This window comes from Phenylobacterium sp. (genome assembly GCF_030693625.1).
Classification (GTDB): domain Bacteria; phylum Pseudomonadota; class Alphaproteobacteria; order Caulobacterales; family Caulobacteraceae; genus Phenylobacterium; species Phenylobacterium ferrooxidans.
In genome coordinates, this window is record NZ_JAUYAF010000064.1 from 1 (window position 1) to 87,922 (window position 87,922).

Genomic DNA, 87,922 nt, shown 5'->3' on the forward strand with positions numbered 1-87,922 from the left:
CCCCCCCCCCCCCCCCCCCCCCCCCCCCCCCCCCCCCCCCCCCCCCCCCCCCCCCCCCCCCCCCCCCCCCCCCCCCCCCCCCCCCCCCCCCCCCCCCCCCCCCCCCCCCGCGACCGGGCGCCGAGCCTGCCGCTCGCCCCCTCCACCACCCTTCGGGCGGTCCCCCTCCCCCGTACGCTTCGCTACAGGGGAGGAAGACGTACCTCCCGCGCCACCCCGATCGCCGCCAGGAAATCCCGGTCGTGGCTCACCACCAGGATCGCCCCGTCATAGCCCCGCAGCGCTGCCTCTATCGCCGCCAGCGAGTCCAGGTCCAGGTGATTGCTGGGCTCGTCCAGGATCAGCAGCTGCGGCGGAGCCTCCGCGCACAGCACGCAGGCCAACGCCGCCCGCAGCCGCTCGCCGCCGCTGAGTGACCCCACCCGCTTGTCGCCCGCCACATTGCGGAACAGGAACCGCGCCAGGGCGGCGCGCGCGCCATTGTCGCTCGCCGTCGGATTGAGCCGCCGGAACGCCGCCACCAGGGTCTCGTCGTCCTCCAGCATCGCCGTCTTCTGGTCCAGCAGCGCGGCCCGCACGCCGAGGCTCACCCGCCCGGACGCGGGTGCCAGCTCGCCGGTCGCCAGCCGGATCAGGGTCGTCTTGCCCGCCCCGTTCGCGCCTGTCACCGCCACCCGCTCGGGCCCGGTCATGCGGACGTCGAAGGCCAGCACCGGCCCGCCGCGATGGGCGAAGGTCACCTCCTCGAAGGCCAGCACCCCCTTGCCCGCCGCCAGCCCTGACGGCGGCAAGTCGAAGGCCAGCCGCCGCAGCCGCTCCACCCGGCCTTGCGCCTCGGCCAGTTCGGCACCGGCCTGTTCCGCCAGCTTCTCCGCCAGCCGCCCCTCGCGCGCGCCGGAGTTTTCCGCCCGCTCGGCCATGGCCCCCAGCAGGATCATCGGCGCACTGCCGGAGGCTGCGAACCGCTTGCCAGCCGCGTCGCGCCGCGCCTTCTTCTCCCGCGCCCCCTGGGCCTCGCGGGCGACCCTCGCCACCGTGCGCTCGGCGCTGGCCAGCCCCTGCTCGGCGGCCGCCGCCTCCTGGGCCTTGCGCTCCAGATAGAGGTCGTAGTTTCCGCCATAGACCTTGGCGCCCAGGCCCGACAGCTCGACGATGCGGTCCATCTCCCGCAGCAGGGCGCGGTCGTGGCTGATCACGATGGCGCCGCCCTTCCAGCCGGCCAGCACGCGCGCCACCATCGCCCGGGCCTCGGCGTCCAGGTTGTTGGTGGGTTCGTCCAGCAGGATCAGGTCGGGCTGGGTGATCAGCAGCCCGGCCAGGGCCAGGCGCGTGGCCTCCCCACCGCTCAGGGTGGCGGCCTCGCGGTCCACATGTTGGCTGCCCATGCCCACCGCCGCCAGGGCCTGCTCGATGCGCGACTCCAAGTCCCACAAGGCGTTGGCGAAGTCGTCCTCGGTACCGCGCGACTCCTCGATGCGCACTTGTCGGTCAATGTCGGCCCGCACCCCCAGCAGGTCGGCGACCGTGGCCCCGTCGGGCGGGCTCATCGCCTGGCGCAGCACCCCGATCGCGCCGCGAACGGCCACGGAACCTGACACCGGTGTCAGCTCCCCGGTGATCAGCCGCAGCAGCGTGGTCTTGCCCACGCCGTTGCGCCCGACAAGGCCGGTGCGTTCGGCTCCGAAGGCGAGGTTCAGATTGTCGAAAAGGCTTACGCCGTCAGGCGTTGCGTACGAAAGACGCTCGAGTGTCAGATGGGCGGGCATGGGCGACCTTGGGGGCGTTGGCGTTGCGGACGAGGCTCTGTTCCGTCGGCATGCGCATGGTCGTCAGGCTCCTTCTGAGCGCCCGATATAGGCCCCGCCCCGGCCTCGCGCAATCCGGACCCGGCATCCCCGCGACCCCTTGAGCGCGCCTGCGAAAGCCCCGACTCCTCCATCCATGACCACCGACATGTCCGACCTCGACCGCTACGGCTGCGCCGTCCTCCCCGGCCTCCTGACCCCGGCCGCCTGCCGCGACCTGGCCGCCCTCTACCCCCGCGAAGAGGGCTTCCGCAGCCGGGTGGTCATGGGCCGCCACGGCTTTGGCCAGGGCGAGTACCGCTACTTCAGCCACCCCCTCCCGGACCCCGTCCAGGCCCTCCGCGCGGCCCTCTACCCCCAGCTGGTGGACATCGCCAACCGCTGGAACGAGACCATGGGCATCGACGTGCGCTACCCCTTGCAACACAAGGAATTCCTCGCCCGCTGCCACGCCGCCGGCCAGGTCCGCCCCACCCCGCTGCTGCTCCAGTACGGCCCCGGCGACTACAACTGCCTGCACCAGGACCTCTACGGCGAGCACGTCTTCCCCCTGCAGGTCGCCGTCCTGCTGTCGGAGCCCGGCCAGGACTTCACCGGCGGCGAATTTGTCCTGACGGAACAACGGCCTCGCATGCAGTCCCGCGCCGAGGTCGTGCCCCTGAGGCAGGGCGACGCCGTGGTCTTCGCCGTCCACCACCGCCCGGTCCAGGGGACCCGCGGCGCCTATCGCGTGAGCATGCGCCACGGTGTCAGCCGCCTGCGGAGCGGTCAGCGCCATACCCTCGGGATCATCTTCCACGACGCGGCTTGAGCCTTGCCTTGAGCCTCGGAACGGCGAAGGCTCGGGGCCTTCAGTTGGGAGAGCCGCCTTGCACCGTTTGACCGTTCCGCTCGCGATCCTGTGGGCCTCCTGCGCCCTGCCCGCGCTGTCGGCCACCCCCGCCGCCGAGGCCCACAAGGCGGCCATCGTGCTGGACACCCACTTCGACACCCCGGCCAACTTCCATCGCCCCGGCTGGGACATCATGGACCGCCATTCGGTGGAGGCCGACGGCAGCCAGGTGGACTATCCGCGCATGGTGGAGGGCGGTGTCGACGGCGGCTTCTTCGCCATCTTCACCCCCCAGGGCGCCCGCACCCCCGAAGGCGACGCCAAGGCCCGCGACGCCGCCCTGCTGCGGGCCGTGGAGATCCACCAGATGGTGGCCAAGCACGGCGCAAAGTTCGCCCTGGCCACCAAGGCCGAGGAGGCCGCCCCCATCGTCGCGGCGGGCAAGAAGGTGGTCTTCATCAGCATGGAGAACAGCCAGCCGGTGGAGGCCGACCTCACCCTGATGGCGACCTTCTACACCCTGGGCGTCCGCATGATGGGGCCCATCCACTTCATGAACAACGACCTCGGCGACTCCTCCACCGACCCCAAGGGCAAGGAGTGGAACGGCTTGAGCGCCAAGGGGAAAGCCTTCGTCGCCGAGGCCAATCGACTGGGCGTTGTGCTGGACGCCAGTCATGCCTCGGACGAGGTGCTGGACCAGATGATCGCGCTCTCCACCACCCCGCTGATCCTGTCGCACTCAGGCCTGAAGGCCATCTTCGACCACCCCCGCAACATCGACGACACCAGGCTGAAAGCCCTGGCCGCAAAGGGCGGGGTCATCCAGATCAACGCCTTCTCCAACTACATGGTGGCCCAGCCCAAGATCCCCGAGCGGGACGCGGCCATGGCCGACCTGATGAAGTCCGTCGGCGCCAGCGGCCGGGACATGACGCCGGCCCAGCGCAAGGCCTTCCTCGAAGGGCGCAAGGCCATCGACGCCAAGTGGCCCATGCCCCGCGCCAACCTCGACGACTTCATGAAGCACATGCTGCACGCCATCGAGGTGGCGGGCGTCGACCATGTGGGCGTCTCGGGCGACTTCGACGGCGGCGGCGGCATCGCGGGCCTGGAGGACGTCACTGACTATCCCAGGATCACCGAGCGCCTGATCGCGGCCGGCTATTCCAGGGACGACGTGGCCAAGGTCTGGGGCGGCAACGCCCTGCGCGTCCTCAAGGCCGCCGCCGACGCCCGCACGGCCAAGTGATCGCTGCTGACAGATTCTGGCAGCTGACGCGTTAAACTCCGCGCGCACTCACGGCGGCGTGGAAACCGGTGTCTCCGCGACGTTTGTTCCCCGATTGTTCCCATGTTATCCGTGAGTCCGTTCACTACATTAAGCGGTCCCGTCGAGACCCTCGGCGGGTGACGAGCGTTTCAGGACAACATGGCCGAACAGCTGAACTTCATCCGCGTGCGCGGCGCGCGTGAGCACAATCTGAAAGACGTCAGCGTAGACATTCCGCGCGGCGAGCTGGTGGTGATCACCGGGCTGTCGGGGTCTGGAAAGAGCTCGCTGGCCTTTGACACCATCTATGCCGAGGGTCAGCGGCGCTATGTCGAGAGCCTGTCAGCCTATGCCCGCCAGTTCCTGGAGCTGATGTCCAAGCCCGACGTGGACCTGATCGAGGGCCTGTCGCCGGCCATCTCCATCGAGCAGAAGACCACCAGCCGCAATCCGCGCTCCACGGTCGGCACGGTCACCGAGATTCACGACTACATGCGCCTGCTGTGGGCCCGCGTCGGCGTGCCCTACTCGCCGGCCACCGGCCTGCCCATCGAGAGCCAGACCGTCTCCATGATGGTCGACAAGCTGACGGCCCTGCCCGAGGGCGAGCGCCTCTATCTGCTGGCCCCGGTGATCCGCGGCCGCAAGGGCGAGTACCGCAAGGAGATCGCCGAGTGGCAGCGGGCCGGCTTCCAGCGGCTGAAGATCGACGGGGAGTTCTTCCCCATCGAGGACGCCCCGGTGCTGGACAAGAAGTTCAAGCACGACATCGACATCGTGGTGGACCGGCTCGTGACCAAGGCCGGTCTCGAGGGCCGCTACGCCGACAGCCTGGAGACCGCGCTCAAGCTCGCCGACGGCATCGCCGTGGCCGAGTGGGCCGACAAGGCCGAGGGCGAGGCTGAACCCCGCCGCCTGCTGTTTTCCGAGAAGTTCGCCTGTCCGGTCTCGGGCTTCACCATCAGCGAGATCGAGCCGCGGCTGTTCTCGTTCAACAACCCCTACGGCGCCTGCCCGGTCTGCGACGGCCTGGGGATGAAGCTGGCCTTCGACGCCGACACCATCGTGCCCGACAAGGACAAGTCCCTGCACAAGGGCGCCATCGCGCCGTGGTCCAAGGGCCCCTCGCCCCTCTACACCCAGACCTTGCAGGCCCTCTCGCGGCACTACGGCTTCTCGATGGACGAGCCCTTCTGGAACCTGCCGGAGCAGGCCAGGAAGGTGGTCCTCTACGGATCGGGGACCGACAAGATCAAGTTCGTCTATGACGACAACGCCCGGAAGTACGAGGTCAACAAGACCTTCGAGGGCGTCCTGCCGAACCTGGAGCGCCGCTGGCGGGAAACCGACAGCGCCTGGGTGCGTGAGGAGCTGGGCCGCTATCAGTCTGAGACCCCCTGCGAAGCCTGCGAAGGCTATCGCCTGAAGCCCGAGAGCCTGGCGGTGAAGATCGCGGGCCAGCATGTGGGGCAGGTTTCGCGCCTGTCCATCCGCCACGCCGAGGAGTGGTTCACCGCGCTGGAGAGCAGCCTCACCGACAAGCAGATGGAGATCGCGCGCCGGATCCTGAAGGAGATCAATGATCGCCTGCGCTTCCTGGTGAACGTCGGGCTGGACTATCTCAACCTCAGCCGCGCTTCGGGCACGCTGTCGGGCGGCGAGAGCCAGCGCATCCGCCTGGCCAGCCAGATCGGCTCGGGCCTGACCGGCGTGCTCTACGTGCTGGACGAGCCCAGCATTGGCCTGCACCAGCGCGACAACACCCGGCTGCTCACCAGCCTCAAGGGCCTGCGCGACCTCGGCAACTCCGTCCTGGTGGTGGAACATGACGAGGAGGCGATCATGACCGCCGACTATGTCATCGACATGGGTCCCGCGGCCGGCATTCACGGCGGCCAGATCATCGCCGAGGGCACCGCCGCCCAGGTGATGGCCAACCCCAAGAGCATCACCGGCCAATACCTGTCGGGCGCGCGCGAGATCGAGGTTCCCCAGGACCGTCGCGCGATCTCCAAGAAGAAGGTGCTGCGCGTCATTGGCGCCACGGGCAACAACCTGAAGAATGTCACCGGCGAGATCCCGGCCGGGACCTTCACCTGCATCACCGGGGTGTCGGGGGGCGGCAAGTCGACCTTCACCATCGAGACCCTCTACAAGGCCGCGGCGCGGCGCCTGCACAACGCCTCGGACGCGCCGGCCCCCCACGACCGCATCGAGGGGCTGGAAATGTTCGACAAGGTCATCGACATCGACCAGTCGCCCATCGGCCGCACGCCGCGCTCCAACCCCGCCACCTATACCGGCGCCTTCCAGCCGATCCGCGACTGGTTCGCGGGGCTCCCGGAGTCCAAGGCGCGAGGCTATGGGCCGGGCCGCTTCAGCTTCAACGTCAAGGGCGGCCGCTGCGAGGCCTGCCAGGGCGACGGCGTCATCAAGATCGAGATGCACTTTTTGCCCGACGTCTACGTCACCTGCGACGTCTGCCACGGCAAGCGCTACAACCGCGAAACCCTGGAAGTGCTGTTCAAGGGCAAGTCGATCTCCGACGTCCTGGACATGACCGTCGAGGAGGCCGCCGACTTCTTCAAGGCCGTGCCGCCGGTGCGCGACAAGATGGACACGCTGAAGAAGGTGGGCCTGGGCTATGTCCAGGTCGGGCAGTCGGCCACCACCCTCTCCGGCGGCGAGGCCCAGCGGGTGAAGCTGTCCAAGGAGCTGTCGCGCAAGGCCACCGGCAAGACCCTCTACATCCTGGACGAACCCACCACGGGCCTGCACTTCGAGGACGTGAAGAAGCTGCTGGAGGTGCTTCATGAGCTGGCTGACCAGGGCAACACCATGGTGGTCATCGAGCACAATCTCGACGTCGTGAAGACCGCCGACTGGATCGTGGACTTCGGGCCCGAGGGCGGCGACGGCGGCGGCGAGATCGTGGCCCAGGGCACGCCGGAACAGGTGGCCGCCAATTCCAAGAGCTGGACCGGCCGCTACCTCGCCGAGGTCCTCAAGCGCCACGAGGACCGCCGCAAGGCCCGCGTGAAGAAGCTGGTAAACGCTTAGGCTTCCCTCAAACATTCGTTTGAAATAGCGTCGTTCATTGTTTTGATCATTGGAGTCGACCCATGAAGCTCTACGGCGCGCCGAACCCCGCCCCCAATCCCCGCCGCGTGCGCATCTTCCTGGCTGAGAAGGGCATCGACCTGCCTGAGACCCCGGTCAACATGATGAAGCGTGAGCACAAGAGCCCGGAATTCCGCGCCAAGAACTCCCTGGGCCAGCTCCCTACCCTCGAGCTTGACGACGGCACGACGATCTCTGAAACCGTCGCCATCTGCCGCTATCTGGAAGAGACCAATCCCGAGCCGCCGCTGTTCGGCACGACGGCGGTGGAGCGCGCCCTGGTGGACCAGTGGATCCGCCGGGTCGAGTTCACCGTGATGACGCCCGTCGGCATGTACTGGCGCCACGCCCACCCGCGCACGGCGGCCCTGCTGACCCAGTTCAAGGACTTCGGCGAGTCCAACGCCGAGACCTACAAGGGCGCGCAGAAATACCTGGACCGCGAGCTGGAGGGTCACCAGTTCGTGGTGGGCGACACCTACACCATGGCCGACATCTGCCTGCTTTCCACCGTCGACTTCGCCGAATGGATCGGCCTGCCGATGGAGCCAGAGTTCGAGCACCTGAAAGCCTGGCACGATCGGGTCACCGCCCGGCCCAGCGCCAACGCCTGATGCGATCGCTCCGTGGGGTAGAGTCCTTAGTGAGAGCGTGACGGTCGCCTGAACCGGCCTCCACGTCAGGCTGTCCCGCTCTAGCCCCGCGGAGCACCCGTCAGTTCGCGATAGGCTTCGGCCAGGGGCGAATAGATCATCACCACCTGCAGGATGGGCAGCAACAGTTGCACCATCAGGGTGGCGATGAAGGCCACGATGGCGAGCGGCGCCAGGTTGCTGGGGTTGGCGATGGCCGCGTTGCCGCCGGCGATGGCCACGGTGGCGTAGCTGATGATGCTGAACAGCAGCCAGACCATGATGTAGAAGATGATGGCCAATATGGTCATCCCGAACAGGCTCCAGAAGTGGCCCTTGGTGAGCCGCCAGGAGTCGAAGATCGCGATGCGATGTTCGGCAAAGGTCATGGGTGTGGCCAGCAGCAGGCGCACCCCAGCCCAGATCATGGCCCCGGCCAGCCCCAGGCTGACCACCACGCCGAAGGGACCGCCCAGGCTGGCCGCGCCGAAGGCGAGCACCAGAAACAGCACCCCCACCGAGAAGAGCGCCAGATTGACGATGGTCAGCCGCAGTTCGTCAGCGCCCAGCCTCAGGTGGGCGATGCCCTTTTCCGACGGGCGCAATGCCAGCCGGTAGATCCCGCCCATCAGGACGGAGAGCAGGAAGATCGAGATGACGATGATGGCCAGAAACGCGAACTGATGCTGCCGCAACACCGAGCCGTAGGCGCCGGCGTCCCCGGACTCCAGGCCGCCGTTCTGCACGAACTTGATGAAGTCCGGGCCTAGCGCCATGACCATGATCATGGCGATCACCATGATGCCGAGGAAGTAGACCAGGCTCCAGGCCAGGATCGTTCCTGGCCGTTCGCGCGTGATCCTGAAGCCTTCCAGCGCCGACTCGCTCGGCGAAAACTTGGTCATGTCTGTCCTCTGGCCGTCCGTCTGGAACACCAAACGAGTCGGCCGCCCCTTTGGCTGCGATCTTTGCGGTTGCGGCTCTTGCGCCGCAAGGCCTCCCTCGCGATCCGGCGCAATCGTTGCTACTTAGCCACGGATGAGCACCAAGATTGACCCAGTCCATGTGATCGGCGGCGGCCTGGCCGGTTCGGAAGCCGCCTGGCAGATCGCCCAGGCCGGCGTGCCGGTCGTCCTGCACGAGATGCGCCCGGTGCGCGGCACCGACGCCCACCATACCGATGGCCTGGCGGAGCTGGTCTGTTCCAACTCCTTCCGGGCCGACGACTGGACCGCCAACGCCGTGGGCCTGCTGCACGCCGAGATGCGCCGCCTGGACTCCATCATCATGTCCTGCGGCGACGCCCACCAGGTGCCGGCCGGCGGCGCCCTGGCCGTTGACCGCGACGGTTTCTCCCAGGCGGTCACCGCCCGCCTGGAGGCCCATCCCAACGTGACCATCGCGCGGGAGGAAGTCGCCGGCCTGCCGCCCGCCGATTGGGACAGCGTGATCGTGGCCACCGGCCCCCTCACCTCCCCGGCTCTCTCCGACGCCATCCTGTCCCTGACCGGCGAGGGTGAACTTTCATTCTTCGACGCCATCGCCCCCATCGTCAATTTCGACTCCATCGACATGGGCGTCGCCTGGCGGCAGTCGCGCTACGACAAGGAAGGCCCCGGCGGCGACGCGGCCGCCTACATCAACTGCCCCTTGGACAAGGCCCAGTACGAGGCCTTCATCGACGCTCTGCTGGCCGGGCCCAAGAGCGAGTTCAAGGACTGGGAGAACGTCCCCTATTTCGACGGCTGCCTGCCCATCGAGGTGATGGCCGAGCGGGGTCGCGAGACCCTGCGCCACGGCCCCATGAAGCCCGTGGGCCTGACCAACGAGCACAATCCCCAGGAAAAGGCCTACGCCATTGTCCAGCTGCGGCAGGACAATGCGCTGGGTACGCTGTGGAACATGGTGGGCTTCCAAACCAAGCTGAAGCATGGCGCCCAGACCGACATCTTCCGCACCATTCCGGGCCTGGAGAAGGCTGTGTTCGCGCGGCTCGGCGGCCTGCACCGCAACACCTTCCTCAACAGTCCCAAGCTGCTGGACACTCAGCTTCGCCTGAAAGTGCAACCCCGCCTGAGGTTCGCCGGGCAGGTGACCGGCGTCGAAGGCTATGTGGAGAGCGCGGCCATGGGGCTGCTGGCCGGCCGCCTGGCCGCCGCCGAGCGTCTTGGGGCGCCCATCGAGGCGCCGCCCGCCACTACGGCCATGGGGGCGCTGGTCGGTCACATCACCGGGGGGCATCTGGAGGGCGGCAAAGGCTCGTTCCAGCCCATGAACATCAACTACGGTCTGCTGCCCCCGGTCGAGGCGGTCGCCAAGCGCGACGAGACCGGCCGCCGCCTGGGCGCCAAGGAAAAGTCGCGCGGCAAGAAGCTGGCGGTGGGCGAGCGGGCGTTGGCGGACCTGGAGACCTGGGTCACGCGCGAAACGCGGGTCGCCGCCGAATAGGCCTCAGACCCTGCCGCGCGCGACGGCCAGGAACAGACGCAACCGGGCTTCCAGCTCCGAAGGCCTTCGGCCCTTGGCGCGAACGCGGGCCAGGGTCGCGTGGGCGATGGCCGGGAAGGCCGACACCGGCAGGCCAGCCGCGTCCTTCAAGGCTCGGTCGAGGATCGGCCCGACATCGGGCCCGGCCAGACCCGCCGTGCCGATCAGCCGCCCGATAGCCCAGGCGCGGCCGCCGGCCAGGGCCTGATCCTCATCGGCGTGGCGGTCCAGCATCCGGGCGGCGAGGACGGCGGCGGCGCCCGCCGTGCCGTCGGCCCACTCCAGGGCCTCCCCCAGCTTCATAGGCTCGGCGCTGAGCTCGCGGTAGCGGGCATCGATCATCGCCTCCAGACGGGGACGCGGCAGGCCGTGGCGGCCGATGGCCGCGGCCAGCGCCAGCGCCGTCGGATGTTTGCGCACCGTGCGCCCCTCGAACACCTCGACCAGCACCTCGGTCCACCAGGTCAGGCGGATCTCGCCCATCAGCGGATTGGAGGCGACCCGGGGCGCCCGGGCCAACTCATGGTCGAAGGCGTAGAGGGCGACGACGTCGGCGCGGGTCTCGCCGTTCGGAATGAAGCGGCTGGACAGCCAACGGTCGGGATCGACGCGGCCCACCAGGGCGTCAAGATCGTACGGATCGTGGGCGTCGTCTTCGGACATGGTGTTCGCAAAAAGCAAAAGGCCCGCCGGTTGAGGCGGGCCTTCCGATTGTAATGGACCCGAGGCCTTAGCCGAAGAGCGTCTGGCTCATGGTCATGGTCACCAGCATCGGGATCGACAGCAGGGTGTTGGTCCGGGAGAACAGCATCGCTGTGCGGCCGGCCTTGGCCTTGGCGTCGGCGTCAGCTTCCACGAGGCCCAGGGCGATCTTCTGGTTGGGCCAGATGAAGGCCCAGACGTTGATGAACATCACCGTGGCGAGCCACATGCCCATGCCGATGAAGATGTGGCCGACATTGGCGAAGCCCTCGGTGGCGCCCAGGGTGAAGGCTTCCACCAGATAGCCGCGGTTCATGGCCAGGATCACGCCGGCCACCCAGGTGAAGAGCGCCGCCCAGCGGAACCAGAACAGCGCCGCCGGGGCGATGTACTTGGAGACCGCCGGCTTCAGCTCAGCCGGGATCTGGGCCATCTGCGGGATCTGGACGAAGTTGAAGTAGTACAGCAGGCCAATCCACATGATGCCGAACAGCACATGGAGGAAGCGGAACACCGCCTGGAAGAAGATCGCGTCGGCCGAGCCGTAGTGGCTGAAATAGCCTGCGATTATGATCAGCGCGAGCACGCAGCTCACGAGAATGGTGTTGCGAAGATTAGCGAGTAGTCCAGCCATGGGTATGCCTCTACGATTCCTGCCCTGACCGTCAGCTATACGGGGTTTCAACCGGGGCTGCTAGCGGCCCGACCTAGATGGCGATCAGGGCGGCGGCCAGCCGGCGACCTTCGGCGGTGAGCACATTGTACATCCGCGCCGCGGTCGGAGTGTCCATGAATTCCAGGCCGATGCCCGCTTTGGCGAGCGCTTCGCGCACCGCCCTGGGCGGAAGGGCGTTGGCGACCCCCATGCCCAGCAGCAGGAACTCCACGTCTCGCGACCCGGCCCGCAGGATGGCCGACAGGCTCTCGGGCGTGAGATCGGCGACGCCGGACACCGGCCAGGCCTGGGCTTGATCCTGGACGATCAGCACCGAGCCTTCGTGGCGTGCGCCCGACAGCCGAAACCCGCCGTCGCCATAGGCGTCGATGGAGGGGGCGTCGCGGGCCACGGCCTCAGGGCCGCGCGTTGGCGGGCTTCAGGGGCTCGGCCGGTTCGTCGCCGCGCTTGACGCCCCAGAGCAGGATCACCGGCGCCGCGACATAGATCGAGGAATAGGTGCCGATGATGATCCCGAAGATCATGATCAGGGAGAAGGCCAGCAGGGTCGGGCCACCGAAGATCGCCAGGCCGCCGAGGGCCAGGACAGCGGTAAGGCCGGTGATCACCGTCCGCGACAGCGTCTCGTTGATCGACAGGTCGATCACCTCGCCCAGCGGCATCGACTTATACTTGCGCAGGTTCTCCCGAAGACGGTCGAACACCACCACGGTGTCGTTCATCGAATAGCCGATGATGGTCAGGATGGCGGCGATGGTGGTGAGGCTGAACTCCAGCTTGAAGATCGCGATCAAACCAAAGGTCAGGATGACGTCGTGGAACAGACCCACGACCGCGCCCACGCCGAACTGAAGTTCGAACCGGAACCAGATGTAGAGCAGCATAAGGCCGATCGCGAGGCCCAGGGCGAGGAGCCCGCTCTGGAGCAACTCGCCCGAGACCTTCGGTCCCACAACGTCCGCACGCTGGAAAGTGACGGGTCCGAGCGCCTCCACCAGGGCGGCCCTGACCTTGTCCACAGCCACCGCGGGCGCGGCGCCCTCGGGCGTCTGGAAGCGGATCATTGCCGTGGTCGGCTCGCCGAAGGCCTGGACCTGAACGTCGCCGATATTCTGCGCCTCCAGCGTCTTGCGCGCCAGGCTCAGATCCACAGCCTTCGGGGCGGTGGAGATTTCCAGCAAGGTTCCGCCCTTGAAGTCGATCCCGCAGGACAGGCCGCCGCAGGGGGGCTGGAAGGGGAACAGGGTGAAGCCGAGCGACACCACCACCGCGACCGCCGAGACGATGGCCGCGAGGCGGGAGAAGGCGACGAACCGGAAGTTCGTCTTGATCGGGAGCACCTTGATGAGAGGCCAGTACTTGGACATGTCTGCGTCTCCCTAAACGATCGGCAGGGTCTTGGGGCGGACCCTGCGGAACCAGATCGACAGCAGGAACTGGGTCACAACGACCGCCGAGAAGACGGACGTCAGGACGCCGATGGACAGGGTCCAGGCGAAGCCTCGCACCGGACCGGACCCGAACTGGAACATGATCAGGGCCGCCAGGATCGTGGTGACGTTGGCGTCGATGATCGTCGTCATGGCGCGGGAGAAGCCCGCGTCCATGGCCGACAGCACCGGTCGCCCCGCCCTGAACTCGTCGCGCATGCGCTCGTAGATCAGCACATTGGCGTCAACGGCCACGGCCAGGGTGAGGATCAGGCCCGCGATGCCGGGCAGGGTCAGGGTGGCCTGGGTGACCGACAGGGTGGCGACAATGAGCAGGCCGTTGACCAACAGCGCGATCACGGAAATCCCGCCGAACAGGAACCCGTAGGACAGCAGCATGAAGACCAGGATCGCCATGAAGCCGACGGCCGTGGAAATCTTGCCCGCCTGAACGGCGTCGGCGCCCAGTTCGGCGCCCACGGTCTGCTGCTGCTCGACGCTGAGGGGCGCCGGCAGGGCGCCGGCCCGCAGCAGGATGGCCAGGTTGTTGGCGCTCTCCGGGGTGAAGTTCCCGCTGATCTGGCCAGAGCCGCCGGTGATGGCGCTCTGGATCACCGGGGCGGAGATGACCCGGTTGTCCAGCACGATGGCGAATCGCTTGCCGAGGTTCTGGGCCGTCGCGTCGCCGAACCTGCGCGCGCCTTGGCCGTTGAAGCGGAAGTTGACGATCGCCTCGCCGGTCTGGGAGTCGAAAGCCTGACTGGCGTCCGTAAGCATCTCGCCGGTGACCAGGGCGCGCTTCTTCACCAGCAGGGCGCCGCCTTCTTCGCTGGGCAGCACCTGAGAGCCGGGCGGGATGCGGCCCGCGGCGGCCTCCTCCGGGGTGACGCTGTCGTCCACCATCTGGAAGGTGAGCTTGGCGGTCTGGCCGATGATGTCCTTCAGCTTTTCGGGATCGCTCTCGCCCGGTGCCTGGACAACGATGCGGTCGATCCCCTGACGGCGGATGTCGGGCTCCTTGGTGCCCAGTTCATCGATGCGTCGGCGGATAATCTCGATGGATTGCTCCACCGCCTTGCCGGACTCCGCCACCAGGGCCTGTTCGGAGAAGACCAGGCCGATGCGCTGGTCGTCAGAGGTGTTGATGGTGACATCGCGGCCGGTGGTCGAGCCCGCCAGGGGCGCGCCCACGCTCCTGCGCAGCAGGTTGGTGGCCGCCGTCATCTGCGCCGGATCGGTAATCCGCACCGAGACCGCCCCACCGACCTGGCCGAGGTCGGTGAAGTCGATCTTCTCCTCGCGCAGGGTGGTGCGGACGTCCTCCACCAGGTTGGTCAACTTCTCCACGCGCAGAGCGTTGGTGTCGACCTCCAGCAGGAGGTAGGAGCCGCCCTGCAGGTCGAGCCCGAGGTTCAGCCTCTGTTTCGGAACAAAGCCCGGCAGGCTGTCGAGCGTCTTCTGAGGAAGCACGTTCGGCAGGCTGAACACGAGGCCGAAGATCACCGACAACAGGACGGCGATCGTCCTCCAGCGCGACGGAGCGATCATCTACGGGGTTCTCAGGCCTTGGAGTCGTTGGCCGGGGCGGGTTCGCCCTTGGCCCGGACGTCGGAGATCATCGTCTTGACGACCTTGACGTTGACGCCCTGGGCGATCTCAACGCCGACTTCCTTGTCCTCGACGCGTACGACCTTGCCGATGACGCCGGAGTTCAGCACCACCGTGTCGTTGCGTTTCACGGCGGCGATCATCGCCTGGTGAGCCTTCATCCGCTGCTGCTGCGGGCGGATCATCAGGAAGTAAAACAGCACGACCAGGCCGATGAGGGGCAGGAACTGCATCAGCATTTCCGTCGGTCCGCCGCCGGCGGCGGCGCCTGCGGTCTGAGCGAAGGCGGGGGTGGCGAACATGGTCTCTCCGAAGTTCGTCGTCGGGCCGGCGAAAAGCCGCCCGTTTTCAAGTCGGCGGAAGCTATGCGTTCGCCCTCGGTTTTGCAATGGAACGGCAGGCCCGCTAAGCACCAACGCCATGGATTCAGACCTGAAACCCGTTCTCGAACGTATCGCCAACGCCCTGGAGCGCCTGGCGCCCCCCGCCCGCGTCCCGCCGGCCTTTGAAGGCGCGCGGCTGTTCCGGCATGATCCGGCCACCCACGCCTTCCATGCGGCCCCTGACTACGCCCTGCCCCTGGAGGCCCTGATCGGGGTCGACCAGCAGAAGGCGCGCTTCGTGGAGAACCTGGAGCGGTTCACCCGGGGGCTGCCCGCCAACCACGTCCTGCTGTGGGGCGTGCGCGGGACCGGGAAAAGTTCAATGACCAAGGCGGCCTTCATGGCCGTGGCCGGCGACACCCCTGACCTCAAGCTGGTGGAGGTGGACCGCGACGAAGTCACCGCCCTGCCCTCCCTGTTCGACACCCTGCGCGAACGCCCCGAGCGGTTCGTGGTGCTCTGCGATGACCTGTCCTTCGAGGAAGGCGCCGCGGCGGCCAAGGCGCTGAAGTCGGCCCTTGAGGGCGGGGTCTCTGGACCGCCCGCCAATGTGCTGTTTGTCGCCACCTCCAACCGTCGCCATCTGATGCCGCGGACCCACGGGGAGGAACGCGGCCTGATCGCCACGGCCGAGGACGCCGAGGAAGAGGTCAGCGTCTCCGATCGTTTCGGCCTCTGGATCGGCTTCCCACCAATGGACCAGGCGACCTATCTCGAGGCGGTGACCAGCTACGCGCGGTCCTACGGCCTGGTCGTCGCCGACCTGGAACGCCGCGCCCTGCAGTGGGCGCAGCTGCGTGGCGGTCGTTCAGGCCGCGTGGCCTGGCAGTTCATCCGCGACCTGGCGGGGGAACTGGGCAAAATGCTGCCGATGTAGTCTCTACGGGCTCGCTCAGCCTGCGTCGGGGCTGCCGGCTGCGACGGGTCGCCGCAGCGTTCCGAGCAACCATTCGCCATGGTCAAGCTACAAGTCCTTGAATTTCAGTTCTCATGAGGCTGAGAGGCGCGACAGTCCTTTCTTCCTTAGCCGATGCGCCAAGACCGCTGCGACATCTGGCGACACAAACTTAAGGGTAGGACTCCTTTACTCGACGGCATGCGGGGCAACCGCATGAAGTCGGGGAAAAACGCATGGCTCTCTACAAATATGACGGCGCCCTCGCCGTCGAGACTGGCCCGTCGGTTTCAAATTTCTATGGCGCCGGCGGGATCGACACCCTGACCGGGACCAGTCTTGCCGAAGGCTTTTGGGGCGGTCAGGGGGACCTGATGATCGGGGGCGGCGGCGACGACACCTACTATTTGAAAACCTCAACCGACCGCATCGTCGAACAGGCGGGCGGCGGGACGGACAAGATCGTCGCCTGGCAAAACGTCTACCTCGGCAACTACGCCAATGTGGAGAATGTCGAGATTAGCGGCGACAACCTCTACGCAGCCGGAAACGCCGTCGATAACATCGTGCGAGGCGGCTCTGGCAAGGAACAGATCTACGGCGGCGGGGGGCAGGACATCCTGATCGGCGGCGCCGGCGCCGACGTCTTCATCGTCTACAAGGGCGAAGGCAATGACGTTATCCAGGACTTCAGCGTCGCTGAGGACGTCATCCGGTTGAAGGCCGGCTTCTCCGCCTTCGGTCAACTACAGCCCCGGCTCAGCCAGGTGGGGACTGACGTCAAGCTTGATCTGGGGGACGGCGATGGCCTGATCCTGCGCGACGTAACGTTGGACAAGCTGACGGCGGCGAATTTCCAGCTCCAGTTGGACCCGTCGAAGCTTGGCTCCCTGAGCTTCGCGGACGAATTCTCCGGCCAGTTGTCGATCTGGGACAAGGAAAGCAACCCCTCGGGCCTGTGGCGGCCGGACTTTGGGTATCAAGGCACGCAAGGCGTTGGGAGCTACTCGCTCGTCAACAACAGTGAACTGCAGATCTACACCTCTCCCTATTTCCGGGATCACAACGGGGACTTTTCGGACACGCCCTTCGTGAACAACCCAGATGGTAGTCTCTCGATCTGGGCCAAGCCCTCGGTGAATTCTGAGATTTTCGGCTACGGATACACGTCAGGGCTGATCACGACCCAACCGACCTTCGCCCAAACCTACGGCTACTTCGAGATGCGCGCCGACGTTCCGCAGGCAGCCGGCGCCTGGCCGGCCTTCTGGCTGCTGCCCAAGGACGGATCGTGGCCGCCTGAGCTCGATGTCATGGAGGTCCTCTCGCAGGATCCCAACGCCACGTGGACCACCGCTCACTCTGGCGTCGGCGGACATACCTCAAGCGGGATCGCGTCTTTCACTCCCGATACGCCCGATGGCATGCATACCTACGGGGTGCTTTGGACCCCCTCGAGCTTGAGCTGGTACGTCGACGGGGTTCAGGTATTCCAGGCGGCCACGCCATCGGACATGAACAAGCCGATGTTCATGCTGGCCAATATGGCGGTCGGCGGCTGGGCGGGGACGGTCGATAACGGCGCGCTCCCCGCGGAGCTGAAGATCGACTACATTCGGGCCTACGCGCTGCCGGGTGTGACCGTCTCGAGCGTGGTGGCCCCGGCTGGCCAGACGGCCCCGCCACCGGTGGCCGATCCCCTAGCGCCCGCCTATTCGAACAGCCTCTTCGCCCTTCCCGATAGCGGCGCCTATACGAGAATGTTCCTGGGGTCGGCCAAGCCGGACACACTCACGGGCCTCCCCGGCAACGATTTCATTGATGGCAGGGGCAACGCGGACAAGATGAGGGGCGCTGGCGGGGACGACACCTATGTGGTGGACCGCCTTGGCGACATCGTTATTGAGAACGCTGGCGGAGGCGTCGATCAGGTGCTCAGCACATCTCCCAGCTACACGCTTTCAGCGAACGTCGAGAACCTCAAGCTCGTTGGTGCGTCCCCCCAGGCAGCAGTCGGCAACGAACTCAACAACCGCCTGACGTCAAACGACGCGGGGTCCACCCTGAGCGGTGGCGCCGGGAATGACATTCTTTTGGCGGGCCGGGGGGCCGACGTGCTCACCGGGGGCGAGGGTCGTGACATCTTTCAGTTCCAGCGCCTGCCCACGAATGGGGGCCACATCACGGACTTCGTACGTGGCCAGGACATGATCGACCTGCGCGACCTTTTCGCCTCGGTAGGCTACGGAGGGTCCGATCCCGTCGCCGATCAGTATATCCAGTTCCGTTCCGACGGAGCTGACGGCGTGTCGATCTATTTCGACGCCGATGGGGTGGGCGCCGGGGCTGCGGTGCTCGTCACCACGATCGACCATGTCTCCCCTGCGGCGCTGAGCCCGCAAAACGACTGGTTCTTCCACTAGCTCCTTCCGATCTGATTGCTTCAATCGGACAGCACGGAATTGTCTCCAATTCAGCAGCTTAGAGCACTTTCGGTAGGGCGACCGTTCACACCCTATCGAAAGAGGCTCTAGGGGCTGGGGCGTAAGGCTCCAAGGTCTCGCGCACCCAGGTCAGCCAGCCAGGGCTTGGACCAGCCTGATGAGGAGGGGCTAGCGACCCAGCACCAGCTTCGGATCAATAGGCCTGGCCCGTTCACTGGGCGCCGATGCGAAGCGGACCTCGAAGTGCAGTTGGGGTTCGGAAACCCCGCCGCTGGTTCCAGCCTGGCCGATCTGCTGCCCCTGGACCACCTTCTGCTGCATCTTCACGTCCAGCCGGGCCAGGTGGCCATAAGCCGTGACCCAGCCGTCGGGGTGCTTGATCAGCACCAGGTTGCCGAACCCGGGCACCTGGTCGCCGGCATAGACCACATCCCCGCCGGCGGCGGCGCGCACGGCTTCCCCGGCGTTGGCGCGGATATTGAGGCCATCATTGCGCTGGCCCGTCCCCTTGGGACCGAAGTCGGAAATGATGTCGCCGCGCAGCGGCCAGTTGAACCGGCCCCGGCCCTGGGCGGTGATCTGGCTGTCGGACAGCGGACCAGAGCTCGAGGCGGGTGGCGGCGTCGGCCGGCTGGGCGTGGGCGGAGTCGGCCGGCTGTAATTGCTGGTCGAAGGCGGCGGCGTCACCGGCTGCGCGGGCGGCGGCGTAAAGGGCCGGCTCGGCGGCGGGGCGGCCGGGGTTGGATCACGGCGCGGTTCGGGCGGCAGAGTCACCGTCGTGCGGACGGTTTCCTTGATCGGGCCCTTGTCCTTGTAGCCGTCCGGCAGGGTGATCTTGCGCCCCGACCTGATGGCGTCGCCCACCTTCATGTCATTGGCCGCGGCCAGCGCCTTGGGGGTCACACTGAAGCGTCGGGCGATCAGGGCGAGGGTGTCGCCGGACCCCGCCACATAGGCCTTCATCGTGGTCCTGGGACCCTTCAGCTTGTCACCGGCGTGAAGGACGTAGGGTTCCTTGAGCTTGTTGTCGTCGGCGAGCTGTTTGCGGGTGGTGTCCATGGCGCGCGCGATGGCGTCCAGGGCCTGACCGTTCTTGACGGTGTAGATTTGCGGCGGACCGGCCACGTCCACCAGCTTGCCGGTGACCGAGGTCTTGGTGCTGCTCGTCGTCGTGGTGCGCGGCGGCTCGGGCTCCGGCTGGACGATCGGAGGCGGGGTGTAGGTCGGGGTTTGCTGCGCGGGAGCCTGCGGCTGGAAGGGCGCGGGCGCAGGCGTCTGCAGGCCGGTCCCCGGAACCTGGACGCGGGTGGTGACCGTCGTCGGACCCTTGTCCTTGAAGCCGTCGGGCAAGATCAGCTTCCTGCCGGTGGTGAGCGGATCGTCAAGGCCCATGTCGTTGGCCTCGGCCAGGGCCTGACCCGTGACCGAGAAGCGTCGGGCGATGGCGTAGAGGGTGTCACCGGAGCCCACCACATAGGCCTTGGCGTCGCTTGAGGGGCCCTTCAGCACCTTGCCGGGCCTCAGGACGTAGGGTTCCTTCAGGTCGTTGTCTTCGGCCAGTTGCTTGCGCGTCGTGCCCATGGCGCGCGCGATGGCGTCAAGATTGTCACCGCTCTTGACCGTATGGCTCTTCGGCGGCCCGGCGGCGGCCACCACCTTTCCGGTCACCGTCTGCTTGGTGATGGTCTGCATCACCACCGGCGGCGGCTGATACGGCGGCTGATAGGCCGGCGGCGGGGTGTAGGGCGGCGTTGACGGAGTCACATAGGCCGGACCGTTGGGCACAGGGTCGAGCGGTCGGCTCTGCACGGGGCTGGTCGCGGGACCCGCCTGTGGCGCCGGCGCCTGATCCGGCCCGCTCTGGGCCGGCGGCAAGGTCTGGGTGTCCGGCGGGGGCAGGCGCGTCGGATAGTTCGGCCGCGCCACCTGGGCGTCCTCGCCAAACGGCGCATAGGTCGTGCAGGCGCTGAGGGACGTCGCCGCCAACAGGATCAGGGCCGTTCGGGAATAAGAAAGCGTCATCGCCGCTCCGCTCTATGGGTTCGGAATCAGTCGAGGCGTCGGGGTTAATGATGGGTTAAGGAGCCCGCCATCGCCAACCCACAAACTCGTAAGGTTGTGGACGGCTAAAGCTCTCTGGCTACGCCGTCCAGCAGGGGCACGAACCGGACGTCGGTCAGAGCCTCCACCACAAAGCCGCCCTTGCCGTCGCCGGTGTAGCGTTTCAGGCTCTGGACAGGCCCCTTGCCGATTGGCGCCACCAACACCCCCGTTGGTTTCAACTGCGAAAGCAAAGCCTTGGGCTCATCCGGCGCCGCTGCTGTGACCAGAATGCGGTCGAAAGGCGCCTGCTCGGGCCAGCCCAGGCCGCCGTCGCCGAACCGGGTGATCACATTGGTGAGACCAAGTTGCTTGAAGCGGGCCTCGGCCTCCCCCATCAGCGTCCGGTAGCGCTCCACCGTGTAGACCAGTCGAGAGAGCTTGGAGAGCACGGTGGTCTGGTAGCCGGATCCGGTGCCGATCTCGAGCACCCGGTCGCGTTTCTCCACCCCCAGCGCCTGGGTCATGAGACCCACGATGAAGGGCTGGCTGATGGTCTGGCCGCAGGCGATCGGCAGGGCCGAATCCTCCCAGGCGCGTTCCTGGAACAGGTCGGGTGTGAACAGGTCGCGCGGCGTCGTCTCGATGGCGTTGAGCACGCCGGCGTCGCTGACCCCCTGCGAACGCAGATTCAGGATCAGGCGCGCCAGCCGCGTTTCGGGCGAGTCCTTCTCCGGTTTGGCCATCGGTCCTGTCACCTACGCCTTGGGCGGCACGCCGCCGAGCACGCCCTTGAGCCGATAGACGGTCTCAAGGTGAGTCAGGTCGATGCGCAAGGGCGTGACTGAAATCTTTCCATCGTAAATCGCCTTGAGGTCCGTCCCGGCCGCGGGCGAGGACAGTTCCTGCCGGAAACCCATCCAGTAGTACTCGCGGTTCCGCAGATCGGTGCGTTTCTCGGCGTGGCGAACATTCACGTCGCGGAAGGTCTGGCGAGTGACCTCGACCTCGGTGATCTGCTCCACGGGCCGGGAGGGGAAGTTGACGTTGATGATCACGTCCTTAGGCCACCCGGTCTCGACCAGTTTGCGGATGATGCCCGACGCGAACCGCTCGGCGGGCGCGAAGATGTCGTCATTGCCCGTCGGCCAGCCGGTCTGGGAGAGCGCGATGGAGGGAATGCCCATGGCCATGCCCTCGATGGCCCCGGCCACAGTGCCCGAAAGGGTCACGTCCTCGGCCAGGTTGGCCCCGCGATTGACCCCCGACAGCACGAGGTCGGGTTTGGCGCCCTCGATCAGTTCGGAGATCGCCAGCATCACGCAGTCGGTGGGTGTGCCCGAGGTGGCGAAGCGGCGGGGGTCCAGCTTCCGCACCCGGACGGGATCGGACAGGGTGAGCGCCCGGCTCGCGCCCGACTGCTCGTATTCCGGCGCGCAGATCCAGATGTCGTCGGTGAGGACCCTGGCGATGTTTTCCAGGGCGACCAAGCCTTCGGCATGGATGCCGTCGTCATTGGTCAGCAGGATCCTCACGCCTCACCGCCGATATGGGTCAGGCCCGGCAGGTAGGGATGCAGGGCCTGGGGAATGGCGATGCGGCCATTCTCGTCCTGATAGTTCTCCATCACCGCCACCAGGGTGCGGCCCACGGCCAGGCCCGAGCCGTTCAGGGTGTGGACGAAACGCGTCCCCTTCTCGCCGGCCGCCTTGGTGCGGGCGTCCATGCGCCGGGCCTGGAAGTCGCCGCAGTTGGAGATCGAGCTGATCTCGCGATAGCGGCCTTCCGAGGGAATCCAGACCTCCAGGTCGACGCTCTTGCGGGCGCCGAAGCCCATGTCGCCGGCGCAGAGCAACATCGAGCGGAAGGGCAGGTTCAGGGCCTTCAGGATCGCCTCCCCGCAGCCGATCATGCGGTCGTGCTCGTCGGCGGACTGATCGGGCGTGGTGATCGACACCATCTCGACCTTGTAGAACTGGTGCTGGCGGATCATGCCGCGGGTGTCACGGCCCGAGGCGCCGGCCTCCGAGCGGAAGCAGGGCGTCAGGGCGGTGAGCCGCAGCGGCAGCTCCTCCTCCGGGGTGATCTGCTCGCGCACCAGATTGGTCAGCGACACCTCGGCGGTGGGGATCAGCCAGCGGCCGTCGGTGGTGTGGAACAGGTCCTCGGCGAACTTGGGCAACTGGTTGGTGCCGAACACCGCCTCGTCGCGCACCAGCAGCGGCGGCGACACCTCGGTATAGCCGTGCTCCTGGGTCTGGACGTCCAGCATGAACTGGCCCAGCGCGCGTTCCAGCCGCGCCAGCTGGCCCTTCAGCACCACGAACCGCGCGCCGCTCATCTTCGACGCGGCCTCGAAGTCCATCAGGCCGAGAGCCCCGCCCAGGTCCACGTGATCCTTGGGCGAAGCGATATGGTTCGGCTCGCCCCAGCGGCGCAGCTCGACATTGTCGTTCTCGTCCGCGCCCGGCGGCACATCGGCCATGGGCAGGTTCGGCAGGGCGGCCAGCAGGTCGAAGAGCTCGCCGCTGGCGGCCTTCTCGGCTTCCGCCTGCTCGGCGCCCGCGCCCTTCAGGCTCTCGACCTCGGCCAACAGGCGCTGGGCCTCGGCCTCGTTCTTCTGGGCCTTGGCCTGGCCGATCAGCTTGGAGAGTTCATTGCGCTTGGCCTGGGCGGTCTCGGCGGCGGTCTTGGCCGCGCGCACCTTGCCGTCGAGCTCGATCGCCTGGGCCGCGGCCCCGGAACGTCCCTTCGCAGCCCAGGCTTTCTCGTAAAGCTCAGGGGTTTCGCGAATGGCTCGAATGTCGTGCATGGGGTCCGCCGTGAGGTAAGCGGCTTTCTCTAGAGCGCGCCGCCCCCCGGGCCAAGCCCTAGACCGGCACGAGCCCCGTGCTCTCGTCCTCGCGCTTGCGGCGGCGGTCGATGGCCGCCACGCACCAGATCGAGATTTCGTAGAGCAGGATGATGGGGGCGGCCAGCATGGTCTGGCTGATGGGATCGGGCGGGGTGACGATGGCCGCGACAACGAAGATGCCCACGATGGCGTAGCGGCGCCCGACGCGCAGCATCGTCGAGTTCACAATGCCAGCCATCCCCAGCAGGGTCAGGACCACCGGCAACTGGAAGCAGAGCCCGAAGGCCAGCAGCAGGGTGGTCACCAGGGTCAGGTAGTCGGAGACCTTGGGCAGCAGCTCCACCGAGATCGCGCCGGCGCCGGTGATCTGCTGGGACAGGGAGAACCAGAGGACGAAGGGCAGGATCATGTAATAGACCAGGGCCGCGCCCAGGCTGAACAGGGCCGGCGCAGCCACCAGGAAGGGCAGGAAGGCGTGCCGCTCCTTCTTGTAGAGCCCCGGCGCCACGAAGCCGTAGATCTGCCAAGCCAGGACCGGGAAGGTCAGGATCACGGCGCCGAAGCCGGCCAGCTTCAGCTTGGTGAAGAAGAATTCCAGCGGGGCGGTGAAGACGAACTTGAGGCCCGCGCCGGCGACGCTGGGGACTTCCTTGAGGCCGATCAGGGCCAGCAGCAGGTCGAAGGGACCGCTCTCACCGCCGCTGGCCTTCTGGGCCGCCATCAGCTGGGCGGCGACCTCGAAGGGATGCAGCAGGGCGATATAGATCTGGGTGGCGAAGCCGAAGCAGATCCCAAAGCCGATGGCCAGGGCCGCGACGCAGATGATCAGCCGGGAGCGAAGCTCGACCAGATGCTCCAGCAGCGGCGCGCGGGAGGCCTCGATCTCGTCGTCCACATCGCTCAAGAGACCGTCCCCTTGGCTGGCCGGGCGGCGGGCGCCTTCTTCGGCGGCTTGGCGGTCGCCACTTTAACGGTGGCGGCCTTCGGCTTGGGCTTGGGTTTCGGCTTGGCCACAGCGCTAGCGGCGGTCTTGGCGGCCGCCTTGGGCGCGCGCGGCGCCTTGGGCTTGGCCGCGGGGACCTGGGCGGGGGCCGGCGCCTCGATGGCTTCGGGGTCGGCGTACTGGTGGCTCATCGGCGGGTGGAACTGGATGCCGGCGCCCTGCAGGCTGTCGCCGATTTCGTTAAACACCTGATTGATCTCGACATTGGCGGCCTCGGCGGCCGCGTGGTCGGCGGCCTGGCCCTTGCGCATGGCCTCGACCTCCTTGCGCAGGTCGTCCAGTTCGGACTGGCGGGCCATCTCGTCGAAGCTGGCGCGGAAGTCGTCGGCCATGCCTCGCAGGCGCGCCACGAACTGCCCCAGCTTGCGCAGGAGCATGGGCAGATCCTTCGGCCCCACCACGATCAATGCGACCGCCGCGATGACCAGCAGTTCCATCCCGCCGACTTCAGGAAGCATTGCCCACGCCTAAACGATCAAAACCCACGCCGATCAGGACCGGCGTGGGCGGATTTCCGGGAACGGCAGCCGATTAGCTGCGGGCTTCGTCTTTTTCGCGCGGCAGCGGCTTGGTCGTCTCGGCGACAACCTCGTCCTCGCCCTTCAGCCCGTCCTTGAAGGCGCGGATGCCCTTGGCGGCGTCGCCCATGATCGAGGACAGCTTGCCACGGCCGCCGAACAGCAGCGCGACGACGGCCAGAACGATGACCCAGTGAACCCAACTCATTGCGCCCATGGCGACAAAACTCCTTCACGTCGGCGGCCCAACCGGCCGCACGCCCGCCCGTTGCTCAAATCCAATATAGTCCGTCGCACAGACGCCTTCCATCCCTCCCCTGCCTCGCGGCGAAAGAACTAGAGAGTCTCGTCTTCTCCGAGGAAGTCTGTGTGGAATTCAGGCGCCGCGTCGTCCTCCAGCGGGTCCTCCTCCAGATCGGCTCCACCACCCGGGTTGGGGATGGCGAAGTCAGCCGGCAGGTCCAGGCTCAGCAGGCCCGCGGCCTTCATCTCGGACATGCCCGGCAGGTCGGCCAGGGCCGCCAGGCCGTAGTGCTCCAGGAAGGCGTCGGTGGTGCCATAGGTGACCGGCCGGCCCGGCGTCCGGCGGCGGCCGCGCATGCGCACCAGCCCGAGCTCCAGCAGCACGTCCAGGGTGCCCCGGCTGGCCTGGACGCCGCGCACGGATTCGATCTCCGCGCGGGTGACCGGCTGGTGGTAGGCGATGATCGCCAGGGTCTCCTGGGCGGCCTTGGAGAGGCGCCGGGGCTCTTCGCGCTCCTCGGTCATCAGAAAGGCGAGATCGGCGGCCGTCTGGAACCGCCAGCGGTCAGCGACGCAGACCAGCTCCACGCCCCGGCCCGTGTAGGTCGCCTGCAGGGCGGCGATGGCCGCCTCGACATCGGAATTGGCCGGAAGGCGCTTGGCGATGTCGTCCAGGCTGAGGGGCCCGGCGGCGGCGAACAGCAGGGCCTCGACCTGACGCTCGGCGGGTTCCGTCACGCGACGGCTCCGCGACGGGCGCGCAGGAAGATGTCGGCGAAGGCCTCGAGCTGGCGTGCCTCCATGGCCCCTTCCTTCACCAGCTCCAGGCTGGCTGAGAGGGTGGACGCCACATAGGAGGCGCGGCTCGGCCCCGTCTCGGCGCTGGGCCGCAGGGGCGCGATGCCCTGCAGGGAGGTCCAGCGCGACAGGTCGGGCAGCATCTCGCGCAGACGGTCGCGAGCCTCCTCCAGGGGATAGGCCTGGGGCGTGCGCGGGGTGTAGTGGCGGCCCTGCTCCTTCTTCCTCTGGGCGATATAGGCGCTCATCAGGCCGTAGAGATCACCTTCGAGGCGGTTGGACGGGATGATCTGGATGGCCTGCGGGTCACCGCGCAGGAAGACCTCGCGGCCCAGCTGCGGGCCCTCGCGCAGGGCCTCGGCGGACTTGCGCATAGCGTCCAGCTTGGCCAGGCGGAAGGCCAGCTGCGCGGCCATCTCCTCGGCCGGCGGCTCCTCGGCCTTGGGCCGCTCGGGCTTGGGCAGCAGCAGGCGGGACTTCAGGTAGGTCAGCCAGGCGGCCATCACCAGATAGTCGGCGGCGAGGGAAAAACGGATCCGCCGGGCCTGCTGGACGAAGGCTAGGTACTGGTCGGCCAGCTTGGTGATCGACAGCTTCATCAGGTCGACCTTCTGGCTGCGCGCCAGGGCCAGCAGCACGTGCAGCGGACCCTCGTAGCCGTCCAGGTCGATGATCAGGGCCTCACCATCCTCAGCCGCGGTGGTGGCCGCCTCGAAGTCCAGATTGGGCTGGAAGGTGTTGCTCAAGACCAGCGTCCCTCGAAGGCCGCGTCGAATCGGGCGCGCGCCTCCTCGGCGTCGAAGGGCTCGGGGACACGGGCGATGCGGCCCAGGGCCGCGCGGGCGCGCTGGGCGGCGCGCCCGGAGAGCTCGCGGGTTCCGGCGATCACCGCCTTCATCTCGGTCATGTCGCCGTTGCAGTGGAGGACCACGTCACAGCCGGCCGACAGGGCGGTCTTGGCGCGGGACGTGAAATCGCCGCCCAGCGCCTTCATGGACAGGTCGTCGGTCATCAGCAGGCCGTCGAAGCCGATGGCCTTGCGAACCACGGTGCTGATGACCCGCTTGGAGGTGGTGGCAGGGCCGCGCGGATCGACGGCGGTGTAGACGACGTGGGCGCTCATCGCCATCGGCATGTCCGACAGCACCCGGAAGGGGGCGAAGTCGCGCGCGTCGAGGTCCTCGTAGCTGGCCTCCACCACCGGCAGGTCGTGGTGGCTGTCAGCCATGGCGCGGCCGTGGCCGGGGATATGCTTGATCACCGGCAGGACCCCGCCCGCGATCAGGCCCTCGCAGGCCGCCCGCCCCAGCTGGGCCACGCCCTGGGGGGTCTTGGCGTAGGCGCGGTCTCCGATGATGTCGTGGGCGCCCTCGGCGGGCACGTCCAGCACCGGGACGCAGTCGACATTGATGCCCAGGGCCGAGAGGTCATAGGCCAGCAGCCGCCCCCCCAGGCGGGTGATCTCTCGCCGTAGCAGCGGGTCGTTGGCCGGCAGGTCGCCATAGGCGCGGCCGGGCGGATAGCGTCGCCAGTGCGGCGGCCCCAGGCGGGCGACCCGGCCGCCCTCCTGGTCGATCAGGATCGGCGCGTCGGGCCGTTCCACGCAGGCCCGCAAGGCCTCCGTCAGCGCTCGCACCTGGTCAGGGCTTTCCACGTTGCGCTTGAAGAGGATGAACCCCCAGGGGCGCACGTCGCGGAAGAAGGCCTGCTCCTCCCCGGAGAGGGTCAGGCCCGCGCAGCCGAGGATGGAGGCGCTGGTGCTCACTTCACGAAGCAGCTCTTGCCGGCGGCCTTGAGCTGATCGCAGAAGGCCGTGGCGTCGGCGCGGCTGGCGAAGCCCGTCACCGCGGTCCGGTAGAGGGTGGCGCCGTCCTTCTGGATGGCCTCGACGCGCTTGCCCTTGCCCGCCGTCGCGCCCGGCGCGATGCGGGCCGCGTCGCTCCAGCCCTTGTCGGCCAGGGCCGAGGATGAGAAGGCGCCGATCTGCACCGACGCCGCGCCCCCGACAGCCGGGGCCGGCACGCTGGGCTTCAGGGCCGGAACCGGCTTGGGATCAGGGGTGATCGGCAGGGCGGCGACCGGTCCGGTCTGCTGCGGCTTGGCCACCACCTGCGGCGGGATCGGCGCGGGCTTGGCGGCCGGCGTCACGACGACGGCCGGGGCCGGCTGGCGAGCGACAGGCTGTTCCGGCGGGGGGGTGAAGTTGGGCGCGGTCGGGGCGTCGCCGCCCTCGGTGGACTGGTAGATCTGCAGGCCCGCGGCCGGGTCGACCGGCTGGGCCTCGGCGGGCGCGGGCCCCTTGATCGCGCCCACGGGGGCGCCCACCGCCTGGGGGGCGGCGCCGGCCTGGCGCACGCCGGAGCGATAGAAGACCACGATGGCCACCACCAGGCCGATCAGCACCAGGGCGCTGACGATCAGCATCATCGGCGCGGGCCGTGTCCCGCGCACCGGCTGGCGCGCGTCAAAGGACAGCGGCGCGTCGGTCGGCGGCGTATAGGCTCCACGGTCGGGGTTGGTCATCGAAGGCTCCCAGGGGAATCGGTCAGCGCGCGCGAAACGAATCGCACGGCGTCGGGGTCAGTGTACCGAAGGGCGGCGGGCTTCGAACCGCCCGGAACGCCTAATTCCAGACGTCCAGGTGGAAAAGCCTGCGATGCTCTTCGATGGCGAAACGGTCGGTCATCCCGGCGATGTAGTCGCACACCACCCGGGCGCGGCCGGCGTCGTCGCGGTTCTGCGACCGGGCGAACCACTCCGTCGGCAGGACATCGGGTTCGCTCATGAACAACTGGAACATCTCGGCCAGAATGCGGCGGGCCTGCGAACGGGTGCGGTTCACCTTCCAGTGCCGGTACATGCGGTTCATCAGGAATTCCCGCAGTCGCCCCAGGTCCTCAAGCATATCGCGGGAGAACGCCACCAGGGCGTGGTCGAGCTGGCGGACGTCGTCGGCCGAGTTCACCTTGGAGGACACGGCGCGTCGGGCGGTCTCGGCCAGGACGTCGTCGATCATCGCCCCGATCATCCGGCGCACCGCCTCCAGGCGGATGATGCCCGGGTCGAGGTCAGGGTATTCCTTGTAGACGCCGGCCAGGATCGGCCCGATCAGCGGCACGTCCAGCAGTTCCTTCAGGTGAAACAGCCCCGCCTGCACCCCGTCGTCCACATCGTGGTTGTTGTAGGCGATGTCGTCGGCCAGGGCCGCGCACTGGGCCTCGGCCGAGGCCCAGGTGTCCAGGCCGAGATCGTACTCGGCGTCGAACTCCTTGATGGCGTTCCAGGAGGGCTGGGAGAGCTTAGCCGTCACCGGGCCGTTGTGCTTGAAGACCCCTACCAGGGTCTCCCAGGTGAGGTTCAGCCCGTCCCAGCGGGGATAGCGGCGCTCCAGCTTGGTGACGACCCGGAAGGTCTGCACATTGTGGTCGAAGCCGCCGAAGGGCTCCATCTGGATCTGCAGTTCGTCCTCACCGGCATGGCCGAAGGGCGGGTGGCCAAGGTCGTGGGCCAGGGCGATCGTCTCCGCCAGATCGGCGTCGAGCCCGAGCGCCGAGGCCAGGGAGCGGGCCACCTGCGCCACCTCCAGGGAATGGGTCAGGCGGGTGCGGAAGTGGTCGCCCTCGTGGGCCACGAAGACCTGGGTCTTCTCCTTCAGCCGTCGAAAAGCGGTGGCGTGGATGATCCGGTCGCGGTCGCGGGCGAAGGGGGTGCGGTTGCGGCTCTCGGGCTCCGCCACCTTCCGGCCCAGGGAGAGGGCGGGGTCTTCAGCGTAGGGCGCGCGGGTCGGCAAAGCCATGTATGCTCGCAAATATCGGGTGGCCTCTTGGTGAGAGGCCGTGGGGCCCTCATATAGTCCACACAGGCCTTTTACGCATCATGACCACATCAGACCTCACCCTCTCCCCGACGGCAGCCCAAAGGCTGCATGACCTCAGCAAGGCCGAGGGTCATCCCGTCATGCTGCGCGTGGCGGTGGAGGGTGGCGGCTGCTCGGGATTCCAGTACCAGTTCGACCTGGTCAGCGAGCCCCAGTCCGACGACCTTCGGGTCGAGCTGGACGGGGCCGCGGCCCTGGTGGACGAGATGAGCCTGATCCTGCTGAAGGGCTCGGTGATCGACTATGTCGACGAGCTGGCGGGCGCTGAATTCCGCATCCGCAACCCCAACGCCAAGTCCAGCTGCGGCTGCGGCGTGAGCTTCTCGATCTAACACCAACGTTCCCCTTGCGGGGTCGAGAGCGGTCAGGGATGCCGCTTTACGGCTTCATGGGCGCACATTGCAGGCCTCAAAAGGCGGGCTTGGCCACCATCAGCCAGACGATGCCCAGCACCGCCGCAAAAGCCGGGAAACCCAGTACGAACCACAGCCTGAACAGGCGGAAATAGCGCTCAGGCAGCGGCGCGCCAGTGGCGACGGCTTGCAGGGCCAGGTCCCGCAGGCGGATCTGGATCCACACCACCGGCAGCCAGCACAGGCCGGTGACGACATAGAGAACCAGGCTCAGCCCGATCCATCCCGACAACAGCGGATAGCCGGCCAGGTGCGCCAGGGCCGCGCCGGTGATGGGCTGCAGGATCACCGCCGAGGCCGTGAACACCGTATCGGCCAGCACCACGATCCTGGCGGTGTGGGCGATCAGCGCCGGATCGCCCGTGCGATGGGCCATCAGCATGAAGAAGGCGATGCCGGCCCCGGCGCCAAGCAGCACCGTCGCGCCAACCACGTGCGCGACCTTCAGCAGGGTGTAGAGATCCATCAGCGCTCGTCCAGCATGGCCAGGGCCGCCAGGGCCAGGAAGGCGGCGGGAATGCTCTTGAGCAGCGGACCCATGGGGTCGAGCCACAGATCGGGGCGCACCAGGGCGCCGGCAAGCAGATAGCCAACCGTGACTAGCAGCATGCCCTGCAAGGCGCGGGCGGCGGTCGGTCGCCAGATCAGCAGCAGGGCCAGGGCGATATCGACCAGACTGCCTCCGATCACCGCGCCGGCCGCCAGCCTCGCGTCCATGCCGGAGGCGGTCAGGACGGCGATGGCGTCCTTCAAGCCAACCGTCAGGCCGATCAGCCCTGACAGCAGCCAGAAGGCGAACAGGCAGGTCAGGATGGCGGGCTTGACGAAATAGGCGCGGGCGAACCAGCGCTCTTGCACGCCCGAGGGGGCGGCGGCCAGCAGGGCGTCGAAGGATCGCGGCGCCCATCCCAGGCGCGCCGCGTCTTCCGTCCGGCCGCGAACGCCCATCCGCAGTTGCTCCAATGCAGCGGTGCGCATCGGGCTGCGCCAGCCCAGCCAGGCCAGGGCGTCGCTGGCGGCGGCGGTCGCGCGGGCCAGAACGAGCGGCACGCGGATCGTCCGCACGGGCCGCAGCCCCAGCCAGCCGCGCAGACGGCCGACGAGGTCAATCAGGGTCAGCGCCTCGCCGTGGACGAGGTCCAGGCTGACGCGTGTTGGCGCGTCCGGCGCCAGGCAGCGGGCGACCGCGACCGCCAGGTCCTCGGCCCCGATGGTCTGGACCAGGCTCTCGCCGAAGACCACGGGGCTGGCGCCGGGGAATCCGGCCAGGCCGCGCAACAAGGCCGTGCCGCCATAGGCCGCCGGGGCGAATACGAGGCCGGGGCGCAGGATGATCCACTCCAGCGGGCTTTGAGCCAGGAGGGTCTCGGCCTCCAGCTTTGTGGCGTTGAAGGCGGTCCCCCGCCCGGGCTCAACCCCGGCCGCCGAGATATGCACGAGACGACGGACGCCGATCCCCTCGCAAGCCTTGGCCAGGCGACGAACCCCTTCGACATGGACAGCCTTCAGGTCGTCGCGGGGACTGTCCTGCAAGACACCGGCGCAGTTGATCACGACCTCGATGTCGGCGAGCACGGTGGCCCAATCCGCGACCGTGGCCTTGGCCAGATCCGCGCGCTTCCACTCCAGCGCGGGGAAGCGACGGCGAGCCGCGTCGATGTCGCGCCCGACGCCGACCACCACATGACCGTCAGCCGCCAACCGGGCGGATACATATGAGCCGATAAGCCCATAGGCCCCGATAATCGCGATGCGCATCAACGACGCTTAGCGTCTCAACCTTGGAGGGGGAAGCGTCACCGTCGACCGCCGCTTTCGCCTTAAGGTCCGGCATCCACACGAACAGGGATCAGCATGTCGGCTATCGGCGCCGGCGGCGCCTCACCGCTCCCGCGCCCAGTTCCGGCGCTGCTGGATCAGGAACGACCAGAGGCCGAGCCCGCCCAGGGCCGCCAGGGCGACGCCCCCCAGGAACACCACCAGCTCATAGAGCCCGCCGCCCACCGAGGCGGCGTGGATCGGGTAGACCGCGTTCTGGAACCGCGCGCCGGGCCCGAAGGCCTGGGCGTCCACCGTGCCGATCACCCTGGAGGTCGCCGGGTCGATATAGACCAGGGTCCTGCCGTTGGGGTGCCACTCGGCCGGCTGCTTCATGCGGATGGTCGCCGGCGCGCCGGGCTTGGCCGGCCAGCTGGCCAGCCGCAGGGTCGCCTGGGGGAAGACCGCCTGGGCGCCCCCCAGGGCCACGGGCCAGTCGATATCCCCCTGCCCCGCCTTGGGCGGCTTGGGCGGCTCGATCCCGCCGGGCGCCAGCCGAGTCACCAACGCCTTGCTGGTGTCATTGAAGATGATCATCCCACCGGTCAGGCACAGGACCAGGACCGGCAGGGCCATCAGAATGCCGAGGTCCCGGTGCGAGGACACCAGGTCACGCCGCGCCATCGACCTGGGCCACACCCTGCCCGCGAAGCTGCGCCAGGCCGGGAACCAGACGATCACACCGGTCAGGCAGAGCACGGCGCCGGCCAGACCCGCCACTCCCACCACGATCTCCCCGCCCTCCCCGGCCAGCAGCCGGTGATGCAGTTGGAAGACCCATTGCTCGACCCGCTCGGCGCCGGTCCAGCGGGTCAGGATGGCGCCGTCGGCGGCGGCGTAGGCCATGCCATCCTCGGGATAGGTCAGCCGGTGGACGCCGATGTGCGGCCCGGCGAACATCATGCTGCGCGGGCGCCCTTGCGCCTCCACCGCCTCGGCCGCCGCTCCCAGCACGGGGGCGGACGGCGTCACCGCCATGCGCGCCTCCGGGACCGTCAGCTTCACCCAGTCCTCGCGCAGCACCAGCAGGGAGCCGGTGACGCCGAGGATCACCAGGATCAGCGCCAGGATCGCGCCGGCCCAGGCGTGCAGACTGCGGACCAGACCCATCAGAAGGTCTTCACGATCCCGAGGGTGACCGCGCGGCCCTGGCCGGCGAAGTAGCGACTGTTGTCGGTGGGGTTGGTCGTGTCGCTGTTGTAGGTGATGTACTGGGCGTCCAGCAGGTTGCGGACGCCCAGGCTGACCACCCCGAAGGGGGCGTTCCAGGCGGCGACAGCGTCGAGCAGTTCATAGCCCTCGAAGCTGTTGGCCGCCGGCTGGCCCTGGAAGCTGCGGGCCTCGAAGACCTGGCCCTGCAGGCGGAAGTCGAAATCGCCATAGGTGGCGTCGGCGGTCAGGGTCAGGCGGTCGGGCGAGATGTTGGCGCCGTCCAGGTCGGCATCGACGCGGCCATCGCCATTGGTGTCGGTGCGGCCCTCCAGGTGCGAATAGGCGGCGCCCAGGGTCAGCCAGTCGGTGGCGGCCCACTTCACAGTGGCCTCGACGCCCTCGATCTCGTTGCGCTGGCGCTGCACGTCGAAGGTGCCGCCGGCGTTGAGCACCAGCAGAGCGCCCTTGTCCGAGGACGAGGTGAACCAGGCCAGGGACCCGTTCACCGGCCCGCGGGTGAACTCGACGCCCAGTTCGATGTTGTCGGAGACCACCGGAGCGACGTCGAGATAGGTGTCGATGTCGCGGCCCGGAGTGTTGATGGCGCGCAGCACCCGGCCGACGTCGGGCATGGTGAAGCCTTGAGCATACGAAGCATAGACGGTCACACCGTCCACGACGCGCACGGTGCCGCCGACATTGCTCAGCACCTCGGTGAAGCTGGGCTCGCCGCCGCTGACGCGGGTGTTGCCCGACGACGCCAGGGTCGTGAAGTCGGCGACTTCCAGGGTGGCGTTCTCCTGGCGCACCCCGGCCGACAAGTGGATACGGTCGTCCCACAGCGCCTGGTGGACCTGCAGGAAGGGCGACAGGCTCTTGTAGGTGGTCTCGGGAACCCAGACACGGTTGGTCAGCACCAGTTCCTGGTAGGTCTTGTCCTTAAGGCCATCCAGTCCCAGCAGCACCTTCAGGCCGGGCACGGCCTCGAAGCCGCGCTCGTAGTCCAGCTTGAAGCCCTGCTTCTCGGAGTTGTTGGCCGACTGGTCGAACAGGGTGTTGATGGGCGCGATCCGCACGTCCTGGAAGGTCCCGGTGATCGAGCCGCCGAACACGCCGTGATAGTCGTGGGCGAAAGCCTGCGCGGTCAGGGCGCCGCCGAACAGGTCGCCGTCCTTGTAGGTGATCGCCGCCGAGGTGACCTCGTTGGCGGTGGGCAGGCCGCGCTGGACACCCTTCACGGCGCTGGCCGGCCGGCCAGTGGCGCGGTTTCCGTTCACCAGCACATAGTCGTTCCCGCCCTCCAGCTCGAAGTGGTTGACCATGGCCTCCAGGCGTCGCCCGGCGCCCAGGTCGACCCCGGCCTTGCCGAACAGCGACCAGCTGTCGGAGTTCTGCAGTTCGCCCTGGGTGGCGTCGATGCCGATACGGCGGCCGTCGGCGTCGAAATAGCCGCCCCGCCGCTCATAGGACGCGCCGGCCACGAAGTCCCAGGCGCCGAAGTCACGGCCCACGAGGCCAGCGGCCTTGTAACTGAAGCTGTCGTCCAGGTTTGCGTCATCGAAGCTGGTCTGCGCCAGGACCTTTCCGGTCCAGCCCTGCTCGGACTTGGGCGTGGGGGCGGTGACATAGTTGATCACCCCGCCGGTGGCGCCCACGCCCTGGATGGCGTTGGAGCCGAACACCACCTCGACGCGGTCGATGAAGAAGGGGTCGATGGTGAAGCCGTCGCGGCTGTCGTCGCGCAGCGGCGTCGACTGCGGCACTCCGTCCACCAGATAGAGCGGCGAGCGGCCGCGCAGGGTCTCACCGGCCCCCGACAGCTTCTGCCGGGTCGGCGAGAACGACGGCACCAGGGCGGCGACGGCCTCCACCGCGCTCTGCGAGAGGGACTGCTGGATGCGCAGGTCGTTGGACCCGATGATCTGGATGGTGGAGGGCACCGTGGCGCGGGGCGCGTCGAAGCGCATGGCGGTGATCACCAGCTCGTCCACCGCCTTGTCCTCGGGAATCGCGACCTGGGCCTGGGCCGGAACGATCGCGGCCAGGAGGGCAAGAGCCGTCCCTCCGAACAGGGCATGGAGCGTCATGGGGTCTTCCGTTTTGCGATTAAGTCTCAATCGCTGCCAAATGGCAGAGCCGGCCGCACGGGTCAAGCGCGACCAGGACCAGCTAGCCTGGAATGAACTGCAGGATCGCCACCAGCACCGTCAGCCAGGCCAGGGGCGCGGCCATCGCGGCCCAGGCCAGCTGCTCCTGGTCGCGCTTGAACAGCACCCAGGCGCCGAAGGGCCCGATCAAGCAGACGATCCAGAACAGGATCATCATCAGGAAGGCGATCCAGGCCAGGGGATTGAAGATGTTGCCTTCGTGGTCGAACACCAGCGGCGAGAAGAGCGCCCCCACCGCCCCGAACGGCAACAGGGCCAGGCAGGCCGCGGTCGCCACGCCCATCCAGATCATTCGCGCGCGGCGCGAAAGCGGCCGTCGTTTTCGGGGGGCCCCTGACATGGGCGCAAGGTCCCCATCCGACCCCGGCCCGTCAAACTGAATCGCCGGTCGGGCGCTCAAAGGTCGCGTGCCAGGATAGCGCGCTTGTTTGCTTGGCGATCCCCGCGACGAGAGGCTAGATCGGGTCAGACCCGCCACCCCGAAGGACGCCCATGAAGATCGCCACCTGGAACGTCAACTCGGTCAACGCTCGCCTCGAGACCGTGCTGCGCTGGTTCGAGGAGGTTTCCCCCGACGTCGCCTGCCTGCAGGAAATCAAGTGCGTCGACGAGAAATTTCCCGTCGAAGCCTTTGAACGGCTTGGATATAATGTCGCCATCCACGGACAGAAAACTTATAATGGCGTCGCCATCCTGGCGAAGACCCCGCTCGAGGATGTTCGGAAGGGCCTGCCCGGCGACGACGCCGACGACCATGCCCGCTACCTGGAGGCCGTGGTCTCTGGCCCCAATCCGGTCCGCGTGGCCTCGATCTACCTGCCCAACGGCAATCCCATCGACACCGAGAAATTTCCCTACAAGCTGGCCTGGATGGCGCGCCTGCACGCCCACGCCCGCGAGCTGCTGGCCTATGAGGAGCCCCTGGTCCTCAACGGCGACTTCAACGTCATCCCCGAGCCCCGCGACGCGGCCCATCCGGAGAACTGGACCAAGGACGCCCTCTTCCAGCCGGAGAGCCGCGAGGCGTTCCGGGCGCTGAAGTGGCTGGGCCTCACCGAGGCCTTCCTGGCCATCGACGGCGCGCCCGAGAGCTACACCTTCTGGGACTATCAGGCCGGGGCCTGGCAGCGGAACAACGGCATCCGCATCGACCACGCCCTGCTCTCCCCCCAGGCCGCCGACAAGCTGCTGTCCTGCGTCATCCACCGCGACGTCCGGGGCTGGGACAAGCCGTCGGACCACGTGCCGGTGGTGACGGAACTGGACCTCTAGGCGCATGAGCCGCCGCGCCTTCATCCTGGGAGGTTCGGGCCAGATCGGCCGGGCGGCGGCGCTGAACCTGCTGGAGGCCGGCTGGGAGGTCACCGTCGGCCAGCGTCACGGCGAACTTCCTCAGGTGCTGGCTGGCCGGGTGACGGTGACAGTCCTGGACCGCGACGACGACCGCGCCCTGGGTGACGCCCTGGCCCGCCCCTTCGACGCGGTCATCGACACCGTGGCCTTCAACGCGGTCCACGCCCGCCAGTGGCTGGCCCTGCAGGACCGCCTCGGCGCGCTCGCGGTCATCTCGACCGGCAGCGTCTATGTGGACGATGAGGGGCGCAGCCTGGGCGGCGGCGCGACCTACCCCTTTCCCATGTCCGAGACCCAGCGCCGCGCGCCGGCCAGCAACGCCGACTATTCCAGCAACAAGGTTGCGATGGAGGACGCCCTGCTGTCGGGCGTCCGCGCGCCGCTCAAGATTCTGCGCCCTTTCGCGGTCCACGGGCCGGGCAGTCGGGCGCCCCGGGAATGGTGGTTCCTGGCCCAGATCCTGCGCGGCGCGGAGACCATCCCCCTGGCGTTCGACGGCGAGAGCCAGTTCCACACCACCGCCACCGCCAATCTTGCGGAACTGGCCCGTGTGGCCCTGGAACAGCCGGGTGTCCATGTTCTCAACGCCGCCGATCCGGAGGCGCTGAGCGTGGCGGAGATCGGCGCGGCGATCCTGGCGGCCATGGGGTCGGAGGCGGCGCTCGCTCCCTTCGCCGGACCGCCCAGGGGGTGGAAGGGCCGCACCCCATGGAGCGTCGAGACCCCGGTGGTGGCCGACCTGAGCGCCGCCGCCGCCCTCGGCTACCGCCCCGTCACCGACTACGCCGCCGCCGCGCCCGCCCTCTGCGCCGCCCTGGTGGAGCAGGCCCGGGGCAAGGACTGGCTGAGCGCTTTCCCGGGCCTGGCCGCCTACCCCCCGCAGATGTTCGAGGCCCCGCCGGCGAAGTCGCCGCCTCTGTCAGCAATGGTTCAGCTTGCGAAAGCTTAACTACCGAAATCGAGGCGGTATGATTAAGAGGCCGCTCGCAACATGAAAGCCCCCGTTATGCGTTTCGTCCTGCCCGTCTCCGTCGCCCTGGCCCTGACCGCGGCCCCCGCCCTCGCCCAGGACAGCGGCGCCGACGCCTCGGGCGCCTCGGCGGCCACGTCGGAGGCCGTGGGCCTGCTGGCCTCCTCCGGCGTGAAGACCGCCGTCGGCGTCTCCGCCGTCCCGGCAAGTGTGGTGGCCACGGGATCCATGGCCGGCGGCTCGGCTATGATGGCCAGCGGCGCGGCGTCGGTGGGCGCGGGCGCCTCGGTTTCCGAGGCCGCCGACGACTCCGGCAAGCTGATCGTCGACGACAAGGTCGTGGTCTCCCCCGATCCGGCGCCGGCCGTACCCTACAACACCCCGGCCCCGGCCAGCACGTGAACCGCCGCGCCCTTCTCGCCGCCGGCGCCGCCGCGCTGATGAGCACGGCGGCGGTCCCGGCCGTCGCCCAGGATTCCTCGGCCCGCGCCGTCGCTCCGCACTTCACGGCGCCGGAGGCCGCAGCCTTTTCCAAGCAGGTGGAGCGCGACCTGGCTTCCCGAGGCGCCAAGCTGGCCATGGTGTTCCGCACCGGCCGGCCGCGCAGCCAGCTTCCGGAGGGGATCAGCTACACCCACGGCGGCTTCTGGGTGCACCGCGCCATCAAGACCGCCGATGGCAAGACCCAGCACGGCTACGCTGTCTACAATCTCTATGCCGGCGACGGTGAGGCCTGGCCCAAGATCGAGAGCCGGCTGGTCCAGGACTATCCCTTCGACTTCACCCGCGGCTCCACCGTCGACGACATGGCGGTGATCATTCCCTCGCCCGAGATGCAGCGCCGGATCATCGCGGTGATCGACAGCCCGACCTATCAGGCGGTGCACAATCGGCACTACTCCCTGGTGGCCAATCCGTGGCGGCGGACCTACCAGAACTGCAACAACTTCATGCTCAACGTGATCGCCGCGGCCGTCTGGCAGACCGCCAGCCCCGACCAGATCACCGCCAATCTGAAGGCCCACTACAAGCCGACCCTGGTGAAGGCCAACGCGGTCCTGCGGCTGTTTGGCCCCATCGCCGACCAGCGCCTGCGCACCGACGACCAGCAGGGGCCGATCCGCACCGCCACCTATGAATCGATGGCGGAATTCATGCGGGAAAACAATTTGTTGGAAGCGACCTATTCCATCAACTACGCGCGCTGATCGTTCGCTTTTCGGGCGGACCGAACACCGCCGGGCCGCAGATCGGTCCGGCGATTTCTGCTGGCGCGATTTCGGGCGGCGAACCGGTTTCCACTTCGCCTGAAATCGCTCTAGCGTCGCGCCATGAACGACGTCGTCCGGCTCCTGTTGATGTTGGCCCTGGCCGGAACCGCGGTGACCTTCGCGGGCTCCTTCGCGATCTGGTTCTTCGATGAGGACCGGCGGATCGGCCGGGCGCTGAAGCGCGTGCTGAAGGGCGAGCCGGAGGCCATGCTGGTGGCCCGCGGCCGGGGACGCGGGGTCGGGGTCAACTTCGCCACGGGCCTTGCCGCCGTCGCCTGGGACGCTGGGGCCTGGTGCCTGGTCTACCGGATCGACGAGCTGATGGGCGCCGAGCTGATCATCGACGACCAGGTGGTGGCCCGCGCCCACCGCGAGGAGCCCCGCCGCGCTCTGGACCAGCGGGTCAGCCATGCGGCCCGCGTCACCCTGCGGCTGATCTTCGACGACCCGCAGCATCCCGATTTCGAACTCGACCTCTGGCTGACCGGGGACGAGAGCCGCCGCGTGGCAGCCTCACCGGGCGCCGCCGTGCTGGAGGCCAACCGCTGGCTGGCCCGCGCCGAGGCGATCCTGCGCCGCCCCCGCGCCCTGAACCCCAGCGCCGCCGCCGCCGCCGCCGTGACCGCCCCCCTGCCGCCGCCCGCGGCGCCCGGACCGACGCCTCCGCCGACACCCCAGGCCGAACTTCCTCTCCCCCAGCCCCGCGCCGGCGCCGAGCCGCCGCCCTGGGAGGACGACGACGACCTCGATCCGGACGACGACCAACGCTAAACTTGACACTGTAAATTTACAGCCGCACCCTCCCCTTACCTTGAGGGAGGTTTTCCATGGCCAGCCTGCTCGCCGCCGCCGCGTTCTTCGTGCTGCTGCACCTGCTCGTCTCGGGCACCCGCGCCCGCGACGCCATCACAGCCAAGATCGGCGACGGCCCGTACATGGGCCTGTTCTCCCTGGCCTCTGTGGCAGGCCTCGCCTGGCTGGGGTTCGGCTACGCCGACGCCCGCACCGCGCCCTGGAACGCGTCGTACTGGGACATTACCCCCCTCACCTGGAAGATTCAGCTGCTGCTGCAGGGCCTGGCCTTCCTCTTCGTGGTCGTGGGCCTGACCACCCCCAACCCCACCAGCGTCAAACAGGAGGGGACGCTCAGCCGCCCCGACGTGGTCAAGGGCATGCTGCGGATCACCCGCCATCCCTTCCTCTGGGGCGTCGCCCTGTGGGCCGCAGGGCACCTGCTGGTGAACGGCGACCGCGCCAGCATCATCCTGTTCGGCGCGATGCTGCTCCTGGCCCTGTCCGGAACCGCCAGCATCGACGCCAAGCGCCAGCGAGCGCTGGGCCCGACCTGGCACGCCTTCGCCACCCAGACCTCCAACCTCCCCCTTCGGCGCCATCCTGTCCGGCCGCCAGACCCTGAAGATCGGCGAGATCGGCGTGTGGCGGATACTGGCGGCCATCGTCGTCTATGTCGGCCTCGTCGTGGCCCACCCCTTCCTGTTTGGCGTGTCGGCCACCTCTTGATCGCCGTTCGCGCCTTCAGGTCCGCTCAGGTGAGATCCGCCAGCGGGAGCTAGGCCCGGGCGGGCAGGTCGCCAAGATAATCGCGCTTGCCGATGTTCACGCCCTCTCTCCGCAAGAGGGCGTAGGCGATAGCGACGTGGAAATGGACATTGGACAGGGCGAGCCTCAGCACATAGTCGAGGCCTGCGAAGCGCCGTGCGCCCTTCGGGCTCGGCAGGACGATTTCGCGCGTTTCCGCGCCGTCGAATTCGTGAGCCTCCAACGACTCGAGCTCGGCGATGGCCGCGGCCAAGGCGTTGCGCAGTTCCGACAGGGTGATCGGCGCTTCGATATTGGCGGCAGGCAGGCCCCTCAGGCGCGCCGCCGCGCCAACTGCGTTGTTGATCGCCGCTTCAATGTGGAACGGGAACGGCTTCATGTCCGGCGTCAGGCGCAGGGCGGCGAGTTCGGCGATATCCCGCCCCTCGATCGCGAAGTGCACCTGCGCCTTGTCCAGCAATCGGACCAGGACCCGCAGGCTTTGCAGGAAGCTCGGGATGGTCAGGTCGTACAGGGTCATCGGAAGCCTCCACGACGAGGCGTCTAGCAGGCGACGGTCACGACGGAATGACGTCCCCGATCCGCGCGACGCGCTGGGGGAGGAATTCAGCTCAGCGCGAAATCCGCGCCGGCCTGGGCGTGGACCAGGGCGGTGTCCACCACCGGCAGGCTCAGATCCGCCGGCGTCAGCAGTAGTCCGATCTCCGTGCAGCCGAAGATCACGCAGTCGGCGGCTCCGGCCTTGTCGATCATGGCCAGCACCTCAGCTTTCGACGCCGCCGAGATCACCCCCTGGCAGAGTTCGTCATAGATGATGGCGTGCAGGCGGTCTCGGTCGGCCAGATCGGGGACCAGGGCGTCGACGCCCTGAGTGGCCAACCGGCCGCGGTAGAAGTCCTTTTCCATGGTGAACCGGGTGGCCAGCAGCAGCGGCCGCGAACAGCCTACCGCCTTGACCGCCCGCGCCGTCGCATCGGCGATGTGGATCACCGGCACGGCCACGGCGGCCTGCACCTGGTCGGCGACAAGGTGCATGGTGTTCGCGCAGATCAGGATGGCCTCAGCGCCCGCGCCCTCCAGCCGCCGGGCGGCGTCGGCCAGCACCGCGCCGGCCTGCTCCCAGTCGCCGGCCGCCTGCAGCTCGGCGATGCCGGCGAAGTCCACCGACCACAGCAGCAACTGCGCCGAGTGCAATCCGCCCAGCCGCTCGCGCACCAGGCGGTTGAGCTCCTGATAGTAGAGCGTCGTGCTCTCGGCGCTCATACCGCCCAGCAGGCCAAGGGTCTTCATGCGAGTCCTTTCCTGGTCGCGCGACGGGCGCCGAAAACCGGTTCCCACTTTAGGCTGTCGCGCTCTCTAGAGGTCGGCGTAGACGTGGGTCTCGCCCGCCGCGCCGGGATGGGTCACGGCCCCCTTGTGGGCGGGACCGACGATCTGGGCGTACTTCCACAGGGCGCCGGAGCCGTAGTTGGTGACCTTCGGCTCCCAGTGGCGCTTGCGGCTCTCCAGTTCGATGGGATCGACCTCCAGGTCGAGGATGCCGGCGTCGGCGTCGATGTTGATGATGTCGCCGTCCCGGATCAGCGCGATAGGTCCGCCCATCTGGGCCTCCGGTCCGATATGGCCGACGCAGAGGCCGCGCGTGCCGCCGGAGAACCGGCCGTCGGTGATCAGGGCCACCTTGTCGCCGCGGCCCTGGCCCGACAGAGCCGCGGTGGTGGACAGCATCTCGCGCATCCCCGGGCCGCCGCGGGCGCCCTCATAGCGGATCACCAGGACGTCGCCGTCTTGGTAGTCGCCGGCTTCGACGGCGGCGAAGCAGGCGTCCTCGCCATCGAAGCAGCGAGCCGGGCCGCGATGGCTGCGGTGGCTGGTCATGCCGGCCACCTTGACGATGGCGCCGTCCGGCGCGAGCGAACCCCACAGGCCCACCACGCCGCCGGTAGGCGAGAGCGGCTCGGACACCTTGCGGATCACCACCTGATCGTCGCGCCATTTCACGTCCTTGACGTTCTGCGCGATCGTCTTGCCGGTGACGGTCATGCAGTCGCCGTGGATGAAGCCGCCCTCCAGCAGGGTCTTCAGCAGCATGGGCATGCCGCCGGCCTCGCCCATGTCCTTGGCCACGAACCGGCCGCCGGGCTTCAGGTCGGCGATATGCGGGGTCCGCTGGGCGATCTCGGCGAAGTCGCGCAGGGTGAACTCGATGCCGCACTCATGGGCCATGGCCGGCAGGTGCAGGCCGGCATTGGTGGAGCCCCCGGTGGCGGCCACCACGGCGGCGGCGTTCTCGAAGGACTTGCGCGTGATAAAGTCCCGTGGGCGAAGCTGCTCGGCGATCAGCCGCACCACCGTCTCGCCCGAGGCCACCGCATAGGCGTCCCGGGTCAGGTAGGGGGCGGGCAGCGAGGCTGAAAGCGGCAGGGCCAGGCCGATGGCTTCGGAGACGCAGGCCATGGTGTTGGCGGTGAACTGGCCGCCGCAGGCGCCGTCCGACGGACAGGCGTGCTGCTCCAGGGAGCACAGGTCCTCCAGGCTCATCTTGCCGGCCGAATGCATGCCGACGCCCTCGAAGACATCCACCACTGTGACGTCACGGCCCTGCCACGAGCCCGGCAGGATGGAGCCGCCATAGAGGAAGACGCTGGGGACGTTGAGCCGCAGCATGGCCATCATCATCCCGGGCAGGGACTTGTCGCAGCCGGCGATGCCCACCAGGGCGTCATAGCCGTGGCCACGCATGGTCAGCTCGACCGAGTCGGCGATGACATCGCGGCTGACCAGGGACGAGCGCATGCCCTCGTGGCCCATGGCGATGCCGTCGGTGACGGTGATGGTGCAGAACTCGCGCGGGGTGGCGCCGGCCGCCTTCACCCCCTCCGACACCGCGTGCGCCTGGCGCATCAGGGCGGTGTTGCAGGGCGCGGCCTCGTTCCAGCAGGACGCCACGCCCACGAAGGGCTGGGCGATCTCGCGGCTGCCGAGACCCATGGCGTAGTAGTAGGACCGGTGCGGGGCCCGGGCCGGCCCCTCGGTCACGTGGCGGCTGGGGAGGTTCGACTTGTCCCAGGTTCCATCGGGCTTGCGGGTCATGGCGGGGCCTTCCGTTCAACGAGGTCTTTCCGTACCGGTCGCGCGGGGCGGTTGGAACCCCGCATGCCGACCACCATTGAAATGCCCGCCGAAACGAGATCGTATCCGCGCCATTCTGGGGGGCGCGTACATGGTGGCCGATAGTCCGGCGGAGAGTTCCGTGGCGCCGCCCGTGCGCGCCGCCGATCGGCTGCGCTCGATCCTGGCCGGCTCAGCCGGAAACCTGGTCGAGACCTATGACTGGTTTGTCTACGCCGCCTTCGCGCTCTATTTCGCCAAGGTGTTCTTCCCGGACGGCGACCAGACGGCCCAGCTGTTGAACACCGCCGCCGTGTTCGGGGTCGGCTTCTTCGCGCGGCCCGTCGGCGCCTGGCTGATGGGCCTCTATGGCGACCGGGTGGGCCGCAAGGCGGCCATGGTCGCCTCGGTCAGCCTGATGTGCTTCGGTTCGCTGATCATCGCGCTTTGCCCCGGCTATGCGGAGATCGGCGCCTGGGCGCCGGCGATCCTGGTCACCGCCCGCATCCTGCAAGGCGTCAGCATGGGCGGCGAGTACGGCACCAGCGCCACCTACATGTCGGAGATGGCCGGACGCGACAATCGCGGCTTCTGGTCGGGTATCTTCTATTCCACCCTGATCGGCGGGCAGCTGCTGGCGGTGGGCACCCTGGTGGCGCTGAACGCCCTTCTATCTGACGACGACATGCAGGCCTGGGGCTGGCGGGTTCCGTTCTTCATCGGCGGCGCCCTGGCCTTGGCGGTGTTCTGGTTCCGGCGCGGGATGCACGAGACCCCGTCCTTCCACGCCCGCACCGGCGAGCGTGTCAGCACCTGGAAGCTGATCAGCACCCACCCGCGCGAGAGCCTGCTGGTGATGGGCCTGACCGCCGGCGGGACGCTCGGCTATTATACCTACTCCACCTACATCCAGAAGTTCCTGGTCAACACCTCGGGGTTCTCCAAGGACACCGCCACCGCAATCACAGCCTGCGCCCTGGTGGTGTTCATGCTGGCCCAGCCGCTGTACGGCGCGCTGTCGGACCGGATCGGACGGCGTCCCCTGCTGATCGCTTTCGGCGTGGCGGGCGTGACCCTGACCTGGCCGATCCTCTCGACCCTGGCGGGGACCCGCGATCCCCTGGCGGCCTTCGCCATCACGGCCGGCGCCCTGCTGATCGTGGCGGCCTATTCGTCGGTGAACGGGGTGGTGAAGGCTGAACTGTTCCCCACCGAGGTTAGAGCGCTCGGGGTGGCCCTGCCCTATTCCCTGGCCAACGCCCTGTTCGGCGGCACGGCGGAATATGTCGCCCTCTGGTTCAAGTCCAAGGGCCACGAGACCTGGTTCTTCACCTACGTCACGGTGGTGATCGGGGCGTCACTGCTGGTCTACATCTTCATGCGCGACACCCGGAAGCACAGCCGCATCCTGGAGGACTAGGCCGGCACATCGAAGGCGGCCGGCGGTTCGCCGCGCTGCTGGCGTTGCCAGGCGATCGCATAGGCGGCCTCGATGTGGCGGCGCGACAGGTCGGTGTCGAACAGGGGGGCGCCCTTGATCTGCGCTGCCAGCCGGGCCTTCAGGTCCGCCAGACGTTCTGGATGGGTGGCGAGAGCCAGCGCCAGGGCCTCGTAAGCCTCCAGACTCTCGGTGATCAGTTCAGGCAAGCCGACGGCGTGAAGCAACCCCGCGGCGACCCGTGACGCAAACGAGCGGCCCACGCAGGTCACCAGCGGCAGGCCCGTCCAAAGCGCGTCGCTGGCCGTGGTGTGAGCGCTGATCGGCAGGCTGTCGACAAACAGGTCCGCAAGCCGATGGCGGGCCAGGTGCTCGTCGAGGGGAGCCCGGGGGGCGAAGATCAGCCGGTCGGGCGACACGCCGCGGGCGTGGGCCTCGCGGCGCAGGTTGCGGACCACCGCATCATTTGTGTGCAGCAGCCACAGCACGCTGCCCTCGACCTGGCGCAGCAGGCGCATCCAGACATCGAAGACCCGTGGGGTCAGCTTGTAGTTGGCGTTGAAGCTGGCGAACACGAAACCGTCCGCCGGCAGGCCCGCCTGGGCGCGGGTCAGCGGCGGCGGCCCGACCTCGCCGCGGCGGTCATTGACCTGATAGCTGTGGGGCAGGCGGATGATCTGCTCGCTGTAGAACCGCTCCGAACCCGCCGGAATGACGTGCGAATCGGCCAGGAGATAGTCCATGAAATCGACCCCCATGGTGGCCGGAAACCCCAGATAGCTGATCTGGATGGGGGCGGGCCGATGGGCGAAGATCCCGGGCCGGCAGTGGGTCGTGTAGCCTTTCAGGTCAACGACGATGTCGACCTCAGCGGCGCGGATGCGGCGGGCGATCTCCAGGTCGCTGAGGCTGGCGACGTCGTGGAATTCATACACGGCCGCGCGGATGCGCTGTCGCTTGTCGTCCTCGATGCTCGGCCCCAGGGCGTAGCTCGTGATCTCGAAACGGCTGGTGTCGTGACGTTCAAACAGGCCGGCGATCAGGTGCGCCGTGGCATGGGTGTAGAAGTCGGCCGAGACATAGGCGACGCGAATCTTCTCGTGACGATAGGCCTCCCCGCTCCAGAGCGGGGGCGGCGGGACGGGGAAGCGCCCCCTCGCGTGGATCTGGGCGCAGGCGAGCTGCGCAGCGGGATCGTCGCTGTGGGCCAGGAAGGTGAACGGCAGGTCGGCCGGTGCGCCCTCCCCGATCCGCTGGGCGATCTGGGCGCTGGCTTCGGCATGGTCGGACCAATCGCAGATCTGCATCTGCTGGAAGAGCTTGGCGCCCAGCATTTCGGGGTTTTGCAGCCCCAGGCGCAAAGCCTGCCGGTAGCCGGCCACCGCCTCCTCGGGACGCCGCAAAGCGCCCAGCGCATTGGCGCGGTTCATGACGGCCAGGCCATAGTGCGGGTCAACCGCCAACGCCCCATCGTAGCTCGCCACGGCGTCGGGCAGACGGCCGATCCGCGCCAGGGCGTTGCCTCGGCAATTCAGGGCGTCGACATCCTGCGGCGAGATGGCCAGCGCGGCGTCAAAGGTGCGTACGGCCTCGGCCACCCGGCCCTGCATGTTCAACACCTTGCCGGCGGCGACAAAGGCTGGGGCATGGCCCGGATTGTTCGTCACCGAGGTGCGCCAGAGGGAGAGCGCAGTCTCCAGTTCCCCCCGCGCCTTGAGAATGTGGCACAGGTTCAGCAGGCAGTGGGGATCGACGGGCGAGGTCGCCAGGATTGCGCGATAGAGAACTTCGGCTTCGTCGAGACGGCCAAGCCTCTGCAGCCGGAGCGCCTCTTGGAAATTGGCGACGGGGTCGCCGGCCGCCGGATCGGGCGGCGAAACCTCGTTCGTCATGAGCCGACAGCGATGCCTAGAGGGCGGCCTTGACCGCCGCGGTGATTTCGTCGGCCTGGGGTTCGGTGCGGGGACCAAAGGCGCGGATCAGCTTGCCGTCCTTGCCCACCAGCAACTTGTGGAAGTTCCAGGCCGGGTCGGCCGACTCGCCCAGTTCGGCCAAGGCCCACTTGTAGAACGGATGGGCGGTGTCGCCCTTCACGTCTTCCTTGGCGGTCAGGGGGAAGTCGATGTTGAACTTGGTCTCGCAGAAATCCTTGATCTCCGCCTCCGTGCCCGGCTCCTGGCCCATGAACTGGTTGCAGGGCACGCCTAGCACCACCAGGCCCTGGCCCTTGTAGTCGCTGTAGAGCTTCTCCAGCCCCTCGTACTGCGGGGTCAGGCCACAGGCGGACGCGGTGTTCACCACCAGCACGACCTTGTCCTTGAAGGTGGTCAGCGGCAGGGGGGCGCCATCGATGGACTTGAACGAGAAATCATAGGCGTCGGACATGGCGGCTTCCTCCAGGGATATGACGACAGGCTACCCTCCTTACCCAGCGTCCTCCAACGCCTGTTCGACCGCCAGGGCCAGATCGAGGGCGCGGGCGGCTTCCTCCCCGGTCACGACGGGTCGCGGGGACTCGCCTCGCACGGCGGCGAGGAACCCGGCGACGCTGGCGCCTAGGGGGTCCTTGGCGCCCGGTGTATCGGCGAAGTCGGGATTGAGCGGGAAGCCGGTGGTGTTGCGGAACTCCCGGGTCAGGAAGTCGATCTCCAGCTCGCCGGAGGGATAGACCACCTTCATGGTGCGCTTGCGGGCCGGCGCCATGCGCGAGGCGTCGAAGACGGCCAGGAAGCCGTTATCGAAATTGACCTCCGCCCGGGCCTGGTCCCAGCCGCCGCTGAAGTCTCGGACGCCGGTGGCTTCGACGGCCAGGGGTTGGCCGGCGGACAGGGCCAAGGCCAGGTCCAGGTCATGGACCATCAGGTCCAGCACCACCGAGACGTCCAGGCTGCGCTCCGAGGGCGGGCCGTGGCGGACGGCCTCCAGGCGCAGGGGTTGCTCGGGCACGTCGAACAGGCCGATGGCCTGGAACACCACCCGCTCCTGATGTCCACAGGCCAGCACCAGCTTGCGCCGAGCCGCCTCGCTGATGATGCGATCGGCGTCCTCGAGGCTGACCGCCAGCGGCTTTTCCACATAGACCGGCTTGCCGGCCGCCAGGGCCGCGAGAGCCCCCTGCGCATGGTGGCTGCCGGGCGAAGCCACCGTGACGACATCCACCGCCGCCAGGAAGGCCTCAAGGTCATCGAAGCCCTGGCCGCCGTGGCTCTGAGCGATCTCCTGGGCGCGGGCGAGATGGTGCGGATCATAGACGGCGGCCAGGCGCGCGCTCGGCTGGTTGGCGTACTGACGCGAATGATAGCCGCCGAACACCCCAGCCCCGATCACCCCGCCCCGCAAGATTTCCGCCATGACTCACTCCGAAAGCTCGACTGCGCTTACAGGCTGCGGGCGCGGGACGCCACCGGGCCGTACGGAATCGAAACTGGGATGTGAACGCCTCCGGCGTTGGCCGGGGGATGGGGAAGGTCTACAAGCCTCCCGTCCTTCCTCCCCCGGAGCTCACCCCTTGTCTCGCCTGTTCAGCGCCTATGTGATCGTCGACTGGAGCGCGGCGGCAAAGCCGTCCACGGGAGCCGATTCCGTCTGGATCGGCGTCGCCAAGCGCGACGTCCGCTTCCGCTTGACCTTCGAGAGCCATAACCCGGCGACCCGGGCCGAGGCCGAGAAGCTCCTGACCAGCATCCTGGACGACTTCAAGAAGCGCTCGGAACGCGCCCTGGTGGGCTTCGACTTCCCGCTGGGCTTCCCGCGCGGCTTCGCCAAGGCCCTGAACCTGGCCGGCGAGCCCCCGTGGCGTGCGGCTTGGGACCAGCTCGACAAGATGGTCAAGGACAAGGCCGACAACACCAACAACCGCTTCGGCGTGGGCTCGGAAATCAACCGGCGCATGACCGGCGGCCCCTTCCCCTTCTGGGGCTGTCCGCCCAAGGACGCGCTGACCACCCTGCAGCCCAAGCGGACGCGGGCCCACGAGGCCGGCGATCTGCCGGAATTCCGGCACGCCGACCTGGCGGCCAAGGGCGCAGCCTCGATCTGGAAGCTCTATTACAACGGCTCCGTCGGGGGGCAGGCGATCCTGGGCATTCCGGCGGTCCGCCGCCTGAAGCTGGCCCGAGGCGACGCCTTGAAGGCCTATCCCTTCGAGACGGGATTCAAGGCGCTCACTGAGGCCGACCTGGACGGCGTCGATGTCGTGGTCACCGAGGTCTATCCCAGCCTCTACAAGGCCCAGCCCTTGCCCGGCGAGGTCAAGGACCAGGCCCAGGTGCGGGTGACCGCCGAGCACTTCGCCAAGCTGGATGAAGCGGGCAAGCTGGGAGCTGTCTTCGGGCCCTCCAAGACCGCCGATCCGGCTGTGGTGGCGGACGCCGAGACCGAAGAAGGCTGGATCCTGGGGGTCGAAGCCTAGGCGGTCTCGCGCTCAGGCTGGAGGACTTCGATCTGACCCAGGCCGGAGGCCCGGCGCTCCCGGCGCGGGAAGCGAAGGTGCTCCAGCCACACAGGGGCCAGGACCGCCAGAGCGCCCAGGGCGTCAGCGCAGAGGTCCCCGAACTCACCATCACGCCCGGCGAGGATCTGCGCCACCTCGGTGGCCGCGCCCGCGAAGATGGCCAGGACCGTCAGGTCCAGCCTGCGGCGTCGCGGAAAGGCGGTGAACAGCAGCAGGGTCAGGCCATAAAAGGCCATGAAGTGGGCGGCCTTGTCCCAGGGCACAAAGGCGTGCTCGATCCCCTGGAACGGCCCCACCATCCCAATGGCGCAGACCAGAAACGCCACCAGCAGCAGGCCCTTGGCGACGGTCGGGGAACGGGGCGCGTGCGGCATGCCACCGTTCTACCGCCACGCGGTGAAAACTTCGTTGCCTAGCGGCCCCGAGCGCTCAGCCACTGGAAGCGGGCCAGCAGCAGGGCGGCCGACAGGAAGCTGGCCGCGATCACCGCCCAGACGATGCCGTTCAGTCCCATGCCCATGGGGATGGCCAGCCACCAGGCGAGCGGCGCCATCACCAGGACGTAGCTCGCCAGGTGGGTGAAGGTGGGGATCCAGACCTCGCCACGGGCCCGGAGCGCCTGGGCGGCCACCACCTGGACGGCGTCGGGGATCAGGAACAGGCAGGACAGGGCGACGGCCGGGGCGGCCATGGCGAGGGTCAGCGGGTCCTTGGTGTAGGCCGCCGAGATCAATTCCGCGCCCGGCCAGACGACCAGGCTGACCAGCAGGCCGAACACGGCGGTGACCGCGAAGGCGATGACGCCCGCGCGGTTGACGGCCGCGGTGTCGCGCGCGCCATAGGCCCGGCCCACCAGCACCGCCGCGGCCGTCGACAGACCGAGCGGCACCATGAAGACGATCGCCACGACATTGAGCGTGATCGCCCAGGCCGCCACCGCCAGGCCACCGATCCAGCCGGCGATGACGTTCATGCCGGCGAAGGAGGCCACCTCGAAGAAGTTGGACGCGCCGGCTCCGTAGCCGATGCGCCGCTGCTCGACCTCGGCGGCCAAGTTGCGTTCGGGCTTGTTGAAGACCCCCAGGGCGCGGGCCTGGGGCATGCGGGCGATGTAGATCAGCAGGGCGACCGCCAGGAAGGTGCGCGCGCCCGTGGTGGCCCAGGCACCGCCGACGGCGCCCAGGGGCTGCAGGCCGAAGGTTCCCGGGACCAGCACGAGGTCCATCGCCAGGTTCACCGCATTGGCCACCCACATCAGGGCCGCCGCCGGCTTGGGCCGCCCCTGCCCCTCCAGCCAAAAACTGGCGGCGACGCTGATGGCGTAGCCTGGCATGGAGAGCGCGAAGATGATCAGCGGCGGCGAAGCCCCGTCCGCAAGGTCCTTCTCCAGACCCAGGATGTGCAGGAAGCCGGGCCCGCCGGAGATCAGGATCACCGTCGAGATCAGGCCGATCCACAGGCTGTAGCTCAGACCCCGGCGCAGAACCGCCCCGGTGATCTCCGGCCGGCCCTGCCCGTTCGCCCGGGCGGTCATCACCTGGATGCCGCTCAGCAGGCCAACCGTCATGGTGACGATGACGCTGGTGGGGGCCCAGGCCATGGCGTGATAGCCGAGCTCGGTCGCTGAGTAGCGCCCCACGACGATGGCGTCGGAGAGGCCCATCCCCATGATCCCCAGGCGCGACAACACCACCGGCCAGGACAGCTGCAGCAGCTCGGCGGTTTCGGTGCGGACGACATGTGCGCGCCCTCCCGGCGGGGAGTTCGCGGGGGCCGAGGGCTCGGCCATGGGGATCACCAGTTTTCAAAGAGGGCCGGAACCTGCCGCCGCCCTCCGCGCCTCGCAAGCGAAGCTTCGGCGGAGGGGCCGGATTCTTCAGCCCCGGTGACAACAATGGCACATCAGGGAGGCTGCCGCCCGCGACGCGAAGCGGGCGCAAAGTGACGCAGACGCGCGATCTTTAGACTTCCTGCGGACTTTTAGGGCCAAGCTCCGGTCACCCCCAAGGCGCAACAAGGAGGGTTGGTCGCCGAAAGTCGACTCGCCCAGGACACCCGTGACTTCCAAAACGCCCTCCCCCAGGCGAAACCTCGAACCTCTCTGCGCCACCGCCGCCGATCTCTATGAGCCAGCGGCGCGAGAGCAGATCGGCCGCGTCCTCGAGACCTGGCTGGCCGCCAACCAGGCCACGCCCTTCGAGCTGCTGCATCGCCCCGACCTCATCCGCAAGCTCGAGGCCTCCAGCCGCGACCTGCAGCACGCCTTCCAGAAGATCGCCGTGCCCCTGGCCTTGGCTCGGAGCGCCAGCGTCCACGAGGTGATACGTGGCCTGCACGCCGTGGCCGACCAGGCCATCGGCCGCATGCTGCGCGAGGAGAAGCAAGGGTTGCTGGCCAAGGTGGACCTCGGCAGCTTCGCCGACGCCTGCGCTTCAGCCGAGCCCGAGTTCGGCTATCGCCTGGCCGCTGGGGTCGCCGCCTACATGGCCGCCGCCGAGACCTGGGACGGCAAGGTGCAGCGGCTGCTGGACCTTGTGGTCGCCGCCCCGGCCGATGGTCCGGCGCGCGCCTTGGCTCTTGCCGTCCTCGAGCCGGCCTTGGAGGACCTCTGCGGTTCAGAGCCGGGCCTGGCCCAACTGATCGGCGCCGACCTGGAGCTGGGCTGCTTCCTGCTCGGCATGGTGCGCCTGGCCCATGGCGGCGCCATCGACGCCATCATCGCGGTCCATCCGACGCTGCAGCAGCTGGTGGCGCCGCTTCCGGCCCCCGGCGCCCGGCTGGCGCGGCATCTGGAGAATGACGACTTCAGCAACCTGCGGCTGGCCCTCAGCCGGCGGGTGCTGGCCGACCTGGACACCAAGCGACGCCTGCATCCCGGCAGCGCCCTGGGCGAGATCGCCGCGGTGCGCGGCCTCGCCGTGGCCCTGACCGCCGCCAGCGGCCCCCTGCTGCCGGCCGAGGACGTCGCCGAGGCGATCCTGCAGCGCTCCGAACGCCTGGTTGAGCCGAATTTCGTCAACACCCTGCTGCACGAGCAGAACGGGCTGGTGGCGGGTCTGGACGCCCTGCTGACGGTGCTTGAGAGCGTCACCGGTGACGCCAACCGTCGCCGCGCCGTGCGCTTCGTCGAGGCCGCTGTGCTCACGCCGCAGTTTAAGCCGGACCTGCTGAACGCAGCCGGCGGCGCGGTGGGCGCCTTGCAGGTGCTGGCGCGGGCCTATCGACGGTTAGGGCGGGCCGGCGCCGGGGTCGTCGGAACTCAGGACCTGCTGGACGGCATCGGCCAGGCCGGAGGCGCCATCAACCAGGAGGGCGGCGTGATCGCCGACCTGGCCGGCGGCATGACCGCCAAGGGGAAGAAGCTGGCCGCGCTCCTGGCCATGGCCAATGGCGAAACCGCGCCTCCCGGCCCCGCCGCGCGCCATGCAGCTGACGCCCTGCGAAAGCTGAGCGCCAGCGAAAATCAGGCTGCAGGCTAGACCGCGGCGCGCAGGGCCGCGTCCACCCGCTCCTCCTTGAGCTTCTCGGCCACCAGGAAGGCCAGCTCCAGAGCCTGTTCGCCGTTGAGCCGGGGATCACAGTGGGTGTGGTAGCGGTCGGCCAGGTCGCCCTCGCTGAGCGCGCGGGCGCCGCCGAGGCATTCGGTGACGTTCTGGCCGGTCATCTCCAGGTGCACGCCGCCCGGATGAACGCCCTGGGCCTTGGCGATCTCCACGAAGCTCTTCACCTCCGACAGGATGCGGTCGAAGGGACGGGTCTTGTAGCCGTTGTTGGCGGTGAGCGTGTTGCCGTGCATGGGGTCGATGGCCCAGACGACGCTGCGGCCGGAACGCTTGGTGGCCTCCATCAGGCGCGGCAGGCGAGCCTCAATCTTGTCGGAGCCGAAACGGCCATAGAGGGTCAGCCGGCCGGCCTCGTTCTTCGGATTCAGCACGTCGATCAGGCGCAGCAGCTCGTCCGGCTCCAGAGTCGGGCCGACCTTCACGCCGATGGGGTTCTTGATGCCGCGGAAGTACTCGACATGGGCGCCGTCCAGTTGGCGGGTGCGCTCGCCGATCCAGAGCAGGTGAGCCGAGGTGTCGTACCATTCGCCCGAGGTGCTATCGACCCGGGTCATGGCCTCCTCGAAGCCCAGCAGCAGAGCCTCGTGGGCGGTGAAGAACTCCACGCGATGCAGGTCGGGCTGGCTCTCGGGCGTGACCCCGATGGCGGCCATGAAGGTCAGGGCCTCGCTGATCTTCTCCGACAGTTCGGCGTAGCGCGCGCCCTGCGGGCTGTCGTTGACGAAGCCGAGGGTCCAGCGGTGGATGTTGTAGAGGTCGGCATAGCCGCCGCCGGCGAAGGCCCGCAGCAGGTTCAGGGTCGAGGCCGACTGGGAATAGGCCTGCAGCAGGCGCTGCGGGTCCGGCACGCGCGAGGCGGCGTCGAAGTCCATGCCATTGATGATGTCGCCGCGATAGGAGGGCAGCTCGACGCCGTCGATGGTCTCCACGGGCGAGGAGCGCGGCTTGGCGAACTGGCCCGCCATGCGCCCCACCTTCACCACCGGCTTGCCGCCGGCGAAGGTCAGCACGACGGCCATCTGCAGGATCAGGCGGAAAGTGTCGCGGATGTTGTCGGCGTGGAACTCCTTGAAGCTCTCGGCGCAGTCGCCGCCCTGCAGCAGGAAGGCCCGGCCGTCGGCCACCTCGCCCAGCAGGGTCTTCAGGCGACGTGCTTCACCAGCGAACACCAGGGGTGGCATGCCGCGCAGGGTCTGCTCCACACCAGCCAGGGCGGCCGCATCCGGATAGTCGGTGGGCAGGTGCTTGGCGGGCTTGGCTCTCCAGGAGGCCGGCGTCCAATGTTCGGTCATCTCAACAACTCCGTCCCCGCCTGGTCTTGCGGGCCGGCGTTCTTACTCCGAGAACACCGCCGCCGTCGATGGCCGCGCGGCCACAGGCGCCTGGGTTACGGCGACCTGGCGCTGAAGGGCGGCGCAGGACAGGGCCGCCAAGGCCCCGAGCGCCAGCCACCACTCCTGCCAGACCCCAAAAGAAAAGGCGCCGAAGGTCAGGTAGGCCGCGCCCGTCGCCGCCGAGATCGCCAGGGCGGCGTCCCGGGCGCCGCGGCTCATTCCCGCCAGCAGGGCGGCCCAGAAGACGGCGGCGGCCATGGCGCCGATCAGCCCCAGCTCCAGCCAGATCTGCAGGGGCGCGTCGTGCGGGTGGAGCTTGATCCCCGGGTTGAACATCCGGCTGGCGTCGAGGCCCCAGCCCCGCAGGGGGTGGTCGGTGATCCAGTCGGCAGCGTGGCGCCAATACCCCATGCGCTGGGCCCAGGAGACCGGCACGTCGCCTTCCAGCACCGTGTACCAGCCCGAGCGCCGCACGATCCAGACGATGGCCGGCGCGGTCAGGAAGAAGGCCGCGGCAAGGGCGCCCAGGCCGCGCGGCGCCCACCTCGGCCAGGCGGCGACGGCCAGGCCCGCGAGCACGCAGGCGGTCAGGGCGATCAAGGGCGCGTCGTATCCGAAGGTCACCGACGGCACGACCAGGCCCAGCGCCATCAGGGCGATCAGCCAGCGAGCCCTGGCCACCCGCACTGCGGCCAGGGCGGCGGCCGGCGCCAGCATGGCCAGGACAAACAGGCCCTGGGCGGCGTTCTTGACCCCAAGGTCGGGGCGGATAGGGTCGTTGATGGCCTCGCGCACCGCGCGGTAGAGGGCCGCGCCGGTGAGGCCCTCGATCAGCATCACCACGCCCAGCAGGGCCGTGCCCCAGGCCAGGATCCGCAACGCCACGATCCGCGACCGGGGGGACGCGGCGCGCGCGGCGCAGATCGCGGCGAAGAAGAGCACGGTCTCGGCGATCAGCTTGGCGGCGGTGGACTCTCCCAGGTCCTTGGCGGTGAAGGGACTCCAGGCCGAGGAGCCCGCCGCCCACAGCACTAGGGTGACCACCGCGATGCCGACGGGCCGGTCCTCTTCCTCGATCCGCAGGGCCGGTAGGGTCAGCAGGCCCATCAAGGTCAGCAGGGGCGCGAAGGCGAGCGGCGCCAGCCACCCGACGATGGGTGTCAGGGCGAGACCGCCCGCCACCACCCAGCCGCACCAGGCGGCGAGCTTGGGTCCGGGCTGGGCGGCCTGGCTCACGCGGCGCTCAGGCCAGGCGGCACATACTTGTCGCGCATGGTCACCAGCTCTTCGGCCAGGGTCGGGTGCACGGCGCAGGTGGAATCCCACTGGGCCTTGGTCACGCCCATCTTCAGGGCGATGGCGGCCATCTGGATGATCTCCGGCGCATCAGGCCCCACAACATGACAGCCGACGATCTTCTGGCTCTCGGCGGCCACCACCAGCTTGATCAGGCAGCGGTCGTCGCCGCCGTAGAAGGTAGTCTTCATGGGCCGGAAGCGGGACAGGTAGATATCGACCTTGCCCTGTTCGTGCCGGGCCTCCGCCTCCGACTGACCCACCGAGCCCACCGGCGGCTGCGAGAACACCGCCGAGGCCACCATATCGTGATCGAAGGTGGTGGGATTATTGTAGAACTCGGTCTGGGAGAAGGCCGCGCCTTCGCGGATCGCCACCGGGGTCAGGTTGATGCGGTCGGTGACGTCACCGACGGCCCAGATGTTGTCGACATTGGTCTTGGAGAACTTGTCCACCATCACCGCGCCGCTTTCGGCCAGCTTCACCCCGGCGGCCTCCAGGCCCAGGCCCTTGGTGTGAGGCTTGCGGCCGGTGGCGAGCATGATCTGGTCTGTGACGACGTCCAGGCCGCTGGACATGTGACTGACCAGACCGGCCTGCGTCTTCTCGATGCTGGTGTGCTGGCAGCCGAGGATGATCTTGATGCCGCGCTTCTTCATCTCGTCCGTGAGATGGCTTCGCACATCGTCGTCGAAACCACGCAGGATGTTGGCCCCGCGGTAGACCAGCGTGGTGTCCACCCCCAGGCCCGCGAAGATGCCGGCGAACTCCACGGCGATGTAGCCGCCGCCGACGATCATGATCGACCTGGGCAGTTGCGGCAGGTGGAAGGCCTCTTCGGAGGTGATGGTGTGCTCGACGCCGGGCAGATCTTCGGGGCTCCAAGGCCTGCCGCCGGTGGCCACCAGGATCTTGTCGGCGCTCACCGTTCCCTTGCCGACCACCTCGACGGTATGAGGGTCCTTCAGCACGGCGCGGGCATGGACGATCTCGGCGCCGGCGTTGCTGAGGTTGGTGACATAGATCCCCGACAGCCGGGCGATCTCACGGTCCTTGGCCTCAAGGAAGGTGGGCCAGTCGAAGGTCGATTGGCTGGGGGACCAGCCGTAGCCCTCCGCCACCTTGGCGTAGCTGGCGAATTCCGAGGCGTAGACCATGAACTTCTTGGGCACGCAGCCGCGGATCACGCAGGTGCCGCCCACGCGGTGCTCCTCCGCCACCACCACCTTGGCGCCGGACATGGCCGCCAGCCGCGCGGCGCGGACGCCGCCCGAACCGGCGCCGATGACGAAGAGGTCGTAGTCGTAGGTCGCCAAGAGAGAACTCCTTTGAAGCGTCGCCGCCTGAAATGGCGATCGGGCCACCCGGCGGGAACACGTCAGATCAAATAAACCTGCGCCTTAAGGCTCTACAGAGACGACGCCGCCGTCCGTCCCCACCAGGGCAAGGTCGGCGAGATCCAGGAACAATCCGTGGTCCACCACCCCGGTGACGCTCTTCAGGGCCGCCGCCAGCAGGGCAGGCTCCTCGATGCGACCGCAGGAGGCGTCGTAGATCACGTTGCCGCCGTCGGTGCGAACCGGCTGGCCGTCCGTCATCCGCAGGCGCGGGGCGACTCCCAGGTCGCATTCGGTCAGCGCGTCGCAGATGCGCAGCATGGTGGTCTCGTGCCCGAAGGCCACCACCTCTATGGGCAGGGGGAACTTGCCCAGAATGGGCACGCGCTTGGCGGCGTCGGCGATGACGACGCAGCGCCGGGACGCCTCCCAGACCAGCTTCTCCCGCAGGAGAGCCGCGCCGCCGCCCTTGATCAGGGAGAGCGCCGGGCCGATCTCGTCTGCGCCGTCGACGGTAAGGTCGATGGACCTGGCCTCTCCCAGCTCCTTGAGGCGGATCCCCAGGCTGGCGGCCAGCTCGGCGGTGGCGACGGAGGTCGAGACCGCCACGATGTCAAGCTTGCGGGCGGCCAGCGCCTTGACGAACCAGGCGGCGGTGGAGCCGGTGCCAAGGCCCACGGTCATGCCGGCTTCGACAAGGGCCGCGGCGGCCTCGCCGGCGGCGCGTTTCTGATCGTCTGCGCTCATGGCTTTGACATAGGCGAAGGTTGGCCTCCCCGCGACGCTATTTCTTCGCCTTCTGGGCGATCTTCATGGCTCGGAAGCGGGCCGCCCAGCCGTCCTTGTTCTGCTGCGGCGCCCGCGACAGGGCGAGCCCGTCGGCGGGCACGTCGGCGGTGACCACCGAGCCAGAGCCGGTCATGGCGCCGGCCCCGACCGTCACCGGGGCGACGAGAGCGCTGTTGGAGCCGATGAAGGCGTTCTCGCCGATGTGGGTCTCGTATTTGTCGAAGCCGTCATAGTTGCAGAAGATGGTGCCCGCCCCGATGTTGGCCTTGGCCCCCACCGTGCCGTCGCCCAGATAGGACAGGTGGTTGGCCTTGGCGCCCGCGCCCACCTTGACTTTCTTCACCTCGACGAAGTTGCCGATGTGGGCCTCCTCGCCGATGTCGGCGCCGGGGCGCAGCCGGGCATAGGGGCCGATCAGGGCGCCGGCGCCCACCTTCGCGCCCTCCAGGTGGCTGAAGGCGCGGATCACCGCCCCGGTCTCCACGGTCACCCCCGGCGCGAAGACCACGAACTGCTCGACCTGCACCCCAGGGGCCAGCTGGGTGTCCCAGCTGAAGTGGACCGTCTCAGGCGCCGCCATGGCCACGCCTTGCGCGAGGAAGTGGGCCCGGGCGCGGGCCTGGAAGATCGCCTCGGCCTGGGAGAGCTGCATCGGGGTGTCGGCGCCCATCACGGCATTCTCTGGGGCGAAGTTGACCCGCACAAGCTTCTCCTCGGCCGTGGCCAGGCCGACGATGGAGGTGATGTAGTATTCCTGCTTGGCGTTGTTGTTGTCGACACGGTCCAGCCAGCCGAACAGGGCCGCGCGGTCGGCGCAGTACATGCCGGCGTTGCAGGCCTTCACCGCCAGCTCCTCAGCGGTGGCGTCCTTGGGCTCCACAACGCGGATCACGTGCCCATCGGCGCCCATGATCAGGCGGCCATAGAGCAGGCCGTCCACCGGCTTGAAACCCATGATGGCCAGGTCCGTACCCGCCGCCCGCAAGGCGAACAGCGGATCGAGGTCGGCGGCCTGCAGCAGGGGGCAGTCGCCATTGGTCACCAGAACATCCCCATTGAAGTCGGCCAGGGCGTCCTTGGCGGCGAGAACCGCGTGGGCGGTGCCCAGCGGTGGGTCCTGGACGGCCACCGCGCCCTCCCCCAGCCGCTTGACCACCAGGGCCCGGACGCCGGGGCTGTGGTCGCCCACCACCACCACGATCCTCTCGCAGCCCGCCAGCTCGACGGTGTCGATCACCCGGTCCAGCAGGGTGCGGCCGCCCACCTTGTGCAGCAGCTTGGGAATCGGGGACTTCATTCGCGTGCCCTGGCCGGCGGCGAGGATAACGGCGGCGCGTGCGGTCATGGGCGAAGATCCTGGAATCGGCGGGGACATTGCAATCTCACGGCGTTTAGCCGAAACGGCGAGCCCTTTCGATGGAGCCCGCCGCCGTGCCCGACCTTACGCCCCTCGACGGCGCCACCATCGCGTTCGATCTGGATGGGACCCTAGTGGATTCCGCCCCCGACCTGATCGGGACCCTCAACGTCTTGCTGGCGCAGGAGGGGATCGCCCCCCTGCCCCTGGCCGAGGGCCGCCCGTTCATCGGCCACGGCGCGAAAATTCTGCTGGAGCGAGGCTTCGCAGCGCAGGGCCATCCCGTACCCAGCGACCGGATGCCCGAGCTCTTCGACCGCTTCCTGGCCCACTACGGCGAGCACAGCGCCGACCTGACCCGGCCCTTTCCCGGCCTGGTGGCGTGCCTGACGCAGCTGAAGGCGGCCGGCGCAAGACTTTCGGTCTGCACCAACAAGCCGACGCCGCTGTCCCTGCCGATCCTCGCGCGCCTGGATCTGGCCCAATTCTTCGACTCGGTGATCGGCGCCGACCTGGCCCCCAGGCCCAAGCCGGACGCGAGCCACCTGATCACCGCCGTGGCTGCGGCCGGCGGCCGGATCGACCGCGCGGTGATGGTCGGCGACGCCGCCCCAGACGCCGGCGCGGCCCGCGCGGCCGGGGTTCCCCTTGTGCTGGTGAGCTTTGGCTACACCGACACCCCGGTCGCGGAATTGGGCGCCGATATCCTCATCGACCACTACGATCAGTTGACGGATGCGTGTCTGCGGCTTCTCACCGCTTGCCCGGCGAGAAGCGGCGAGCTATAGGCCCGTCCCTTCCGGAGGATGCGTAGCTCAGCGGGAGAGCACCTCGTTCACACCGAGGGGGTCACAGGTTCAATCCCTGTCGCATCCACCACTTCCTTCCCTGGCCCTTTGCGGCGGGATGGACCTCCACTAGCCTCCCCAGATGACCCAGGTGGTGTCCTTCGCAGCCGCGCTGTCGGCTCTGTCGCCCACCGACGGGCGGGTGGTGCTGATGTGTGGTCTGGCGAGCAGCGGTAAGACCACATTCTCGCAGGCCTTGGCCGACAAGGGATTCGGCCGGTTGGGCCCTGACTAGGAGGTCTGGGCGCGGTTCGGGCGCTATGGCCTCGACTATCCGGCGGAAGCCTATGACGCCAACCTGGCCGCCGCCCGGGCCGGCCTGCTGGAAAAGCTGGACGCGAACATGCGCGCCGGCGATGCCGTGGTGGTAGACTCCGCCTTCTGGAACCGGCCGCATCGCGAAGAGTGCAAGGCGCGCATCGAGGCCGCCGGGCGGCCCTGGTCGCTGGTCTTTATGAAGACGCCGGAGACCGTTCTGCGGTCGCGCCTAGCGATACGGTCAAAGCGCTTCGACGCCAACGCCGCCCGGCCTATCGACGAAGCCACCTTCAGCCGGTTCCTGGCGAGTATCCAGGAACCGGTGGACGAAGGCCAAATCACGGTGGCGCCGACCTAGAGCTTTCGGCCCAGGTACTTCTCCACCTGACGCCGCTCCCAACCCCCATCGAGGAACGGGACCACGCCGAACACCGTGGCGCCATGGGCCAGGACCCCCAGGCCCCAGCCGAGGGCAGGCCAGACGAACCACAGGTACTGCGGGTAGCCCACCAGATTGATGCCCGCGAGGATCGGGATCACGATCAGGTACTGGGTCAGGTGAATATAGAAGTCCTTCACCTTTCGAACGTGGGCGAGGGCGAGAGCTTCGTCGGGTCGGATGTCAGACTGCAGGGCGTCCATGGCAGGCTCCTTGAGGCGGTTGAGGTCCATCTCGAAGACGGCCGCCAGGGCCTTCATCGACTCAAGGCTGCCGGGTTGGCCACGCTCGAGCCGCTGAACGGTCCGCACGCTGAGGCCGGAGACTTCCGCCAGCTGTTCCTGGGACCAACCCCGTTGCAGCCGCAGTTTCTGGATCAACATGTGCGTCCTCCTTGGAGATCGCTCCAAACCTGGACCGACGCGCCATTCCGCCGCCACGTCAGCGACCCGTCAACCTGGCGACAGCAGGCCGACGTTCCGCCGACAGCAAGCCGACGTCCAGGCGACAGTAAGGCCCTGGCGCTCTGCGGACGCGCCAGATGCAGGCTTCACCGGCGAGAACCCTTTCAGCGCCGCGCGCCACGGGCTACGAAACCTTCGTGGCTTATCGACTCGCAATCTTCGACTTCGACGGCACGCTCGCGGACTCATATCCGTGGTTCACCAGCGTCCTCGATCACATGGCGGCCCGACATAACTTCCGGGCCATCGACGCCGAGGAGCGGGAATCGCTGCGCGGAGCGAGCGCGCGGGTGATCATGAAGAGCCTTGGCGTCTCCACCTGGAAGCTGGCGCGGATCGCCAAGGACTTCCGGGCCATGAAGGTGGACGCCTCCTCCGGCATCCCCCTGTTCCCGGGCGTGCCCGAGATGCTGCGGGAGTTGCACGCCAACGGGGTGATCCTGGCTCTGGTGAGCTCCGACACCGAGGCCAGCGTGCGGATCGGCCTGGGCCCCGAACTCGCCGGCCTGTTCGTGCACTTCGATTGCGGGGCCTCGCTGTTCGGCAAGGCGCGGAAGTTCCGCCGGGTGTTGCGCAAGCTGTCCATGACCAAGGCCAAGACCATCTGCATCGGCGACGAGGACCGCGACGCGCGGGCCGCCGACAAGGCCGGGATCGACTTCGGAGCGGTGACCTGGGGCTACTCCACGCCGGAAAGCCTGATCGCCCACAATCCGAAGCTGACCTTCGGCGCCGTGCAGGACATCGCCGCCATCGCCCGCTAGCGGCGACGCGCCACCAAGGCCAGGGCCAGATCGTAGGGATAGGCGAGCACTTCGCGGCCCACCATCCGCAGCCAGTGCGACCGGGTTCCGGCATAACCCTTCGTGACCGGCCCGGCCCGGCTGGCCAGGCCCGCGGCGCGGAACAACATGCGGCACCTCGGCAGGTGATAGCCGTCACTGCAGATCACCGCGCCTTCCAGACCCTCGGCGCGGATAAAGGCCGCGGCGGCCGCGACGTTCTCCATGGTGTCGCGGCTATGCTCGTCGAGGGCGATGCGCGCGGGGTCCAGTCCAGCCTCGATCAGCAGACGGGCCATCAGGGAGGCTTCGGACGGCCCATGACGCCCCACGCCGCCGGAACAGAAGACCAAGGCGTCAGGGTGCTCCTCCGCCGCCCGGCGGCCGTAGGCGACACGCCGGCGCAGGGCGGGGCTGGGGTCGCCGTCCGGCCAGACCGCCGCCCCGAAGATCACGATCGCCCAGGCCATGGGGCCATGATGGCGGGCGGGGGTGGCTCGCGCTAGCCCGCGTTCATCGGCGGGCAGTGTTCCTCGATGAGGTCCTCGCGCTCGGCCTTGCGGACCGCGCTGCGCACGTTCAGCCGAGTCAGCACCTCGGTCTCCCCGTAGCGGGCATGGGCCTCGTCCAGGGCGGCTTGCCAGTCGCGGGCCGACAGGCACTCGGTCTCCCCCGCAAACAGGATGCTGGCGCCCTTGGGCGTCACCTGAGCGATGACATAGTTGGCGCCGACCGGCGGCAGGGTCCGCTCTTCTTCAAGAGCGGAGTAGCGATAAACCGACCCGGACTTGCCGGCGAAATCGATCTGGCGGGTCAAGGGAAGGCTCCCGGCAGCTGGACGACTGAACATGGCCCCCTGATACCCGACCGAATTGGGCGAAAGATAGGCTGTAGCGACAATAGGTGATCACCAGACCGCGAGCGCGCCCGAGATCCTGTTCATATTGACGGAACAACCGGCGCCATAAGGCGTTCGGCGAGTGGGGTGGGCTCTGCTAGGCTCGGCCTTTCGACCCTCGACTCAATTCGCAAGCGGCCCTCCAGAAAGGCATAGACCACCCGCCTATGGAACGACCGGCCGATTTCACCGTCAGAGACGCCCACCAACAAGGCGTCATCGAGCTGACCGGCGACTGGACAGCGGCCCAGATCGGGCCCGCGGCCAGTGGCCTGCGCGACGAACTGGCCGGCCGCAGCGCAGTCGAGCTCGACCTCACAAAGGTCGGCCGCATGGACACCGCGGGCGCCTACGCCGTCATCCAGGCCTCCGGCGACAAGTACGACGCCGCTCGGGTGAAAGCCCGGCCCGAGACGCTGCGGCTTATCGAACTGGTCAGCCAGGCCGCCCTGCCAAAACCCGCGCCGAAGCCCAAGCCGCGCGGATTCCACGAGCTGACCATCCGCATCGGCAAGGGCGTGGTGGACCTCGCCAGGGAGATCTTCGACACCCTGGTGTTCGCCGGCCACCTTCTGGTGGTGCTGTTCCAAGCGATCATCAATCCCAAGCGCATCCGCTGGGCCGCCTGCGTGTCCCTGGCCGAGCGCGCGGGGCTGGACGCCATCCCAATCGTGGTCACCACCTCGTTCTTCATCGGCGCGGTGGTAGGTCTGCTGGGCGCCAACATGCTGCGGCAGTTCGGGGCCGAGGTGTTCGCCGTGGAGCTGATCGGCATCGCCGTGACCCGCGAGTTCAACATCCTGATCACCGCCATCCTGCTGGCCGGTCGCTCGGCCTCGTCCTTCGCAGCCGAGCTTGGCTCGATGAAGATGAGCCAGGAGATTGACGCCATGAAGGTGATGGGGGTCGATCCCTTCGAGGCCCTGGTCCTGCCGCGCTTCGTGGCCCTGTTGTTGACCATCCCCCTGCTGACCTTCGTGGCCACCCTGGCGGGCCTGGCGGGAGGCCTGATGATCACCTGGTCGGTGCTCAACCTGGGGCCCTCCTTCTTCCTGCAGCGGATCGTCGACAATGTGGGGGCGACCCATTTCTGGATCGCGCTCACCAAAGCTCCGGTCATGGCCGCGGTGGTGGCCGGGATCGGCTGCCGTCAGGGCCTGGAGGTCGGCGGCGACGTGGAATCCCTCGGCCGCCGCGTGACGGCCGCGGTCGTGCACGCGATCTTCGCCATCATCCTGATCGATGCGATCTTCGCCCTGATCTACATGGAGCTCGACCTGTGAGCCTGGAGACGCCGGACGACGTCGAACTAACCGAGGACGAACTGCCGACCACCGGCCCCGCCATCACGGTGAAGGGCCTGGTCTCCCGGTTCGGCGAGAAGGTCATCCACGATGGCCTGGACCTGGTGGTCAAGCGCGGCGAGGTCCAGGGCGTCGTGGGCGGATCCGGCAGCGGCAAGTCGGTGCTGCTCAACACCATCATTGGCCTGAAGACCCCCGACGGCGGCACGGTGCAGGTGTTCGGCCAGGACATTCAGCGCGCCTCGCGCCGCAAGTGGTCGGCCATCGAGCGCCATTGGGGGGTGCTGTTTCAGCAGGGCGCCCTGTTCTCCAACCTGACGGTCCGCGAGAATGTCGCGGCTCCCATGTACGAGCATACCAACATACCCAAGCGGGTGGTGATGGAGCTGGCGGAGCTGAAAATCGCCCTGGTGGGCCTGCCCGCCAACGCCGCCCACTTGAAACCCTCGGAGCTGTCGGGGGGCATGCGCAAGCGCGCGGGCCTGGCCCGCGCCCTCGCCCTCGACCCCGAACTGCTGTTCCTCGACGAGCCGACCGCCGGCCTCGACCCCATCGGCGCCGCGGCCTTCGACGAGCTGATCAAGGACCTCTCCGACAGCCTGGACCTGACCGTCTTCATGATCACCCACGACCTCGACACCCTCTACGCCATCACCGACCGGGTGGCGGTGGTGGCCGACAAGAAGGTGGTCGCCAACGCCCCCGTGCGCACGCTGGAAAAGTCGAAGCACCCGTGGATTCGTGAGTATTTCCTGGGGCCGCGCGGCCGGGCCGCGGTGCGTTCAGCGACAAAAGCCGAGACAATGGTCTGATGGAAAAAGACGCCAACTACGCCCTGGTGGGCCTTTCGACCCTGATCCTGTTCCTGGGTCTGGTGATCTTCGGCGTGTGGCTGGCCAAGGTCCAGTTCAGCCGCGATTACCAGCTCTATGACATTGTCTTCCAGGGGCCCATCAACGGCCTGACCCAGGGCGGCGAGGTGCGGTTCAACGGCATCAAGGTGGGCGAGGTCACCAAGATCGAGCTGGCCCGCGACAACCCCAAGAACGTGGTGGCCCGCGCCCGCGTGACCTCCGACGTGCCGATCCGCGTGGACTCCGTGGCCACCCTGGAGCCCCAGGGCATCACGGGCGTGAACTATGTGCAGATCAGCGCCGGCGTTCAGTCCAAGCCCCTGCTGCGTTCGGTGACGCCGGACGGCAAGGTGCCGGTGATCCGCAGCCAACGCAGCACGTTGTCGGACCTGCTAGCCGGCGGCGGCACGGTGCTGAGCCGCACCGTCGAGGCCCTGGACCGGGTCAACAAGGTGCTGTCGGACCAGAATGTGAAGACCTTCTCCGCCGCGCTGAACGACGCCCAGGCGGTCACCGCCGAGCTGCGGGAGCGCAAGGCGGTGATCGCCGACGCCCAGAAGGCCCTGCAGAGCATCGACGCCGCGGCCCAGTCCTTCGCCGAACTCGGGCGGTCGGGCCAGGCGCTGGTGGACGGCGATGGCAAGCGCACCATGCGGAATGTCGCCGACGCCGCTGAGGAGACCAAGGCCGCAGCCAAGGACCTGCGCCAGATCATGAGCAAGCTGGAAGGTCCGACCAGCGACTTCGCCACCACGGGCCTGCCGCAGATCACGGCGGCGACGGTGCAGCTGCAACAGACCGCTGAGGCGCTCGAGCGCCTGGCCAACGAACTCCAGACCAACCCGCGCGGCGCTGTCGGCAAGCCGCCCGCCAAGGAAATCGAGGTGAAGCCATGACCCGTCTTCAGCGCCTGATCCGGCTCTCGGCCGTGGCTCTGACCGCCGTGGCCCTCTCCGGCTGCATTTCGCTCTTCCCGAAGAGCAAACCGGCCAACCTCTACCGCTTCGACTATCTCATGCCGGCTGAGGCCGCCTCGCCGCCGCGGGCGAGCGGCGAGAAGTTCGGGGTGCTGAAGCTCTCCAACGAGTTCAACAAGGCGGCCGCCGGCGACCGGATCATGACGGTCACCGCCGGCAGCGACGTGGCCTATATCGCCGAGGCCCGCTGGGTCTCGCCGGCCTCGGTGCTGTTCGACGAGGCGGTGAGCCGGGCCTTCGACCAGGATGGCCGGTCCGCCCGGTTGATCAGCCGCGGGGAGATCGGCCAGTCGGACTATGTCCTGAAGCTCGACGTGCGCGACTTCCAGGTCAACTACGCCGCGCCGAAGGGCCGCCCTTCCGTGGTGGTCAATGTGCATGCGGTGCTGACACGGTCCGCCGACCGCAGCGTGGCGGCCGAGCGCACCTTTTCCCAGACGGTCGCGGCCGACGGGGACCGCCAGGCCGACATCGTGCGCGCCTTCACCGTGGGGGTCAGCGGCGTGCTCCGCGACCTGGTGGAATGGACCTCGTCGTTGGGGAAGGCGGCGAGCTGAGCCGCTGACGGCCTGGGTGCCTAACCCTCGAGCCCGTGGATCCGCTTGGCGGCGGTGACGGTGTTGGCGAGCAGGCAGGCCACGGTCATCAGGCCGATGCCCCCGGGGACCGGCGTGATGTTGGCCGCGACCTTCTCCGCCTCCTTGAAGGCCACGTCGCCCACCAGCTTGGTTCTGCCCTCGGCGGCCTTCACGGGATCGCGGAACGGCACCCGGTTAATGCCGACGTCGATCAGGGTGGCGCCGGGCTTGATCCAGTCGCCCTTGATCATCTGAGGCCTGCCCACGGCGGCGACGAGGATGTCGGCCTCTCGGCAGACGGCGGGTAGATCCACGGTGCGCGAGTGGGCGATGGTCACCGTGCAGTCGGCCTGCAGCAGCAGCTGGGCGATGGGGCGGCCCACCAGCACCGAGCGGCCCACCACCACGGCGCGCTTGCCGGCCAGGTCGCCAAGGGTCTGGCGCAGAACCAGCATGCAGCCCAGCGGCGTGCAAGGGATCAGGGCCGGCATGCCGCTGGCCAGCAGACCGGCATTGACCACGGTCAGGCCGTCCACGTCCTTGTTGGGGTCCATGGCCGCGAGCACCATTTTCTCGTCGAGGTGCTTGGGCAGAGGCATCTGGACCAGGATGCCGTGGATTTTCGGATCGTCGTTGAGCTGCTCCACCAGGGCCATCAGCTGGTCCTGGGTGGTGTCGGCCGGCAGGCGGTGGGTCTCTGAATGCATGCCGGCGGCCAGGGAGTGCTCGCCCTTGGACCTGACATAGACCTGGCTGGCCGGATCCTCGCCCACCAGCACCACCGCCAGGCCCGGCTGGATCCCATGCTCGGACTTGAGCATGGCCACTTCGCCGGCCGCCTGAGCGCGGACCAGCTCGGCGAGGGACTTCACGTCGAGGGTGTGGGCTTGGGGCATGGGCGCTCCTGCGCGGTCGCGAACTTGGCGTCCGACTACCGGTTCAGGCCGCCCCGCGCAATGCGGACCGGTTCGAGAAGCCGCCTAGCGCCCGCTGAACAGCGAGTCGTACGGATCGACCTTACCGCTGACGGAGTCGGCGACGGACGCCGCCGGCCAACCCAGCTTCACGGTGAGGCTCTCCGCCCAGGCCTCGGTGATCAGGTCACGCAGTTCAGAGGCCCCAGCCGCCAGCCGCTCGGTGGCGAAGGCCACGCCCTTCGGATTGGCTGGGCTGAAGCCTCCCGCCTTCTCCAGTTCATAGAGAGGGACCACCTGGCGACCGGCGATCAGCAGATAGGCGGACACCCGCGCCTCGATGGGGCCGTCGGCGGTATGGGGTCGCAGCAGGTTGGCGCGCACCATGGTCGGGGTCACGTACTGGGTGGCGAAAACGTCCTCGAAGGGCGCGTGAATTTTCGCTGTCGTGTAGCCGTTAGGGTTGGGGTAATCGCCCCAGCCGTTGTAGTGGCCGCTGACATGCAGGGGTTGCGATCCGTCGCCGACATAGTGGGCGAGGTAGCCGATGGTCACCAGCATCAGCTGTTCGCGGCGCAGGCGGTCAGCGTGCAGCCAGGCGCGGCGCGCCTTGTTCTTCTCGCGGCCTTCAGCGGCCATGCCCATGCGCCAATAGCCCATGTCGGTGACGAGCTGCTGGTACTTCTCGATGATCGCATAGGGCAGGTAGCCGGCCTTCCAGCTGTCCTGGCCGGCGGCGCGCAAAGCGGTTTCGTAGGCCGCACGAGTCGGCGGCAGGGCGTCCAGGCGCGGGCCGCCGAGGATGCGGCCGTCCTCCTCGTAATCCACGAAATGCGCCGGATCGAGGTTACTGAAGTGCACCTTGCCCGAGCCCTTGATGCGGTCCGGCTCCCGCGACAGTTCGCCGATCGCCTGGATGGCGGCGGGGCTGCGCAGGAAAGCCGGCAGGGTCGGCGGCAGAGCACGCGTGGCTTCCTGTCCGATCATCCGGTGGCCGGTGTTGCTCCAGGCGAGGGCCGGGGCTGGCGCGGCGGCGATCAAGACGGCGGCGAGATGCAGGGCGAGACGTTTCATGCCTCCGATTTGAAGGCCGGCGCCGTCGAAGGCAAGTGCGTGAAGTCCGAGCCGCGGCGAATTCACCGGAACGTCGCAAGCCGCCCTAGATGATAGCCAAGGCCTTCTCCACCCGGGCGATCCAGGCCAGCACCCTCGGATAGTCGGCCAGGCGGAAGCCGCCGTCGCCGGCCTCGCGGGTGTAGGCCACCAGGGCGACGTCGGCGAGACTGACCGCCCCGTCCACCAGGAAGGGTGAGGCCGCAAGGCCGTCCTCAAGCCGCTGCAGGGCCGCCTTGCCGCGCTCCACGATGCGCGGCTCCAGGTCCGCCACCGCCTTGCCCTGGAAGCGCACCTGGAAGCGGGCGACGGCGACATAGGGCTCGTGGCTGTACTGCTCCCAGAACATCCACTCCAGCATGCGGGCGCGGTCATAGGGGTCGGCGGGGATGAGGGCCGAGCCCTCGGCCAGGTGCAGGATGATGGCGTTGGACTGGGCCAGGGGCCGACCGTCGTCGAGAATCACGGCGGGGACCTGGCCGGCGGGGTTGAGGGCCAGGAATTCCGGCGTCCGGGTGGCCGCCTTCAAGACATCAGTCTCGATCCAATCATAGGAAAGCCTGAGATGATCGGCGGTCCACTTCACCTTCAGGCAGTTGCCCGAGATCGAGTCTCCAAAGATGCGCATGCGGCCTGCCCCATTGTTTGAGGAAGCTTGATAGACCAAGAGTCCACAGGCGCAATGTATGCTGTCTACAGGGGATCGCGGGCCAGGCTATTCCCGGGGTTGCCCTGACGCCAGAGTCCCGGTACTCAGACCCTCGCTGACAGATCAACGACGTAGGATCCCCATATGGGACGCCACCTCGCCGCCCTGGCCGCCCTTCCCCTTCTGGCTTTCGGAGGTGGAGCGCACGCCGCTCCTTCCGACCCCATCGGGGATCTCCTGATGAACGCCCTGACGGGCGCCGTGCCCGGGTCGGCCGACTATCGCCTCAAGGCGACCCTCTATCACGCCGGCGCCAAGGGCGTGGGCGCGCTGGACTCCCTGGGCTGCAAGGTCGTGGCCATGCGCACGGCGGCCATCGACAAGAGCCTGATCCCACGCCGGACCATCCTGTTCATCAAGGAGACGGTGGGGCTCTCCATGCCCGATGGATCGGCCCATGACGGCTACTGGTACGCCTCCGACGTGGGCGGCGCGATCAAGGGCCAGCGGATCGACCTCTATACCGGGGCTGGCGCCGGCTCGATGAAGCCTTTGCGACCGTTGAACCTGGCCCAACTGACGGTCACCAAGACCGGCCAGTTCAAGGGCTGCCCGCCGAAATAGGCGGACTCTTCCCGCCCCTTCATGGGGAGAGTGGACGAAGTAAAGCTTCGGACGCGTGGGGATGCTGGCCACACTCCCCCACCCCCACCGCTATCGCGGTCTGCCCCTCCCCATGAAGGGGAGGGAGAAGATCACGTCTCGACGAAGGCCCGCTCCAGGACGTAGTCGCCGGGGCTGGCCAGTGAACCCTCAACATAGCCGCGGGCTTCCAGCAGGACCTTCAGGTCGGCCAGGACCGAGGGGCCGCCGCATAGCATCAGGCGGTCGACGGCGGGATCCAGGGGCGGCAGGCCCAGGTCCTCGAAGATCTTGCCCGAGGCGATCAGGTCGGTGATCCGGCCCTGGTGCTTGAAGGGCTCGCGGGTGACGGTGGGGTAGTAGCGCAGCTTGGGCGCGACGATCTCGCCCAGGATCTCGTCCTGCGGCAGCTCGGTCTCGAACAGCTCGCGGTAGTTCAGATCCGCCACATTGCGCACCGTGTGGGTGACGATCACCTCGTCGAAGCGGTCATAGACTTCGGGGTCGCGGGCCAGGCTCAGCCAGGGGGCGAGGCCGGTGCCGGTGCCCAGCATGTAGAGGCGCTTGCCCGGCTTCAGGCCGTCCAGCACCAGGGTGCCGGTGGGCTTCTTGCCGATGAGCACTTGGTCTCCGACCTGGATCTTCTGCAGGCGCGAAGTCAGCGGGCCGCTATCGACCTTGATGGAATAGAATTCCAGCTCGTCGTGCCAGGACGGCGAGGCGATGGAATAAGCGCGCAGCAGCGGCTTGCCGTCCACCTCCAGGCCCACCATCACGAACTGGCCGCTCTGGAAGCGGAAAGCCGGGTCGCGGGTGGTGCGGAACGAAAACAGGCTGTCGGTCCAGTGCTGGACCCAGGTCACGGTCTCATGGAGGAAGGCGCCAGCCTTCTTGGCCGGAGCGGCGGCGGTCACATCGGTCATGATCGGTCTGCTTGAAAGCTTGGACTAGATATCGCCGCCGACGTTCGTCACGGCGTCGGGCGCGCGGGCGACATGTATGCCGCATTCGGTCTTTTCGGAACCCGCCCAGCGACCGGCGCGTACATCTTCGCCCTCCTCCACCGGCTTGGTGCAGGGCCAGCAGCCGATCGAGGGGAAGCCCTGGGCCACCAGGGGATGGGCCGGCAGATCGTGTTCGGCCATATAGGCGTCGAGCTCGGTCTTGCCCCAGTTGGCCAGGGGGTTGAACTTCACCTGCCCATCGGCCTGCTCCACCACCGGCAGGGACAGGCGGTCGCCGCCATGGAAGCGTTTGCGGCCGGTGATCCAGCCATCGAAGTCCTTCAGGGCGGTGTCCAGTGGGATCACCTTGCGGATGTTGCAGCAGGCGTCGGTGTCGGTCTGCCAGAGGTTGGCCTTGGGATCGACGGTGGCCAGGTCGGTATAGAGCGGCCGCAGGTCGCGCACGTCCGTCAGGCCCAGCCTGGCCGCCAGGTTGCGCCGGTAGTCGAGGGTCTGGCCAAACAGCATGCCGGTGTCGAGGAACATGATCGGCATGTTCGGCTTGATCCTGGAGACCATGTGCAGCAGCACCGCCGACTCCGCCCCGAAGGACGAGACCAGGGCGAGCTTGTCGCCGAAGGTCTCGACGGCCGATTCCAGCACCGTCACCGGATGGGCGTGGCGCAGTTCGGCGTCAAGGCGCAGGGCGATCTGCGGGCGTTCCAGTTGATCAAAGGCCATGCTCAGGACTCCGCACGCTCGGTGAAGGCCGGGGTGCGGCCGTCAGAGGCGCGTTGATAGACGTGACGATGACGATTGGCGGCGTGGGCCCATTGCTCGGGGCTGGAGCCGTCGGCGGTTTCAAAACTGTCGCAGCCGCAGCGGGTCAGGAAGTTGGCCTCCTCGCGCAGCACCTCTCCCACCGCCCGGACCTCGCCCTTGAAGCCGAAACGGCCGCGCAGCAGATGGGCCGTGGAGAAGCCGCGGCCGTCGCGGTATTTCGGGAAGGCGACCGCCACCACCGCCAGCTTGGGCAGGTCATAGGCGAGCGCCTCGACCTCCTCGTCCGGCTCGATGCGCACGCCCACGGAGCGGCCCTGGGAGATCAGGGCGTCGCCCTCGGCGGAGAACCGGGTCAGGGAGACGATCACATCGCCCGAGGGCATGCCCTCGTCGTCGGCGACATGGGTGAAGGGGTCGTCGGCCGAAACGAACTGGCCGTCGATGATCCTAATGAGCTTCGGCATAGACAGCCTCCTTGAAGGGGGCCGAGCCCGTGCGGCGGAAGGTGTCGAGGAACCGCTCGCCCTCGACGCGCTCGCGCAGATAGACCTCGACGATAGTGTCGATGGCGTCGGTGACGCGGTCGGCGGGAAGCGCCGGGCCCAGCATCTTGCCGACCTCGGCGTCCTCGGCCCCGGAGCCGCCCAGGGTGAGCTGGTAGAACTCCTCACCCTTCTTATCGACGCCCAGAATGCCGATGTGGCCGACATGGTGGTGGCCGCAGGCGTTGATGCAGCCGCTGATCTTGATCTTCAGTTCCCCCACCAGTTCGGCGCGGTCCTGGTCAGCGAAGCGGTGGGCGATGTCCTGGGCGATGGGGATGGCGCGCGCATTGGCCAGCGCGCAGTAGTCCAGCCCAGGGCAGGCGATGATGTCGGTGATCAGGTTGATGTTGGGGGTCGCCAGGCCCGCGGCGGCCAGGGCCTGGAACACGGCGTGCGCATCGTCCAGCTTCACGTGGGGCAGGACCAGGTTCTGCTCGTGGGTGATGCGGATGTCGTTCTGGCCGTAGCGTTCGCCTAGGTCGGCCACCACATCCATCTGGTCGGAGGTGGCGTCGCCGGGCGTGTCGCCGATCCCCTTCAGGGAGATCTCGACGATGGTGTAGCCCGGCCGCTTGTGGGGCTTGAGGTTATTGCGGGCGAAGCGCGCGAAGGCGGGATCAGCGGCCTTGGCGGTCTCGAAGGCTTCCGAGCGGTTCACCAGGGTGTCGAAGGCCTTGGGGGCGAAGGCCGCGCGGATGCGGGCGATCTCGGTGTCGGGCATGTCGGCGCCCGCACCCACCTTTTCCCACTCTTCCTCGACCTGGCGCGCGAACTCCTCGCGGCCCAGGGCGGCCACCAGGATCTTGATCCGGGCCTTGTAGCTGTTGTCCCGGCGACCGTGGCGGTTGTAGACGCGCAAGGTGGCGTCCAGGTACGAGAACAGCCGGTTGGCCGGGAGAAACTCGCGGATCGTCGGCCCGACATAGGGCGTGCGCCCCATCCCGCCGCCGACGATCACCTCAAAGCCCATGGTGCCGTCGCGGGCGCGGCGGACCACCAGGCCGATGTCGTGGACCCGGGCGGCCGTGCGGTCCTTGGGCGCGGCGGTGACCGCGAACTTGAACTTGCGCGGCAGGTGGCTGAATTCCGGGTGCAGCATCGACCACTGGCGGATGGCCTCGGACCAGACGCGCGGGTCGTCGATCTCTTCGGCCGTCGCCCCGGCATAGGGGTCGGAGGTGACGTTGCGGATGCAATTGCCGCTGGTCTGGATGGCGTGCAGGTCGACGGTGGCCAGCTCCTCCAGGATCGCGGGCGCCTCGCGCAGCTTGATCCAGTGAAACTGCAGGTTGGTGCGGGTGGTGAAGTGGCCGTAGCCCTTGTCGTAGCGGCGGCCGATATCGGCCAGCTTGCGCAGCTGGGTCGCGTTCAGCGAGCCGTAGGGGATCGCCACCCGCAGCATGTAGGCGTGCAGCTGCAGATAGAGCCCGTTGCGCAGACGTAGCATCTTGAACTGGTCTTCGGTGATCTCGCCGGCCAGGCGGCGCTCCACCTGTTCCTTGAACTCCGCGGCGCGGTCGGCCAGGAATTCCCTGTCGATGGTGTCGTACTGATACATCGGCCCTACTTACGCTTGATCAGGTTGACGCGGCCGGTGGAGCGCGAGGCGCCGGCGGCATGCCGCAGGGCCTCGATGGCCGCTCCGCCCTCGGCCTGCTTGCCATGGGTCGGGTGGTTGAGAGGCCCGAGCGCCCGGATGCGCTCCCGGAAGCTCAGCGGGGCCCAGAGGCCCTCGCTCTCGATCAGGTCGATCAGATAGACGTCGATCACCGTATTGGGCTGGGACTTGCCCGCGCCCTCGGCGGCCTCGCCGCTGGCGTCATCGGCGAACAGCTCGGCGTCGGCGAACCGCTCCACCCAGGCGCCCTTGTTCCAGAACACGACCTCGCCGTCGTCCAGGCGATTGGCGGTCAGCGCCTTCATGATCCCACTCCCCGCTCGAGATCGCGAGCTTCGACACTTTGAACAAATTGCGCGGTCCCGGCCTGAGCCAGGGCCATGGCCTCACCCACGATCAGCAGGGCGGGACCGGAAACATCGGCGGCGGCGGCGGCCAGACCCGCCAGATCGGTGACGACGCGGCGCTCCTCGGCGCGGCTGGCGTTCTCGACGATCAGGGCGGGCGTCGCGCCCGCACGGCCGGCGGCCATCAGGCGCTCGGCGATTCCGCCGGCGGTGGAGAGGCCCATATAGATCACCACCGTGTGGTTGGCCTTGGCGAGGCCGGCCCAGTCCAGGTCCGGGGTCTCCCCGGTGGCGGCGTGGCCGGTGACGAAGGTGACCGCCTGGGCCGCCCCGCGATGGGTCAGGGGAGCGCCGGCGCTGGCGGCGCTGGCCAGAGCCGCGGTGACGCCGGGCACCACATGGCAGACGACGCCCGCCTCGCGGCAGGCTTCCAGCTCCTCGCCGCCCCGGCCGAAGATGAAGGGATCGCCGCCCTTCAGCCGGATGACCGTCAGGCCCTCCAGGGCGAAGGCCACCAGCATCCTGTTGATCTCGCCCTGGGCGTAGGAATGGCGCGACTTGCGCTTGGCCACCGAGATGCGGCGCGCGGCTGCCGGCGCCAGGTCCAGAATCTCGTCGCTGACCAGGCCGTCGTGCACCACCACGTCAGCGGTCGCCAGCACCTTGAAGGCCTTGAGGGTCAGCAGTTCCGGGTCTCCGGGGCCCGCACCCACCAGCCACACCGAGCCGGCCGCGCGCACGCCTTCGCCGCCCAGGACGACGAGGCGGTTGGCGGTGGGGGCCTTGGGCGCGCGGCGCGACATGGGCTTTCAGGTTCTCTAACGACTAGGTTTGAGTTTTGAGGCGCGACGGGCTCTACACCCGCCTCGCCCGATGTCCACCGATGAAAAGGGCCTATACACCGCCGGACGCTTGCAAACTGGTCTCGGAGGGCCCAATTCGCAAGCCAAGGTCTTCTGCCGGGGCTGTCAGGAAAACTCCATGGAACGCGACGCGCCGCGCCGCAGGTTGCCGCCGCTGAACGCCCTTCGCGCGTTCGAGGCCGCCGCCCGCCACCTCAACTTCTCACGCGCGGCCGACGAGCTGTCGGTGACGCCGGGAGCTGTCAGCCAGCAGATCCAGAACCTGGAAGACTATGTGGGCGCGGCGCTGTTCAAGCGCACCCCCAAGGGCCTGCTGCTGACCGACGCGGCCCAGACCGCCCTTCCCGCCCTGCGCGAGGCCTTCGACCGGCTGGCCGAGGCCGCCTCCATGCTGACCGCCGCCGTGGACGGCCGTCGCCTGACCCTGACCGCCGCCCCCTCCTTCGCCGCCAAGTGGCTGGTGCCGCGCCTGGGCAAGTTCGAGGAGCTGCATCCGCAGGTGGACGTCTGGCTGTCGGCGGGCCTGGAGCTGGTGGACCTCACCGCCGGCGAGGTGGACGTAGCCATCCGCTACGGCGCCGGCCGCTATCCCGGCCTGGAGGTCCGCCGCCTGATCGGCGAGACGGTGATCCCGGTGCTGAGCCCCGAACTGCAGGCCTCCAACCCCCTGAATTCGCCGGCGGATCTGCTGGGTCACATCCTGCTGCACGATGGCTCGCCAGAGCCCGACGACAGCTGCCCCGACTGGACCATGTGGCTGGCGGCACGTGGGGTTAAGGGCGTGGACGGCGCCCGTGGCCCCCGCTTCAACCAGTCCAGCATGGTGATCGAGGCCGCCGCCAACGGCCGCGGCGTGGCGCTCGCCAAACGCACCCTGGCCCAGGCCGACCTGGACGCCGGCCGCCTGGTCTCGCCGCTGCAGATCTCGACCGCCGTGGACTTCGCCTATTACGTCGTCCACCCCAAGGCCAAGGGCCGCCTGCCCCAGGTGAAGGCCTTCATCAACTGGATCACCGCAGAGGCCGAGGCCCACGAGCTGGCCCTGCAGGCGCTGGACAACGGGGCGGGGATTTAGGGACCCCTTCCTCCTCCCCTTGCGGGAGAAGGAAGGGGTCGTTCTGCCTACCGGAAGCTCAGCCCCTCGAACTGCCCGGACGTCCGCCAGTCCTCAATGTACTTGAAGAAGGCGGTCGCGCCCTGAGGGTAGCCGACATTGTACTTGGCCGCCGGGCCGGGGCTCTGGCCTTCGTTGTTGTAGTAGCCCGGCGTGCAGTCGGGCGCGCCCATCATGCGGCCGGCGCCGGTGAGCAGCAGGTCGACCCAGGCCTTCTGAGCCTCCGGCGTGACCTCCACCTCCTTGGCCCCGACATCGAGGGCGTGCTTCACCGTCAGGGCGATGGTGCGTCCCGATTCCGTCAGGTTGTGCGGCACGTTGGAGATCAGGTTGGCGCCCTGGGTCGGCTGCACGAAGAAGGCGTTGGGGAAGCCCAGGACGTGGATGCCGTGCTTGGACTTCATGCCCTCGGCCCAGGCCTCCGACAGGGTCTGGCCGCCCACCCCGGCGACCTCGAAGCCCGCGCGGCGCTTGTATTCCGTGCCGACCTCGAAGCCCGAGGCGTAGATGATGCAGTCGACCTCGTACTCGACGCCAGCCACCACGAAGCCCTTCTCGGTGATGCGCTCCACGCCCTGACCGTCGGTGTCGATCAGGGTGGTGCTGGGCTCGTTGAAGGCCTGGAGGTAGGCGTCGTGGAAGCAGGGACGCTTGCAGAGCTGGCGGTACCAGGCCTTGAGGTTCTCGGCGGTCTCGCGGTCCTTGACGATGGCCTCGGCCCGCGCGCGGATCTCCTCCATCTTTTCGAAGTCGCTGTCTTCGTAGGCGGCGAGCATCTTCTGCGGGGTCAGGCCCTCGCGAGGGAGCTGGGAAATCTTGGCGCGGATCCGGCGCGACAGGTCGGTCCAGCCGTCCATCACCAGGTCTTCCTCGGCGTTGCCGCCGGCCTGGTTGGCGGTGAAGTTTTCCAGCCAGCGCTTCTGCCAGCCCGGAGTCGCGATCTCGGCGAACCACTCCGGGTCGATGGGCTTGTTGGCGCGGACGTCCACCGAGGACGGCGTGCGCTGGACGACGAACAGCTGCTTGCAGGCCTTGGCCAGGTGGGGGACGGCCTGGACCGAGGTCGCGCCGGTGCCGATGATGGCGACTCGCTTGTCGGCCAGCTTCTCCATCTTGGCGCCCTTGGGGTCGCCGCCGGTGTAGTCGTAGTCCCACCGGCTGGTGTGGAACGAGTGGCCCTTGAAGGTCTCGATACCCGGAATGCCCGGCAGCTTGGGCACGTGCAGCGGCCCGGTGCCCAGGCCGATGAAGCTGGCCGTGAATTCGTCGCCGCGGTTGGTCTTGATCACCCAGCGGGAATTGGCGGCGTCCCAGCGCAGATCCTCAACCTCGGTGTGGAAGAGCGCGTTCTCATAGAGGCCGTACTGCTTGCCGATCCGCTGGCACTGCTCGAGGATTTCGGGGGCGTGCGCGTACTTCTCGGTCGGCATGTGGCCGGTTTCTTCGAGCAGCGGCATGTAGATCATTGAGGCGGTGTCGCACTGGGCGCCCGGATAGCGGTTCCAGTACCAGGTGCCGCCGAAGTCGCCGCCCTTCTCGATGATGCGCACATCGGTCACGCCGGCTTCCACAAGGCGAGCCCCGGTCACCAGGCCTGCGAAGCCACCGCCCACGAAGGCGAAGGTGACGTGGTCGGTCTTGGGCGCCCGCTCGACGCGGGGCGTGTAGGGGTCTTCGAGGTAGTGGGCCAGGTTGCCCTTCACCTCCAGGTACTGGGCGTTGCCGTCGGCCCGCAGGCGCTTGTCACGCTCGGCGATGTACTTGGCCAGCAGGGCCTTCTTGTCGATCACAGCCGCAGTGGTCATTTCAATGGCCTCAGTCTTAAATTCAAAGAAAACAAACACCTGAGCCGCCAGGGCCGGAGTCGTAACTTAGAAGATAGAGTATGGCGCGGGACAAGGCTAGCCACGCGGGCGAATTCCCACGCGCCGAGCGGGGATGGCGATGTCGTGAAGTTCTGGAACAGTCCGTCCACCAAACGAATGGTGGGTGCAGTAGGATTCGAACCTACGACCCGCTGATTAAGAGTCAGCTGCTCTACCAACTGAGCTATGCACCCGTACCGTTCGGAGCCCGCGAGGGCCTGTCGGCAAGGGCGCGGAACATACTTGAAGCCTCGGTGAAAGCAAGGCGGGTAAGGGGACGAATTTTTTGGCCAGGCGAGACCTCACCGGCGCGGTGGATTTTGCGTACCTCGAAGACTTCGCTGCGGGCGATACCGGCGTCGTGGACGAGGTCCTCGCCCTCTTCCGAGAGCAGGCCAATCTGTGGTCGGCGATGCTCGATCCGACCAGCGAGGGATGGCTGGACGCAGTCCACACCATCAAGGGCGCGGCGCGGGGCGTCGGGGCCTTTCAGCTCGGCGACGCCTGCGAGGTGGCCGAGCAACAGGGCGCGGTGCGCCTTGAGAGCGTTCGCATCGCCCTCCAGGCCGCGCTGAGCGACGTCGCCGCCTATGCCCACGAGCGGGCGCTGCAGTCTCTGAAAACCCCGCGAAGCTAGCGCTTCATCGCGCCGTCGAGATATTTGCGGATGCCGGGGCCGTAGGGCGGGCGCATCTGCACCAGGGGGCCGATGTCCTTCTTGATCTGGGTGTAGATCGCCTTGCGGTGGCTGAACTCGCGGAAACCGTCGATCCCGTGGTAGCTGCCCATGCCCGAGGGGCCGACGCCGCCGAAGGGCAGCTCCTCCTGGGCCACGTGGAAGACCACATCATTGATGGTCACCCCGCCGGCCGTGGTGCCGTTCAGCACCTTCTCCTTCTCCGCGGCGTCATCGCCGAAATAGTAGAGGCCGAGCGGGCGGTCGTGGGCGTTGACGTAGGCGATGGCCTCGTCGACCCCGGAATAGGTCTTCACCGGCAGGACCGGGCCGAAGATCTCCTCCTGCATCACCAACATGTCGTCGGTCGGGTCGATGATCAGGGTCGGCGCGATCTTGCGGTGTTCCTGCTGGCTCAGGTCCTCGCCATCGGGCTTCATCTCAATGATCCGCGCACCTTTGGTCCGGGCGTCGTCCACATAGCCCTTGATGCGGTCATAGTGCCTATCCGCCACGATGGCGGTGTAGTCGGGGTTGTCGCGGATGGTGGGGAACATCTTGGCCACTGCGCCCTGCGCATGGCCGATGAAGTCCTCCAGCTGATCCTTCGGGGTCAGGACATAGTCAGGCGCCAGGCAGATCTGGCCGGCGTTGAGGGTCTTGCCATTCATCACCCGGGCGGCGGCCGTGGCCATGTCGGCGGACTTGCCGAGGATCACCGGGCTCTTGCCGCCAAGTTCCAGGGTCAGGGGCACGAGGTTGGCCGAGGCGGCCTTCATCACGTGGCGGGCGATGGCTGTCGCGCCGGTGAAGATCAGATGGTCGAAGGCCAGTTCGGAGAAGGCCTGGCCCACCTCCGGCCCGCCGGTGATCACCGCGATCTCCTCCTCGGAAAAGACGCTGGAAAACATCACCGCCATCAGCTCCGAGGTGGCGGGCGTGAATTCCGACGGCTTGATCATCGCCCGATTGCCGGCGGCCAGGACGCCCGCCAGGGGGGCGAAGGTCAGGTTCACCGGGAAGTTCCACGGACTGATGATCCCCACCACCCCCTTGGGCTGGAACCGCACCTCGGCCTTGGCGCCGAACAGGCCCAGGATCGCGGGCGTCGTCTTGCGCTTCTCAGGCTTCATCCACTTGGTCAGGCTGTCGCGGGCGTGCTTCAGCGGGCCGATGGAGCCGGCGATGTCAGTGAAGGCGGTGGCCTCCCGCGAGCGGGAACCGAAGTCGGTGTTGAGCGCGTCCTCGATGGCCTTGCGGTTATCGATGAGCAGGCCGATGCAGCGGTCGATCCGCGCGATCCGCTGCTCCGCGGTGGGGGCGCCATCGCGTAGGTGGGCGGCCTTCTGCCGTGCAAGCAGGGCGTTCATCGAAGCGGCGTCGTGGGCCATGGTCGTCTGTCCTCCGGTCGTCGGCGGGCTCTTTGGTCGGCCGCCGTGACCGGAGCTTAGCAGGCTTTCCGCCTGCCGTTGGGTCAGGCCGGGATGGTGCTTTTCAGCGAAGGCCGCTCGGAGATCGCCGCGAAGAAGGCGGCCAGTTTCGGGTGACCGGAGCGCCAGCCGTTCTCCGGGAACCGCAGATCCAGGTAGCCGAGGGCGCAGGCCACACAGATGTCGCCCAAGCCGGGGTTGGCGGCGTCACGGGCCGAGGTCTCCAGCAGGTCCACGGCGCGCTCGATCTTGCCCGCCTGCCCGGCCAGCCACTCCGGCCAGCGCATCGCCTGCGGCCGCATGGCCAGCTCGTAGCGGCTGAGCAGCGCTGCATCGAGGATGCCGTCGCAGGCCGCCTGCTCCACCAGGGCGGCCCAGCGAGCGTCGCCCGAGCGCGGGGCGAGGGCCCTGTCGGTCAGGCTGTCGAGATAGTCGACGATCACCCGGCTGTCATAGATCGTCCGGCCATCCGCCAAGACCAGGGTAGGTATCTTGGCCAGGGGGTTGGCCGCCGCCAGCCCCGGATCGGCCGCCTGGGAGGGGTTGGCGCCCACCACCACCTCATCCAGGGCGATCCCCAGCTCGAGGGCGCAGATGCGGACCTTGCGGGCATAGGGCGAGGTCGGAGAATAGAGGAGCTTCATATCGGGGTTCCTGGGCTCCCGCCGTCCCCGGCATGTCGCCAGCGCGTCGGGTCAGCCAGCAGATCGAGAAGGGCCGTACGGATCGCCTCGACGGGCGCGTCCCACATATTGGGCGGCGGCACGGTACGAGCCAAGAAGTTCATGCAGGCGTTGGACTCGAACACCAGAAGGCGCCCGTCCTGGTCCAGGTGGCAGTCGATGCCGAAGACGTCGAGCCCCAGGCGGCGGGCGATCTCGTGCACAGCGGGCGCGATCACGGGCAACAGGCCCTCCTGGAAACTCGCCAGGCGCGCTTCCTCATCGGCTTCGGTGTCCACGCCCTGGCTGTCGGCATGGAGCAGCCAGGTGTCGCCGATGATCACGTGACGCAGAATGATCTGGTCCCCGATCACCGCGAGGCGATATTTGCGATGCACGCCGTCCGGGTCGGCGAACGGATGAAACTCGGTCACATAGACCTGGGCGCCGCACATCCAGCCCGCCACCAGGCCTTCCAGGTCTTCTGGGCGATCCATTCGCAGCAGTTCCTTGCCGCCGTAGGCTCCGACAGGCCGGATCAGGACGGGATAGGTCATCCCCAGGTCGGCGATCATCCGAGCCAACTCCTGGGGACCCGCGCTGCTCAGACGCTCGGTCCGCGGCGCCACCACCCCCGGCATGCCCTCCAGCGCCCTGGCCACCTTGTCGCGCCCGGACCGCAAAACCGCCCCGGGAGGATTCAGGCAAGGCCGCCCCATCGCGCGGGCCAGCCGTTCGGCCTTGGCCAGGGCCATGCCGTAGATGTCGGGGTCGGCGAGGTAGTTCACCATCGGCCCCGGCGCGATCCGCAGACTCATCGGGCCGGCGGGAGGCGCAAACCAGATTTCCCGGGCGCCGGCGAGGCGGTCGCCGAGGTAGCTCAGGTAGCTGCAGGTCCCGGAGAAGACATAGGTCGGCCGCCGAAGCAGACCCTGCCCCCGGGCGAGCACCCTGCCGTCATCAGGCACGCCCATGAGCAGGAGGTAGTCCTTGAAATCGACGCCAGGAGACAACTTACTGAGACTCTTCAACAACTCGTCGGGCAGCGATGGTCCAGTCCGGGCTCAAAGTCCAGGCGGGAGCTCACCCCGGCGCCCCGACCCTGATCCTCCCCTCGCTGCAGGTGACCATCCGGGCCGGCGCCCTGCCCCCGCCCTCGCCCGGTGGGCACGTCCAACTCTAGCTGCTGGTGACCCTGGCCTAGGTCTGGGCCGCGCCCCCCGCCCGGGCTAGAGGTGGGCCATGACCCGCATTCTCCTTCTGGGCTGCGCCGGCAGCGGCAAGACCACCCTGGCGCGGCGGCTGTCGGAAAGGACCGGGGCGCCGATGATCGACCTGGACGCGATCTGGCGAGGCCGCGTCCAGGAGACCTCGGATTTCCGCGCGACCCTGCAGGTGCTGCACGCGCAGGACGCCTGGATCAGCGACGGCAATTTCGCGGCGGTCACCTTTGACCTGCGGATACCGAGGGCCGACCTGGTGGTCTGGCTCAATCGCCCTCGCATCACCTGCGCCTGGCGCGCCATCATCCGCACGTTCCAGGCGGGCGAGATGCATCGCCCCGGCGATCTCGCCACCGTGCTGCGCTTCATCTGGAACTTCGAGCGCCAGAACCGGCCGCGGATCGAGGCGCTGCGGATACAGCATGGGCCTGACGTGCCGGTGGTCCGGCTGCGAACGGACGGTGAGATCGCCGCCTTTGTGGAGCGCCTCTAGGCACGGTGGTTCCGCGGGCTCACGCCGGTCCAGCGCTTGACGGCGCAGGAGAAGGCGCTGGCCTCCGAGACCCCGACCGTAGCCGCTGGGTGACACCCGCGACCTGCCCCCCCGGCGCCTGAGGAACCGCCACCGTGCCGCCGCGTTTAACCTCCCGACGGACGGATACAATGTCCCCAGGAGTGCCCCCTATGCGCAAGACCCTTCTCGCCGCAGGCATCGCCGCCGCGGCCCTGCTGCCCACCTTCGCCTTGGCCCAACAGACTTGCGAAGAGCAACAGCGAAACAACCGTGTCGCCGGCACCGTGATCGGCGCGGGCCTCGGCGCCATCCTCGGCAGCCAGGTCTCCGGCAACGGCGCCCGCACCGAAGGCTCGGTGGTCGGCGCGCTGGCCGGCGGCTTCGCCGGCAACCAGATCGCCAAGTCCCGCACCAATTGCGCTAGCCCCAACGCCTATGGCTACTACGACAGCAACGGCGCGTGGCATGCCAACGCCGTCGATCGGGCCAGCGCACAGGGCTACTACGACCGCGACGGCCGTTGGGTCGATGGCGCGCCGAGCGGCTACTACGACAGCCAGAACCGCTGGGTCGCCGCCAACACGAACGCTTCGGCCAGCGGCTATTATGACCGCAATGGCCGCTACGTTCCGGCCTCGGCCAGCGGCTACTATGACGTGAACGGCCAGTGGGTCGGCGCCTCGGCCAGCGGTTACTATAGCAACGGCCGCTGGATCGCCGGTCCCGCCACGGGCCGCTATGACGCCAATGGCCGCTGGATTCCCGGCCAAGCCGCCGGTCGTCGTGACGCAAACGGCGTCTGGATCGCCGACGCTCAGCCGGGCTACTACAACAGCAACGGTCGCTGGGTCGCAGGCCAATCCTACGGCTATTACGACGGCCAAGGCCGCTGGATCGCCACGGCGCCGGCCGCCTCCGGCTACGGCCAGAACGCCTCCTACGAGCAGGGCTCGGGTTGGTCGGGCTCGCCGATGGACGTCCGCGGCCGCCAGGCCTGGCTTCAGGAACGCATTCAACGCGGGCTGAACGACGGCTCCCTGTCCGGGGCCGAGGCCAATCAGGCCCAACGCTCGCTCAACATGATCAGCCGCCAGGAACGTGGCATGCGCCACTACCGCAACGGCCAGCTGAGCCGTCGCGACGCCGCGACGATCCAAGCCAAGCTGGATGTGGTGGCCCGCAACATCCGCGCTGATCGGCGCGACAACGACCGTACGCCGCGCGGTTACTAAGGCCTTCGGTCCCGGCCGATAATGCAGCGGGCCTCCGGCATTGCCGGGGGCCCGTTTGCTTGTGGCCCGTTGCAGATTTTTTGGGATTGAGGCGGCCCATCTCGGGCCTAGGCTCGCAGGATTGAAATCCCGCGAGGCGCTCCATGCTCGATCTCCACTACTGGCCCACTCCGAACGGCAAGAAGGTCACCATCCTGCTGCAGGAGCTGGGGGTCGCCTACAACATCGTGCCCGTGAACATTGGCCGGGGCGACCAGTTCACCGACGCCTATCTGAAGATCGGCCCCAACAACCGCATGCCGGTGCTGGTGGACCACGAGCCCGCGGACGGCGGGGGCCCGCTGAGCGTCTTCGAGAGCGGCTCGATCATGATGTACCTGGCCGAGAAGTTCGGGAAATTCTGGCCGCAGGACGTGCGTGGCAAGTACGAGGTCAACCAGTGGGTCGTCTGGCAGATGGCCAACCAGGGCCCCAAGACCGGCGAGCGCGGCCACTTCAGCCGCGTCGATCCCAAGCACGGCGACCAGGCCTACGCTCAGCGGCGGTTCAACGACGAGGTCCATCGCATGTACGGGGTGCTGAACAACCGGCTCTACGACCGTCCGTGGATCGCTGGCGACGACTACACCATCGCCGACATGATCGCCTATCCGTGGACCGCGTCCTGGGAGCTGCAGGGCATCGACATGGGCGAGTTCCAGTACTTCAAGCGCTGGTGGGACACGATGGCCGCCCGCCCTGCCGTGGTGAAGGGCATGGCCGTGGTCGCCGGCCCGCCCGAAGACCCCGCCACCGTGACGCCCGAGGAGCGCGAGCGACGCATGAAGCTGCTCTACAACCAGCGCGCCCGACCGGCGCCCGCCGCCTGATGGCGACCCTCCCAGTCATCGAGATGAGCCCCCTGTTCGACCGCGCCGACGCGGTGGGCCGGGCGCGGGTGGCCGGGGAGATCGCCAGGGCCTGCGAGGCGCACGGCTTCTTCTACCTGACCGGACATGGGATCGACCTTGCGACCCTGGCCGACCTTGAGACGCAGAGCCGCAGGTTCTTCGCCCTCCCGGAGGAGGAAAAGCTGAGGATCGACATGGCCCGCGGCGGCCGGGCCTGGCGAGGCTACTTCCCAGTCGGGGGCGAGCTTACCTCCGGGGCGCCGGACCAGAAGGAAGGCCTCTATCTGGGGACCGACCTGGCCGCCAATCATTCTCGGGTCCAGGCGCGCATGCCCCTGCACGGCGCCAACCTGTGGCCCCCCGCCCTGCCCGAACTGAAGGTGGCCGCTGAGGCCTATATGGCCGGGGCGACACGCGCGGCGGCGGCGCTGATGGAGGGGTTCTCGATCAGCCTGGGCCTGCCCGACGACTATTTCCGCGACGCCTACACCACCGAACCGACCGTGCTGTTCCGCATCTTCAACTACCCTGCTCAGGGGCCCGGCGCGGACGCCAGGTCCTGGGGCGTCGGCGAGCACACCGACTACGGCCTGCTTACCCTGCTGGCCCAGGACCGGTTCGGAGGCTTGCAGGTCAAGGCGCCCGGCGGCTGGATCGAGGCGCCGCCCATCGAGGGCGCCCTGGTCTGCAATATCGGCGACATGCTGGAGCGGCTGACCGGCGGGCGGTACCGCTCGACGCCGCACCGGGTGAGGAATGTGAGCGGTCACGACCGCCTGTCCTTCCCGCTGTTCTTCGACCCGGACTTCAACGCCAGAATGGCGCCCCTACCGGGCGTGGCCATCACCACTGGGGCCGATGGCCGCTGGGACGGCGCCAGCGTGCACGACTTCGACGGGACCTATGGCGACTACCTCCTCTCCAAGGTGGCCAAGGTGTTCCCGAACCTGGTGGACGACGCTCTGACCTAGCCCCCCTTGCAGCCGCGCCCCGGCCGATCATGAGCGAGGCGGCGGTCGGGCGACTGACCCGCAAGGTCAAGCTGTCGCCAGTTTTCCTACCTGGCGCGATAGACCACCTTGCCCCCCACCACGGTCATCACGGCGTGGGCCTTGGCGATGTCGGGGAACGGGGCGGTCATCAGGTCCACCGAGAAGACGGAAATGTCGGCGGCCTTGCCGACCGCCAGGTCCCCCAGGTCCTTCTCGCGGAACACCGCATAGGCCGCGCCCTTGGTGAGCATGGCCAGGGCCTGCGGCCGGGTCAGCACCTCGTCCAGCCCCCAGTTGGGACCGGCGAAGCCCTGCAGGTCGTGGCGGTAGGTCGCGGCGTAGAACTCGATGAGCGGATCACCCTTCTCCACTGGCGCGTCGGTGCCGGCGGCCAGATGCGCGCCGCTGGTCCGGAGCGCCTGCCAGGCATAGGCGCCCTTCAGCCGCGCCTCGCCCAGGCGGGCGGGGGCGAAGTGGAGATCGCCGATGGCGTGGGACGGCTGCATCGAGGCGATGACCCCGTTGTCGGCGAAGCGCGGGATGTCGTTGGGGGAGATCACCTGGGCATGTTCGATGCGCCAGCGCGCGGCGCGCAGTTGCGCGGGGTCACCGTCAAACGCGGTCTCAAAGGCGTCCAGCACCAGGCGATTGCCCCGGTCGCCGATGGCGTGAATGGCCATCTGCGCCTTCGACTTGCGCGCCGCCGCCAGGGTCTTGGCCACCACCTCGGGCGGGGTCAACAACAGGCCGGTTCCCGGCGCGTCGTCATAGGGCGCCAGCAGGGCCGCCCCACGCGAGCCCAGCGCGCCGTCGATGTACATCTTGATGCCGTCCACTCGCACCAAGCCTGTGGGATCAGCGGACGGACCTGTGGTCAGCAGGGTCCCTTGACTGGACAGGTCCATGAAGTTGTCCACCCGGATCGGCAGGGTCCCGGCGGCCGCCATGGCGTTCAGGATCTCCACGTCCCGGGCCGCGACACTGACGCTGTGCATCCCGGTCCAGCCGCGGGAGGCGTAGAGGTCCGCCGCCCGCTGGGCGGCCTCGCGCAACTGGGCCTCGGTCGGCGGCGGGACCTTCACCAGCGCCTTGGCGTTGTCCACCAGCAGGCCGGTGGGCTCGCCCTTGCTGTCCCGCAGGATCTGGCCGCCGGCGGGGTCGGGGGTGTCGCGGGTGATACCGGCCAGGGCCAGCATCTTGGAATTGACGAGGATGGCGTGGCCGTCGGAGCGGCCCAGGACCACGGGGCGGTCGGAGACCACGGCGTCCAGGTCGGCCCGGTTGGGGAAGCGCTTCTCAGGATAATGGGTCTCGATCCAGCCTCGGCCCGACAGCACCTCGGGACCGGGATGGGCTAGGGACCAGGCCTTAACCTTGGCGGTCATCTGCGCGATGGAGGCCGTGCCCTCCAGATTCAGGGTCATCTCCCGCAAGCCGACGCCCATTAGAGCATTTTTCGATCAGTCTGCATCGTATCCAGCGGCGGCGAAGTAGTTCGCGCATTCCCTTGGTGTGAAGGCGTCGATGATTTGAGCGATGGCTGACCAGAGCTGCTCGAGGGTTCTGGCGGCGGCCTTTCGGAGCATGGCCTTGAGCTTTGCGAAGGCGTTCTCGATGGGGTTCAGGTCGGGGCTGTAGGGCGGCAGGAAGACCAGGGTGGCGCCGGCGGCCTCGACGGCGGCCCTGGCCGAGGCGTTCTTATGGGCGGCCAGGTTGTCGAGGACGACGATGTCGCCGGGGCTCAGGGTTGGGACCAGGACCTGCTCGACATAGGCCAGGAACCAGGCGCCGGTCATGGGGCCGTCCAAGACCATGGGGGCGGTCATTCCGGTCAGTCTCAGGCCGCCGATGAAGGTGGTGGTCTTCCAGTGGCCGTGAGGAACGCTGGCGCGCAGGCGTTGGCCGCGTAGGGCGCGCCCGTGGCGCCGCGCCATCTTGGTGGTGGCCCCGGTTTCGTCGAGGAAGACCAGCCGGGCGGGATCGAGATCGAGCTGACCCTCGAACCAGCTCTGTCGCCGGCTCAGGATATCTGGCCGACTTTGCTCGTCCGCGTGCGCCGACTTTTTTTGAGCGTGATCCTGCGACGGTCGAAGAACCGCCAGACCGCAGTGGTGCTGACCGTAACACCGTGCTCGGCCAGGACCGCCTGCATCTCAGCCAGCGTGATGTCCGGCTGGGCTTCCAGGCGCCCGAGGATCAGATCGGCGTGCTTTTCAATGAGGCCTGAGCGCCGATCACCGCCCAGCGGACCGGGCCGCACGTCGCCTGTCTTGAGCGACAGGCTACGCCAACGGATCGCGCTCGCCGCGCTCACACCAAACCGCACCGCGGCCGCGCGACACGATAAGCCCTCGCCAATCGCGCCGATCACACGCTCACGAAGATCAACTGACAGCGCCTTGCTCATAGGTGCCAGCCTCCGTCACCAGCACAGAGCTTGAATCAGAATCCGCGGGCCCTGGGAATCCCCAACGATTCAATCAGGTCGCAGAATGCTCTAG

87 protein-coding genes, 2 tRNA genes and 2 pseudogenes are annotated in these 87,922 nt (G+C 68.2%); 34 read left to right on the plus strand and 57 right to left on the minus strand.

The window, feature by feature from the left end:
• Nucleotides 1–182 precede the first annotated feature (182 nt).
• Nucleotides 183–1,766 (minus strand): ABC-F family ATP-binding cassette domain-containing protein, encoded by a 1,584-nt coding sequence (locus tag Q8N10_RS13670; RefSeq protein ID WP_304779467.1) that lies wholly within the window; start codon nt 1,764–1,766, stop codon nt 183–185.
• Between the two features lie 187 nt (nt 1,767–1,953).
• On the opposite strand from Q8N10_RS13670, the gene Q8N10_RS13675 reads away from it, so the two are divergent.
• The 4 genes from Q8N10_RS13675 to Q8N10_RS13690 all read left to right on the plus strand — a co-directional run bounded on the left by Q8N10_RS13675 (nt 1,954) and on the right by Q8N10_RS13690 (nt 7,644).
• Entirely contained in the window at nt 1,954–2,616 is a 663-nt protein-coding gene (locus Q8N10_RS13675; RefSeq protein WP_304779464.1) for a 2OG-Fe(II) oxygenase, read from the plus strand.
• A gap of 58 nt (nt 2,617–2,674) precedes the next feature.
• Nucleotides 2,675–3,889 carry a dipeptidase gene (locus Q8N10_RS13680; protein WP_304779462.1) on the plus strand — a complete coding sequence of 405 codons (1,215 nt, stop codon included), beginning with the start codon at nt 2,675–2,677 and terminating at the stop codon, nt 3,887–3,889.
• 180 nt (nt 3,890–4,069) lie between these two features.
• Nucleotides 4,070–6,970, plus strand: a complete 2,901-nt coding sequence (uvrA, locus tag Q8N10_RS13685; RefSeq protein ID WP_305663940.1) for an excinuclease ABC subunit UvrA — start codon at nt 4,070–4,072, stop codon at nt 6,968–6,970.
• Nucleotides 6,971–7,032: 62 nt separating this feature from the next.
• Entirely contained in the window at nt 7,033–7,644 is a 612-nt protein-coding gene (locus tag Q8N10_RS13690; protein WP_304779457.1) for a glutathione S-transferase family protein, read from the plus strand.
• 80 nt (nt 7,645–7,724) lie between these two features.
• Here the strand turns inward: Q8N10_RS13690 and Q8N10_RS13695 are convergent, their stop codons facing one another.
• Nucleotides 7,725–8,567 carry a hypothetical protein gene (locus Q8N10_RS13695; RefSeq protein WP_304779454.1) on the minus strand — a complete coding sequence of 281 codons (843 nt, stop codon included), beginning with the start codon at nt 8,565–8,567 and terminating at the stop codon, nt 7,725–7,727.
• A gap of 133 nt (nt 8,568–8,700) precedes the next feature.
• On the opposite strand from Q8N10_RS13695, the gene trmFO reads away from it, so the two are divergent.
• Complete coding sequence (gene trmFO / locus Q8N10_RS13700) at nt 8,701–10,110, plus strand: methylenetetrahydrofolate--tRNA-(uracil(54)-C(5))-methyltransferase (FADH(2)-oxidizing) TrmFO (RefSeq protein ID WP_304779452.1); 1,410 nt, start codon at nt 8,701–8,703, stop codon at nt 10,108–10,110.
• A 3-nt stretch (nt 10,111–10,113) separates the two neighbouring features.
• Here the strand turns inward: trmFO and Q8N10_RS13705 are convergent, their stop codons facing one another.
• The 6 genes from Q8N10_RS13705 to yajC all read right to left on the minus strand — a co-directional run bounded on the left by Q8N10_RS13705 (nt 10,114) and on the right by yajC (nt 14,867).
• Nucleotides 10,114–10,812, minus strand: a complete 699-nt coding sequence (locus tag Q8N10_RS13705) for a squalene/phytoene synthase family protein (RefSeq protein ID WP_304779450.1) — start codon at nt 10,810–10,812, stop codon at nt 10,114–10,116.
• A 67-nt stretch (nt 10,813–10,879) separates the two neighbouring features.
• Nucleotides 10,880–11,485 carry a urate hydroxylase PuuD gene (locus tag Q8N10_RS13710; RefSeq protein ID WP_304779448.1) on the minus strand — a complete coding sequence of 202 codons (606 nt, stop codon included), beginning with the start codon at nt 11,483–11,485 and terminating at the stop codon, nt 10,880–10,882.
• A gap of 73 nt (nt 11,486–11,558) precedes the next feature.
• Nucleotides 11,559–11,918, minus strand: coding sequence for an Mth938-like domain-containing protein (locus Q8N10_RS13715; RefSeq protein WP_304779446.1), 360 nt, complete (start codon nt 11,916–11,918; stop codon nt 11,559–11,561).
• Nucleotides 11,919–11,922: 4 nt separating this feature from the next.
• Entirely contained in the window at nt 11,923–12,894 is a 972-nt protein-coding gene (secF, locus tag Q8N10_RS13720) for a protein translocase subunit SecF (protein ID WP_304779444.1), read from the minus strand.
• 12 nt (nt 12,895–12,906) lie between these two features.
• Nucleotides 12,907–14,505: a protein translocase subunit SecD gene (gene secD, locus Q8N10_RS13725; protein ID WP_304779441.1), complete on the minus strand. Its 1,599-nt coding sequence runs from the start codon at nt 14,503–14,505 to the stop codon at nt 12,907–12,909.
• Between the two features lie 11 nt (nt 14,506–14,516).
• Nucleotides 14,517–14,867 carry a preprotein translocase subunit YajC gene (yajC, locus tag Q8N10_RS13730; RefSeq protein WP_304779438.1) on the minus strand — a complete coding sequence of 117 codons (351 nt, stop codon included), beginning with the start codon at nt 14,865–14,867 and terminating at the stop codon, nt 14,517–14,519.
• A gap of 118 nt (nt 14,868–14,985) precedes the next feature.
• Here yajC and Q8N10_RS13735 point away from each other — a divergent pair, with 118 nt between their 5' ends.
• Together Q8N10_RS13735 and Q8N10_RS13740 are read left to right on the plus strand one after the other, a co-directional pair.
• The gene (locus Q8N10_RS13735; protein ID WP_304779436.1) at nt 14,986–15,825 is read left to right on the plus strand and encodes an ATP-binding protein; all 840 of its coding nucleotides are present in this window, start codon (nt 14,986–14,988) and stop codon (nt 15,823–15,825) included.
• Nucleotides 15,826–16,079: 254 nt separating this feature from the next.
• Nucleotides 16,080–18,266 carry a family 16 glycosylhydrolase gene (locus tag Q8N10_RS13740; protein ID WP_304779433.1) on the plus strand — a complete coding sequence of 729 codons (2,187 nt, stop codon included), beginning with the start codon at nt 16,080–16,082 and terminating at the stop codon, nt 18,264–18,266.
• Between the two features lie 189 nt (nt 18,267–18,455).
• Here the strand turns inward: Q8N10_RS13740 and Q8N10_RS13745 are convergent, their stop codons facing one another.
• The 12 genes from Q8N10_RS13745 to Q8N10_RS13800 all read right to left on the minus strand — a co-directional run bounded on the left by Q8N10_RS13745 (nt 18,456) and on the right by Q8N10_RS13800 (nt 29,539).
• On the minus strand, nt 18,456–20,309 hold the full coding sequence (locus Q8N10_RS13745) for a LysM peptidoglycan-binding domain-containing protein (protein ID WP_304779430.1): 1,854 nt from the start codon (nt 20,307–20,309) through the stop codon (nt 18,456–18,458).
• A gap of 104 nt (nt 20,310–20,413) precedes the next feature.
• Nucleotides 20,414–21,073, minus strand: a complete 660-nt coding sequence (locus Q8N10_RS13750) for a protein-L-isoaspartate(D-aspartate) O-methyltransferase (protein WP_304779428.1) — start codon at nt 21,071–21,073, stop codon at nt 20,414–20,416.
• A 12-nt stretch (nt 21,074–21,085) separates the two neighbouring features.
• A complete protein-coding gene (gene surE / locus Q8N10_RS13755) occupies nt 21,086–21,862 on the minus strand; it encodes a 5'/3'-nucleotidase SurE (RefSeq protein WP_304779425.1) in 777 nt (258 codons plus the stop codon).
• Nucleotides 21,859–23,139, minus strand: coding sequence for a serine--tRNA ligase (serS, locus tag Q8N10_RS13760; protein ID WP_304779424.1), 1,281 nt, complete (start codon nt 23,137–23,139; stop codon nt 21,859–21,861). Before serS ends, surE begins: the two co-directional genes overlap by 4 nt.
• 58 nt (nt 23,140–23,197) lie before the next feature.
• Complete coding sequence (gene tatC / locus Q8N10_RS13765; RefSeq protein ID WP_304779423.1) at nt 23,198–24,085, minus strand: twin-arginine translocase subunit TatC; 888 nt, start codon at nt 24,083–24,085, stop codon at nt 23,198–23,200.
• Entirely contained in the window at nt 24,082–24,642 is a 561-nt protein-coding gene (gene tatB, locus Q8N10_RS13770) for a Sec-independent protein translocase protein TatB (protein WP_304779422.1), read from the minus strand. Before tatB ends, tatC begins: the two co-directional genes overlap by 4 nt.
• Before the next feature lie 73 nt (nt 24,643–24,715).
• Nucleotides 24,716–24,919 carry a twin-arginine translocase TatA/TatE family subunit gene (gene tatA, locus Q8N10_RS13775; protein ID WP_304779421.1) on the minus strand — a complete coding sequence of 68 codons (204 nt, stop codon included), beginning with the start codon at nt 24,917–24,919 and terminating at the stop codon, nt 24,716–24,718.
• A 119-nt stretch (nt 24,920–25,038) separates the two neighbouring features.
• Nucleotides 25,039–25,683: an SMC-Scp complex subunit ScpB gene (gene scpB, locus Q8N10_RS13780; RefSeq protein ID WP_304779420.1), complete on the minus strand. Its 645-nt coding sequence runs from the start codon at nt 25,681–25,683 to the stop codon at nt 25,039–25,041.
• A complete protein-coding gene (locus Q8N10_RS13785) occupies nt 25,680–26,489 on the minus strand; it encodes a ScpA family protein (RefSeq protein ID WP_304779419.1) in 810 nt (269 codons plus the stop codon). Before Q8N10_RS13785 ends, scpB begins: the two co-directional genes overlap by 4 nt.
• Nucleotides 26,486–27,508 carry a beta-N-acetylhexosaminidase gene (gene nagZ / locus Q8N10_RS13790; protein ID WP_305663941.1) on the minus strand — a complete coding sequence of 341 codons (1,023 nt, stop codon included), beginning with the start codon at nt 27,506–27,508 and terminating at the stop codon, nt 26,486–26,488. The genes Q8N10_RS13785 and nagZ overlap by 4 nt, the downstream gene beginning before the upstream one ends.
• Nucleotides 27,505–28,266: an SPOR domain-containing protein gene (locus Q8N10_RS13795; RefSeq protein ID WP_304779414.1), complete on the minus strand. Its 762-nt coding sequence runs from the start codon at nt 28,264–28,266 to the stop codon at nt 27,505–27,507. Before Q8N10_RS13795 ends, nagZ begins: the two co-directional genes overlap by 4 nt.
• 100 nt (nt 28,267–28,366) lie before the next feature.
• A complete protein-coding gene (locus tag Q8N10_RS13800; RefSeq protein ID WP_305663942.1) occupies nt 28,367–29,539 on the minus strand; it encodes a deoxyguanosinetriphosphate triphosphohydrolase in 1,173 nt (390 codons plus the stop codon).
• An 80-nt stretch (nt 29,540–29,619) separates the two neighbouring features.
• On the opposite strand from Q8N10_RS13800, the gene erpA reads away from it, so the two are divergent.
• Nucleotides 29,620–29,952 carry an iron-sulfur cluster insertion protein ErpA gene (gene erpA / locus Q8N10_RS13805; protein ID WP_215339752.1) on the plus strand — a complete coding sequence of 111 codons (333 nt, stop codon included), beginning with the start codon at nt 29,620–29,622 and terminating at the stop codon, nt 29,950–29,952.
• Between the two features lie 76 nt (nt 29,953–30,028).
• Here erpA and Q8N10_RS13810 read toward each other — a convergent pair whose 3' ends face one another.
• The 5 genes from Q8N10_RS13810 to Q8N10_RS13830 all read right to left on the minus strand — a co-directional run bounded on the left by Q8N10_RS13810 (nt 30,029) and on the right by Q8N10_RS13830 (nt 35,454).
• Nucleotides 30,029–30,499, minus strand: a complete 471-nt coding sequence (locus tag Q8N10_RS13810; protein ID WP_304779396.1) for a DUF2269 domain-containing protein — start codon at nt 30,497–30,499, stop codon at nt 30,029–30,031.
• Nucleotides 30,499–31,791, minus strand: a complete 1,293-nt coding sequence (locus Q8N10_RS13815; protein WP_304779394.1) for an SDR family oxidoreductase — start codon at nt 31,789–31,791, stop codon at nt 30,499–30,501. Before Q8N10_RS13815 ends, Q8N10_RS13810 begins: the two co-directional genes overlap by 1 nt.
• A 123-nt stretch (nt 31,792–31,914) precedes the next feature.
• Nucleotides 31,915–32,961, minus strand: a complete 1,047-nt coding sequence (locus Q8N10_RS13820; protein ID WP_304779391.1) for a PepSY domain-containing protein — start codon at nt 32,959–32,961, stop codon at nt 31,915–31,917.
• Nucleotides 32,961–35,090: a TonB-dependent receptor gene (locus Q8N10_RS13825; protein ID WP_304779389.1), complete on the minus strand. Its 2,130-nt coding sequence runs from the start codon at nt 35,088–35,090 to the stop codon at nt 32,961–32,963. The genes Q8N10_RS13820 and Q8N10_RS13825 overlap by 1 nt, the downstream gene beginning before the upstream one ends.
• 82 nt (nt 35,091–35,172) lie before the next feature.
• Nucleotides 35,173–35,454 (minus strand): hypothetical protein, encoded by a 282-nt coding sequence (locus Q8N10_RS13830; protein ID WP_304779386.1) that lies wholly within the window; start codon nt 35,452–35,454, stop codon nt 35,173–35,175.
• 209 nt (nt 35,455–35,663) lie between these two features.
• Here Q8N10_RS13830 and xth point away from each other — a divergent pair, with 209 nt between their 5' ends.
• From xth to Q8N10_RS13860, 6 genes are all read left to right on the plus strand, one after another.
• The gene (gene xth / locus Q8N10_RS13835; RefSeq protein WP_304779383.1) at nt 35,664–36,443 is read left to right on the plus strand and encodes an exodeoxyribonuclease III; all 780 of its coding nucleotides are present in this window, start codon (nt 35,664–35,666) and stop codon (nt 36,441–36,443) included.
• 4 nt (nt 36,444–36,447) lie between these two features.
• Nucleotides 36,448–37,473, plus strand: a complete 1,026-nt coding sequence (locus tag Q8N10_RS13840) for an NAD-dependent epimerase/dehydratase family protein (RefSeq protein ID WP_304779381.1) — start codon at nt 36,448–36,450, stop codon at nt 37,471–37,473.
• A 42-nt stretch (nt 37,474–37,515) separates the two neighbouring features.
• Nucleotides 37,516–37,896: a hypothetical protein gene (locus tag Q8N10_RS13845; protein WP_304779378.1), complete on the plus strand. Its 381-nt coding sequence runs from the start codon at nt 37,516–37,518 to the stop codon at nt 37,894–37,896.
• A complete protein-coding gene (locus Q8N10_RS13850) occupies nt 37,893–38,702 on the plus strand; it encodes a DUF2145 domain-containing protein (RefSeq protein WP_304779376.1) in 810 nt (269 codons plus the stop codon). The genes Q8N10_RS13845 and Q8N10_RS13850 overlap by 4 nt, the downstream gene beginning before the upstream one ends.
• A 123-nt stretch (nt 38,703–38,825) precedes the next feature.
• Entirely contained in the window at nt 38,826–39,536 is a 711-nt protein-coding gene (locus Q8N10_RS13855) for a hypothetical protein (protein WP_304779373.1), read from the plus strand.
• Nucleotides 39,537–39,592: 56 nt separating this feature from the next.
• Nucleotides 39,593–40,339, plus strand: coding sequence for an NnrU family protein (locus tag Q8N10_RS13860; protein WP_304779371.1), 747 nt, complete (start codon nt 39,593–39,595; stop codon nt 40,337–40,339).
• Here the strand turns inward: Q8N10_RS13860 and Q8N10_RS13865 are convergent.
• The 3 genes from Q8N10_RS13865 to ilvD all read right to left on the minus strand — a co-directional run bounded on the left by Q8N10_RS13865 (nt 40,336) and on the right by ilvD (nt 43,418).
• Entirely contained in the window at nt 40,336–40,845 is a 510-nt protein-coding gene (locus Q8N10_RS13865) for a DUF1993 domain-containing protein (RefSeq protein ID WP_304779368.1), read from the minus strand. The genes Q8N10_RS13860 and Q8N10_RS13865 overlap by 4 nt on opposite strands.
• Before the next feature lie 86 nt (nt 40,846–40,931).
• Complete coding sequence (locus Q8N10_RS13870) at nt 40,932–41,615, minus strand: aspartate/glutamate racemase family protein (RefSeq protein WP_304779365.1); 684 nt, start codon at nt 41,613–41,615, stop codon at nt 40,932–40,934.
• Between the two features lie 66 nt (nt 41,616–41,681).
• Nucleotides 41,682–43,418, minus strand: coding sequence for a dihydroxy-acid dehydratase (gene ilvD / locus Q8N10_RS13875; protein WP_304779362.1), 1,737 nt, complete (start codon nt 43,416–43,418; stop codon nt 41,682–41,684).
• 130 nt (nt 43,419–43,548) lie between these two features.
• Between ilvD and Q8N10_RS13880 the strand changes: the two genes are divergently transcribed.
• Entirely contained in the window at nt 43,549–44,856 is a 1,308-nt protein-coding gene (locus Q8N10_RS13880) for an MFS transporter (protein ID WP_304779359.1), read from the plus strand.
• Here the strand turns inward: Q8N10_RS13880 and Q8N10_RS13885 are convergent.
• From Q8N10_RS13885 to Q8N10_RS13895, 3 genes are read right to left on the minus strand one after another with little or no spacing between them, the layout of a single operon-like run.
• Entirely contained in the window at nt 44,853–46,766 is a 1,914-nt protein-coding gene (locus Q8N10_RS13885) for a tetratricopeptide repeat protein (RefSeq protein WP_304779358.1), read from the minus strand. The two genes, Q8N10_RS13880 and Q8N10_RS13885, sit on opposite strands and share 4 nt — an antisense overlap.
• Before the next feature lie 16 nt (nt 46,767–46,782).
• The gene (locus tag Q8N10_RS13890; protein ID WP_304779355.1) at nt 46,783–47,259 is read right to left on the minus strand and encodes a glutathione peroxidase; all 477 of its coding nucleotides are present in this window, start codon (nt 47,257–47,259) and stop codon (nt 46,783–46,785) included.
• Between the two features lie 39 nt (nt 47,260–47,298).
• Nucleotides 47,299–48,225, minus strand: a complete 927-nt coding sequence (locus Q8N10_RS13895) for a Gfo/Idh/MocA family protein (protein ID WP_304779353.1) — start codon at nt 48,223–48,225, stop codon at nt 47,299–47,301.
• Nucleotides 48,226–48,382: 157 nt separating this feature from the next.
• On the opposite strand from Q8N10_RS13895, the gene Q8N10_RS13900 reads away from it, so the two are divergent.
• Nucleotides 48,383–49,285 carry a cobalamin biosynthesis protein CbiG gene (locus Q8N10_RS13900; RefSeq protein ID WP_304779347.1) on the plus strand — a complete coding sequence of 301 codons (903 nt, stop codon included), beginning with the start codon at nt 48,383–48,385 and terminating at the stop codon, nt 49,283–49,285.
• Here Q8N10_RS13900 and Q8N10_RS13905 read toward each other — a convergent pair.
• Nucleotides 49,282–49,701 (minus strand): VanZ family protein, encoded by a 420-nt coding sequence (locus Q8N10_RS13905; protein WP_304779345.1) that lies wholly within the window; start codon nt 49,699–49,701, stop codon nt 49,282–49,284. The genes Q8N10_RS13900 and Q8N10_RS13905 overlap by 4 nt on opposite strands.
• 38 nt (nt 49,702–49,739) lie before the next feature.
• Nucleotides 49,740–51,116, minus strand: coding sequence for an MATE family efflux transporter (locus tag Q8N10_RS13910; RefSeq protein WP_304779344.1), 1,377 nt, complete (start codon nt 51,114–51,116; stop codon nt 49,740–49,742).
• Between the two features lie 268 nt (nt 51,117–51,384).
• Here Q8N10_RS13910 and Q8N10_RS13915 point away from each other — a divergent pair, with 268 nt between their 5' ends.
• On the plus strand, nt 51,385–52,806 hold the full coding sequence (locus Q8N10_RS13915; protein ID WP_304779341.1) for a hypothetical protein: 1,422 nt from the start codon (nt 51,385–51,387) through the stop codon (nt 52,804–52,806).
• On the opposite strand, the gene Q8N10_RS13920 is transcribed toward Q8N10_RS13915, so the two are convergent.
• From Q8N10_RS13920 to glmU, 5 genes are all read right to left on the minus strand, one after another.
• On the minus strand, nt 52,803–54,182 hold the full coding sequence (locus tag Q8N10_RS13920; protein ID WP_304779339.1) for a class II 3-deoxy-7-phosphoheptulonate synthase: 1,380 nt from the start codon (nt 54,180–54,182) through the stop codon (nt 52,803–52,805). The two genes, Q8N10_RS13915 and Q8N10_RS13920, sit on opposite strands and share 4 nt — an antisense overlap.
• A 42-nt stretch (nt 54,183–54,224) precedes the next feature.
• Nucleotides 54,225–55,460 (minus strand): O-antigen ligase, encoded by a 1,236-nt coding sequence (locus Q8N10_RS13925; RefSeq protein ID WP_304779336.1) that lies wholly within the window; start codon nt 55,458–55,460, stop codon nt 54,225–54,227.
• Nucleotides 55,457–56,836 carry a glutathione-disulfide reductase gene (gene gor / locus Q8N10_RS13930; RefSeq protein ID WP_304779334.1) on the minus strand — a complete coding sequence of 460 codons (1,380 nt, stop codon included), beginning with the start codon at nt 56,834–56,836 and terminating at the stop codon, nt 55,457–55,459. Before gor ends, Q8N10_RS13925 begins: the two co-directional genes overlap by 4 nt.
• Nucleotides 56,837–56,920: 84 nt before the next feature.
• Nucleotides 56,921–57,604 (minus strand): ribose-5-phosphate isomerase RpiA, encoded by a 684-nt coding sequence (rpiA, locus tag Q8N10_RS13935; protein ID WP_304779331.1) that lies wholly within the window; start codon nt 57,602–57,604, stop codon nt 56,921–56,923.
• 37 nt (nt 57,605–57,641) lie between these two features.
• Complete coding sequence (glmU, locus tag Q8N10_RS13940; protein ID WP_304779329.1) at nt 57,642–59,021, minus strand: bifunctional UDP-N-acetylglucosamine diphosphorylase/glucosamine-1-phosphate N-acetyltransferase GlmU; 1,380 nt, start codon at nt 59,019–59,021, stop codon at nt 57,642–57,644.
• A 56-nt stretch (nt 59,022–59,077) separates the two neighbouring features.
• Here glmU and gph point away from each other — a divergent pair, with 56 nt between their 5' ends.
• From gph to Q8N10_RS13960, 4 genes and pseudogenes are all read left to right on the plus strand, one after another.
• Nucleotides 59,078–59,791: a phosphoglycolate phosphatase gene (gene gph, locus Q8N10_RS13945; RefSeq protein ID WP_304779327.1), complete on the plus strand. Its 714-nt coding sequence runs from the start codon at nt 59,078–59,080 to the stop codon at nt 59,789–59,791.
• 16 nt (nt 59,792–59,807) lie between these two features.
• A tRNA-Val gene (locus Q8N10_RS13950) sits at nt 59,808–59,882 on the plus strand.
• A gap of 63 nt (nt 59,883–59,945) precedes the next feature.
• Nucleotides 59,946–60,086, plus strand: a complete 141-nt coding sequence (locus tag Q8N10_RS13955) for a hypothetical protein (protein ID WP_305663943.1) — start codon at nt 59,946–59,948, stop codon at nt 60,084–60,086.
• A gap of 57 nt (nt 60,087–60,143) precedes the next feature.
• Nucleotides 60,144–60,467 (plus strand): annotated as a pseudogene (locus Q8N10_RS13960) (AAA family ATPase); the annotation flags it as partial.
• Here Q8N10_RS13960 and Q8N10_RS13965 read toward each other — a convergent pair.
• Nucleotides 60,464–60,931 (minus strand): 2TM domain-containing protein, encoded by a 468-nt coding sequence (locus Q8N10_RS13965; protein WP_304779324.1) that lies wholly within the window; start codon nt 60,929–60,931, stop codon nt 60,464–60,466. The pseudogene Q8N10_RS13960 and the gene Q8N10_RS13965 sit on opposite strands and share 4 nt — an antisense overlap.
• 218 nt (nt 60,932–61,149) lie before the next feature.
• On the opposite strand from Q8N10_RS13965, the gene Q8N10_RS13970 reads away from it, so the two are divergent.
• Nucleotides 61,150–61,776 (plus strand): HAD hydrolase-like protein, encoded by a 627-nt coding sequence (locus tag Q8N10_RS13970; RefSeq protein WP_304779322.1) that lies wholly within the window; start codon nt 61,150–61,152, stop codon nt 61,774–61,776.
• On the opposite strand, the gene Q8N10_RS13975 is transcribed toward Q8N10_RS13970, so the two are convergent.
• Both Q8N10_RS13975 and Q8N10_RS13980 read right to left on the minus strand, forming a co-directional pair.
• The gene (locus Q8N10_RS13975) at nt 61,773–62,264 is read right to left on the minus strand and encodes a YdcF family protein (protein WP_304779319.1); all 492 of its coding nucleotides are present in this window, start codon (nt 62,262–62,264) and stop codon (nt 61,773–61,775) included. The two genes, Q8N10_RS13970 and Q8N10_RS13975, sit on opposite strands and share 4 nt — an antisense overlap.
• Nucleotides 62,265–62,296: 32 nt before the next feature.
• A complete protein-coding gene (locus tag Q8N10_RS13980; RefSeq protein ID WP_304779317.1) occupies nt 62,297–62,611 on the minus strand; it encodes a hypothetical protein in 315 nt (104 codons plus the stop codon).
• A gap of 248 nt (nt 62,612–62,859) precedes the next feature.
• On the opposite strand from Q8N10_RS13980, the gene Q8N10_RS13985 reads away from it, so the two are divergent.
• Genes Q8N10_RS13985 through Q8N10_RS14000 form a run of 4 tightly spaced genes read left to right on the plus strand, consistent with a single transcriptional unit; the run spans nt 62,860 to nt 66,384 of the window.
• A complete protein-coding gene (locus Q8N10_RS13985; protein ID WP_304779313.1) occupies nt 62,860–63,975 on the plus strand; it encodes an ABC transporter permease in 1,116 nt (371 codons plus the stop codon).
• Nucleotides 63,976–63,977: 2 nt separating this feature from the next.
• Entirely contained in the window at nt 63,978–64,808 is an 831-nt protein-coding gene (locus Q8N10_RS13990) for an ABC transporter ATP-binding protein (RefSeq protein ID WP_370690211.1), read from the plus strand.
• On the plus strand, nt 64,808–65,746 hold the full coding sequence (locus Q8N10_RS13995; protein WP_304779311.1) for an MlaD family protein: 939 nt from the start codon (nt 64,808–64,810) through the stop codon (nt 65,744–65,746). The genes Q8N10_RS13990 and Q8N10_RS13995 overlap by 1 nt, the downstream gene beginning before the upstream one ends.
• Nucleotides 65,743–66,384 carry an ABC-type transport auxiliary lipoprotein family protein gene (locus Q8N10_RS14000; protein ID WP_304779309.1) on the plus strand — a complete coding sequence of 214 codons (642 nt, stop codon included), beginning with the start codon at nt 65,743–65,745 and terminating at the stop codon, nt 66,382–66,384. The genes Q8N10_RS13995 and Q8N10_RS14000 overlap by 4 nt, the downstream gene beginning before the upstream one ends.
• Before the next feature lie 20 nt (nt 66,385–66,404).
• Here Q8N10_RS14000 and folD read toward each other — a convergent pair whose 3' ends face one another.
• The 3 genes from folD to Q8N10_RS14015 all read right to left on the minus strand — a co-directional run bounded on the left by folD (nt 66,405) and on the right by Q8N10_RS14015 (nt 69,060).
• Complete coding sequence (gene folD / locus Q8N10_RS14005; protein ID WP_304779306.1) at nt 66,405–67,301, minus strand: bifunctional methylenetetrahydrofolate dehydrogenase/methenyltetrahydrofolate cyclohydrolase FolD; 897 nt, start codon at nt 67,299–67,301, stop codon at nt 66,405–66,407.
• Nucleotides 67,302–67,385: 84 nt separating this feature from the next.
• Nucleotides 67,386–68,393, minus strand: coding sequence for a S1/P1 Nuclease (locus tag Q8N10_RS14010; RefSeq protein ID WP_304779303.1), 1,008 nt, complete (start codon nt 68,391–68,393; stop codon nt 67,386–67,388).
• A gap of 85 nt (nt 68,394–68,478) precedes the next feature.
• Nucleotides 68,479–69,060 carry a glutathione S-transferase family protein gene (locus Q8N10_RS14015; RefSeq protein WP_304779300.1) on the minus strand — a complete coding sequence of 194 codons (582 nt, stop codon included), beginning with the start codon at nt 69,058–69,060 and terminating at the stop codon, nt 68,479–68,481.
• Between the two features lie 261 nt (nt 69,061–69,321).
• Here Q8N10_RS14015 and Q8N10_RS14020 point away from each other — a divergent pair, with 261 nt between their 5' ends.
• Nucleotides 69,322–69,705, plus strand: coding sequence for a 3D domain-containing protein (locus tag Q8N10_RS14020; RefSeq protein ID WP_370690209.1), 384 nt, complete (start codon nt 69,322–69,324; stop codon nt 69,703–69,705).
• Between the two features lie 131 nt (nt 69,706–69,836).
• Here the strand turns inward: Q8N10_RS14020 and Q8N10_RS14025 are convergent, their stop codons facing one another.
• From Q8N10_RS14025 to cobA, 6 genes are read right to left on the minus strand one after another with little or no spacing between them, the layout of a single operon-like run.
• On the minus strand, nt 69,837–70,646 hold the full coding sequence (locus Q8N10_RS14025) for a ferredoxin--NADP reductase (protein ID WP_304779297.1): 810 nt from the start codon (nt 70,644–70,646) through the stop codon (nt 69,837–69,839).
• A gap of 24 nt (nt 70,647–70,670) precedes the next feature.
• A complete protein-coding gene (locus Q8N10_RS14030) occupies nt 70,671–71,408 on the minus strand; it encodes a phosphoadenylyl-sulfate reductase (protein ID WP_304779295.1) in 738 nt (245 codons plus the stop codon).
• A 2-nt stretch (nt 71,409–71,410) separates the two neighbouring features.
• The gene (locus tag Q8N10_RS14035; RefSeq protein ID WP_304779292.1) at nt 71,411–71,914 is read right to left on the minus strand and encodes a DUF934 domain-containing protein; all 504 of its coding nucleotides are present in this window, start codon (nt 71,912–71,914) and stop codon (nt 71,411–71,413) included.
• Entirely contained in the window at nt 71,898–73,553 is a 1,656-nt protein-coding gene (locus Q8N10_RS14040; RefSeq protein ID WP_304779290.1) for a nitrite/sulfite reductase, read from the minus strand. Before Q8N10_RS14040 ends, Q8N10_RS14035 begins: the two co-directional genes overlap by 17 nt.
• A gap of 5 nt (nt 73,554–73,558) precedes the next feature.
• Nucleotides 73,559–73,918, minus strand: a complete 360-nt coding sequence (locus Q8N10_RS14045; RefSeq protein WP_304779287.1) for a DUF2849 domain-containing protein — start codon at nt 73,916–73,918, stop codon at nt 73,559–73,561.
• On the minus strand, nt 73,915–74,763 hold the full coding sequence (gene cobA, locus Q8N10_RS14050) for a uroporphyrinogen-III C-methyltransferase (protein WP_304779284.1): 849 nt from the start codon (nt 74,761–74,763) through the stop codon (nt 73,915–73,917). Before cobA ends, Q8N10_RS14045 begins: the two co-directional genes overlap by 4 nt.
• 178 nt (nt 74,764–74,941) lie before the next feature.
• On the opposite strand from cobA, the gene gcvA reads away from it, so the two are divergent.
• Nucleotides 74,942–75,898: a transcriptional regulator GcvA gene (gene gcvA, locus Q8N10_RS14055; protein ID WP_304779281.1), complete on the plus strand. Its 957-nt coding sequence runs from the start codon at nt 74,942–74,944 to the stop codon at nt 75,896–75,898.
• 47 nt (nt 75,899–75,945) lie between these two features.
• Here gcvA and Q8N10_RS14060 read toward each other — a convergent pair whose 3' ends face one another.
• On the minus strand, nt 75,946–77,742 hold the full coding sequence (locus Q8N10_RS14060) for an NAD(P)/FAD-dependent oxidoreductase (protein WP_304779277.1): 1,797 nt from the start codon (nt 77,740–77,742) through the stop codon (nt 75,946–75,948).
• A 178-nt stretch (nt 77,743–77,920) separates the two neighbouring features.
• A tRNA-Lys gene (locus Q8N10_RS14065) sits at nt 77,921–77,996 on the minus strand.
• Nucleotides 77,997–78,088: 92 nt separating this feature from the next.
• On the opposite strand from Q8N10_RS14065, the gene Q8N10_RS14070 reads away from it, so the two are divergent.
• Nucleotides 78,089–78,439, plus strand: a complete 351-nt coding sequence (locus Q8N10_RS14070; RefSeq protein ID WP_304779273.1) for an Hpt domain-containing protein — start codon at nt 78,089–78,091, stop codon at nt 78,437–78,439.
• On the opposite strand, the gene Q8N10_RS14075 is transcribed toward Q8N10_RS14070, so the two are convergent.
• The 3 genes from Q8N10_RS14075 to Q8N10_RS14085 form a co-directional block, all read right to left on the minus strand.
• Nucleotides 78,436–79,869, minus strand: a complete 1,434-nt coding sequence (locus Q8N10_RS14075) for a coniferyl aldehyde dehydrogenase (RefSeq protein ID WP_304779270.1) — start codon at nt 79,867–79,869, stop codon at nt 78,436–78,438. The two genes, Q8N10_RS14070 and Q8N10_RS14075, sit on opposite strands and share 4 nt — an antisense overlap.
• 83 nt (nt 79,870–79,952) lie before the next feature.
• Nucleotides 79,953–80,552, minus strand: a complete 600-nt coding sequence (locus Q8N10_RS14080; protein ID WP_304779267.1) for a glutathione S-transferase family protein — start codon at nt 80,550–80,552, stop codon at nt 79,953–79,955.
• Complete coding sequence (locus Q8N10_RS14085) at nt 80,549–81,583, minus strand: RimK family alpha-L-glutamate ligase (protein WP_304779264.1); 1,035 nt, start codon at nt 81,581–81,583, stop codon at nt 80,549–80,551. Before Q8N10_RS14085 ends, Q8N10_RS14080 begins: the two co-directional genes overlap by 4 nt.
• An 80-nt stretch (nt 81,584–81,663) precedes the next feature.
• Here Q8N10_RS14085 and Q8N10_RS14090 point away from each other — a divergent pair.
• The 5 genes and pseudogenes from Q8N10_RS14090 to Q8N10_RS14110 all read left to right on the plus strand — a co-directional run.
• Nucleotides 81,664–81,753: pseudogene (locus Q8N10_RS14090) on the plus strand (MBL fold metallo-hydrolase); the annotation flags it as partial.
• Between the two features lie 59 nt (nt 81,754–81,812).
• Nucleotides 81,813–82,286, plus strand: coding sequence for an AAA family ATPase (locus Q8N10_RS14095; RefSeq protein ID WP_304779262.1), 474 nt, complete (start codon nt 81,813–81,815; stop codon nt 82,284–82,286).
• Between the two features lie 191 nt (nt 82,287–82,477).
• Nucleotides 82,478–83,539, plus strand: a complete 1,062-nt coding sequence (locus Q8N10_RS14100; protein ID WP_304779259.1) for a glycine zipper 2TM domain-containing protein — start codon at nt 82,478–82,480, stop codon at nt 83,537–83,539.
• Nucleotides 83,540–83,682: 143 nt separating this feature from the next.
• The gene (locus Q8N10_RS14105; protein WP_304779250.1) at nt 83,683–84,408 is read left to right on the plus strand and encodes a glutathione S-transferase N-terminal domain-containing protein; all 726 of its coding nucleotides are present in this window, start codon (nt 83,683–83,685) and stop codon (nt 84,406–84,408) included.
• Nucleotides 84,408–85,400, plus strand: a complete 993-nt coding sequence (locus Q8N10_RS14110) for an isopenicillin N synthase family oxygenase (RefSeq protein ID WP_304779247.1) — start codon at nt 84,408–84,410, stop codon at nt 85,398–85,400. Before Q8N10_RS14105 ends, Q8N10_RS14110 begins: the two co-directional genes overlap by 1 nt.
• Before the next feature lie 86 nt (nt 85,401–85,486).
• On the opposite strand, the gene Q8N10_RS14115 is transcribed toward Q8N10_RS14110, so the two are convergent.
• Both Q8N10_RS14115 and Q8N10_RS14120 read right to left on the minus strand, forming a co-directional pair.
• Nucleotides 85,487–86,845: an amidohydrolase gene (locus Q8N10_RS14115; RefSeq protein ID WP_304779246.1), complete on the minus strand. Its 1,359-nt coding sequence runs from the start codon at nt 86,843–86,845 to the stop codon at nt 85,487–85,489.
• 36 nt (nt 86,846–86,881) lie between these two features.
• Nucleotides 86,882–87,828, minus strand: a protein-coding gene (locus tag Q8N10_RS14120) for an IS630 family transposase (RefSeq protein ID WP_304779243.1) whose coding sequence is annotated in 2 segments (ribosomal slippage) — nt 86,882–87,492 and nt 87,492–87,828 — 948 coding nt in all. Because the reading frame shifts where the segments join, the coding sequence is not laid out codon by codon here.
• Nucleotides 87,829–87,922: the final 94 nt, after the last annotated feature.

What these genes read in the sequence shown, in the direction of transcription:
- Q8N10_RS13670 (WP_304779467.1), bottom strand. Translation starts at nt 1,766, where the DNA reads ATGCCCGCCCATCTGACACTCGAGCGTCTTTCGTACGCAACGCCTGAC.
- Q8N10_RS13675 (WP_304779464.1), top strand. Translation starts at nt 1,954, where the DNA reads ATGTCCGACCTCGACCGCTACGGCTGCGCCGTCCTCCCCGGCCTCCTG.
- uvrA (WP_305663940.1), top strand. Translation starts at nt 4,070, where the DNA reads ATGGCCGAACAGCTGAACTTCATCCGCGTGCGCGGCGCGCGTGAGCAC.
- Q8N10_RS13690 (WP_304779457.1), top strand. Translation starts at nt 7,033, where the DNA reads ATGAAGCTCTACGGCGCGCCGAACCCCGCCCCCAATCCCCGCCGCGTG.
- Q8N10_RS13695 (WP_304779454.1), bottom strand. Translation starts at nt 8,567, where the DNA reads ATGACCAAGTTTTCGCCGAGCGAGTCGGCGCTGGAAGGCTTCAGGATC.
- trmFO (WP_304779452.1), top strand. Translation starts at nt 8,701, where the DNA reads ATGAGCACCAAGATTGACCCAGTCCATGTGATCGGCGGCGGCCTGGCC.
- Q8N10_RS13705 (WP_304779450.1), bottom strand. Translation starts at nt 10,812, where the DNA reads ATGTCCGAAGACGACGCCCACGATCCGTACGATCTTGACGCCCTGGTG.
- Q8N10_RS13710 (WP_304779448.1), bottom strand. Translation starts at nt 11,485, where the DNA reads ATGGCTGGACTACTCGCTAATCTTCGCAACACCATTCTCGTGAGCTGC.
- secF (WP_304779444.1), bottom strand. Translation starts at nt 12,894, where the DNA reads ATGTCCAAGTACTGGCCTCTCATCAAGGTGCTCCCGATCAAGACGAAC.
- secD (WP_304779441.1), bottom strand. Translation starts at nt 14,505, where the DNA reads ATGATCGCTCCGTCGCGCTGGAGGACGATCGCCGTCCTGTTGTCGGTG.
- yajC (WP_304779438.1), bottom strand. Translation starts at nt 14,867, where the DNA reads ATGTTCGCCACCCCCGCCTTCGCTCAGACCGCAGGCGCCGCCGCCGGC.
- Q8N10_RS13735 (WP_304779436.1), top strand. Translation starts at nt 14,986, where the DNA reads ATGGATTCAGACCTGAAACCCGTTCTCGAACGTATCGCCAACGCCCTG.
- Q8N10_RS13740 (WP_304779433.1), top strand. Translation starts at nt 16,080, where the DNA reads ATGGCTCTCTACAAATATGACGGCGCCCTCGCCGTCGAGACTGGCCCG.
- Q8N10_RS13745 (WP_304779430.1), bottom strand. Translation starts at nt 20,309, where the DNA reads ATGACGCTTTCTTATTCCCGAACGGCCCTGATCCTGTTGGCGGCGACG.
- Q8N10_RS13750 (WP_304779428.1), bottom strand. Translation starts at nt 21,073, where the DNA reads ATGGCCAAACCGGAGAAGGACTCGCCCGAAACGCGGCTGGCGCGCCTG.
- serS (WP_304779424.1), bottom strand. Translation starts at nt 23,139, where the DNA reads ATGCACGACATTCGAGCCATTCGCGAAACCCCTGAGCTTTACGAGAAA.
- tatB (WP_304779422.1), bottom strand. Translation starts at nt 24,642, where the DNA reads ATGCTTCCTGAAGTCGGCGGGATGGAACTGCTGGTCATCGCGGCGGTC.
- tatA (WP_304779421.1), bottom strand. Translation starts at nt 24,919, where the DNA reads ATGGGCGCAATGAGTTGGGTTCACTGGGTCATCGTTCTGGCCGTCGTC.
- Q8N10_RS13795 (WP_304779414.1), bottom strand. Translation starts at nt 28,266, where the DNA reads ATGACCAACCCCGACCGTGGAGCCTATACGCCGCCGACCGACGCGCCG.
- Q8N10_RS13800 (WP_305663942.1), bottom strand. Translation starts at nt 29,539, where the DNA reads ATGGCTTTGCCGACCCGCGCGCCCTACGCTGAAGACCCCGCCCTCTCC.
- erpA (WP_215339752.1), top strand. Translation starts at nt 29,620, where the DNA reads ATGACCACATCAGACCTCACCCTCTCCCCGACGGCAGCCCAAAGGCTG.
- Q8N10_RS13810 (WP_304779396.1), bottom strand. Translation starts at nt 30,499, where the DNA reads ATGGATCTCTACACCCTGCTGAAGGTCGCGCACGTGGTTGGCGCGACG.
- Q8N10_RS13815 (WP_304779394.1), bottom strand. Translation starts at nt 31,791, where the DNA reads ATGCGCATCGCGATTATCGGGGCCTATGGGCTTATCGGCTCATATGTA.
- Q8N10_RS13820 (WP_304779391.1), bottom strand. Translation starts at nt 32,961, where the DNA reads ATGGGTCTGGTCCGCAGTCTGCACGCCTGGGCCGGCGCGATCCTGGCG.
- Q8N10_RS13825 (WP_304779389.1), bottom strand. Translation starts at nt 35,090, where the DNA reads ATGACGCTCCATGCCCTGTTCGGAGGGACGGCTCTTGCCCTCCTGGCC.
- Q8N10_RS13830 (WP_304779386.1), bottom strand. Translation starts at nt 35,454, where the DNA reads ATGGGCGTGGCGACCGCGGCCTGCCTGGCCCTGTTGCCGTTCGGGGCG.
- xth (WP_304779383.1), top strand. Translation starts at nt 35,664, where the DNA reads ATGAAGATCGCCACCTGGAACGTCAACTCGGTCAACGCTCGCCTCGAG.
- Q8N10_RS13840 (WP_304779381.1), top strand. Translation starts at nt 36,448, where the DNA reads ATGAGCCGCCGCGCCTTCATCCTGGGAGGTTCGGGCCAGATCGGCCGG.
- Q8N10_RS13845 (WP_304779378.1), top strand. Translation starts at nt 37,516, where the DNA reads ATGAAAGCCCCCGTTATGCGTTTCGTCCTGCCCGTCTCCGTCGCCCTG.
- Q8N10_RS13855 (WP_304779373.1), top strand. Translation starts at nt 38,826, where the DNA reads ATGAACGACGTCGTCCGGCTCCTGTTGATGTTGGCCCTGGCCGGAACC.
- Q8N10_RS13860 (WP_304779371.1), top strand. Translation starts at nt 39,593, where the DNA reads ATGGCCAGCCTGCTCGCCGCCGCCGCGTTCTTCGTGCTGCTGCACCTG.
- Q8N10_RS13865 (WP_304779368.1), bottom strand. Translation starts at nt 40,845, where the DNA reads ATGACCCTGTACGACCTGACCATCCCGAGCTTCCTGCAAAGCCTGCGG.
- Q8N10_RS13870 (WP_304779365.1), bottom strand. Translation starts at nt 41,615, where the DNA reads ATGAAGACCCTTGGCCTGCTGGGCGGTATGAGCGCCGAGAGCACGACG.
- ilvD (WP_304779362.1), bottom strand. Translation starts at nt 43,418, where the DNA reads ATGACCCGCAAGCCCGATGGAACCTGGGACAAGTCGAACCTCCCCAGC.
- Q8N10_RS13880 (WP_304779359.1), top strand. Translation starts at nt 43,549, where the DNA reads ATGGTGGCCGATAGTCCGGCGGAGAGTTCCGTGGCGCCGCCCGTGCGC.
- Q8N10_RS13885 (WP_304779358.1), bottom strand. Translation starts at nt 46,766, where the DNA reads ATGACGAACGAGGTTTCGCCGCCCGATCCGGCGGCCGGCGACCCCGTC.
- Q8N10_RS13890 (WP_304779355.1), bottom strand. Translation starts at nt 47,259, where the DNA reads ATGTCCGACGCCTATGATTTCTCGTTCAAGTCCATCGATGGCGCCCCC.
- Q8N10_RS13895 (WP_304779353.1), bottom strand. Translation starts at nt 48,225, where the DNA reads ATGGCGGAAATCTTGCGGGGCGGGGTGATCGGGGCTGGGGTGTTCGGC.
- Q8N10_RS13905 (WP_304779345.1), bottom strand. Translation starts at nt 49,701, where the DNA reads ATGCCGCACGCGCCCCGTTCCCCGACCGTCGCCAAGGGCCTGCTGCTG.
- Q8N10_RS13910 (WP_304779344.1), bottom strand. Translation starts at nt 51,116, where the DNA reads ATGGCCGAGCCCTCGGCCCCCGCGAACTCCCCGCCGGGAGGGCGCGCA.
- Q8N10_RS13920 (WP_304779339.1), bottom strand. Translation starts at nt 54,182, where the DNA reads ATGACCGAACATTGGACGCCGGCCTCCTGGAGAGCCAAGCCCGCCAAG.
- rpiA (WP_304779331.1), bottom strand. Translation starts at nt 57,604, where the DNA reads ATGAGCGCAGACGATCAGAAACGCGCCGCCGGCGAGGCCGCCGCGGCC.
- glmU (WP_304779329.1), bottom strand. Translation starts at nt 59,021, where the DNA reads ATGTCCCCGCCGATTCCAGGATCTTCGCCCATGACCGCACGCGCCGCC.
- Q8N10_RS13965 (WP_304779324.1), bottom strand. Translation starts at nt 60,931, where the DNA reads ATGTTGATCCAGAAACTGCGGCTGCAACGGGGTTGGTCCCAGGAACAG.
- Q8N10_RS13975 (WP_304779319.1), bottom strand. Translation starts at nt 62,264, where the DNA reads ATGGCCTGGGCGATCGTGATCTTCGGGGCGGCGGTCTGGCCGGACGGC.
- Q8N10_RS13985 (WP_304779313.1), top strand. Translation starts at nt 62,860, where the DNA reads ATGGAACGACCGGCCGATTTCACCGTCAGAGACGCCCACCAACAAGGC.
- Q8N10_RS13995 (WP_304779311.1), top strand. Translation starts at nt 64,808, where the DNA reads ATGGAAAAAGACGCCAACTACGCCCTGGTGGGCCTTTCGACCCTGATC.
- Q8N10_RS14000 (WP_304779309.1), top strand. Translation starts at nt 65,743, where the DNA reads ATGACCCGTCTTCAGCGCCTGATCCGGCTCTCGGCCGTGGCTCTGACC.
- folD (WP_304779306.1), bottom strand. Translation starts at nt 67,301, where the DNA reads ATGCCCCAAGCCCACACCCTCGACGTGAAGTCCCTCGCCGAGCTGGTC.
- Q8N10_RS14010 (WP_304779303.1), bottom strand. Translation starts at nt 68,393, where the DNA reads ATGAAACGTCTCGCCCTGCATCTCGCCGCCGTCTTGATCGCCGCCGCG.
- Q8N10_RS14015 (WP_304779300.1), bottom strand. Translation starts at nt 69,060, where the DNA reads ATGCGCATCTTTGGAGACTCGATCTCGGGCAACTGCCTGAAGGTGAAG.
- Q8N10_RS14020 (WP_370690209.1), top strand. Translation starts at nt 69,322, where the DNA reads ATGAACGCCCTGACGGGCGCCGTGCCCGGGTCGGCCGACTATCGCCTC.
- Q8N10_RS14025 (WP_304779297.1), bottom strand. Translation starts at nt 70,646, where the DNA reads ATGACCGATGTGACCGCCGCCGCTCCGGCCAAGAAGGCTGGCGCCTTC.
- Q8N10_RS14030 (WP_304779295.1), bottom strand. Translation starts at nt 71,408, where the DNA reads ATGGCCTTTGATCAACTGGAACGCCCGCAGATCGCCCTGCGCCTTGAC.
- Q8N10_RS14035 (WP_304779292.1), bottom strand. Translation starts at nt 71,914, where the DNA reads ATGCCGAAGCTCATTAGGATCATCGACGGCCAGTTCGTTTCGGCCGAC.
- Q8N10_RS14040 (WP_304779290.1), bottom strand. Translation starts at nt 73,553, where the DNA reads ATGTATCAGTACGACACCATCGACAGGGAATTCCTGGCCGACCGCGCC.
- Q8N10_RS14045 (WP_304779287.1), bottom strand. Translation starts at nt 73,918, where the DNA reads ATGAAGGCGCTGACCGCCAATCGCCTGGACGACGGCGAGGTCGTGTTC.
- cobA (WP_304779284.1), bottom strand. Translation starts at nt 74,763, where the DNA reads ATGTCGCGCCGCGCGCCCAAGGCCCCCACCGCCAACCGCCTCGTCGTC.
- gcvA (WP_304779281.1), top strand. Translation starts at nt 74,942, where the DNA reads ATGGAACGCGACGCGCCGCGCCGCAGGTTGCCGCCGCTGAACGCCCTT.
- Q8N10_RS14060 (WP_304779277.1), bottom strand. Translation starts at nt 77,742, where the DNA reads ATGACCACTGCGGCTGTGATCGACAAGAAGGCCCTGCTGGCCAAGTAC.
- Q8N10_RS14075 (WP_304779270.1), bottom strand. Translation starts at nt 79,869, where the DNA reads ATGGCCCACGACGCCGCTTCGATGAACGCCCTGCTTGCACGGCAGAAG.
- Q8N10_RS14080 (WP_304779267.1), bottom strand. Translation starts at nt 80,552, where the DNA reads ATGAAGCTCCTCTATTCTCCGACCTCGCCCTATGCCCGCAAGGTCCGC.
- Q8N10_RS14095 (WP_304779262.1), top strand. Translation starts at nt 81,813, where the DNA reads ATGACCCGCATTCTCCTTCTGGGCTGCGCCGGCAGCGGCAAGACCACC.
- Q8N10_RS14100 (WP_304779259.1), top strand. Translation starts at nt 82,478, where the DNA reads ATGCGCAAGACCCTTCTCGCCGCAGGCATCGCCGCCGCGGCCCTGCTG.
- Q8N10_RS14105 (WP_304779250.1), top strand. Translation starts at nt 83,683, where the DNA reads ATGCTCGATCTCCACTACTGGCCCACTCCGAACGGCAAGAAGGTCACC.
- Q8N10_RS14110 (WP_304779247.1), top strand. Translation starts at nt 84,408, where the DNA reads ATGGCGACCCTCCCAGTCATCGAGATGAGCCCCCTGTTCGACCGCGCC.
- Q8N10_RS14115 (WP_304779246.1), bottom strand. Translation starts at nt 86,845, where the DNA reads ATGACCCTGAATCTGGAGGGCACGGCCTCCATCGCGCAGATGACCGCC.